The organism is Kriegella aquimaris (genome assembly GCF_900103215.1).
Taxonomy (GTDB): Bacteria; Bacteroidota; Bacteroidia; order Flavobacteriales; family Flavobacteriaceae; genus Kriegella; species Kriegella aquimaris.
This window is the reverse complement of the sequence record NZ_FNGV01000007.1, coordinates 115,343-230,685: the sequence shown is the minus strand read 5'-3', so window position 1 is coordinate 230,685 and position 115,343 is coordinate 115,343. Positions and strand designations below refer to the sequence as shown.

Here is a 115,343-nt window from a genome sequence, read left to right as displayed (position 1 = left end):
AAGATAAAAATCTTGCTAAGATTATGATTAGCAAGGTTTTTTATTTTTTAGCAAGTAATAAAAATTGATTTGATACGCCTACGAACCATCTACTTCATTATAACTTGACTTAGAATGGACTATTCCTTGCGAAGTTGATTTAACTTTTGTCTCAAATTATTGTTTAAAAATTAAGAGAAAAGTATCCGTACTTCTACAACATTATCAATTTTTTTTTTGGATTCAAAAAAGGGTGTCGATAAAAATAATCCATCCACGGTATACGTTCGAATTACTCTAAATGGGCAAAACACACTATCCTATAAAGAAGGTTGAAACGATAGTCAATAACTTAATTTTGGTAATCATAAATATCCTTAAAGACGGAAATGACCATACCTTCTTCGTAGGTTTCTAAATCGTAGCGAATTTTTATCTTGGTGCCTATGGGAGCATGGTAATAAATAACCCAAGCATCCGCTTCTCTAGTGCCTATGCATCCATTGGAATAAGCCTTCCCTAAAGACTTAGGATTGGTAGTAGGGTGAATCATTTGACCGTTTCTTACCCCATTTATCTCTGTTTCTATCCAAGGTATTTGTGGCATCAGAGTCGTTCTATTATCATCCCTTTTGGTCAGATAAAATTGTTTCCCATCAACAGGATTATAAAAGTCGGGGTCTTTTACATGATTGACGATAATCCCCTTTCCTTGCTTGGTTCTCAAATCGGTTTCCCGATCGCCCATTTTCAAATAACGCGTTCGATTTTGCCCTACCCTAACCAAAAATTCATAAAGCAATAGGGAATCTTGAAATATTCGCAGTTTGTATTCTGGAATATTGATGTCAATTTCCGTATTACTAAAATCTTCATACAGTTGACATGCTCTAAGTGAATCAGGAATTTGCAATAGGTTTCCTTTCGGAAGTGCAATTTGCTTTTTTTGGTCATAAATGAAAGAATCACGGGCTTTCATTCTATAATAATCGGTATTGGCCAAAGTATCAATAATCCAAGAATTATGCTTGACCAAGATATGCTCAGATAAGGGATAAGGTACTAACGAATCATAGTGTTGTACTAATGAATCAATATAGCCAAAGTATTCGCCGATAGTAACATTTCTATTAAGCTTTATGGGCTGTGGCAATAACGATTTGCTTGCTTGCTCCGATGAAAGTAGCACTATAGCAGATTTTTTCTCTGAAATTTGTCGATTTTTACCAGTACAAGAACCAAGAAGTACAATCAAAAAAAAGCTGCTTATTAAAGTAAGACTTTGAAGGTTGAAGTGTCTCATATCAGTTTTCCATTCGTCCTTGAGCACAGCTGATATATGACTTCGCTATCTTGCCCAAGCTGTTCTTATCCGCAACCAAAGGATAGCCAAGTTTGGTAAGCGTTTTCTTAAAATTTAAAAAAACTTCGTCTGATTCTTGAGTGAACGACACGGTACCGTTTTCAATATTGACCGTAACGTTACTCACACCCTCTAGCAATTTAAGCTTGTTCTTTATGGTTTTTTTGCAACCACCACATTTTAAGTTCTGTATTTCAATAGTCTGCTCCATAATCTCAATTTGATTCAAATCTATTTTATTACTACTAGCAAACATATGATATATGTCACTCAAACTCTCATGACATTTATCATTCCAACACCTTTTTTCGCTTGCTATATTTGAATATGTTGGATTTGTCTGTTACAAAATTTGTAAAATCGAAATTGGTGGAGCCTATCAAACATTTTTTTGTGCAGATTGGGGAACTCTCTTTTTTCGCAGGCCGCTTTTTTAAAGAGGTTTTTACTCCGCCTTTCGAGTTTAAAGAACTATTGCGACAATGTTATCAAATGGGTAACCGTTCATTGGTTTTGGTTGGTGTTACAGGGTTTATCATTGGTTTAGTAATGACCTTGCAATCACGCCCCACACTAATTCAATTCGGTGCGGTTTCTTGGATGCCTAATATGACGGGTATTTCCATAGTGAGGGAAATTGGCCCCGTAATAACAGCGCTTATTTGCGCGGGACGAATTGCCTCGGGAATAGGTGCCGAATTGGGTTCTATGCGTGTGACGGAACAAATTGATGCCATGGAGGTATCTGGTACCAATCCCTTTAAATATTTGGTTGTGACCCGTATTCTGGCGACGACATTGATGCTTCCGTTATTGGTCGTTTTTGGCGATTTGATTGCCTTGTACGGTTCTGCGTTAGTAGAGAATTTAAAAGGGGATGTGTCATTTCAATTATATTTTAACACGGTTTTTGATGCCTTGAGTTTTGGGGATGTGGTACCTGCCACTATAAAATCTTTTTTTTTCGGATTTGTAATCGGTTTGGTGGGCTGCTATAAGGGCTATTACAGCAAAAAAGGGACTGCTGGGGTTGGGTTAGCGGCAAATACAGCTGTAGTAATGGCATCGCTATTGGTCTTCGTTGTAGATTTCATAGCTGTTTTTGTTTCCGATATTTTTTACGAATTATGACAAACGAACAGATTACATATAAAAACGAAAATTATCCCTACCAATCTGAGGATACGGATAAAAGGAAAACGGTTATCCTTATTCGTGATGTATACAAAAGTTTTGGCGACAACCATGTGTTGAACGGATTTCATATGAAGTTACATGAAGGGGAAAATCTTGTGGTCATGGGTAAATCAGGTTCTGGTAAATCTGTGATGATAAAATGCCTGGTGGGCCTAATGTCACCCGATAGGGGATATATTGAAGTCATGGGAAAGGAAATAGCAAATTTAGACCGCCAAACTTTAGATGAATTACGTTCCGATATCGGCTTCCTATTTCAGGGTAGTGCCTTGTATGATTCCATGACCGTACGCCAGAACCTTGAATTTCCCATGCGAAGGCACAAAGAGAAATTGGGTGTAGTTCAAGATACTACTCCCCTTGTGTTGGAAGCTCTCGAAAATGTAGGACTCGCCCATACAATGGATTTAATGCCTGCGGAACTTTCAGGGGGTATGAAAAGACGGATTGCATTGGCAAGAACGCTCATATTGAAACCCAAAATTATTCTGTACGATGAACCTACAAGTGGATTAGACCCTATTACCTCTAAAGAAATTATCGAATTGATGCGAAGCATTCAAAAAAAATACGGAACATCTTCTTTGATTATTACCCATGATGTGGATTGTGCAAGAGTCATTTCAGAGCGCATGATTCTTTTGGTAGATGGTATCAATTATGCTGAAGGCTCGTACGCCGAATTATCAGCATCCAAGGATCCAAAAGTAGAAGCATTTTTTAAAAAATAAAAGTATGGGAAAGACGACTTTGGAAAATTTAAAATTGGGAATTTTTGTAGTTATAGGAACTATACTATTGCTTCTGGCTGCCTACCTTATTGGTAATAGGCAAAATATGTTCGGAACAACTTTTGAAATAACCGCTACGTTCAAAGATGCAAGCGGACTCCAAAATGGAAATAATGTCCGCTTTTCCGGTATCAATGTTGGCACGGTCAAGAAAATCGAGATGCTCAATGATACGACAATCAGCGTGTATATGATCATTGAAGAAAAAATGCAAAAGCATATTAAAAAAGACGCCATTGCAACAATCGGCTCCGACGGATTGGTGGGTAGCATGTTGATTAACATCGTTCCGGGGGCTGGTAATACAAAATTGATTGAACCTGGTGATGAGCTACAATCTTTTAGCAAGGTAGCAACTCAAGACATGATGAATACTTTGAATACTACCAATGAAAATGCCGCATTACTGACGGCTGACCTTTTAAAAGTATCACATGCCCTAACGCAAGGTGAAGGCACGCTGGGCAAATTACTCCATGACAGTAGCATGGCGAACGACTTACAACAAACGATTACAAACCTGAAATACACGAGCAATCATGCAAATAGTACCATGGCCGAATTAAATAAAATGGTTCGGAGCATAAATTTTGAGGAAAGTACGGCGGGCGTTTTACTAAGTGACACCGCCTCCGCTGTGAAAATGCGGGACGTTATTTCGAATCTAGATGCATCGAGCCGCGAAATAAAAAGTATGACTCAAAATCTAAACATAATTATAGAAGGAATCAAAAAGGAGGACGGAGCAATAAACTATCTCTCCAAGGATACAGCTTTGGTTGGCCACTTAAAGAGAACAATGCTGAATATTGAACAAGGCACAGAAAGCTTCAATATGAATATGGAAGCCTTAAAACACAATTTCTTAACTCGTGGATATTTTAAGAAACAAGAAAAAAAACAAAAAAAGGAAGCTAAAGAGTTACCTGATTAATTTTTATTGACCACTTTCTAATAGTAGAATCATGAGCACAATATTGTAGAACTTATGCTTTTTCACGCTTTGAGTTGGCCATAGCTCCTAAAAGAGTTAATAACGCATAGCTTACATGACCTGGAATATGCAAATTGATAGGCATAAAAGTCAGTATAAAAAACAACTGAACCGAAAGCCATGGTATTAGAATTGTTTCTTGAAACATAATAAAATTTGTATAGCTTTTGATTCTTGGAACTTCCCTTTAGACAATAACAGATTCTAGGTCGTTTTCATTTGTTTTAAGTATGAATCATAGTTTAAGAACATTCCATAAATACTTAAGGCTGTCAAATGAGTTTTACTAATAGACAAATGCCCTCCATCACCAACTTTCTATTTCTCAAAATTAGGTCAATAGATTCTCTGTTAAATGGATTACTAAGGGCAATACATAGTTTGTACCAGTCAAATAGTATAAAGGGGGAAGAAGTTCGTTTGGGTTAATAAAAAGCGTTGCCCCAAGAACTGGTAGGATTTGATTTCTTCATAAATTACGCACCCCTACCTTTTGGAACAATTTTATTTTGAAGCGCTTTACGTTCCATAGCACCAAATCAAGATGAACTTATAACTGAACAGCTGGCTCGTTTTTCAAAAGCCAATTCAAGATTTCATGCTAATGCATCATTTTCTTGTAGGTATTTAATAATTAACTTGTTGGATTTTTTACACTCTTTTTTTTAAGTCTTCTTTTATCTTTTAACGCCCAATAAATTCCCTTTACATCTTCTACCCATTCCTTATACATAAATATTAGGGTAATCTCTTCGATAGTCTCTAAAACCCCAACAATTACCATAAAATAAAACAACCAGTAAACCGGTCCGAAAAATAACAGCCACAAGATAAAAACACCTTGTAAGACCGCTGAAGATTTGGCCAAATAGGTGTGAAATGCCGTAGCTTTACCATATTTTCTAAAAGCGATGATCATCTGCAGAACGTAGGGCAGAAAAGCAAGTAAAATCAATTGATAATTTGCCAAAACAAATTCGTTTTCAAAGAACCAAAGACCAATAAGTCCCATTACCAATGTAATTTGATCTCCGATAGAATCTAATTGTGATCCCCTGGCACTGGTTATTTTCAGTTTTCTAGCCAAATAACCATCAATAGCATCGGTACTGTAGCTTATTAGCAAGAACCAAGTGAATAATTGACGTTCCCCAAACCATATGAAAGCCACAAGTAGCGGTACCGCCATTATACGATAAAGGGAAAACCAGTCTGCAATATTGAAATTTCTGAACGAGAACATACTACTCTTTTGATTCTAAAATTAACTTTATTTTGGCAATGATTTTGTTAGTAACCAGTGGTACGTTTTCCAAGATGGACTCCCCTACTATGGCATCAACCTCATTCATTTTATAGGTTCCCTCCCCAGAAGTAGTCATTACTACAATCTTGTGCTTATATGCTGTTGTTCGTTCTACAAATGATTTTATTTCAACAGGAGGTTTCCAGTTCTCCCAAGTATGTATAAGTACTATAGCATCAAAAGTTCTCGGATCTATTTCTTGAAGATAAGTAATATCTATAACTTCAATGTAAATTGAGTCGGTTTTGAAATACTGTATGATTCCCTCGGTAACCTTATTTTTAAACTCACTCCCTTGCGTTGCGATTAAAAGCTTTGTTTCTTGGTTGATGGTGTTGACAGTAATGTGCTGCGCAACATGCATAGCGTACCTGTATTGGTACCAAAGTAAAAACAGAAAAAAGCATAATACCATTCCCAGTACAGTAAAAAGAAGTTTTTTGTAGCGTATGTTCATATCACAGCTTTAAAGGTTAATTGGTGATGTCTAAAGAATTGCTTTGAATGCTCCAGATTTCATTCTAAAGTATCTTTGTCGAAATTCGGATTTCCTTCCAACGGTATAGTTACCGGGCTTTCATCCAATGAGGTAAATAGCTCTGAATAATTGGTTTCGATAAAGCTAGTTATGCTATCTAGGATTATTTGCTAGTTATCTGAAATAGAGCTCCTTCTGTTGTCTTCAATCATAAATATAAGCTCTAGAGACAAGAATGAAAATGATTAAAATCATACCGGAAAGATCCTTCAGGATATTTATCATTTTAAGTCCAAAGCCATGCAATTATTTAATCCCGTACTTTATATTTTAACTTTTTTTCCTATAATAATCGTGTGAATTTGTATGCTTCCATCTGATTTTTGAAATTCTTTCTCCATGAGATTTACAATGATGAAAGAATTCACTTCAAGTTCATTTTTTATTTTTTCAAGGTTATGGTAATAGAAATACGTTTTATCTCCGGTACTCCCGAGGATATATCCTGAATTTTTATAATCGCCGGCTACGAAACTTAAATAGAAGATACCATCTTCCCTTAATAGATTATTACAGCTTTTCAGTAACCTTGAACAGTCTGGTCGCGATAAATAGGGGATAGTAAAACCGCATATAATTCCACCAAATCGACTTTTAATGTCAGCTATATTCCTACAATCCATAACTTGAAAGTCGACACTGGGTATATTCTTCTTTGCCAATGCAATCATATTCTCAGAAACATCGACCGCATGTATTTTAAATGATGAATTGCGAGTTGCAATATATCTGGTAATGTTACCAGGACCGCATCCAATTTCCAATATAGATTCGTTGGACCGACGACCTATGAATTCACAGAAAATATCGTAGGTGTCGTTGTACAAATCAAAATCCATGAAGGTGTTCTCATATAATTTAGCGATCTTATCCCAAGTTTTGAATGTTTCTTGATACGTTGATTCCTTCATACCAGATTAATAAGTATTGATATTAACTACTTAGTAATTTCTGTATGCCAATTGGAATTCTCCTGGCATTGCCCCCAAGTAGGCTCGTTTAAAACATAAAACCGAACTTCTACAAAACTATAGAGTTGTTTTGTCAGATTTAATAGTATTTCTTGTGCATCTTCGGGAATATTATCCAGTACAATCTCATTAACTGCCATTGCCTCCTCTGATAATTTCTTCGTAAGGCTTTGGACCAACATAACCGATTTTCTTAAATATGGATCTGAATGACCTGCTTGAAGGAACCTTTTAGCAAAGTTTTCTGCTGTTCGTTTGTCTTCTAGAGACCATGGTCCAACAATATAGATCAACCTTTTTAAAGCATCTTCGTTACTTAGTACTAATTCGGTCTTCGAAAGACAGCCTACAACCCCGGAAATAGGTAAAAATGCAAGCAATCTCGAACTTTGAACAACAAAACTACGACGTGTTATATTTTCCATAATTATATTATTTTTTTTGCTGTAAATGTGCTGCCAACCTCAATGCCAAGGCAGCTATAGTAAGTGTGGGCGGATTAGAACCCATATGGGGAAAAACAGAATTGCTTACAAGATGCAGGTTGTTTAGACCAAAAACCTTAAGGTTTTCATCGCAAACTCCTTCATCGGGTTTTTTTGCCATGGCGGTAGCTCCTGACGGATGATAGCCCAGACCAAAACCTGGAGGGGTTACATCGGAAACTTTGTTTGCCGACATTGCCTCTGCCAATTGAGGCGCCAATTCTACGAACTTCGTATAAGATTTACGGTCCCACTCTGTCAGTTTCATGGTAACTTTTGCAAGTGGGTCCCCAAAGGCATCCAGCTTTTCCTTATCCAACTCTAAAATTCCCTTTCCTTCCGATTCCGTCATTATCGATAGCGTAGCCATATTCGGCAAACTTTCTCTGAGGTTTTCGAGGGATACGATATTCCCGTGTCTTGACCAGATAGTGGCCTCATTGCCAATAGGAAACCAATCCATAGCCGGGGATGCATACATTGTAAATGTAGGTTGTTCTACCCTATTGGTATGCTTGCGAAAATGATCAGAAACCATTGTTTCATAACCTAACCGTCTTCCAACGGGCCGGCCGGCATCGAAAGTTACATATAGATTGTCATGGTCGTTGAAGCCAGCTCCGAGCTGCCCTCCCATATTTCCAAGACCATTTTTATGAATTCCCTTATCAGCTGATAGTAATAACATTCGGGGGGTTTCTACCCCTCCCATAGCCACAATAAAATTCTTGGCAAGAACAACAACTTCCGATTTATCCTGAAGACGTACGGCATGGGCCGCAACTATTTTATCTCCTTTAGAATTCGTCTCCAGTTTACGAACGCTGATGTTTTCTAGAATCTTTACATTATCATACTTTTCTAAAATTGGAACATGTACTCGATCTGGAGAATATCTTGCCCCCGTTGGACAAAATTTGCAAGCGCGACATGCCAAACAAGCTGAACGGCCTCGGTAACGAACAGAGTTAACTGCCCTCGGACAAGAGTGACCGGTAATCCCTGTTTTATTTAAGGCAGGAGCAAAAATTTCGCTGTCAAAATAGGAGAATGAATGACCCGGCATAGGATAAGAACCGGATCTTGATGAAGTATATGGATTATCATCATTTCCGGAAACTCCAATTTCATATTCAGCTTCAAGAAGCCAAGGTTCTAATTCTGGATAGGGTATCGGCCAATCACGACTATATCCATAGCGTGTTTTAACCTGCATATCCTCTTCTGTAGGCCGCATCATCAAGCCTTCAAAATGAAGGGCCGTTCCACCGATTCCGAACAACCTATAATTGGTCCACTCCACAACTAAATCTCCAGATTTTGCAGAACTTAACGGAGTAACCACATTTGGGTCGACATTGTCATTATAATCGGCAAAATCATTCAAGTCTTCCCTACTTTTACGCAACATATTGGCACGATCTTCTTCCGTAAATCGAGGCCCTTGGTCTAAAATTAGAATTTTTTTACCGGTAGCCACCAATCTACTGGCCAGTAAAATTCCTGCAATTCCGCCACCCACAATGCAGTAGTCGGTTTTTAATTCTTGTTCCATTTTTTAATGTTTTTTTAAATTTTATGGATAACACTTCGGTTTAATATGTGCTTGGGAAGCAATGAACCGTTACTATCAAAACAACCGGTTAATTAATAGTTTTGAGGGGTGATTGTGATAAAAAGGTTTCCATAATCTTTTGTTCTAAATACTAGAACACAAAAATATGTGCAATCAAAAACTAATACTAAAAAATGGGCTTGACCTATGTTAGGAATTCATTTTCTTTCTGATTCTACTAAGGCTTTCAGGATGAATCCCTAGGTATTTTGCAATTTTATTTACAGGTATATTTGCAATGTACTTGGAACGTGATTGGAACAATTCACTATATCTTTCCTCAGCAGTTTTTGTCAAAAGATTTTTTTCCCTATTTGATTTCCTCATATACCCATGTTCTGTACAAATTCTGCCAAACTGGTTGGCTTCAAGGGAATATTGATAGACCGGAAGTAAATCCTTTCGTTTTATCACCTCGATTTCAGAATCCATCAAGGTCGTTATTTGAACATCTGTTGGAAGTTGGTCTAAAAAAGAAGTATAACCGCAAAACAGTTCTGCTTCAAAAAAAAAGTCGATTATCTTCTCCGTCATGTAACTTTTAATTGTCATCTCGACTATACCCTTGTTCATAAAGTAAAGTGAATCCTCTACTTGGCCATATACGGTTAAACTGGTTCCTTTCTTGACGTGTATAGATGTAATAGGGAAGGGTAAGTCGTCATAGGTAAACGACGTATTTAAAACCGCGTTGTAGAAGTCTATAAATAACAAATTACTCGATTATTAAAAACCAAGTTTAAATTACAACTTTTTATTTATTGGTGTTCGATGAATTTGCAGTTTTCCTAGATTCATTTTGTAAATCTTTGGATTACCGTAAAACTTAAATCTAATGGGACTATCAATTTCTCTCCGAAAAAAATCAGATTTAGGATAGTTTATAGTCCGATCGTTTGATTTCAACCAGTATAAAAATGCCCTTAAACAGTACGCAAGGTTACCGCCACGCATAGCTAAATGAAACAATTTATCTATAAAAAATATGATTGGCGATAGCTTTAATCTTGTAATAACATTAAAGGAAGTTGGCTGAAAGAAGGGAGAGGTATCTTATTTTTCATCTAAGTTAGTAAAACGTTTTTGTGGTTTTGTGCTTAGTTCTATTTCTGGTCAATATTTTTTTTAAGAATAGAACAGCTAATTAGACTGAATAGGGACAAAGGCTTAATACTATTGATTTGAACATCTTTTACCGGGTTCATTAGCTGTTGAACCCATTGTAGAATATCATCGGTTTATCCTAACCGGATTGCTTTTTCGTGATTGAAGTCATCAGATTTTAGTTTCCCAACACAGATTTAAAAATTTTCTCCATGGCACCTTTTTTTTGCGTGATATCGTCAATCTTGCCATAATTGGCGTTTACCGCCCATGTAATCGTTGTTTTTTGATTCGGAAAATATACCATACTCGCAAAGTAGCCTATGGCGTCTCCACTATGTAAATATGCAGGGCCAGAATCCGTTTCGATTAAAAAAATACCCAACCCGTAATGTGTTACAAACTCTTCACTATCCTGTTCATTCGGTGATTGCCAATCCATCATTTCCTTTAGCGATGCATCGGAAAGAAGGTTACCCTGAAAAAGATTCGTCAAAAAAATGTTCAAGTCGTGAGCGTTAGAAATCAAACCGCCATCGGCCGAAAAATAATCCCACCCGCTATAATAGGTAGCATTTGTCAACTCTAATTTACTGTAAAGATCAATATAGCCCCTTATGATGTCATCAGGCACTGGGTCTGAAGCTGCAAACTGTGTCATTTCCAACTGAAGTGGTATAAAAATCTTATCCTTAAAAACTTCATAAAAAGGTTTACCTTCAAGACTTTCGATAACCATTCCCAAAAGAATATAATTTGTATTGGAATAGCGTGAATCCGTTCCTGGCTTAAAGTAGGCACCACGATTTCTAGCATAATCCAACAGTTCTTCCGGCCTCCAAACTTTTATTAAATCATTCAAGGAAGCCGTTTGAAATTTAAGATCTTGAATATAGTTGTAAATGCCACTCGAATGGTTTAGCAATTGTCGTAAAGAGGTTTCTTCTGCGTTTTCAATATTATCCAATAGGTAATCGGGGAGATATTGGGTCAGTAAATCGTCTAACCTAAGTTTACCTTCTTCCTGTAATTTCAGGATTGTAACTGCTGTAAAAGTTTTTACTGTACTACCAACTCGGGTCAGGTTGCAGGCCTGCATATCAATTTGATTGGCCAAGTCACTTTTTCCGTAAGAAGTTGAGTAATAGCCATCCCCTTCGGTATGAACACTCATCATAATTCCCGGGACACCCTTTGAGACCATATCTTTCATTATTTCAGAAACTGGTTCAACTTTTTCATGTTCGATATTATTCGGCGACAATGTGTTTTCACATTGGAAGAAATCCTCTTGAAAGACTTCATCTTGTTCCGTGCAAGCGAAATGAAAAACTGCTAAAATTATTAATACTTTTTTCATGGTTTCTTTTTTTTGTTGAATGGAAAAAACTTAATACCTATATGTAGATTGGTGTGAGACATCAAGGGTATGAAACCAGGGGAATATGGAAATTCAACCCAAGATTGATATAGCACATAAATTTCCGGCGAGCTTATTTTTTTGGGATATAACCGAAACCCAAGGCCTGTGGTAATAGAAGGCATCAATCTTGAATTCCCTAAATCTCTTTTACTCTTGTAAGACCCCTCATCGAATTGAAACTCCTGTTGGGTACTAAAGGTGTGCAAATAACCTAAACCTATTTTTATTTTAAAATTTAGGCCGAAAAAGGTTTTATAATCACACCCCAGTTCTAAGTTGCTATACAGACCTTGAAACAGTTTTTTATGGTACATATATCCAAATGAGACAGATGGATATAAACGAAAAAATCTGTTTTCCTTCCAGTCGAATTCCGTCCCAATCTGAACGCCAGGGTGCATTGGGTCGTTAAGAAAAGTCGTATAGGGTATTGTGGTCGATTCATTGAATAATGAAAGGGTCACCGGTTGTTGTGCCCAAAGATGGTTTATAACAATGATGCAAAACGCTACTACGGAAATCCAATGCCTTGATGTTTTTTTCATGAGATTGTACTGTTTTTTTGATTATTTGATTTCGTTATTTTATGGCTTTACCTCGAATTTGTGGGATAATAGGAATGAACGGAGAATATGAATTGTAACATTCGATATCTAGCGATGAGAATTCAATTGATTCCAATAAAGACCGGGTATCCCTATTCGTATGACAACCTTCAAAAAACCAATGCCACGGTTTATGTATCAGATTTTGAATGAAACCGAGTAGAGAATTTTCTCTTGCCCTTACGTGCTCAATGAACACAAATTGGCCAGAAGTTTTTAAGATGCGCCTTATCTGATTTAAACATTCTAAAGGATTCTCAACCGTGCATAGAACGAGCGTACTCATTACAAAATCCACTGAATTATCCGGTAAATCGATGGCTTCCCCTGTTATGGATTTTATATCCAGATTTATACCGTACTTTTTGGCGGTCTTCCTTAGGTTATTGTGCATATGAATATTCGGCTCAATTGCAATCAGTTTGGTTCCCCTTTTTAGGTATCGCATATTGGCCCCTGCCCCTGAACCTATTTCAACAACGGTGTCAGGATGATTTTGAAACAGTTCTTTTTTAGATTTCCCCCAAAGCACATTCATGTAGCCGGAAATTGTATAAAAGAACCATGAATTAAGAGGCCCTAGAATAGGGTTGTCTTTAAATGTATTGCTCATATCTATTTGTTTTAATTATTTAAAGTATATCGGCCCAATGCCTACTTAAGCTTCATTCCTTTATTGGACTCGCTGTTTTTCGTCATCAGCACTATTTCCTATATATTTTGGCGTTTTTGTACTTCCACCAAAATTTTTGGTATAGGTGAATGTCAAAATCCTTGATTCAGGAAAATAAGTCTCTAACGTATTGATAAAAGGCTGTTCATTAATTGTATTAATCTTCCAGTTATCTGAGGCAAAAACATTGCTAAGGGATAATTTCACATTCCCATGGTTTTTTTTAAGTTGTTGCTGTACACCTACGTTCAATGAACCTCTAGCTCCGAACGTACTAATTCCAAAAAGCGTTGAGGATTGGTAATATCCACTTAGTTCCAACTTTGTTTTTGCGCTTATGGAGAACTGTTGAGAACTGTTGGCTCTTAAGCTTCCTTTAGACCTATTGAATTCCACCTCTTGAAAGTTAAATTGTAAAGTTTCATATTGGTAGATGAAGCTAGTTTCGGTCTGCCACCATGGTGTAATCGAAAACGGGACACCCATAGAAATACTCAACATATTTCTCTTATCCATATTTTCAGCTTTGAAAATATATTGCTCTCCGTTTGTGGAGAGTCTTGGTTGAAATTCGACTATTGCATCTTTTTCGATCAAATACTCTAGGGAAATATATTTTCCGGCCCATCTCCATTCAGCTCCTATTTTGTGCACTAATGAAGGTTGAAGATTGGTATTGCCAGCGTACAAAGCTTCCGGTCCTAAAAAAAGAATGTATGGTGCTAGATTATCAAAAGTGGGACGATTGATCCTCCGACCGTAATTAAACTGAAAACGATGCACATCATTTAATTGATGGTCAAGCGTTAGGCTGGGAAAAAAGTTGTCATATGTTCTGTTAAGTATAGTATCTGTATCATTGATGTCAAGTTTGCTGCTCGTATGTTCGAAGCGAAGACCTGAAGTAAAGCGTGTTTTTTCTCCCAATTGAAACTCGAATGAGGCATAAATTCCTTGTATTTGCTCATCCATTCGTGTGGTACTTGAAAGCTCATCATCGATATTTGACACATTACCATCATTAGAACTTGCTTCAATTGTGTTCGTGAAATTGGAAGAAGTAGTTTTGGCCCCAAACTCGACTTTCACTTTTTCTGATAACCCTACCTTATAGTCCAGATTGAACACATTGAAAGTAATAGGGGTTATTTTAAGGATTTCAAAAAAATCCATTTGTTCTTGAGTATCATAGGTACTGGGGTTATTAAAATTATAATACAAATGAGCGTACTCAAAGGTCAAGGCATGCTGGTCTCCCAAAGATTGTTCTAGTAGCATGTTTACACCTATATGACCCCATTCATTGGCTTCCTTGGTATCTATATTAATTGTTTCTGTATTATCAGTACCTCCATTCCTTATCACTTTGTCAAACGCTATCATGTCCCATTTAGAGTTGTAGCCACTAAGATTGATACCAACATTTGTGTTTTTGAATAAGGAAAACTCCGTGCCCACCAAATAATTATGTGCATTGATTATTGGTTTACGAAGGCTATTGGCAACTACTTTTTTCTGGCTTAATGGACTATTAAACTCACTTTGCAACTTCCATTCTTCGGGTGTTCGATTTCGATTAAAAGCATAGCTTCCGTACCAATCTATTTTTCCTTGATTGGAGTGAATATTCACAGATATTCCGGTTTTCTCGCCCTTGCCATATCCACTATTTAGGGAAATGGATCCGCCTTGACCATCATTGCTTTTGGATTTGGTAACGATATTTATCATTCCACCAGATCCATTGGCTTCATATTTGGAAGGAGGGTTGTTGAATACCTCTAGGTTCTTAATGTTTGAAGCGGGCATGCTCTTTAAAAGGCTGATCAAAGCTTGACCATCAACTCTACTGGGTTTTCCATTAATCATAATAGCAATCTTACCTTGATTGTTAAGAGATAGTGCTCCATTCTGTTGATTTACCGAAACCCCGGCAGTATTGCTCAAAAGTTCAAGTACGGAGCCCCCAGCGCTCGCGACGTTCTGTTCCACATTGATTATTAAACTATTCCCATGTTTTTCGTAAAGTTTTTTTCTGGCAATTAGCGCTACCCCATTCAATTCAATCGCGGTAGTCTTTAAAGAAATGGAACCGAAATCTATAAGATTTTCTTCATGGGCAAACTCCTGTACAAAATCTTCATAACCAATAGCAATGATTTTTAATACATATGAACCTTGTTCCAGACTAGCGATCGTAAAACCTCCATCCGTATCAGTTACCGTTCCTACGACAAAAGTATTTGAGTTAAAAACCATGACATGTGCCAAGGCAATAGGGTTTCCCAGACTATCGTTGACTTGCCCAGACAACATATTTTCTTGTGCCATTCCAAATAGGTATAAGCAGTGCATGAATATTATAAATGCTCTTTTCTTCATAATATTAAAAGACTTTTTCTTGTATAAAATCAAGCGTAGAAGGAGGTGTCCATGAACTTCTAAAGAAGCATTGGGAAATGACCTTAAACCAGAAAGATATAGTTTGATTCTGTGCTTAGTTGGATTGCAGATTGATAGTGAAATCACAATTGAAGGTAACGATGCCTTCTCCTAATTTTGAAAGGTTTACTTCACCATCTAAAGAAACTGTACCTTCCATTCCCTCAAATTCGAAGGTTGTATAAATAACATTATTCTTAGTTGGGGTAAATGACGTATTAAAGTTAAGTTCCTGAGCTGGAGGTCTTAGTTCTTGAAATACTATGTTTTCTGCCAGTATAGTTCCGCGTCCGTCAATATGTATAGAAGTAATTACCTTAGAAGTTATTGTTCCGTCACTAGGGGTTTCCATACTGACGACGCAATCTTGAAGTGTTCCGATTAGTTTTCCTGTATCGGGGTCTACAAGATCCATTAAAAAACAGGTGGGCTCCAAAGTTTCACCTGTTTTAGGATGGACAATGGTTTTCGGTTGACCCAACACAGTTCCACGTGCGTTTACCTTAAGTAGGAGTTGCTTTGTATTTGGAGCATCTCCCGTATAATCATCATTATTGCATGCAAAAATGCATACCGAAATTGCTATTAAAAAAATGTTCTTGATGATTTTCATGATATTAAAAATTTAATATGTTAACTGATTATGTTCGGCCTCGACCAGTGATTGTATCGTCTACGGCCTTTACTTTTTTGGCCATAAGGGTTCTTCCCTACCCATTAAAACTAATGGTGGCTATAACATGGGCGTAATTAAAGATTAATGAATTCTGCTGTAAATGCTTAAGCAGTCAGCATTCTTACTATTATATTTTTGGGCATTTAGTCTTTTGCAATCTGAATTTTGGTTCTTTCGCTACTGATTAGTTCGTCAATACCTTGATGTCTTCGATTAAACGCAGTATTTCATCATTGTCAATACCATTATATACCCCTCTTATTTGTCTTTTTTTATCAACGAGTACAAAGTTGGAGGTATGAATAAAATCTTGAAGTCCTCCGTCCCCGGTATCCGTGGTTGCAAAATAACTTTTGCGCGCTAGATCATATATGTGTGTTTTGTCACCGGTTGTCACATTCCATTTAGAATCTATGACGCCGTTTTTGTTTGCGTATTCCTTTAATTTTGGAATACTGTCAAACTCGGGTGTTACAGATAACGACAGCAACATTATGTCATCATCCTCCAAAAATTCCTTTTGAATTTTGGCCATGTTATTGGTCATAAGAGGGCAAATGGTCGGGCAACTTGTAAAGAAGAAATCTACCACATAGATTTTGTTTTTATAATTTTCATGGGTAATTACTTCGCCGTTTTGATTTAGTAGTTCAAAATCCAGCACCTTATGATTTTTGCTTATTTGATGTAAGCTAGCATCAACTAATTCAAGATTTATATCCGTTGGATTATGTACAACCAATTCTTCGTCATTTGATTCGTATGATGAAAATACCATCACTATGAGACCGATTGCTAAAAATGCTGGAATAAAGTGTTTCGCTTTAAACTTTTTCATTTTGACGTATTATAAAACTGGGTCGTATATTGTAATATCTGCTTCTTCCCAAGCCTTGTTGAATTCTTTTTTTATTTTTTCGGCTTCACTGGTTTTTCCTTGGGCGATATAGGAGTTATAAAGACCCATTAACGACCATCCGTTTTGCCTTAATACGGATAAATCTTCCTTGTATATTTTTTCTGCCTCTTCATATTTTTCAGCTTTCATTAAAACAGCTCCCAAATTCTGCCTCGTGGGAATATGCCATGCTGCAGGTTCGGTATAAACCAGTTTATCCTCATTGATGACCGCATTTTCCAGGTGTTCAATAGCACTTGGCAAATCACCTTTTAACGCTGCCAACTCACCTGCGATGATATCATGGGCTATTCGTGCAATACTGGCGGAACTATTGTTGGCAGTCGCTACCAAATCTTCTAGCTCGGGATCATTTTTTAATGCTTTGATGGCATTCAATTCTTCCTCTGCCTCATTAATATTGCCTTTTCTAATAAAGGCCATACCTCTAGCATAATGCCTAATGAGATTTACATGTTTAATTTCTTCACTTGGAGCGGGTATGGATAAAATCTCGTCCCATTTTCCAAACCTGGTATAGGCCAGTAATGGTGTTGACGCAAAATCTTGTAAAAATGGTATTTGTACCAATTCTGCCGCGGGCACTTTTTCCGCTGTTTTATTTGCGGCGTCAATAGCAACTTGGCTACTGCCCAAAAGACTCGCAGAGGACCATAGAAAGTGTATGTTATGCGGATAATAGGCCAACGGATATAAGCCTTGGGCAAAACATTGGGAAATATAATCTTCATCGGCCAAAATTGCAGCTTGGTTTACCGTAACGGCATCTTTATACCTGCCTACACGAATATAAATATGCGAAGGCATGTGCACTATATGACCAGCTCCAGGCATTAATGAGGACAGTTTGTCGGCACTAGGAACTCCAAGATCAGGGTAAGGCAATTCAACCATATGAATAAAATAATGATGACCTCCCGGGTTTTCTGGTTCTAGCTCCATTGCTTTTTCCAAAGCTGCTTTGGCCTCTTTTATATTTGGAGATGGTTTTCCATCTTTATCCCAATAATTCCATGGCACGGTATTCATTACGGCTGCTGCATATAAAATTTGGATGTTGGCGTCCTCAGGATATTTTTTTGCCACTTTGGTCATTTCCTCCATATATGACATATTTAACTCGGCTACATCTTTACTTAAATCTTCACTATATCGTGCAGATAACGCCTTAATCAGGGCTCGCTCTTTTGGCGTTGCCGAAAATGCCAATTTGTTTGCCATGGCCATGGCCTCATTATATTTTTGTTTGCGATCGTCGTCTGGCTGGGGGTCATTTATATTTGGCCCTAAAGTAAAGGCCTGTCCCCAATAGGTCATGGCATGATTGGGGTCCAACCGTGATGCTTCCATAAATGACCGATGTGCCTCTGCATGATTAAAAGCATAACTAAGTTTCAAACCTTGATTAAAAAAGGCTTGAGCCCTTTCATTTTTGGTGCTAATCGTGAAATTAAGATTCCCCAAATTGTTGAAAAGCGGAGAAATTTGTTTTGTAGTATCTACATCCGTCAGTAGAAATTTGGCGGGAGTACATTTTACAAAATTATAAGCCAATAGTGTTTTATCGGGTTTTATATTGGGGGTTTTTGTTGCAACTACTGCATAAATTAAAACAGCAATGGCAACAAGGAACATAATTGCTGTTACAGAGGTTATTTTTTTCATGATTTTCATTTTTATACTATGGGTTAAATCGTATTCTTATTTTATCAATATATCGCATATTGCTTTAATATGACCTATGTCAGTACCACAACAACCGCCAAGCACATTAAGGTTTGGCAAGATTTGATGCAATTCTTTATACTTTAAAGCTAAATCATATTTATTTCCTGGATCAAGTTCTGTAGCCCTATCAAGTTCTTGATGGCTTTTAGTACTTGAATTGGCTCTAATCCCTTTAATTCGATTTATCCAATCATCATGAGGTGATAAAACATCCATGAAATGATTTGGATGAGCACAATTGATCATATAGTGGCAAGGGTAGTTGTTGGTTTTTGTATCCACTTCAATTAGGGCATCTTTCAAACACTGCCCACTAGGTAATTTTCCGTCTAGTTCAACTGTAAATGAAATGACCACCGGTAGGTTGTTCTTTTTAGCACCAAGTACAATTCCAATAGCTTCTTCAACATAATTTAGTGTCAAAGCAGTTATTAAATCGGCATCCACCATTTCAAAGGCTTTTATTTGATTATGGTGATAGTTATATGCTTCCTTTACGGTCATGTTGTTTTCAACCACATAGCCATCCCCTCGCGGTCCAATGCTGCCACTTATTAGTATCTCACTTTTCTGGGTTTGTTCTTTGACTATCTCGCACATAAAGCCCACCGCATTTATATTAACAGCGATTAATTCATCGTTGGAATAACCTAGTTTACGACCCCAGTCAGAATTAGCTCGCCATGTTGGGGTTTCAAGGATGAATGCTATTTTCTTAGTTGCCGCAAATTTTAAATAAGGGGAATAGTACTTCTTAAGCGCATTTTTTCCGGATAAAGTTAGGAGCAGTTCAAAGGCAGCAAATTCATTTAAAGAAACTCCTTGATTATATACCAAAGAAGTTTCTAGCCCTCCATCTGTTAAATAATATTTATCTGATTTAAATATGTTTTGCATTTCCTATGCTATTGAGATACAAAAGTATATGTGATGAAAGACTCAAACTAAAAATTTGACTTGACCTATGTTAGAATTTTTATGTCCTAGATTAAAAATAAAAAGCCATCATTAAAATGATGGCTAGAATTCGTCTCAATCGTTATAATTAATCACACTAAATTAAAATTTATCATTTTTTAAATTCGCCTCAGTTTATTTCGAGCTGGTTTTTCTATAAATCTGTATGTAACCGAAGCAGTAAAAATTACTACTACATATAGGATAAAAGCACCAACCCAATTTTGTAAAAAATCTATTTTATCGGGCGATGATGGCATCTCTCCTTTGATTAATGAAACAATAAATACAGTAAGAATAATCGGTATATGAATCATATAAATTGAATAAGATATGTTACCAAGGTATGTGAATATCTTACCATTCAAAACTTTTCTTAAGTATCCTTCAGCGTAAGCTACTTGTAGAATAAGAAATGAAAAAATAGGTATCGCCAAAGGGTCAGGAAGTAGGTCGTTAAACCAAAAAAGGAAAAGACCGCCCCAAATTACTAAAAACCAATGTCCATGTTTCAGTACTTGTTTCCCTGTTCCCTTTTTGTATAATTCATAGGTTATCATGCCAAAAATGAAACTACAAAGGCCTCTTAATAAAGCAAAACCAGTTATTACATCAATTGTGTTAGATGGGCGATACCTCATTTGTTCTGCGGTAAAATGTCGTTGTTGAGTAATTTCCTTTATCCATTCAGGTTCAATCACATAACTCAAATAAAAAAGGGATATTAGCGCACCTATTCCTAATGATATTTTTATAAAGTGTTTTCGTCTATTCATTACCCACGCAATAAATGGAAACAAAAGATAAAGAAAGAACTCAACACTTATAGACCAAGATGCTGTGTTCCATGTAGCTTCCATATGTGTCCCCCAAGCTTGGGTTAACGTTAGTACTCCAAAAATTGCAGTATTATCAAAAATATTTTGAATTATGGCAGGTGTTTGCCCAAAAACTATTTGTGACTTCATGTAGATTATCCACATACACAAATAGAAAAACGTGATGATATGAAGAGGGTATAACCTTGCAAATCTAGCTTTAATAAATTTCAAAAAACTTCCCTTCTCTATTTTTAGTTTAAACCATTCTCCATAAACATGAACCATTATAAATCCACTTAAAACAAAAAATAAATCTACCATCAAATACAATTTGGAAATCATAAAATTCTCAGGCGTTGTTAGTGGGCCAATAAATATGTGATAGTGAAAAAAAACTACTAAGGTGGCCGCTATACCTCTGAGAGGCGTTAAAGAAGGAATAAATTTAGTTTGATGATTCATTTTAATCTCTTATCTAATTCGTGTGAACTGTTTGTTGAATCCATTTTATTGAGCAAAAGTACAGGTGGCCAAAGACTCAAACAAAAAATTGGACTTGACCTATGTTAGGAATTTATTTTACCTCATACCTACCTGTCTAGACACCCTAAAATCGGAACAGTTTACGGTGCAAGTTGGCGATGATATGATATGGGAGCGCCACCAAGAAAAAGACCATCGTTCAAAAACCAACAAGAGTAATAACCCTATTCTATCTTAAATTGGAAAAACTACTGAATATACCTACCCATCTATTTAAGCCAATACACCATTCACAATAAAACGGCAGACCATAAAAATTAGGCAGGGTTGCGGAGAAAGAGGATTGGGAAGTTCGGATAATGTACATGTTGGATATGATATAGGTAACGACTAAAAAGGGTAAATCCGCTTAAAACTATCATTCCCTTATGGAGGATATGTCAACGAAGTAAGGCCCGAAAAAGAATAGCAGATATAAATCAACACCTAGGCCGATTACGAAGAAAATTCCTGATATTATTTTTATTTTCTTCTACCATTAAGGTAATATTTATATTTTTTCAAACGCCACAACAGATAGTGGAGGTACACTGAGTACCCAATCTGTTCAATAATTCGATTTAAATCTAATTGTAGTTTTTTCATCTTAGCACTATTTAAAGTTATTTATGAGGAGTGGGAATAAACCCTATCCAGTTCGGAAATCAAAGTCGGAACCTTCCGTAATCCGATCAAACCTATCTTTTACTGTTTTTAAAATTGATAAAGAGATAATGGTTTTTTGTTTCTGTCAATGTCTTTATATAATTAGCGAATGTTCACGCGACTTTATATTTTTCCAGGTTAAAATCACAGGAACAAAAATCGCCCGTAATTCTATTTTCCACAATCGCACAATCATGTGAAAATGCATTAAAAAATGGTATGGCTCCCTCTTATTTCCTATCACATTTTCATGTGGTCGGCGTGTTTTAACGCTTGAATTAATTTACCTCATTTTAATAATAACATATCAAATCTTTATATAATTTTGAGTTGTAAAATAGGGTCAAATGCGTTTAACGATGATTTGTTGGATGCTCTTTGTCCAAAGCTGTGTTTTTGGACAGTATACCTATGTGTTTAACCGATACTCGACTTCTGACGGCCTAAATACGAATAAAATCAACTGTGTTTGGCAAGACGAAAAAGGGTTTCTTTGGATAGGTACCGAGGTTGGTATCCAACGTTTTGACGGAAGAAAATTCGTTTCCTTCCGGGGCGATGAAAATGACCGTTTGCCGCCAAGTCTCGGCGTTGATCAAATTATAGGTGCCGAAGATGGCAAACTTTGGCTTTTGCAGGGTTCACAGCTAGGCCAGTTCGATGCCTTTACTTTCAACTACAGCGATACACGGATAAAGACTACGGGCCATGTACCACCCAGAAATCAGTTCAAACTTTTTAAGGATAGTAAGGGAAGAGTCTTTTTATGCGCTTCCAAATACGGGTTATTGTGGTTCGACCCAAAAACGGGGGCCTTCGTAGATACCGACATACCTATTCATGTGCCAAAAGGATGGGGCGTAAACGGTTTGTTCGAAGATGCCGAAACAGGAGAATATTTTATTGCTAGCGACCAAGGACTGGCTCTTTTCAACAGTTCGACCAACGAGCTTTTTTATAATGAAAATAACCCTGCCCAAATTTCCTTTTTTGATCAAAAAAAGCTTCCAAACGTAAACGCTTTTTTAAAAGACAGCAAAAAAACCTGGTGGGCGGCCTATTGGGATTTCGATAGTTCCAAGCAAAGATCCGTTCTATTGCACTACGATCCCGATCAAAAAAAGATGTTGTCCGATACTTTGGGGGGCCATTCCCCTGATCACTATGCTTTTCTTGAACATTTATTGGAAACAAGTAACGGACAGTTTTGGGTTGCAGGTGCAAATGCACTCTTCGTTTATGATAATGACCGGAACCGTTTCAGTCAGCAGCTCAAGGCCACGCCGTTGGAATTCGACATAAAATCGGACGATATTAGACATATAATTGAAGATTCGGAGGGCAATGTTTGGTTGAGCACCGCCAATGGCCTTTACATGGTGAACCCGAATCTGCGAGACGTTTATAATCTGGTGATTATCGAAGGTTTGAAACATGAGTCCGCCGTAAATGCCCTATTGGAGACACAAAACCATGAAAATTGGATTGGTACTTGGGGCAATGGACTCTTGTTCTACGATAATAAGTTCCAAAAAATCGAAGGAAATCCCTATACGCAAATAGGAAATGCGGGTTTTGAATCGTATGGTAAAATTTGGGATTTGTGCCAACATGGTGCTACCGGTAATATCTGGTCAGCTTCACAAGAAGGAACCCTGACAGTTTTCGATCCACAAACCAAAAGAGCGTTCTCTTGGTTGCGGCCTCCCGTTTTCAACAAATCCACAGTCCGCCAAATACGCGAAGACAAGAATGGCAATCTCTGGTTCGGTACCCAGAGCGGCTATTTAGTAAAATGGGATAAAAATGATGCGATTTCCGATATGTCATTTCAAAAAATCCACAATTTCAATACCATTATTTACCGACTTTATTTTGATAATCAGGGACGGTTATGGATAGGCACCCATAAACAAGGGGTATATGTAATTGACCCCGACAATGGCAATATCCTATTTTATTTCGATAGAGAATTTGGAGACCAATTTTCGGTTGTGGGCAACACTATTTCCGATATCCAACAATACAATGATAGTATTTTTTTCTTAGGTTCCGAAGTACTCAATATCCTAAATATAAGGTCGGGTGAGGTAAAGAGAATATCGGCCTATGATGGCCTCTACGGCTCTAAGTTATCACAACTTATGATAGACGATGACGGTATCCTTTGGATGATTACCAACAATGGCTTGAGCAGCTATAACTATGAAAAGGATATGATAAGTTCCTATAACAACTTACACGGTATTATTTATGGAGACAAAGCGAATGCTACAAAATGGAAGATGCAAAATGGTGAAATATGGTTCGGAGGTGAAGATGTGGTTTTCGGGTTCGATCCTAAGGCGTTGCAACATAAACAAAAACCACCGAGCGTAATTCTGACCGATTTTAAGCTGTTCAATCGGTTCATACCATTGGATTCGATTTTGGCTCAAAGACAGATTACCTTCGAACATTACCAGAATTCCTTTACCTTTTATTTTTCGGCCTTAAATTTTAACGAACAGCACAAACTCCAGTATTTTTATAAAATATCGGGCATAAATAAAGATTGGGTAAAGGCAGAAAGGGATTTGGCAGCAAATTATACGACGATGCCCCCTGGTAACTACACGTTCGAGGTAAAATCAAGAAATCTACATGGCGAAGAATCCGAAAGGGTCACTAGGGTCGACTTCAAAATACTGCCTCCGTTCTATGGTACGTGGTGGTTTATTATACTTTCATCCGTACTTGTATTGAGTCTAGCCTACCTTATCTATCGACTAAAAATGAACCGTTTATTGGCTCTTGAAAAACTGCGCAATAAAGTGGCCAGGGACCTTCATGACGATATGGGGGCTACCCTGAGCACCATCAATATTTTAAGTTCGATGGCCAAGAGTAAAATGGTCGAAGATACCGTGACCAGTAGCAACTACCTGACAAAGATAACTGATAACAGCCAACGGATGATGGAGGCCATGGATGATATCGTTTGGAGTATCAAGCCCGATAATGATAGTATGCAAAGGGTCTTGGCACGAATGCGTGAATATGCCACAGGTTTACTCGAGGCAAAAGACATCAGGTTCGATTTTCAAATCGACGACCGAATCAATGCCCTTAGACTCGATATGGAATCAAGGCGAGACCTCTTCCTGATTTTTAAGGAAGCCATCAACAACGCGGCAAAGTACTCTTATAGTGATAAGGTAGTCGTGCATATGTATTGTCAAGGAAAGCGACTTCACATGGGCATCAAGGATAACGGAAAAGGATTCAATATAAGTGAGGCCGATACCGGTAACGGTCTTGACAATATGCGAAAACGGGCCCATTCGTTGAGGGGGCGACTCTATATAAAGAGTTTACCTCAAAACGGAACAGAAATACTATTGGATATGCCTATGGATAAAACCAATATACACATGTTTATGTGATTGTAGTGAATCTTTTCTATTCCTAATTTTATCAAAAAAAATGATGATACGTGTGTTGATATACGAAGATAATGCACAGTTCCGCGAGGGACTTACCATGTTTATCGATGGTAGTATCGGTTTTTCCGTTTTGGCAGCTTATAAGAATTGTGACAACATAAAGGAAGAGGTCCAAAAATGGAAGCCAAATGTTATCTTGATGGACATCAATATGCCCGGTACAGATGGATTAGAGGGGCTGAGACAAATACGGGAAATCAACACGGAGACCAAGGTACTGATGCTGACCGTTTTCGACGACAACAAAAATGTTTTCGAGGCTTTGAGGAACGGGGCCGACGGGTATCTGCTCAAGAAGACACCACCTGCGAAATTATTGGAATACATACAAGATGCGACCGAGGGTGGCGCACCTATGACCTCCTCCATTGCGGCGCAGGTACTCAAAATGTTTAAGGCCACCGCGCAGACCAAGCATCACGAATATGATTTGAGCGAACGTGAAAGACAGGTATTGCATCTGCTGGTCGAAGGGTATAGCTATAAAATGATTGCCAATGACCTATTCATTGCCATCGATACCGTACGTTCACATATTAAAAAAATATACGAAAAACTTCACGTCAACAGTAAGAGCGAAGCTGTGGCCAAAGCCTTTAAGGATAGACTTCTCTGATTTAAAGTATTCTTACACACCCTTAGAACCTTGATACGGACGAGGGGGTAAGAACATGGGAATTGCATAGGTGTCAGGTTGCTGACGGAAGATTTGTAACATAAACTTGCTCGCGTACTTTTTTCTATTCCTTTTCTACAAAATTTTGACGGTTTCAAGACTAGGGTTACCTGATTGGTTTTAAGGGGCAATCTCGCCCTTTTTCCTCAATCGAATTTATTCGCTCTCTTTCCAAAGCAGAAAGCTTAGCCCTTCGTTCTTTTAACCACTTTTTAAATTGTTTTGAGCATCTTCATTTTCACATATTTATGCGATTGTAGACATTGAAACGCTGTACTTCCTTTGTATCGTAAATATTTCATGCATTTCAGATGAGTGATACAATAACACAACTTTTTAAAATGAAAGCAAACGTTTTTAAGAATCAAAATTCAGAACAATCAATATGAGAACAAACTTAATTTTTCTGGCAATTTATTTGGCAATGCTTTTCGCATGCGAAAAAGACGATACTATCGACTATTCTATGAACACCCTTGAAGCGGATGCCGGAAGTTTGAACGATGTACAACTATTCATAGGTCAGCTATTAACATTAAACGGTTCCCAGTCAAAGGATAAAGCGGGCAAACCGTTTCAATATTTGTGGAGCTTTAAGAACAAACCAGCCACGAGCGCTTGCGAGTGGGAAAATCAAACTACCGCAACCCCCAAATTCACTCCCGATAAAGCAGGCAATTATGTCGTAGAACTTAAGATTTACAACCAATCTTTTTTTGATACCGACGAAATTTCACTTTCCGTAAAGGAGATTGATGACCATCATTTAGACGAAACAATAATTCTAGATGAAGATATTAACGTAGACACCCACCTGGTCAACATATTTGAGGATAATACTAAAATCGATTATCTAGTTACCGGGGATATTCATGTGAAAGCAGCTCTTACCATAGACCCATCGGTCACCGTAGCATTTGAAACCGACAAAGGCATGTTTATCGATTCACCGGGATCGATTCAGGGAATAGGATCCCCCGAAGCCCAAATCGTTTTCACAGGTAAGGTCAAAACCCCAGGATATTGGAAAGGCCTTATAATTAAATCTAATACGACTTCTAATATTCTGGAAAGGACAACGATTGAATATGGAGGTAGTTCGGCTGCCGATGGAATTGATTTTGCAAGTGCCCTAGTTGTTGGCAATTCCAATTCATCCAACTTGACATTGGCTAATTCAACAATTCAATATAGTGCTGGTTATGGCCTAGTCGTTGATGGCGGAGGTAATTTGAATCTTCCCTTAGGAAATACTTTTAACAACAACGAGAAAATAATGGTGCTTCCCGCATCACAATTGGGATCGCTCAATGGACTGATGGAGTTTATGGATAATGTGAACAACACAATTCATGTAATTGGGGACAGGGTAAATATGTCCGAAATTTCGCATTGGATTCCCCTTCGGTCTGGTAATGCCCAAGTTGAAAATACCATTTCTTATGTAGTAGAAGGCAATATTGAAATTGCCTCCGGCGTCCATATCTACGAAGGAGTTGAATTCCTTTTCGAACATAACGCGGAAGTACTGGTGACCCCGACAGGTTTTATGACAGCAATCGGTTCACCACAAAACCCGATTAAGTTTCATGGAACGCAGACAATGGTCGATGGGTTCTGGAATGGAATATCCATTAAATCGAACAAAGAAAACAATGTACTGAAACATGTAGAAATATTTGATGCAGGCAATGCCATAATCGATGGTTTTGCTACCAAAACCGCTATTGGTTTGTATGGAAAGGCTAACGCCCGATTAAAAATATCGAATTCCATAATTTCTGGAAGCGGAGGCAACGGATTGTTGGTGGAAAATGGCGCCAAAATTGACAGTTTTGGTTTCATCAAATTTATAGACAACAAAGGTCCCGCAGTCACCTTACCGGCCAACGAAATAGCGAAACTGGGACAGGCTCCTGCATTACAATTTACTGGAAACGGACATGATGGTGTCGAAATTTTCGGCTCCATTCTCCTGAATCAGACCGAATCTGTATGGCCTGCCCTGAACTTTGGCGCAACCTACTTGATAAGTGGTAATCTGTCTATACAATCTGGGCTTAAAATACTTCCAGGTGCCGTTTTCAAACTTGCCGAAGATAAAATGATCGGAATTTTTCCCAATGGCTATTTGGAAGCAAAGGGCACCGATGTACAAAAGATAGTATTTACAGGGATGAAAGAAACAAAGGGCTTTTGGAACGGAATCCGCTTTCAGTCCAAAAGTCCCAAAAATGTAATGGATTTTACCGAAGTAAGTTATGCGGGCAAAACAGATATGCCGGGTATTTCTCAAATTACAGCCATAGGCCTTGATGGAAATTATCTTGCTAATCTGACCATTACCAATTCAAAAATAACGCACGGTCTGGGTTATGGTATTGTTCTGGAAGATGATAGAGCGATAATCAATAGTAACGTCGAAACCACCAATCAATTTGAAGATCTGTCATTGGGAAATGTTCACAGATAAGACAGTTCGGCTTTGAACTTTAAAAAATTCATAATACCGATAGCGTAGTAAAACACTATCGGTTAGAAAAACAAAGAATCATAAAAAAATGAACAAAACAATTAAACTAGCGGTAGCATTTATGGTGTTTTTCATTTCCACCACCAACTTTGCACAACTGTCCGTTAACGAAAAAAAGGAAATTCTTTCCAATATAGGCAGGATATTAGAGGATAGCTATGTATTTCCGAAAATGGCAGAAACCATGAAAATCGGGATAATGGAACATTTTGTATCGGGTAAATACGACGCCATTTCCGATGATAGGGAGTTCGCTTTTCAGCTGACAAATGATTTAAGGGAAATTTCCAAAGATCTTCACCTGAGCGTTTCTTACAGCCAGAATGAAATTTCCACCGACAGCATACCAACGGAACTGGAACTAAAGGAACAGCTAGAATGGATGGACACTATTCTAAAAGAGAACCGATATGGCGTTACCAATGTAGAAGTTCTCGAAGGTAACATCGGCTACATGGAATTACCCATCTTCGGCCCGTTAGCGCAATGTGCCGATACCTTGGTAGCCGCCATACGAAAAATCGAGAATACAAAAGCGCTTATCCTAGATCTGCGAAATTGCAGGGGAAGTTTGGACGAAAATACCATACCCTTTCTATGCAGCTTTTTTTTCAAGGAACCAGTTCATTTATTTGATTTTTACACACGCCGGAACAATTCCACCAAACAATTTTGGACGTATGCTTGGCTGCCCTACAAAAAATATGTAGACAAACCGATTTATGTTCTAACCAGCCGACGGACCTTTTCGGGGGGCGAAGAATTGGCCTATGACTTAAAACAACAGAAACGGGCCAAATTAATCGGAGAAACTACCAAGGGAGGAGCAAACCCGAACCAACAGGTACCTATAAACAAGCACTATGCAATCGCGGTGCCCTATATGCAAGCTATCAACCCTATCAGCAAAACCAATTGGGAAGGTATAGGGGTAGTACCCGATAGTATCGTGAAATCCAATATGGCATTGTATACCGGTCATCTTTGGGCATTGAAGACTATTCTGAAATTTACGACCGATACGGCTCAAAAGATAATTCTGGCCGACCAGATCCAAAAGGTCCAAACAGCTCGACCTGAATTTCGAAAAGTGCAATTTATTCTAGAGGGATACACCAATGCAAAAGAAGTGGTTCTTTCGGGTTCGTTCAATTTTTGGGAAACAGACCTAAAAATGACCAAAAGAAACGATAAATGGGTAGCGGAAGCAGAGGTCAAACCTGGAACGATAAGCTATAAATTTATAGTTGATGGGCGATGGATTACCGATCCCGCCAATCCAAATACCCATTTCCAGAACGGATATGTCAATTCCCTTTTGGAAGTTAACTAACCCTAAAAATACAGGCAATCAAAAAGTAACTATTCAAAAATCATCAACAATTAAAACTTGAATCAATGAAAATCAAACACATAATCTTCGTTTTTATGTACTCGATCGGCATTAGTACTTGGGGCCAAAGTTTTGACTACAAGACTATTACAACAGTAGAATCCATCGTACCAAACGGTTTGGGCAGATCTAGAATGATAGATCCCTTAGAAAGTAGGGATTACAAGGAGTTTACCGCTACTCGCAGCGCAGAGGATGACGAAAGGAATAAATCAGATAGGGGCGAAATCAGGATCAAAAATTTTGAGGAGACCAAGCTGTTGAACTTTTTCAATCTTGGCGGTATCCGTTTTCAAAATATTGCGGCCAATGATGCTGTGATCACCTCAAAGCTGAACAATCTGGCCGATCAGGGCTGGGAATTAGCCTTCGTAAACAGCGGTGTTGAAAGTTCGAATGGGGACGAAGATCCGAATGGCATTTTCATAACACGGTATATTTTCAAGCGTCCAGTATCCAGTAGCGAAATCCGGGTCAAAACGAATTAACATTTTTAAAATTTTAAAAAATTAAACCATGAAAAAGATACTTTATTTAGGAACGTTTCTTTTGAGTGCGGCACTAGGTGCTCAAAAACTACCCATACTAAATCCGAATGAATTACAGAACGATTTCCATTTTTTTAGGACTGCTCTTGAAGAGGCACACCCTGGTCTTTATCGATATACTTCAAAAGCACAAATGGATACACATTTTAAGTCTATTCAAAATAGTCTAAAAACACCGCTGTCGGAGCAGGAATTCTACAAGAAATTACTACCGTTGATTTCGGAAATAGGATGCGGGCATACCAAATTGCTCCCACCTAAAATTGATACTTACAACTATTATTATAATACACAGACTTTATTCCCGCTTCAACTATTTTTCGAAGGTGATACGGCTTATGCAGTATCCTCATACGGGAAGGAAATGCCCTTTAAGCCAAATACCCAAATTTTGGCCATTAACGGGGAGGGTATGAAAAAGATTGTCGAAAAACTAAAAAAAACACTATTCTCAGATGGCCGGAATACCACGTTCAAATATTATGAAATAAACAAATTTTTCAACGGTCTGTATGGTAACATAATTACCAACGTAGAAAATCCGCCAAATCGCTTTATCGTGGACTATCTCGAAGATGAAATTGAAAAAACGGTTACGCTTAATCCGGTTACTTTGGAAGAAATCAAGGCGAAACAGCAAAACGAAAATCCAGAGACTCCTTTTCAATTGGAAATTACCGAGGACCACAAAACGGCCGTTATGACCATAATTTCCTTTTGGCCCGATGACAAATCAAATTTCAAGAATTTTCTTAAATCCTCTTTTACAGAGATCCGTGCCAACGAAGTCGAGAATTTAATCCTTGATCTGAGGAATAATGAAGGAGGCAAGGATGCCTATGGTGCCTTGTTATTATCGTATTTGGTAGATAAATCGTTTTCATACTACGATCGGTTGGAGGCCGTCACCGATAAAAAATTTTCCTTTCACGAACATGCCCGCCTGCCCAAATTTTATGGGTTGATGCGTGGAATGTTATCCAAGAACGATAACGGCAAGTACCTATGGAAGAAAAACAAGAACCTCAAAATTCAAAAACCACAAAACAATCCTTTTCTAGGAAAGGTCATTGTATTAATCAATGGCGGCAGCTTTTCTGTAACCTCGGAGTTTGCGGCCGTGGCGCACCACCTGAAACGTGCTGTGTTCATCGGGGAGGAGACAGGAGGTGGCTACCATGGCAATAATAGCGGTGCCTTTGCCATTGTCAAGCTACCCAATTCCAAGATTGATCTCGGCATACCACTGTTGGCTTATTATACCGCGGTTGGGGACTATGCGTTCAAAGACCAGGGTGTCATTCCAGATTACGAGGTAAGACCAACTATTGAAGGGAAGTTATTCAAAAAAGATGAGGTTATGGAACGGGCCATGGAAATACTTAAAGAAAATACCGAATCACGTCAGTTGGTTTTCAAGACGGATTTATAATTAAAAAAAGGCAAATGAAACAAAAAATCAAACTAGTATTCACTTTAGGCATGCTAATATCCATTATGGGAATTTCACAAAATCCAATTGAGAAAGACCGATTAAAAGCCGAGGCCGAACGGTTTATAACGATTTACAATACAGGGGACACGTTGCAATATCACAGATTTTTAAGCACGATTTCCAGCGACGGGGAAACTGTCAAACGCACGCTACAAGGCCATAAAAACACGTATAACCTGTTAGGGAAAGTAGAAGTGAAAGATTGGGTGTATGTTTCTACCTCCAAAATGGATCTGATAGTAAAAGAAGGCAAATACGATACGTGGTGGAGGTTTATGATATCCACGGACGAAAACCAAAAGTTTTTGGAGCGAAAGATAATTCCCTTGCCGTTACCTGAAATTGGTCTGAAGTCTGGTAAATTGAAAAAAAAGGAACTACAGGCCGCGCTTGACGACTACATCACCCATAAGCTAGACAAAGGCTTTTCGGGAAATGTATTCATCTCAAAAAGTGATAAAACATTATATAACAAATCATTCGGAAAAGATACCAAAGGGAAGCCCAATACCCTGAACACCCAATTTAGCCTCGCTTCGGCGGGCAAGATGTTTACCGCAATAGCAATCTTACAGCTACAAGACCAGAAAAAATTGGATCTGGATAATACCGTCGTCACATTTTTACCCGATCTAAAGAACAATAAACTACATGCTATTACCTTGGCCCAATTGCTTACTCATACCTCGGGAATGGGCGATTTTTTCGAGAGTCCGTTATACGAAAAATTAAAGGACGACTTGGTATCCTCGAAAAGCTTTATGCCGTTTATAGAAGCCGACAAACTTCATTTTGCTCCAGGAACTGATTTACGCTATAGTAATACAGGATTTGGTCTATTAGGAATAATTATAGAAAAAATTAGCGGGCTAACTTTTCAAGAATATGTGGAGGAGAACATTTTTGAGCCATTAAAAATGAAGTATACCGCTGCCGGAACGGGTGCGGGTGGCGGCACATCAACAGTAGGCGACATACATCTGTTCCTAAGAGGTTTGAACAACGGCCAATTATTAGGCCCCAGCACCCAAAAATGTCTGTTCGATGAAACGGTAGATGGCCACTATGGTTACGGAACGGAGCACCACCTCATTGGTCATGAACATATCGTAGGCCATAGCGGCGGATTCATCAACGTTTGTGTGGAACTGAACCTTTACCCGAACACAAATCATATTGCCATCGTACTGTCAAACACCGAGCCTCCATTTGGGCATTTTCTTTCTAACAAAATCAAGGAATTGTTGGTAAGAAGACCAAATGTATCCATATAAAACGGCCACTGCTAGATTCAAGATTGCGAAGTCTAGTTTTTCATGAATTTTTACAAAGCCTAATGGCGAAGTACAATAAATGTCATAAGAATATTGCATAACGTTTGAATTTTTATCGGTGATTCTCACATTGTCAAAATCTAAATAGAAATTATTATGAAAGAATTTATTAAACTTAGTTTATTTCTTTGCCTATTTCTTTGCTCCAGAGGCGAGATACAAGGGCAAATGCCAGTTTCGGTCAAGGTTTACATTGATAGCGCTCTTCATATAATGCAATCCAAATCTTTATTTGGAAAGAACTTAAATTGGCATCAGATAAGAGATTCGGCATACGTAAAGGCAAAAGATGCCAAGACTTATAGCGAAGCCTTTCCGGCGATAGTATACGGATTTCAACAATTGAAAGACTATCATGGTATGGCAATGAATGAAACTTCTTCTTACAGATACCCGCCTCCCATAAATTTTGATGAGGTACTTGGTGAAGCTATAAAAAAGGAGTTTTTAAAAGGTCCAAGAATTGTGACCGAATATCTTGCAAATGATATAGGGTATCTTAGAATTCCTTCAATGAACATTACCAATCAAGAAGATATTGACCAAAGGGCAAAAATGTTAAGAGATTCATTGTGCAGTCTTCTTGAAAAGCGGCCTAAATCCTTGATTATTGACCTCCGAATGAATACGGGAGGGAATTCAGCCCCCATGATTACTGGGATAGAACCCTTGCTCACTGATACAATCTTAGGTTATGGGGTGGACAGGGACGGAAAGTTTCTAGCACCTTCTAAAATTAGAAAAGGAGTAGCCATTGATGAAAATGGTAACAAACTGGCGAATATACAAGAAAGTTGTTCCAATAAGGTTCATATTCCTATGGCCGTACTGATCGGGAAATCTACCATTAGTTCAGGAGAGATACTAGCAGTCTATCTCAAACAACAACCAAATGTTAAGGTCTTTGGCGAATCAACACCTGGTTTTTGCAGTGCGACTGAAGGTTTTTTATTTATGAAAAATCAAGGCTACCTTTTACTCAGTGTAAATAAAATTGCGGACGGAAAAAAATATGTCTACGAAGAGTTGTCCGTGAAGCCTGATGTCTATGTCAAAAGTAATGATGATTATGATAAGCTGCTGGATGACCCCACAATTTCTGCAGCCATAAAATGGTTAAAAAAATGAAAGAAATTACCTTTTTTAAAGCAAAAGAAAAATCTTAAAGTATACTGTGGAGCGTTTAATTTTTATACTGTCCAATTTTCAGGACTTCTTTTTTCTCTTTGTTCGATCCGGCAAAAGCAATCAAAAATATATCCTTCGTGCGCAATGACATTCTGGTATTCGATTGGTCGCCAGCCCATTAAATACCGTTCCATCATCGCTGATTGACAATGCAATGGGGTCTCTTTTCTTAGGGTACGGATGGGACACCAAAATATACTTTCCATTGCTTAATCTTAAACCCTAAAATTTTGATCGAGCATCAGGAAAATTATTAAACAGCTTATTTGTTCCTTAGGATTTTCGATTTGTTGTACTCATAATTCATCCGGGCGATATTAAGCACCGATATATCTTCAGGACATTCTACCTCGCAAGCTTCCGTATTGGTGCAATGCCCAAAACCTTCTTCCTCCATCTGATTGACCATAGCCACTACCCTTTTTCTTGTTTCTTTTTGACCTTGTGGCAAAAGTTCCAATTGGGTAATCTTAGCACTTGTAAACAATGCTGCACTCGAATTTTTACAGCTTGCCACACAGGCGCCGCATCCTATACATGCAGCAGAGTCAAAAGCAGCTTCTGCAATTTCGTTGGCAATTGGTATGGTATTGGCCTCCGGAGCTTGACCCGTATCTACAGATACATACCCTCCCGAGCTAATAATATTATCCAAGGAAGATCGATTGATTTTCAGGTCTCTTACTAAGGGGAAAGCGGATGCCTTAAAAGGTTCCACATATATGGTATCCCCATCGTTGAAAGAACGCATATGAAGCTGACAGGTAGTGGTGTTTTTTAAGGGACCATGGGCTATGCCGTTTATCATGACCCCACATTGGCCACAAATACCTTCTCTGCAATCGTGGTCGAACTCTACGGGGCGTTCCGCTTTCTTAACCAGTTTTATATTTAGCATGTCTAACATCTCCAGAAAAGACATTTCTTGATGAACATCATCCAAAGTATATTCTTTAAATCCTCCCTTGCTTTGGCTATTTTTTTGCCGCCATATTTTTAAGTGTATTTTCATCATCTTTTATTTATAGCTTCGCACGGAAGGTGTTACGGATTCAAAAATTAAGGTTTCCTTATTCAATATCGGTGTGGCGGGATTCTTGTTCCATTCCCAGGCGGATGAATAGGAAAAACGGGCATCGTCACGTTTGGCCTCACCTTCCTCTGTTTGATATTCTGTTCTGAAATGGGCTCCACAAGATTCTTCCCTTTGTAGGGCATCAATACACATAAGTTCTGCAATTTCCATATAATCCGCTACCCTACCGGCTTTCTCAAGTTCACTGTTCACTTCTGAAGCATCGCCGGGTACAATAAGGTTTTCCTTAAATTCTTTTCGTAATTCTCGGATGTTTTCAATAGCTTTTTCAAGACCTTCTCTAGAACGGGACAAACCACATTTATCATAAAGTTCGCTTCCCAGTAACTTATGGAATTCTTCGGCTGTTTTGTTGCCCTTTGTAGCGAGAAATTCTTCTAGCTGATTTTTAACCGCTTCTTCTGCCTTGTCAAATTCAGGATGATGGATATCTGTTTTTGGATTCTTAATTTCGTCTGCCAAGAAATTTTGCAGGGTATACGGCAAAACGAAATAGCCGTCAACGCAAGCTTGCAATAGGGAGTTAGCCCCTAGTCTGTTTGCTCCGTGATCCGAAAAATTAGCCTCCCCAATGGCAAAAAGCCCATGAATAGTGGTCATAAGTTCATAATCTACCCAAAGGCCTCCCATAGAGAAGTGGGCAGCGGGAGAAATTTTCATCGGCTCCAAGTAGGCATCTATACCGGTAATTTTCTTGTACATCGTAAATAAGTTGCCATAGCGTTCTTCGATAATATCCTTTCCATATTCTTTTAGGGCCCTTGAAAAATCGAGGTAAACTGCATTTTTCAATACACCAACGCCTTTTCCTTCGTCAATTTGTTCTTTGGCCGATCGAGATGCGATATCCCGTGGGGCAAGGTTTCCAAAAGCGGGGTATTTGCGTTCCAAATAATAATCGCGTTCTTCTTCGGGAATATCGTTGGCTTTTCGGGTATCATTTTTATCTCTTGGAACCCAAATTCTACCATCGTTTCTGAGTGACTCAGACATCAAAGTAAGTTTCGATTGGTATTCACCACTTTGTGGCAAACAGGTCGGGTGAATTTGTGTCCAACTCGGGTTGGCCATAAACGCTCCCTTTCTATGGGCCCGCCAAATTGCAGAAGCATTGCAGCCCATTGCCAAGGTCGACAGGTAATAGATTTTTCCAAAACCTCCGCTAGCCAGCACTACGGCATGCGCTCCGTGGCGCTCCATCTTTCCTGTATCCAAATTTCTGGCAATGATACCTTTGGCCTTGCCTTCAATGAGCACAAGATCTAACATTTCGTGTCTTGCATATAAGTTTACCTTACCGGTATTGACTTGTCGCATTAAAGCCTGATAAGAACCTAATAACAATTGTTGTCCCGTTTGGCCCCTTGCGTAAAAGGTTCGGGATACCTGTACACCGCCAAACGAGCGGTTTCTGAGGTAGCCACTATATTCTCTTGCAAACGGGACTCCTTGGGCAGTTGCCTGGTCTATTAAATTGGCCGAACATTCAGCAAGGCGGTAGGTATTTGCTTCCCGAGAGCGAAAATCGCCCCCTTTTAGGGTATCATAAAACATCCTGTACACACTATCCCCATCATTTTTATAGTTCTTCGCTGCATTTACTCCACCCTGTGCAGCTACAGAATGCGCCCTTCTCGGTGAATCTTGAAAGCAAAAACTCTTTACATTATAGCCCATCTCGGCAAGTGAAGCAGCCGCTGAAGCTCCTGCCAATCCCGTCCCCACCACAATAACTTCCAGTTTTTTTCGGTTATTGGGGCTTACCAATTTGGCCTCCTTTTTATAATTGCTCCACTTTTCACTAAGTGGCCCTTCCGGTATTTTTGCATTCAGATGATTTTCCATTGCGTCAGCCTTAGCGGTTTAGATAAATAAATATTGGTATTGCGATGTAACCCATGGTCATAATAATGGCGTATGCCATTCCTAAGAATTTTACTATTTTGGAATATAAAGGATGATATAGACCCAGTGTTCTATGCGCACTGAAGACGCCGTGCAGCAGATGATATCCTAGGGCAATGATGGCGATGACATACAAGATAACGTACCACAATTGGTCAAATGCCGCAATGACCAATGTGTATAAATCCTTATTTCCGTTTTTATCCACAGGAAGTTGTCCAAATTTAAAGTGGTACCAAAAATCTTTGAAATGAATAATCAAGAAGAGGAAAATTATACTTCCTAGAAACATCATATTTCGGGAATACCATTTACTTGCCCTTCCTCTTTTATCAATGGCATAGCGCGGCCCGTTAGCCTTTTTGCTTTTTAGGCTAAGGTAGATTGCATCTATGGTGTGCAATAGAATGCATATATAAAGGACAATGGCTATTACTTTTACTACGATATTGCCTGCCAATAAATGGCTATACCAATTATACTGTAACTTGGCTTCTTCTTCCGGCAATAAGAGTTGAAGATTCCCGAATAAATGAATGATAAGAAAAAACGAAAGGAAAAGACCTGTGAGTGCCATTAAATTCTTTCGGGTCAATGCGTTTTTAACGTACAACATACTTTATTTTTTGTTTACGATTGTTATTTCCCTATTTCCAGTCCTTTACACCATAACGGGGCAAGGCAAAAAATAATCAGCGCTATTACACTTCATAAAACCCATTTTCTGTCCAACTAACGAGTCCTAAATGACCAATTCTAAAAAGAATTGGTGCAGAATGGAGGCCGTATTGGTTGAAAGTTCTAAATATAACACCACAGAAACCCATAAACAAGGCCTGCATGGTAGGTCTTAAGCCTACAGCCTCATCAACTGAAAACATGGCAAAATTCATTAATGAACATATCGTTAAATATGATATATGTCATATTCATGTTTTTATATACTTAAATAGTGATTTCAAATTATGGAAGTGTTTGGCTAATAGACAAATAGCTATTGTATCTTCCTAGTGCGGGTAGTGATGGAATTCCATACGTTGATAAAAAATATTTGGAGTGGATGAAAAATAGTGTTTGGCTTCACTAATTTTTTTAATCTAATATTCCCATCGCAAAGATGATTCCAACAGGACGTTAACTAGCCCAATACCGTTGTCTTAACCGAAGGACAGAACTATTTCAGAAAAGAATATCCATTCAAGACCACTCAGATTGAAGGTCTAGATTTTTATAAATTTACGTAAATACAATATAGAATGCCGGCCTAAACTATTTTGACGTTTGTCCTATTGATTTTATCATCATTAGTAATGTGGAATATTTTAGTTGTCGAGATAGTCCTTGTTTTAAAAAAGGAATAAAATTAATAAGGAGACTTATTTTTAAAATTCAAGCTTAACAACTAAAAGTCGACCTCATCTCATTTTAACTCACAGATGTTTCACATAATCAGACATATCCAATTTATCCAAATCGGAGATTTTAATTTTCAGGACTTCTATTTTCTGTTTGGTCGATCCGGCAAAAGCGATCAATATATAGCCTTCGTGCTCAATGACATTCGGGTAATCGATTTGTCGTCCACCCATCAGATACCCCATTTTATTAAATACCATTCCATCATCACTGATCGACAATGCAATGGGGTCTCTTTTCTTAGGGTGCGGATTGGACACCAAAATATATTTTCCATTACTTAATCTTAAACCATGAAATTTTGATCGGGCATCCGGAAAATCAGTTTGTACCGGTTTAGACCAACTACGGCCATTATCAATAGAGAACGAACGATACAGATAACCACTTTGTCGGTTATCACGGAACATTGCCATAAGACTTTTTCCATCGGGTAGCACCCACCAATAAGGCTCTTCTGCCGACAATTCGCTGTTGGTTCCTAAAACAGGGAAAACCTCCCATTTATCCTTCCCTTCGATACCGCCCACCATAAAATCTACACCTTTATCCGTATAATCATAAGACCTTCGCGACATCATTAGTTCTCCCGATGGTATCTTCTTAGGCGGAAAATTATTGATCGCATTATCCATTATTAGACCATCATCTTTCCAAGTTTCACCGGTCTCATCCCATTTAAATGCCCTTAGCTCTAGACTGGGGCCAAAAAAACCTGCTGCCTCATCTAAAGATGCCAATGCCAGAAGTTCACCGTTATAGTGCCAAAAGCCCCTCGAAATCCAGCGCATTCCTTTAGGGTTTCTTGTATTGTAAAATTCTGAGGATGGGCCTGAATTTGGTGGATATGGGGTCATCATCTTAGGCATGGTCCATTTGATTCCATCAAGACTTGTGGCGTATTTTACCAATTGCCCCACTCGATCCTCGACACCGGGACCATCACTCCACATGAGCCAAAATTTATTTGCATGGAAGGTCAAATAGTTGTGCTGATTGACTCCCCCTTTTAAAGTATGGCCTGAAAAGGTATATTCTAAACTATCCCCGGCGTCTTGAACATTACTGACAACCACATGTTCATACGGAATTTTTGGCAGCAGGTCAAAATTGATATCATGTGGTTTATCAAACCAATCCCCTTGAAGCATCAGCGGAGATTCTGGGTTATTAGCCGCATTTGGATAATTTTCCGTTTTCACCTCTTGGCACCCAATAATCAAAAATAGCGATGTAAAAAACATGATACTAAAAACAGGTATTCTACTTAACTCTGTATTCATTTGCTCCCAATTATTCATATTCCGGAATTTACAGTTTTCATTTTTATTGCGTGTGAACCTAATTCAATTGATCTAATCAAAGCGAAGTAGCATATTTTGGTATAGTAAGGCGAACTTCAACTATCTTATTCAAATTTCTACGTTTATACGTTATCCATATTCAGGCCCAGCAATTAAATACTGGGTTCCTAATAGTCCAGAAGCTGGGTTCTCCTTTTGATACATCCGAATGAAATGTCTTTTTTTGCTAAATCCGATACCTTTCAAAAAACTAATTTGATCTTTTTTATCGGCAACAATGTCAAGAAGTACTGGTTGAGATTCTAGTTCATTTAGTGCTTTCAGAATTAAAACCTCACCAATCTCGGGGGAAGATGCCATTAGAGGCCCCATGTGATAATATTTGGAACCGCTCCTACCCAAAATAAAACCTTCAATTTTACCATTCTTCTCAACTACAAAAGATTTTTTTCGATTATTCGAGAAAAGAAACGCTATGAGCTCCTTTCGATTGGCACCAAAGGCGGTTTTATCATACGCAGATATATTGGCTATGTCTTTATATGTAATAAGTCGAATGTTTTCGTTATCAGGGGAATTTAATGTTTTCGAAGAAGCGCAGGTTGCTGTCATGCGCAGAATTTCATATTCCTCTTGAAAACCAAATTTTGCATACACTTTTTGACCGGCCGGGGTTGCATCGAGCTTGATTGATTGACTTGGTTTTATCCCTTTAATTATATTTGATAACAACGTTTTGCTAATGCCCCTACCCCTGTAGTTTTTATCGACCAATACCATGCCTATCCAAGTAACGTAGTCATAATTTAAAGCTGTTGCGGTACCGATGAGCCTATCGTTATCAAACACGCCGAGACACAAATTCTCCAGGTTTTCAATCAAAAAAGCCCAGTCATGTTCCGTTTGATTCCAGCTTTCATTGTCCGATAAGAGGATAGCTTTACTAACATCGTGCAGACCCAAGCGCCTTAACCTGAAAGTATCGCTCTCTTTACCCATGTCATTACAATTACTTACATACCAATCTTTGCATCCACATAACGAGACCGATTTTAGTGCTGCCCTAAATGATTTAAAGCCAACCAGGCCATCAAGCCGCCGCCAAGTTCCAATGCAGTTTCATCTATATTAAAAGTTGCGGTATGTAATCCGGAAGTAATATTTTCCGCTTCATTGCCCACACCCAAAAGATAAAAGCAAGCGGGTTGTTTTTCAGCATAATAGGCAAAGTCTTCAGCGGCCATCCATTGATCCAAAGACACCACATTGTCTTGCCCCACATAGGAAACTGCACTCGACTTCATTTCTTCGGTCAAGGCCTTGTCATTCTCAAGATACGGATATCCGTGATTGATGCGTAGTTCACATTTGCCGCCCATACCTTCGGCTATCGATGTTAACATGTGTTCCAGTTTCTTCAATGCTACTTTACGCCATTCCCTATCCATAGTTCTGAACGTTCCTTCTATGGTGACTTCATCGGGAATTATATTAATGGCGCCATTGGCACACACTTTACCAAAAGACAGTACAGAGGGTACTTTTGGTGATCCCATTCGACTGACCAATTGTTGGGCCGCTACGATAAGGTGCGACGCTATTAAAACAGGGTCGATGAAATGTTCGGGCATTGCCGCATGCCCTCCTTTTCCGGTTACTTTTATAAATAGCTCGTCCATACTGGCCATAAACTTTCCAGAACAAAAGCCCACCTTTCCCACCGGGATATTTGGCTGCACGTGCTGGCCAATATGCGGTACTATGCCTAATTCTTGATATTCGGTCTCTTTCATAACCAGGCTTGCCCCGCCCGGCATAACCTCTTCCCCTGGTTGGAATAGTAGTTTTACCGTTCCTTTGAACCGGTCCCGCAATTCAAACAGAATTTTGGCACAAAGCAAAAGGGAAGCGCTATGTACATCGTGTCCACAGGCATGCATTACCCCCGTGTTTTTTGAAGCATAGGATATCGAATTGGCCTCTTGGATCGGCAATGCATCCATATCGGCGCGCAACAGTAGCGTTTCACCTTGGGCATGACCGTGTACAGTGGCTAAAATTCCGGTCTCTGCTACCGAAACAAAGTCGGTAATACCAATATCTTGCAGTTGTTTTTTTATATGTGCCGAAGTTTTGAACTCTTGAAAAGAAAGTTCCGGATTTTGGTGTAAATACCTTCGTACTTCCACAAAATCGGGAGCATACTTTTGGGCCAATGTCTTTATATTTTCTTGTAAATTCACATGTATCTAGTTTTTTTCCACGGTCACAACAAGCGGATGGTTCAAGCGCTCTGAATAATAGAGCACCTCATCCTCAGGTTTCTCCGAGTCGGCATTGAATATAAAATAAGCATTTTTTTCATGGTATCTACTACCTTTGGGAATAGCCAAAATGGTATCGGCGACAAGAATCCGGTTCCAATAACGGCCATTACCCACCGACTTACTGATTTTAGTATACGGCTTATGTAGTGGTGATGTATTGCCATCAAGGTTCGTATTGTCATATTCAAGCCTAATGGAACCAAAACCATAGCCTTTGTCTTTATTATAGAATGCCAACCAAGGAGTGTCATCCGTAATGTGTTCTTTCTCTAAAACATCAAGTTCCTCATCGTACAGGCCTAAATTTATAATCGAATTATCGGGTTTGGCAAAAATGATATGGGTAAAAAGGCTATCCATAGTCATTTCATCATTCCTCAAAAGGCTTAACTCCACATCCTGGGTTACTGTCATGGTGGAAGAAAATTCAAAATAAGGAAGGCCGGCGTAAAATTTATATTTTCCCCTTACATTAATTTCCGGAACACTATCGGTCTCACCCGTGCGGATTTTTGTTACTGTATAAGGTCCGTTGCCCTTAACACTATTCTTTGATGATGGAGACAAACTTTCCATCGTATAGTAACGGTCTGAATCGCTTTTTGAAAAATTGGGTGCCCAATGAATGGGAGTCCTATGATTTCGATGCAGTAATTGATTGTTGAATCCTTTTAATTCTAAATTCAGTACTTGTCCTCCTCTTTTATCTTTATTTGTTCCAAAGTGGGCGGTATAATGTTCATTTTCAACAAATACGGCTTTTTCGGAATAATATAAATCACTTCTTAAAGTATCTTTTGCTTTATCATGCTTCTCAATACTGAATTTCTTTACTTCATGGGGATTCATAGCAACAGGAAAGACAATTCGTACCCCAGTCCCGTTCTCGTTTCTAATTGTATCCGTTGTTTGAACGGGAACAACAACACCATCGAGACCGACTGCAACCAAGCTCTCTGTAGGTTTCAAAATATGCCGTAGGGAAATGTCTGCCTGTACATATTCTAAATTTCGTTCTAATCCATTTTGTTCCGCAACAGAAATAGTAACTAATGTCGTTGGTTTCGTACAACCGGATGCTATAAGCAACAAAAAGACGATTATAGGATTGCCATATTTAAGAATTGCCAAGCTCATTTTTTATTTGCTGCCGATATTAAGATTTACCATATATTTTGTCCTCTTCAAAAGAATCGTCTTATAAGTTGTTCTTCCAACTTTCAATATTTTCCATAACAAAAGCATCATCGTTCAATTCTGGATATTCTTGATATACCCTGTCTATTTCCTCTTTTTGCCCGGGAGACATCTCTTCGTTCTCGTCAAGACACCATGTGCCTTCTAAAAGTCCTTGTCTACGGAGCACTTCATGGATTCCCGCGATACATCCCCTAAAATTGTTCTTGGCGTCGAAAAATGCGGCATTGGCGTCGGTTACCTTGATATTCTCGGTAAGCATTGCCCTGCTCATTTGGTTCCCCCCTTTTTTAATCTCCTTTACCGTTTTCAACAATTCGACCGCCTTTTGGGTCCAAACCGCCCAATGACCAAGCAGTCCGCCCACAATCTCTTTATTCACTATTCCCTTATCCGTCATTATTTGATAGGTGGTCAAAAGGTCGTTAACGATATTATCATCGTTGCCGGTGTAGATAGCAATATCATTGCATCGTGAAGACTTACAAACCGCCCTAACCACTTCGAGGGATTGATAGCGATTGAACGGAGCTATTTTAATGGCCTGCACGCTCGGAATCTCAGAAAAATCTTTCCAAAATTTTTCGCTAAGTACTTTTCCACCGACCGAAGGCTGTAGGTAAAACCCAAACAAGGGCATGTGTTTCCCGATTTCACGGGCACGGTCTAGTAAAGCGCTTTCAGACCAATCGCCCAGTCTATTTATGCTTACCAATACCAAATCATAACCCAATTTTTTTGCAATCAGCGCTTCCTTTACTGCCTGTTCGGATGGACCACTGACCCCTGCTACTTTTATAAATGGCCGCTTCGGTCCTATTTTAAAAACCTCGTCGGCGGCTACGGACAATACTTTTTCGAACAGATTTATCTTTGGATCTCTGATAGCGAACTGTGTGGTATGTACTGCTACGGCAATACCCCCTGCACCGGAGGCAACGTAATATCTGGTCAATAATCGTTGATGGAATTCATCAAAGTTCCTTTCCGAATCCAAGGCCAATGGATATGCCGGTATTACCGTGCCATTAAAAAGCAGTTCCTTTATTTCCGGTTTCAATTCTTGTTGCATACGTTTAAAAATTGCCTTTACGTTGTTGAAAATGAGTGGGTTTCCCTAAATCTTCCCCACCGTTCATGACCCAATGGGCCGTCCATTCTATGATTTCTTGGAGCTTTACCTTAGGCTTTCCAAAGAGTTCAAAAGAATAAGAGGCGTCGTTGAGTAGTGCGGTAGGTGCCGATGTGCCGGTGAATTCAACAGGTTTGTCCATCAATTCCCCAAATTTGCCGGCCAACCATTCGATGGAAATAACCTCTGGGCCCGTACAATTCAACTTTTGGGGAGGTGTCGTACAATGCCGTAAGGATCTCAGCGCATAACTATTGGCATCACCTTGCCAAATGACATTCACATAACCCGTGGTGATATCGATCGGTCTCTTATTGAATACCGATTTTGCTACCTCGCACAACACCCCATATCGAAGATCAACGGCATAATTCAATCGAAAAATTACCATCGGTGTATTATTTTTGATAGCAAAGTGTTCAAAAACTCTTTCCCTACCCAAACAAGATTGCGCATATTCCCCGATGGGGCTTGGTGCCACGCTTTCATTTGCCCCGGTACTTTCTACAGGCATAAACGGATAGATGTTGCCGCTTGAAAAGACCACGATTTTTGAATCTTTGTATTTTTCGGCGACCCTTCCTGGGAGGTAAGCGTTCATGGCCCAAGTAAAATGCTCGTTCCCGGAGGTGCCGAATTTATTACCCGCCATATAGATAACATTCTTGCAATCGGGCAAGCTCTGTAAAAAATTTTCATCCAACAGGTCTCCCGCTATAGTCTGCACTCCATAGGCCTCCAGTTCGTCCCTCATCGCTTTGTTCGAAAATCTCGAGGCACCTATTACTTTTTTATCAAGACCTCCTTCCTGAATCGCATTAATGGCCAATTTGGCCAGACTAGGACCCATTTTTCCTCCTAGGCCCAAGATCATAATATCACCTTCTACATTCCTTAGGTCATCGATAAGTTCTGGCGTGGTTTCCGCCAGTTTCACCTCAAGGTCATGTACATTTTGAATTTTCATTTATTTACAATTTGTATTAATCTAATCATTCCGTTTGGTAGGCAAAAAATAAATTTTGTCTATACCTGTTTTAGGTTTCCTATCTAAAAAATAAATAATCGATGCTATAAGCCGACATCAGTAAAAGAACGAGAATTCCCAAGGCCCCCATAAAGTTCGAATATTTTGAATTCCTTAATTCGAGGGACATTTTTTTGGAGTTTGCAAAAATCAGAATGATGACAGCGGCCAAAGGCACAATCATAATCGTTATCCCTTGGGCGAAAATGATGAGCTCCAACGGAAGTGCTCCAAAAATGTAGGCAACTACGGCCCCGATCAGCACCACTAAAATTATCATCAATCTGACTTTGAAGCTGCTCAAGTTGCTTTCGGAAAAAAAAGTATCCGCCAATATCACCCCACCGATCGTGGCATTGCCCACCATCGACGAAAATGACGCAGCAAAAAAACCGATCATAAAAACACTCGAAGTGAACGGTCCGAACAAGGGCTCCAACGCCATTCCCAGGTCAGACGCACTGCGTACCTCAATATTGTTTTGGTGAAGCACCGCCGAAGCACAAAGCATTACCAAAGTAGAAAGCAGTCCTAATACTATAATCCCGTTGCGACTTTCCCTCATGCAGTCTTTCACTTCGGTACGTTTCCATCCTTTTTCCCGTACCAAGTAAGACTGATAAAAGGCGCCTACAATGGAGAAACTCGATGCGGTCAAGGTAATAATGAGGTACTCGGATCCTTTAGGAACCGAGGGAATGAACCCTTTGAGTATCTCGGAAATATCGGGTGCCGCCATAATGATAGTGAGCAAAAAAGAAAGTAGCATAAGCGCCACCAACCCGATCATTAATTTTTCTAAAATTTTATAAAAAGATTTAAAAAATAACAGGAAAATAGCGGCCGAGGTAAATAGTATAATCCAAAGTATCAAGGATGTAGAAAAAAGTTCGGAAAAGGCGACAGCGGCGCCCACCGTATTACCGGCTTGAAAAGAGGCAGTTGTCAGAAAAATACCGATACCGACCATAAATGCAAGCGGCTTGCCCAATTCGTTCTTTATTCGTTCTATAAAAGAAACGGAGCTATCAAGTCCGATCCTGGCCGACATATTTGTAAATGCCGTCATCAATATAACTGTCAGTATCAATACCCAGAGCAACGAATATCCGAAACTGGCGCCCAACTTGGTATTTATTGTGAGGCTTCCCGGACCAAAGACCAGGGCCGCAGTAATAATGCCGGGACCGATTTTTTTTAAATACCTATTTAGTTTTGAGCCTTCCTTTTTTGGGGGAGTTGGCATATAATCTCATTTTAATATTAATATTATTCAGTTTCTAGATGACTATATCGATTGGGCATTTCACCAAATACCGACCTTCACTGAATTTAAAGTACCTCAACTTTACCTGGCACTGGTATACTATAGTTACCATCAGGGCCCGGCATAGAAGGCATCTCGGCATCCCAATTAAACTCTTTGGGTAAAATACTTTTTTTAGATTTTAAGGCTTCCTCAACCGTGATTATTTGCCCAGAGTGAATAGCCATTCTCCCTACAATAGTGGTCAAGGTAGACTTTGCTCCATAGTCCACTTGATTTAGCGGTTTATTATTGATTATCGAATTAATGAAGTCGGACTGACATTTTTGGGTCGGACCTACTGTCTCCTCTTGATCACGATACCTCCATATCGGTTCATTCGCCGTATTGTAAATCTCAGATTTTTCGTTGGCATAACCTTTTGTCCCTTGAATATGGAAACCGACCTTATTCCATGTATTATCCATAGTTTTGGACTGAACGTGTAACTTGATCTTATTGGAATATTCAAATTCTGCATAATGGTGGTCGTAGGTATTCCCTTGGTCGGGCCCATTAAACGATTGCCTTCCACCTAATCCTTGGGCTACCTCCGGATAATCGTTCATAAACCAATTTATCAAATCTATTTGATGAATGGTCTGCCCCGCCAATTGGCCTCCCCAAAGCCAAGTAAAATACCTCCAGTTTCTCACCTGATAATTCATTTCCGTCTGGCCCGGTTGCCGGGGATGTATTTTAGGTGCGCCTACATTGTAATACACATCTAAAGATGTTATATCTCCAATCATACCGCTATCGATTTGCTCTTTCATCTTCTGATAACCGTTTTCATAGCGCAGCTGAAGACCTACACCTAAATTCAGGTTCTTTTGCTTTGCCAATTCGTTGATTCCCATTACCTTATGATATCCAGGAATATCTACGAACAAAGGCTTTTCTATAAAAACATGTTTATCGGCTTTTACGGCAGCTTCAAGATGGAGCGGTCGAAACGGTGGCGGTGTGGCCAAAAGAACTACATCACAACTCTCGATAACCTTTTGATAGGCATCAAAACCTATGAACTTTTTGGAATCAGGAACCTCCACTTGATTTCCATAGGTATTCTTTAGATTCTGATAAGCACTGTTTAACCGATCTTCAAAAACTTCACCAAGGGCCACTAATTTTACCGCCTTTGATGTCTTAAGTGCTTCATGTGCCGCACCGGTTCCTCTACCACCACAGCCTACGAGACCAATACGTATTTCCTTTTGTTGGCCAGCACCAAAAGCCTTCATTGGAAAACTACTCAACAATGCTCCTCCTGCTATGGCAGTTGCCCCAGTCTTTACGAAATTCCTTCTTCCGTTATCCGTTTTTTTTCCGTTCATGATTAGTTGCTATTTTTTATTTATTAGGACACCTACTCCTTTTTTCTCTATTTTCCATTTTATCACTTGACCTAACCTTTATGGTTTTCTCAAATACAAAATCGAATTCTCTGAAAAGATACAATTTCCGATAGTTTTACCCTAGAAACCCAATTCATTTTCCCTTTATAAAACGAATTGTTACTCTCTAATAAATCAAGCCGACAGCTAAACAAACTCCCACCAAAACCATGGGCATAAGCGGAAGGTTTATCTATATTTCAACACAAACAAAGAAACTCCAATATGGTTTAAGACTGCATCGCAGACAAATTTCATTTTTCCTTCTTCTTACGAAGAAAAAGCTTTTTTATGCAAGTAAAAGTGAAAAGTGAATTTCATCGTTCCCATATACTAAGATTAAAGACCGGTGTATTGCTTTTGATACTCAAAAAAAAGAATAGCCTGTGTTGGGGGCTAACACCATTCAAAAACTGTTGCCATAAAGCGCTGCCTTCGAAAAACAATTATAGAGAAAATAAACTATGACTATTATTGCGGTATTTACGTTGAGCAAAGGATTTATAGATGCAATCTTAAAACTTATACTCACCTAATAACCTGATAATTACGTTGATATATTAGAAACAGAAATCGATACTTAACCATTGCCGGTGAACTACCACAATATCTTTTACTAGCCCCACCATCAACTTCTTTAATAGTGGGGTTAGTTCTATCTATCTTATTATTATTCGATCACTTCTAGCGGTGGTACGTTTCTTTCATAACCATCATAACCATAATTCTGGTTAATTACACCTAATGTATTAGCAGTAATTATTTTAGAGGGAATAGGCCAGAGTACATGGTAAGGTTCCATACCCGCTGTGTTACCCAGTAAAGTGACTTGCTTTTCATAGGTTTTATTATACTTCATTACGCGGTCATAATAAAAATTCTTGTCTCCGAAGCCACTGAGGCTATAACCATCTCTATTCTGCTGTGCTAGTATATATGACACTCTTACTAATTCTGAATGTCTAGGGGCTTCTGCAAAAAGCTCTCTTGCCCTTTCATCAAAAATAAAATCAAGCGTGACATCTCCCGCTGATATCGGTATCGCGTTCGCTCTTCTTCTTACCATGTTAATATCATCAGCAGCACTTGCCAATTGATCTTTCCAGTAATAGGCTTCAGCCCTGAGCAAATAAGCACCGGCCAACCTGAATAAGTACCAGTCGCCATTTCCTCCCATAGGTCTTGCCGTAGGGTCATCTTGGGGAACATACATAATATAATGCGGCATTGCATAAATATACTTAAACGTATCAATTGCTTGCGCGAAGTACTCTTCTTTAACCGGTGTTCCGAAATCTACAGAACTAGGATTATTGTACAATAATTCATGCTTATCGACCCAGTTAATATCGGCACGTCTTAAATCTTGTGTGTTTTCCCAAGTCTGTCCGCCATAATTCCATAACTTATATTGATAATGATGGGTGAGGCGCACATTACAATTTCCTCTGCCTAGCGAATCATACATAACCTGCCCACTACCGTCAATTGTCATACCGGGTGCACCCTGACTATCCAACACAGCTGGCTGGAACCACTGAGCGTTGTAATTACGCATCGTATATAATCCATCGGACCGTGCATCGGAAGGAGCTTCATACCTATCTACAACAGCAAGTATTGTTTCTCTATTTTCAGAAGAATTGAAGTTTTTGGGACGATGAAGATCCCAAATCAGATTTCGGTTTGTATCAGCTACATCAACACCAAATCTATCTTCCATTAATGAGTAAGGCCCTTCGATAACCTTGTCTATGCTTGTAATAGCTTGGTCAAACTTACTGTTTGCGAGATAAACCTTTGTCAACAAATAATTCGCAGCTCCTTTAGAGATATCTCCAGGACCCGCAACATCGGGTAGCCATTGTGCAGCAAATTCCAAATCTTCCTCCATTTGAGTTAGAATAGTCCATCTGCTGGTTGTCTGAAAATCAAGCTTTTCGCCCGTAATTTCCTCATTTACATAAGGAACATCTCCATAGGTATTTACCAATCGATAATACCAATATGATTTGTGCCATAGGGCTTCCGCTAAAATTGCATTACGGTCGTCCTGACTATCCCACTCAATATCATCGATTCTCGATATAGCAACATTTGCATTCTTGATATGACCGAATGTTTCTGTGAAAAAATCTAAAAAAGGATAATATTGCGATTGATTCGGCGTAAGCTTATGGAAATCAAGTTGAGACCAAGGAGACGCTAAATCAGAAGCTGAATACTCAGCAGCTATAGAATTCAAATATCCGGTATTTTCACTTTTCAAAGCCTTTCTCAACGTATAAAGCATTGACTCAAACCCTTCCTTATCAACATACACATTTTCAGGGCTGAAAAAAGATAAAGGTTTTGGCTCTAACCAATCTTTCGAACATGAGGTGATCATGACAAACATAACCAAACCTAATATTGCAAGTTGTTTTTGTATTTTATTCATCTTTAAGGTTATTTAAGGTTATTATAATGTTATACTAAATCCTAATGAATATGTCTTTGTCAACGGATTGTTCAGCGATTCTGGATCCCATCCCGGCCATTTGGAAAAAGTGTATATATTGTGTCCAGAGAAAAATATTCTGGCATTAGACATACCATTACGCTCCATAAAAGCAGAAGGTACGTTGTATGACAAGGTCAAATCTTGTACCCTTACAAAAGAATTTGGTTTATATATTTGAATTCCACCACCATACACTGTTGTATTGGTAATCAAACGCGGATAATCATTTATTGGATTGTCTGCTGTCCAATAGGGAATATTCACTTCATTTCTTCTATCATAAGTATCGCTACCCCCATTTCGAAGCGCATAAGAGAATGCTCCTAGTTGACCAAATTCACCTCTTAGAAAAATTGAAGCAGAAAAGTGTTTTAAGAAATTAAACTGATTTCTCATTCCCAGTCTAAACCGAGGTTCTGTGTACCCAATAAACTGTTTATCGGTTAATTCATCATAGGTTCCGTCACCATCAATATCTTCGACTTTCCAGTCTCCTGGCTCTAATCCAACAGCAGCAGCGCCGGCAGCCTCATCAACTTGCCAAATTCCCAAGGTTTTATAATCCCAAACAGCATCTATAGCTTGACCTGGAAACCATTCATTTGTATAATCGGGCAATTCAACACCATTTTCATCAAAATTGCTGAATAATTTATTAATCTTATTTCGGTTAAGAGCAAAAGTAAGATCCGTTTTCCATGTTAAATTCTCATTGCTGATATTAACTGTATTCAGCGTCATTTCTACACCACTGTTCTGTAACTCACCAAGGTTCGATAAAATCGAAGAATACCCGGTAATTTCAGGTAATTTTCGCTCCATCAGAAGATCTACTGTTTTCATGAAATAGACATCAGCGGCAAAATTTATACGGTTATTGAACATGCCCATGTCAAGACCAAAATTGAGCGATTCCGTTTTCTCCCAACGCAAAGACTTATTAGCTAAAGTACTGTTGTATACACCAACCTGGGTATTGGTTCCATCATAATAAATATCTGATTGTGTTTGAGCCAATGAGCCATAAATATCGATATCGCGGTTACCGTTTATTCCCCAAGACGCTCGGAGTTTCATTTGATTTATTTGGTCAACATTAAAAAAACCTTCATCAGAAACTTTCCATGCCAGCGCTACAGCGGGAAAGACAGCTCTTGGATTTTCTTGTCCGAATGCAGAGTACCCGTCTCTTCTCACAGACGCTGTTAGAAGATATTTATCATTAAAGACATAATTTAATCGTGCCATTGATGCATCAGCAGTAGATTCTTTGTCGTTCGTGCTTACCGCAGGATTTACGCCATATTGAAGGCCATTATAACCAAGGTTTTGATTTGGTGTAAATTGCTCATTCTGTAAATAAGAATAGGTGGACTTATTTTGCTCTGCACTTTGCAATAATGTTAAATCGAAAGAATGTGCTCCATATGTCTTCTTCCATGTAATTATATTATCCAATATCCAGTTAAAGGAATTATACTCTTCCCTTGTTGCATACCCACTTTGACCACCTTGTATTGTTTCAGACGACCAAAAATTGTAATCTCCCGAAAATTCAAATCTAGGTTGGAAAGATAATTTATACTTAATACCGAATGGTAATTGAATATTTGTATATAAGGTACTAAATAACGAGTTAATTTTATTGGAACGATCTTGTCCGTAATATTCAAGTAAAGGATTCGCAACGGTAAAGTCATTGGGGTATCTTTTTATGGTTCCATCGTCATTATATTCCGACCCATAAGGACTCATCCGATACATATCGCCTAAATCAGCTGCAACCGAACTTTCATCCCGATTTGTGAATTGTGTGTTCATCCCAATATCCATCCATTTTGTAGGCTTGAAGTTTAAATTCAAACGTGTTGTCAAGGCAGAATAGTCATCACCGAGAACAATACCTTCATTTTCCATGTAGCCCATAGACCAGAAATAGGTAAACTCATCAGTTCCTCCATTGATACTCAAATCATATTTTAGCTGAACAGCTCCCTTGCGTATAACTTTATCATACCAATCAACTGATTTTCCGTTGATATAGTTTTCCATTTCAACAGGGAAAAATGTAAGTCTTGTCAACCATTCCCTAGTATTATCGGCATTGGGATTATTACTCGCACCTCTCCATTGGTCAAGGCTTACCCCGGTTGGCAACTGGTTTGGGTTGTCATAATAAAAAGAAGGCGAACTCGTATCAAGCGCTCTCTTCACATCTTGTCGAAACGTAAGGTATTGACCGGCATCGTTAGGGGCAAATTTATTGGTTGTACTTACTACTCCAACCTGTGATGTGAAATTGATGCTGGTTTTCCCTTTGGTTCCACCTTTCGTTGTAATCAAAATTACACCCGAAGATGCCCTAGATCCATAAACAGCTGCAGAACTAGCATCTTTCAAGATATCAATTGATTTAACATCGGAAGGGTTTATATCACGAAGACTTCCATTGTAAATAGAACCATCGACAACGATCATCGGTTGGGTCGATGCATTCAATGAATTGGCCCCCCTTACTTCAATCGCTCCTCCTCCGGCAGCAGTGGTCCCTTGAGTCATGTTCAGCCCCGCGACAGTACCTTGTAGCATATCGGTAATTTGCGTCATATGTTGATCTTTGTAGGTATCGGAACTTACATTTGCTACCGATCCGGTAAGGTCACTTTTTTTCATGGTACCGTAACCTACTACTACTACTTCATCTAGACTATTAGCATCTTCTTCTAAAGCAATGTCTAAGGAAGTTTGGTTTGTTACTTCAATTTCTTTAGTCACAAAGCCCAAATAAGACACTAGAAGCGTAGCGTTCTGATTTTCTAATTGAATTGAAAAATTCCCATCAAAATCTGTTTGTGTACCATTCGTTGTTCCCTTTTCAAGAATGTTGGCACCAGGTAATGGTTGTCCGTTTTGATCAACTACAGTACCGCTTATCTGCTGCTGTGGAACTTTTTCAGAAACAACAACATTTGGTGTAGCACTAAAAACGTTTGTAAAACACAAAAGAATAAAGGCTCTCATCACGTTCATTAGCACCTTCCTTCTCAAACAAACAAATGCATAATTTAATTTAATTTTCATAGTTTTTTTTATTAGTTAGTTAATCGCTCAAGCAAAAAAAAAGGAAAAAGGGTATAGCTTAATACTTCTTAATTGCGGAACTCATAGGACCTATTTCAATATGCGCTTTAGAAAAACAACATACCCCAAGTCAGTTCGTGTATACTCGTTAACCCGTTCAGGTATTAATCAATGTTGTCCTAAGTGGCAAACTTCTTATTCGGAAGTTCACCAACTACCCAGAACATATCGGAATATCATCACCATCATCATAAAAATATCGAGCATTAACCAAGGTATTCAACCAGTTAAGTTCATTATCCATATAATCAGTTTATTTGCTTTACTTAATTCTGTTATACTAAAAAAAATCTCTTATGACTCACTTAAAAGAGCTGCAGACGCCTTATCTAAATACAACCAAGTTTTTTGATGTAATCTTAACGCCGTACCCGGAACCTCGGGAGAAATTTCTGATTCGACTGAATTTTTAACAGCGTTAGCCTTACGGCTATCAGGAACACTCGCTATTATTGCTTCTGATTTCAATACTTGCTTAACCGACATACTAATGGCTTGCTTAGGAACATCTTCCAAGGAAGCAAACCAACCTTCGCCAAGTTGTTGTTCTCTACAAGCTTTGTCTAAATCAGCAACGAAATAAGCTTCTTCCCTATCAAAATCTGCTGGTGGATCATTAAAGGCTAAATGACCGTTTTCACCTATTCCAACAAAGGCTACATGAATTTTAATACCCGAAATTATCTTACCGATCCTATTACACTCTTCCAATGGGTCTTCAGCATCACCCGCTATGTAATAAAACTTTTTGAGAGGTACCAAATCAACAAATCGTTCTTTCAGGTATTTACGGAATGAGGCCTTATGCACATCTGGCATACCTACATATTCATCAAGGTGAAATCCGGTTACCTTTGTCCAATCTACATCCTCTTTTACAAGTTCAGACAACATCTCGAACTGTGATGCACCCGTTGCGACAATTATATTTGCCTCCCCTTCTTTTTCAATTGCTTTACGAATTAACTCCGCACCCCGTTTCGCCGCGCTTTCACCCAATTCTTGTTTGTCATTTGAAATTATAATCTCCATACTCTAAGCTTTTAATTTGTAAAATTTGTGTTATATGTTTTGAAAGAACCCTAGTTCTCTTTCTTCTTTCCAATTACCTCGGGTAAAATCAGGAAATTTGATAGGTATGCTTCCCAATTCGACCGATAACTTGGTAAGTGGTAGAATTACGGACCAGTCAACCCCGTTATAGACATTCATGTCCATGGGATATCCATTATTCAAATTTTGAATTAAACGGTAGAACATAATGTAATCCATGCCTCCATGGCCTCCTTGCTCTTGAGCATCTTCCTTCATTTTATGCCAAATCGGATGTTCATATTTTTCTTGCATTTCCTTAAACTTTTCTTCGTTGAGCCAATCATGACCAAGACCTTCGTCGTACAGCGATAAGCGGCTGGGATACCCTTCATGGTATGCCTTACTTCCTGACAAAGCATTAATGCGGCTATAGGGGCGAGGTGAAACGACATCGTGCTGTAGTAGTATCGATCTTCCTTTTGCCGTTTTTATCATTGAACTATTCATATCGCCATGAGAAAAGTTCTTTTGATTATAAAAATCGTTATCAGGTGACGATTGTGTAGCATATTGATGCAAAGACTCTTCTGAAGAATCCATTGAAACAAGATAATCGAACCGGTCACCATTGCCGATATCCATATAATTAGCGATCGGACCCAATCCATGGGTCGGGTATAGGTTTCCATGCATTTCGGCATGTAACCTTAACCGCCATTGTTTGTAATAAGCACTAGTGGCAGGGTCATCGCTTTTTACGAACAATTTTTGTAACAAGGAATGAATGTAGCCTCCTTCTGCATGGGTCAACGAACCAAAGACATTGTTCTTAACCATGTTTAAAACCCAAAGCTCTTCTTCTCCATAACAGCAATTTTCAAGCATCATGCAGTGCCGTTGCGTTTTTTCAGCAGTGTTAATAATGTCCCATGACTCTTGAATAGTAAGTGCAATCGGAACTTCCGATACGACATGTTTACCTTGTTCCATTGCATAAACTGCCATGTGCGCATGTTCGGTGGGAGGCGTGACGACAACTATCAAATCAATATCGTCTCGTTTTACCATATCTCTCCATATTTCTTCGTCACCGAAATACAAATCAATAGACTGCTTTTTTTTGTTCAATTTATTCAGCAGTTCCAATGCTCTTTTAGCTCTACTTTCCCTAACATCGGCAATAGCAACTATTTTCGCATTCGGCTGTAATGAATTAATATTCTTTACATGGCCGTACCCTCTGTTACCAACTCCTATGACACCTATTCTCACCTGTTTAATGGGGTCGTATTTTAGACCGATTGCCGAGTTACCAATAGCTTGCGGCGTTTCACTAAGGCCAGCAATTCTTTTTTGAATTTCATCTTGGGCAAATACACCATGTGCAGAAAGTCCTAAAAACCCTGTACTCAATGCAGATAACTTGATAAAATTTCTTCGAGTTTGATTTTTCATTAGAGCATTTTTTTTATTTAGCTACGTTCTTTTTTCAACCTACGAACATAGCTTTACGCTTATAGCATTAGCTTTTATCACAATTCGCTATTTATAATTGAACACCTCAATTCGGCTTACAATTGCCAGTTTCATTCCAATAAGTTGAATTTATTTGGGGGGTTTTTCGTAAGTCTTTTATGCGTTGAACAAATGTTTTAATCCTATTATTTTTCCAAAAAAAACATAAGCGATACTTCAATACCAACCTTGCAAATCAATTCATAGTTCCCGTAAATCTATCAAAACAATAATATATACGCAAACGTTTGTGTGTTAATTGTTTTTTCAGCAAAAGCAACAGTTTAAATATAAAATATTGATATTGTAGTAGTTGAAATATTATCAAATAGCAAATTCTGAATATTATTTTAACATATCGTATTAAAAATTTAGATAATTACACATACGTTTGTGTTAAAATGCAATAGGATTATTTATTACTTTTACGGGATGGGAAACACACGTATAACGATGAAAGGTCTCGCCAAAATCTTAGGCGTATCTACATCTACTGTTTCAAGAGCATTAAAAGATCATCACAGCATTGGAGAGGAAACACGTGAGAAGATAAAAAAGACAGCTTTAAAACTAGGCTATATACCCAATTCAGTTGCATCAAATTTAAGAAGAAGAAAAACCAATCATATTGGTGTAATAGTCCCGAGAATAGATCGCTATTTTCACTCTTCTTCGATAAGCGGAATTGAAGAAGTTGCCAATGAAGCTGGTTATTATGTTTCGATTTTTCAAACCAAAGATTCGTATATAAAGGAGGTAGAAAGCGTTGAGATATTGATGTCTAACAAGGCTGATGGCATTATTGCCTGTTTAGCTTTGGAAACATCCGATATCGACCATTATAAACAATTGGCAAATACAAAAATACCCCTTGTATTATTTGATCGTGTTTGCAACGACCTAGAATCAAACAAAGTCTTGATCAATGATTACGATGCCGCCTTTAAAGCTTGCGACCATCTAGCAAAAATTGGGTGTAAAAGAATAGCCCATATTGCAGGAAATTTAAATTCCTCAATATTCAAAGCCCGATTAGAAGGTTATAAGGCCGCTTTAATCGCAAACAATTTGACTATTAATGAAGATTTTATTTTTTATGGCAACATCCTTAGCGAAGAAGAAGGACGCCATTTTGCTAATGCGTTATTCGATATGAATACAAAACCCGATGGCATTTTTTGCGCCAATGACATAACTGCTGTTAGCGTTATTCAAACAGCCAGAGAGCGAAAATTTTCTGTTCCCCAAGATATCGCCGTTGTGGGATTTAGTAATACACCTATATCTAAAATCATTCAACCTTCATTAACAACTATAGAAGACCATGCCTTTGAAATGGGACAAGCTTCAGCACGCCTTCTTATCAAACAAATTGAGGATAATGACCAGAATATTGTTTCTGAAACCTTAATTATTCGCAATGAACTAATAATAAGAGAATCAACAGTGCCGGCGGAATAAAATAGAGCGGTGTCTTTCCGTATCCCAAATTATTTGATTATTGCCAAACCATCTGGTGCGTCTACTTTTGACTCTATCGAACCATCGGCATTTTTACGGTGATTTACTTTCAAGATTCCATATTTGGTAGGGAAACCACCTTTGGCCCATTCAAGATCGCCTAAATGAGGTGTGATTTTTACCGTTTCACCAGCATCCAAAACATGAATACCCAACACATGTTGGCTCAACCAAGAAGTTGGTCCGCTTGCCCAACCATGACATAGACTATGACGGTAACCCACATAGCAGTATTCGCCAAAATCACCATGGATATCATTTTTGTTTTCCGGCACCAATTCATCTATTCGGCTGCTATTTCTAACATCCGAAACATCAAAATCTTCCCAAAAAGTGGTTGCACCCAAATCTAGCATACCTCCCCAATAATCGCGAATAACTCTTAGTGCACCAGTATAATCATTAGCTTTGGCCATGGCCTCCAATATATAATACCCATAAAAGGTCGACATATGCCGTACCCCATCTTGTGTCAACACTTCCGTATTTACCTTTTTTGCATTCTGTAAATCAGCTAGGGCCATTAAGGCTGCTGCCTGTTTGGTGGTATTGTTCTTTGGTTCGTGCTGTTTTAGCTTTTGGGACACTTTTGCATATTTGGTCATCAAATCTTCACGCCCTAATACCTTCATGATATTGGCACCGGCTTCGAACGTCATGACCATCATGGCTTGAAGTCCTGCATGAACGGCCTCAGGTTTTTCACTCGTAGGCCAATCCAAAAAACGACCGCCATTCAAAATCTCCTTATTGTCTTCATCAATGAATGTACTTAGTTGATCGAGAAGACCGATCATATAATGCTCCTGCTTCTTTAGGTAAACAAGGTCTCCGTGATAATCATACCAATTTTTATGAATTAATATCCACCACATCGAATATGAACTTATTCCGTTCATCCATTGAGGTAATGGATATTGGTCACGGGCAAGATCGAGACTTTTGGTCACGATGGCATGTTTTCCGAATACCGTATTAATTGTCATTACTTCAGGGTGCATATCTCCAACCCAGACCAAACGATCTCGCTTGATTCCGTCCCACAAATAGTTTTGCATATTTAAGTGTACAGTATAGGCACCTGTCGCCCAAATATCGTTTAACCGCTTATCACTGCTCTCAAAAGATCCCAAGTACGGAATATCACGATACACAAAAGCGGCCTCGATCGCTTTTATCGGGGCATCTTCATTCGCTTCAACCACATCGATACGTAGAAATCGAAAACCGGTCTCACCAACCTCAATACTTCCCAACCAAGGGATTTCGATAATAAAATCACGTAGCGAATGTTCATTGGTCGCATTTTGGTCGCCCCCAATTTCTGACATGGCCTCCCCTACCGATTCACCAAAACGTAACCGAAGCTTTAACGGAGTCTTGCTTTCACGAATACCCATCGAAATTTTTACTCCACCATGAATTTCTTTACCATAATCCAACAAAATACCGGGTCGGTCGTCTGCAGAACTAACAAAATGGAACAGGTCTTGGTCATTTACTGCAACTTGCCCATTTCCCTTTTCCAACAATGCCTTCGCATTTTTAATGAATGCCCCAGAATCATCGGACTGCCAAACGATTCTTTGTGGGGTAAGATACGTTTTGACCATTTCTGAATTGCTAGTATAATCTTTGTAGGTTTCCCCAAAAACCGGGGGTAATTGGCCATACATAATGCTGAGGCTTAAAAAAGCAAATACCGTTTGAAATAGTCTCTTCATTTTCTATTTTTAAGTTAAGCGTTAAAATTAGACTTTAGAAGATGTAAAACTATCCTGTACCATACTGTAACCAAAATATCCAGGGTTAATTACGGTTAGTATTAAATAGACTATTCAAAAATTCACATGGTTTGGCTCTGATATTATATATGCCAATCAGCGTTACATATTATTATGGAAGAATAAATGATTTTATATTCCAATCCACTCTCATTGCTTAAATAAAACTGCAGTACAGTACAGGATACGCTTCCAAATAATAATGCATATCATTGTTTTATCGTTAATCAAAAAAGAAGATAAATGAATTTATCTGAGTAATTAAGGACCAAGACGATACTATTTGGATTCTTTTTTTCGAATACCCAAATTTTTCTCATCGAGAGTTTTTTATGAAACTTGCTTAGGGAAGTAGCACATTTTAGTAAGAAGAATTAGGTCTTTAGGATAAAAACAGCGTATATTCAATATTAATTTTGGACTCAAAAACAATCTTTAGGGAGATACAGAATAAAAACCATTTTGTATTTAAAAGGCTCTTCGAAGGCCTGTATCCAGAATTGGTCAATTATGCCAATGAATATCTCTTTGACAAGGATTCAAGTGAAGATGTTGTACAGGAAGTTTTTGTATATCTCTGGGAAAAATCAAATAGCATTAATCTCAAAACTAATCTGAAAGCCTATTTATATGCTATGGTTCGGAATAGGTGTCTAAATACCCTAAAAGCGATAAAGATTACGGATATATCAAAAATTCTCATAACAAAGGCTTCTTATAGCCCAGATTTCTTCCCTGAAGAAGAAAAACACGTTCGCCACGAACAGATTCGCAATGTAATCGAGAATTTACCAACAAAAATGCGCGCAATCGTCATGCTGCGTTTTATCAATAACTACCCCTACAAAGAAATAGCAAGAGAATTGGGCGTATCTACCAATACTGTAAAAACCCAATTAAAAAGGGCCAAGGTAAGATTAGGCGAACTCATTATCTACATTGGACTACTGTTCTCCACAATGTGACAATGACTTTAATAATTATGTAATTCTCATTTAAAATCATCAAATTTTAAAATATTATATTTTTTTGTCACCCATTTTGACAATTTGTTTGTCTTATTGATAAGAGGCAAATAAAATCGCTTATGGAGTTCAAGCTTATTTTAAAGAAAATTAACAATACCCTCGAAGAAAACGAAAGAATAATTTTCGATGTCTGGTACAATGAATCCAGCGAACACCGTATCTACTTCAATAGGGTAAAGGATCATTATAGCAAGGGGCTCGATGTTGTTGACATTAAGAAGGGATGGGATGGGGTTTCATCCAAAATTGAAAAAAAAGGGAGCCGCAAAACTTACATGAAGTATGTAGCTGCCGTCGTATTTTTTTTGGGCATCGGTTCCTTGTGGCTTTCCCATACAGAGAAAATTGAGGTACCGCTTCCAAATTCCTCTTCCGAAATTACCGAAAACCCCATTCAAATTGGCACCGACAAAGCTACATTGACTTTAGAAGACGGTTCGCATATTACTTTGGAAAAAGGGAAATCCTATAAAACGGGCAAGGCTTCCAGTAATGGTGAGCAATTGGTATATAATTCAGAAGAAAAGCTTCCTAAAAAGCTTATGGCCCAAAATATTCTCACCATCCCTAGAGGAGGGCAGTTTTTTGTAGTTCTCGCTGACGGAACGAAAGTATGGATCAATTCTGAAACGCAACTTAAGTACCCTGTGGCTTTTGCATCTAATGAGACCCGTCAAGTAGAGTTGGTATACGGAGAAGCCTATTTTGATGTATCTCCCAGCTCTGAACACAATGGCACTCATTTTATTGTAAAATCAGAGGGACAGCAAGTAGAAGTACTAGGTACCGAGTTCAACATAAAGTCTTATAAAGGTGAAGACCAAGTTTCTACAACTTTGGTAGAAGGCAAAGTTAGGGTCGAAAACCAAAGCGGGTCTAAAAGCCTTACTCCCGGACATCAATCCAGATTCAACCGTAATTTAAAAAACTTCGTTGTTTCGAAGGTAGACGTGTATGATGAAATCTCTTGGAAAGAAGGCCTGTTCAGTTTCAAAAATCGACCATTAGAAGACATCATGCAAGTGCTTTCGCGCTGGTACGATGTTGACGTAGTCTTTCAAACGGAAGCTATAAAGAAGCTAACTTTCAATGGCGTTTTTAGAAAAACGCTAAAGCTTGATGAAATATTGAATATCATAAAGAACACCAACGAAGTCAATTATGAAATAAATAAAAAAACGATTACGATGAATTAAAATTTAAAAAAGGGAATGGAGTCTAGATCTGGAAAATTTAAACCTCCACCCCCGGAATCATTAATTAAAAAAACTAATTAACATTCAAATTTATGAAAACTAAACCAAATGGGAACCCCCTTGGCTATGTCAAGACATCCCTACTTATCACCATGAAAATCTTCATCTTTTTCTTCTCGATTATTTCGTTCGGATTTAGCGTGGAAAAAGGATTTTCACAAAACAAAAAAATTACGTTTACCGAAGATGCAAAACTTTCTATAGAAGAAGTGTTGGAGGTGGTCAAAAAGCAAACGGATTACAACTTTATATATCGTTCCGATCTTTTTGTTGGGAGTCCGCTTGTAGAAATCAAGAAGGGCACTGTAAAGGTTGGAGACTTGCTTGACAAATGCGCAATGCTAACCAACTTTGAATTTCAGTTTACTGCAAACGGAGCAATTTTCCTGAAGAAAAATCCCAAAATCGTAAAAAAGGAAATAATTCAGCAACTTTTTACGGGTACTGTAACCGATAAAGATGGCACTCCATTACCAGGGGCCAATATTGTAGAGAAAGGCACGACCAATGGAGTAACCGCAGATTTTGACGGTAATTTTGCGATTGACGTTTCAAATGAAAACGCGATTTTGGTGATTTCCTATATTGGCTTTTCTACCAAAGAGGTTCAAATAGGCGGGCAAACCAATCTTCGTGTTATTTTAGAAGAAAGTGCAGCAGGATTGGACGAAGTGGTCGTGGTCGGTTATGGGTCACAGAGTAAAAAAAAGATTACCTCCGCTGTTTCCGAAGTAGATATGGGTGGTGTACAAGACATGCCCAACTCCACTTCAGGCCAAGTTCTCCAAGGGAGAGTATCTGGTGTCACCATCAGCGAAAGTAATGGCTCTCCGGGCGCTGCCCCAAGCATTCGCGTTAGGGGTATCAGTTCTATTAATGCAGGAATCGAACCCCTCGTAGTCATTGATGGTTTTCCAGTGGGCAATGGCATACCTCAGAGCCTAAACCCCAATGACATAGAAAAAATTACCGTTTTAAAAGATGCAGCCTCCACTTCTATATACGGGGCAAGAGGTACCAACGGTGTAATATTGATTCAGACGTTAAAAGCAAAAGAATCGCAGAGCGAACTTACCTATAATGGGTCTAGTGGGTTTCAATCGGTACCGAATAATTGGCGTCCGAAAACATTAAATGCACAACAATACGCCCAATACAATATAGAAAGAGTTCAAGAAATCAATCAGCGAAGTGGGAACAGCAATCCAGTACCCCAAATTTATCAAGATGCTTTAAGTAATTCACAAAACAGTGGTACGAATTGGCAGGACCTGCTTATGCGGAGTGCACTCTTTCAAGATCACAATCTGACATTCAGAGGTGGTAATAGCAAGTTTAAAGGTGTTGTATCCGCTGGGTATTTAAACCAAGAAGGTGTTCTTTTAAACACTGATTTTTCAAGGTTATCGCTGAGAGCAAATGCAGATGCCACTATCAATGATTGGCTAAAAGTTGGGACTAATATGTTCGTATCATATTCCGACAACAACTCAATTCCTGAAGATGGATCGAGAGGCGTCATAATGAAAGCGGTAACGGCAAGTCCATTACAATCTCCCTATGATGAAAATGGTGACCTAAAACCTTATATACCCGCAGATTCGCCGGGCTACTTCGCCTATACCAATCCAATATTCGAGGCACAGGCACTTACAAATAATAGAGTGGAAAGAGATATAAACGCCAGTGTTAACTTAGATATGCAAATTCTTCCCGGTCTGCATTATAAACCTCAGCTTTATGGGCGTCTATTGACTAGGGAGGTTAACACCTTTACTCCAAGTTCTATCGGTAGATTTGCCATAGGCAACGCGTCTAATCTTTCCCCTGGTGCCCCGCCATTCGTGAATTCGGGAGCGAATCAAAAAAGTGATATCACCAATTGGGGTATTGATAATCTCTTGACCTATGATACAACGATTGGAAATCATTCTATGAGTGCTTTATTAGGGTACACCGCACAAAAACAAAGTGGTGAATTGTCTGCAATCAATGCCACAGGTTTCCCTAGTGACAATACTTTAAATTTTCTAGAGGCAGCAGATGTATTCGCCGCAGTTACAGATTTGACCAATTGGTCTCTAGCGGCGTATTTTGCCCGCCTCAGTTACGACTACAAATCGAAGTACCTAATGGAAGTGAATTTCAGAAGAGAGGGATCCTCTAGGTTTGGATACGACAATAAATATGGAAATTTCCCTTCGGCATCCGTTGGTTGGCGCGTCTCTGAAGAAGATTTCTATCCTGAAGATTTCTTTATGAACGAGTTTAAACTGAGATCGAGTTATGGCGTAACCGGAAATTCCGCTATCGGGGATTTTGACCGTTTCGGAACCATACTTTCTATTCCAAACTTAAATAACCTAAACAATAATTTTAACTATGTGCTGAATGACAACATACAAGTAGGAAAATCACTTACCTCATTAGGGGCTAGCAACCTCAAATGGGAAACAAGCAAACAGCTTGATTTGGGTCTTTCTTTGGGATTTTTAAATGATGCCATTACACTAAACATGAGTTATTTTAAGAAAACTACGGAAGATATGCTCTTTAATCTGTCTATACCAAAGGCATCAGGCTTTGCATCTACCAGAACCAACATTGGAGAAATGGTAAACCAAGGGGTTGACCTTGAATTGGGTGCCCGAGTTTATAGTGGTGATTTTTCATGGAACAGCAATTTAAACCTATCCTTCATTAAAAATGAGGTAACCTACCTTCCCGAAGAAATATCACAAATCATCTCTACCTGGAACATTACCCAAGTGGGCTTACCTGTAGGTTCATTGCGTGGATATGTTATTGATGGAATTTTTAACACCCAAGAACAACTAGACGACCCCAACCTATTCGGGTGGGCCGGTGCGAAAGAGCTCGGAGCCTATATTTATAGAGATGTTGACGGAGACGGCTCGATAAGTGGTCTTGATAGAGAGCATATTGGCAATCCCCATCCAAAAGTAATTTTAGGGTTTAACAATGTTTTCAAATACAAAAATCTATCCCTTTCCATATTGACTACCGGCGCATTTGGCTACCAAATCATCCCTCAGCTAAACGAAGTACTGTATAATGAGAAAGGAAGATGGAACGTTAGCACAGAATTTTTGAATCGATGGAGGTCTACCGATGACCCCGGCAATGGCTTGATTCCCGCTATCCATTACCCTGGTCAACATGCAGCATCAAATCTTTGGCTTGAAGATGGAGACCATATTTGGATCAAAAATGTATCGCTAGGGTATCAGGTACCAGCTTCAGCATTGGATAATATATTTATATCCAGTTTGCGCTTTAATTTTGGTGTTCAAAATTTAGCAAAATTCACCAAATACTCAGGGTGGAATCCTCAAGTAAGCAATTTTGGTAATAATCCGCAAAGGTTGGGTGTTGACGACTTCTCATATCCGATAAACCGAACATACACCCTAGGTGTCAACATTAATTTCTAAAACACTCGTGATGAAAAGATATAATTTAATACTTAAGGTCAGAAGTATACTTCCTATAGTTTCAATGTTAGTTTTTCTAGGTTGTAGTGATGAGTTCTTGGATGTTACTCCAAACCATTACTTAACCGAAGGAAATTTTTACCAAACAGAGGAAGATTTCGATCAGGCTTTGCTAGGAGTATATGGCAGTTTACAAGACTATGCGCTAAGCGCCCACTTCTTGGAAGAGGGTAGGTCTGATAATACAACTTATGACAACCTATTAGACCAGGGTTCCTTAGGAGGTGGAAGACAATATGGTTTTTTAGACCAGTTTAAAATGACTTCAGATGCAGGTCCTATATCGGACGCGTGGAATACGATTTACAGTGCAATAAAAGATTGTAACGTTACCCTATTTTATCTGAATAAAGCTGAGATAGATCCGGTTTCAGCCAAATCAATGGAAGCAGAATTGCGTTTTTTCAGGGCCTTTTATCATTTTATCGCCGTTCGTTACTGGGGAGATGTACCATTGCTCATAGAGCCTGTTAATTCTGCTGAAGATGCATTTGCTCTTGAGAGAAACTCTATTGCAGATGTTTATCAGGCCATTGTTCAAGATGCGGAATTTGCCATTTCAAATTTACCACCGGGCTATGCAGGTAATGATGTGGGCCGAGTTACCAAAGGAGCCGCAAGAATGCTTCTGGCCAAAGCGTATTTGACAAGAGGTGATTATTCCAATGCACAAAACCAACTCAATAACATCATAGGTTCCAACGAATATGATTTACTGGCAAATTATGCTGATGTCTTCGATCCGACAAATAAGAACCACCCAGAATCTATTTTAGAGGTTCAATTCAAAGAGGGAGCAGAAGGTGAATCAAGTAATTTTATTTACCAATTTGCCCCTGTGGGATCAAGAGGTGTTGTAGTCTTAGGTCCTGAGAGTGCTCCAGGAAGAAATATACCCACAACCGATTTGGTTGAAGCTTATGAAGCCAACGATATAAGAAAGGATATATCTGTAGCATATTTTGATAGAGACCCCAGCCCTTTATACTATATTAACAAGTACAACCATGATACCGATCCCGATTTTTCTAGATCTCCCGACAATTGGCCCGTGTACCGTTATGCAGATGTCTTGTTGATGCTGGCGGAGGCAATTAATGAACAAAGCTATCAGACTGGAACACCATTCGATATGCTCAATAGGGTAAGATTACGAGCCGGATTACCTGAACTAACCCCTACCGACCTACCCGATCAAGAATCTTTCAGAAATGCAATAGCGCAGGAGCGAAGAGTTGAACTGGCCTTTGAAAATCACCGCTGGTTCGATTTGGTAAGAACTGGTAAAGCCATTGAAGTTATTACAGCTTACGGCATAAAAGAAAAAGCAAACCCCACCCTTGTTCCACCTGATTTTATTGCCTTCGGTCCTGAATCCTTTGCCATAACACAAGAGAAGTTGTTATATCCGATTCCAAATAACGAGCTGGATTTAAATCCCAATATGACACAGAATCCTGGGTATTAAATATAGTTCTTTGTATCTGAACAACTTCTTACAAGAAGCCAAGATGCAAATCATTTGCAAACCGAAAAAAGAGAGAATATGAAAAATTTCACCTTACTGCTATTAATATTTTTGACGAAAGTTTGTCTTACCTCGTGTAAGGATGCCAAACAGGCACCCAAAGAAGAACCACAAGAAGAACTGCCCAATATTGTGTTTATATTATCGGACGATCAAGCATGGACCGATTATGGTTTTATGGGACATGAACATATAGAAACCCCAAACATCGATAAACTGGTTCAGGAAAGCCACACTTTTACCCATGGCTACGTACCTACATCATTATGTGCACCGTCTTTGGCGTCTATAATCACCGGTGTCTATCCCCGCGACCATATGGTTCTTGCGAATGACCGGGTGCTTCCGGGCGATGACAAGAAAGGAAAGTCGGCTTGGAAGGCGCCTTGGAGGGCTGAAAATTATGCTCCTGTTATAGAAAACTTCAAAAAACTGAATACCTTGCCCAAGATGTTGAAGGAAAAGGGCTATCTCTCCTTTCAAACCGGGAAATGGTGGATAGGTAACTATGCGAATGGAGGATTTGATTATGGTATGACTCATGGTGATCCCGACCGTGGCGGCAGGCATGGTGATTATGGTCTGGAAATTGGCCGTAAGGGAATGGATACCCTTTATGGCTACATCGATTTGGCTTTGGAAAAAAAGAAACCGTTCTTTATGTGGTACGCGCCTTTTTTACCCCATTCGCCACACAATCCACCTGATAGTCTGTTGCAAAAATATTTGCCCAAAGCCCCTACGGAATATATAGCCAAATACTGGGCCATGTGTGAATGGTTTGATCAAACTTGTGGGGAATTGATGGACTATATTGACAAAAAAGGGGAGACAGAAAACACGATATTTGTCTATGTTTGCGATAATGGCTGGGTTCAGAACGAGGATAACGGAAATTACAATCCGATTTCAAAACAATCGCCATATGATTATGGAATGCGTACCCCTATCATGTTCAAATGGAAAGGCAAAATTACTCCTAAACTTGATGACCGAACGTTGGCCAGCAGCTTAGATATGGTACCAACGGTATTGGATCTATTGGGAATGAAACGACCCGAAGAACTTGATGGAATTAATGTATTAAATGAAACAGAGCAAAAAAATCGAGAGGCTATATTTGGGGAGATTTACAATCATGACTTTTATACGGTTAATGAAAGTCTCAAATATAGACTAATCATGACGGATCCGTATAAGCTTATCGTTCCCGATAAAACGAACAGACCAAATGAGAAGATTCAGTTATTCAACATTTACAAGGACCCCTTCGAAAAAGAAGACCTCTCAGATGCGCACCCTGAAATTGTGGAGAAATTATTAAACCAAATCGAAGTGTCTTGGAATCAAGAACCTCAAAATTAAAAATAACAAGCATGAAGAAAACCAATTATTTATTTTTTTTACTGAGTATTATTTTTCTCACTTCTTGCAACGAAAATAAAAAAGAAAAGACCGAAGAAGGGCAAAAAACATCGCGACCCAACGTTTTGGTGCTACTGACCGACCAGTGGCGTGCACAAGCCACAGGCTATGCCGGCGACCCTAATATAAGTACTCCGAACCTCGACGCACTTGCCGCTAAAAGTGTGAATTTTGAAAACGCCGTTTCGGGTATGCCGGTCTGTTCCCCATTTAGGGCATCGCTTTTAACAGGTCAGCGACCTTTGACCCATGGCGTATTTATGAACGATGTACAGCTCGATACCAACGCGGTCACCATTGCCAAGGTGTTTTCAAAATCAGGTTATGACACCGGCTATATCGGTAAATGGCATTTAGACGGACATGGAAGGCTGCAGAACGTCGCCCCCGGGAAGCGAAGACAAGGTTTCGATTTCTGGAAAGGAAACGAATGTACGCACGATTATAACCATTCCGTATATTACGACAATGACGACCCGACCCGAAAGACTTGGGAAGGTTATGATACTTTCGAACAGACCGATGCCGCCATCGATTATCTTCAAAAAAGGAAGTCTGCAGAGAATCCGTTTATGATGATAGTTTCCTACGGTACCCCTCACGCCCCATATCATACAGCTCCCGAAGAATATCGCAAACGCTTTGACCCTGCCAAGATACAACTCCGCAGAAATGTACCTGATAGTTTAAAAGAGCGAGCCAAAAAAGATTTAGCAGGCTATTATGCGCATATAGCGGCACTTGATGATATGATCGGTAAAGTGATAAAAAATCTAAAAGATTCCGGACAGTTTGATAATACAATTATTGTCTTTACTGCTGATCATGGAGATTTATTGGGTTCTCATGGTGCTTATAAAAAACAGCAACCCTATGAAGAATCGGCAAGGGTGCCCATGTTGTATCACATACCTGAAAATTTTAAAATCGCTTCCGGAAAACGGGAAGCTTTAATGAATTCAGAAGACATCATGCCCACCCTTTTGAGTCTGTGCGACATTGCAATACCCAATACTGTGGAAGGAATAGATTATCGGCCTTATATGGAAGGTAAAGAGCAAGTAGGAGAAGCCGCATTATTGACCTGCGTACAACCATTCGGGCAATGGAACAAAGTAAAATATGGAGGTAGGGAGTACAGGGCTATTAAGACCAGACAGTACACTTATGCTAGAGATTTAAATGGCCCGTGGTTGCTTTTTGACAATTACGATGACCCTTACCAATTGACCAATCTAGTGGGTAAAGAAGGGCATGCCACCCTGCAAGACGATATGGAAAAACTGCTATCCGAACGGTTAAAGCAAACCGGTGATGAATTCCTGCCCGGCATGGAATACATTGAAAAATGGGGATATCCTGTAGATGAAACTGGTACCGTTCCCTATACCAATTAGCCTAAAAACAGCATCGATAAGTAATCGTATCCACTTTCCTGAAAATAAAATACATCCATGAAAATAAAACTTCTTGTTCTTCTAACCGTAACGTTTTCTCTTAACGTCTCTTTTACCAAAGATAAGATGGTTGTACCCCTTGTCATCGAAGAACTTCGAGTGGAATATCATGAAAACCCTGAAGGAATCGACATTGAGAAACCAAGATTTAGCTGGGTATTGACAGGAGAAGGTAGAAATCGGTATCAATCAGCATACCGAATCATTGTTGCTTCGAGCATAGCAGAACTAGAAAAAAATCATGGGAACATTTGGGACAGCGGTAAAACCAACTCCAACAATACCAATCAAATCGAATATGGTGGAGGTGCGCTCATTTCGAATACCAGCTATTATTGGAAAGTAAAAGTTTGGGACGAAGTGGCTCAGGAATCGCAATGGAGTGAAGCGGCACGTTGGTCTATGGGCCTATTGCGTTTTTCTCAATGGAAAGGCCTTTTTATTGGTCACGATGTGGGATATAATCAAACCGATAAATACGACAGTTTGTACCTTCCCCCCGCTCGCTATTTGCGCAAATCATTTAAAACATCAAAAAAGGTAAAAAGGGCAACGGCCCATACAACTGCGCTTGGTTTGTATGAACTCCGTTTGAATGGAAAAAAGGTGGGGGACTCCTATTTGCTTCCGGGGTGGACAGATTACAACAAACGCCTGCATTATCAAACCTTTGATATCACTGACCAAATACAGCAGGGTGAAAATGTAGTCGGAGCAATTATCGCCGATGGTTGGTACGCCGGTTATGTTGGTTATGCCCTATTGGTTCGTTTAGATAAGGTCCGCGAATTTTATGGTGTCAATCCATCTTTTATGGGGCAAATACATTTGGAATATGAAGATGGAACTTCTGAAATCATAGCTTCGGATAGGTCATGGAAAGCCAATCAAGGCCCCACCCGTGAAGCTGATATTCTAATGGGGGAAACCTATGATGCCCGATTGGAAAATTCAGGTTGGGACTCGGCAGGTTACGACGACAGTACTTGGAAAGACCCAAAGGTATATACCTATCCCAATGGCCGCCTACAGGCACATCCGGGAACATTAATAAAAAATACCGAGCTTCTAAAGCCCGTTGCCATAACAGAACCACAACCGGGAACCTTTGTTTTTGATCTTGGTAAGAATATAGCAGGCATCGCTTCCTTGGAAGTGCAGGGCCCCAAAGGAACCAAAGTACAACTTCGCTTTGGGGAGATTCTCAAAGGTGACGGTAACATTCAGACGGAGAACCTCAGATTGGCTCGTGCAACCGACACTTATATCTTAAAAGGTGAAGGCGTAGAGACTTGGCAACCCAAGTTTACCTATCATGGCTTTCAGTACGTAGAAGTTACCGGATACCCCGGAAAACCCAATTTGAATGCGATTACAGGCCTTGTTTTAAGTTCTATCGAGACCGATGCGAGTACTTTTAGTTCGTCGAACGCGATGAACAACACCCTCTTTGAAAATATCAAAACTACCCAAAGTGCAAACTTTATTGAAGTACCAACCGATTGCCCACAACGGGACGAACGTTTGGGGTGGACAGGAGATGCCCAGACCTATATGCGTTCAGCAACCTACAATGCCGATGTGGCCGCCTTTATGACAAAGTTCTTGGTTGATCTTGATGATGCCCAGCGATGGTATGGCGCCTACCCTAACTTCGCGCCTTTTCCCTATTCTAGACCCAATCAATATTCTCCTGCCTGGATGGATGCCGGGGTCATTATCCCATACAACATGTACAAGGTGTATAACGACACCCGTATTTTAGACTACATGTACGCGGGTATGCAAAAATTTATGCAGTTTCAGGCCGATGCCAGCACTGATTATTTAAGACCTGGGGGAGGAAACAATTGGGGCGATTGGCTTTCGGTAAATGAAAAAACAAGCAACGATTTTGTTGGGGCTTCCTTTTACGGTTACGATGCCAAACTGATGGCTGAAATGGCCAAGGCATTGCATAAAACGGAAGATTTTGAAAAGTACGGGTCCCTGTTCAAAAACATCAAAAAAGCCTTTACCGAAAAATACATTCTTGCCAACGGCCGCACCACCGAGGACACGCAGACCTCTTATGCGCTCGCCCTATATTTTGATCTTTACCCTGTTGATCTTGCGCAGAAAGGCGCTGACCGTTTGGCAGAAAAAATAAGAGCGAACGGCAACAAATTCACCACTGGTTTTTTAGGAACGAAACATGTGATGTTGGCCTTATCAAAATATGGCCATAACGATTTAGCCTATACCCTCTTCAAACAGACGGAATACCCAAGTTGGGGATATTCGGTAGTCAATGGAAGTACTTCTATTTGGGAACGTTGGAACAGCTATACCAAAGACGATACCGCCAATTCCGACCTCAACGCCAAAATGAATTCTTTCAGTCATTATGCTTTTGGCTCCGTTGCCGAATGGATGTTTCAACATGCAATCGGCATTGATACCGAAGATGCCGGATATCGAAACATCATCGTAAAACCCGCGATTAGCAAACAAATGAATGACATCAAAGGAAGTTACAAAAGTATCAATGGTACTATTGTATCTGCTTGGAACTGGAAAGGGAACAAAATTATGATGCATATTGAGATTCCTGTAAACACCAAGGCAAAGGTGTATATTCCCACAACTAAAATTACGGATATCAAAGAGGGAAATAGAGATATTTCAAAAATACAGGATATTAAAATTTTAGAATCGAACGGCGGCGAAACCATACTGGAAGTAGGATCCGGAAAGTATTCCATTAGTTCAAAAATAACGTTCTGATAAAATTGATATTTATATTCTTGCTATAGGTAATAATATCAAATTCCTCGATAGCGATAATACCTCAAAACTGAAAAATATCATTGTTTCCTTAGACGCTGGGGATATTACACCCAACTGAAAATCGAATTACCAATTTCGAATAAGACCACTTAAACCAATGCGACACTTCTTACTGATTATTTTCTCGGCAATCATTTTTACAAGTTGTAAATCAGAGGCAAAAAAGGAGTCTGACAAACTTCCTGAACGGCCCAATATTATATTCATACTGGCCGACGATTATGGTATAATGGACACCCAAGCTTATGCCTCAAGGGTATTGGGCACACCAATGGATAGCACCTTTTATGAGACCCCTAACATCAACAAATTGATGGCCGAAGGTGTTTCATTTTCACAAGCCTATGCCAACCAACTATGCTCGCCAACCAGAGCCAGCATCCTTACCGGTAAATATGCAAGCCGTTTGGGCTTTACTACCGCTATGCCATTAAGGGAAACATATTACAATCAAAATTTAAAAACTCCCGAAGGCTATTACACGCACGACGTGCTTGAACACAAAGACAATATCGAAATAGAACAGGCACTTATAAACGGCACCTCAAACTCGGCCGTGCCAACGGGAACCGACTTCGACGCAGGCAGCGATGAGCTTTCAATAGCCGAAGCGTTAGAAGATTACCATTCCGCATTTATTGGCAAGTGGCATATTGGTGGTTTCGGTGCCAAGAATTATCAGCCCGCTGATCAAGGCTTTGAACCTTTGGCATGGTTCGATGGTGGAGGTTCGGCATATTTCGATTGGCGAAAAGGTTGGGATGAAACATCGAAAAAACGTTTTCCTAAAATGCCACAAGACGAATGGGAAATCGGCGACTCAGGAAATATGACCAAGGAGGAATACCTGACAGATGATCTTACACTGCAGGCCCTTGATTTTATGGACAAAAGGGCAAAGATAAAAGCGGAACCCTTTTTTCTATATTTTTCACATTTTGCCGTGCATTCGCCTTATCAAGGCAAGGAAGAAGAAGTGGCCTATTTTGAAAACAAAAACACAAAAGGATGGAACGGTCATAAAGACCCGGTATATGCGTCGATGATAAAAAGTATGGATCGTTCGGTAGGTCAGCTTCTCGATAAATTAAAAGAAACAGGACTTGAAGAAAACACGCTCGTAGTTTTCATGTCTGACAATGGGGGAATTGATAGAAAAATAACCCCTCGAGGCGATGGTACCGACAACAGTCCTTTTTTAGGAGGAAAAGCATGTTTGACAGAAGGTGGCATTAGGGTACCATTGATATTCCGCTGGAAAGGGAAACTAAAAGAAGGCCAATGGGTAGATTTGCCCGTAGATTGTACGGATATTTATCCTACTATTTTAGAAGCAGCAGGCTATGATGCAAATGCGATCTCCAAAGCCAACTCGCTCGATGGACAAAGTATCTTGTCCCTTCTTTCCGATACAGAGAATGTTCAAAAAAAATATTCCAAAAAAGACCACTATTGGCATTATCCCTTTAATGTGATTTATAACAGTCCTTATGAGCCGTATGCCCTTACACCACATTCTGCCATTCGTGATGGGAACTATAAACTAATTTTTGATTGGTACGGAAGGTTACGGCTATACAACATCGAAGAAGATCCCTTCGAAAAAAATGATTTGGCTTTGCAAATGCCCGAATTGAAAGATAAACTCTTTAAAAAATTAATGGGTTGGTTAACAGAAAATGTAGCGAAGCGGTACTGGCCTGTAATTAATGAAGAATACAATGCCAATGAGGAAGTAAGAAATGTGCCATTTAAAGACCTATTTTCTTCCTATATCACCGAAGAGAATACGAAATAACAGAAAATGATTCCTATTAGAATCATCAAATAATATTGAGCATATCAGGTATGGGCGTACTAAAAACAGCGACAACTATCGTGATAACTGCTAAAACCCATTTAAGCTTCTAAACCGGAATTTCTATTTAATTCGTTTTTCTATTCTCCTCCGAAGCATCGTACGACAAGTGTCCGGTTGAACCCTTGCCCAATATCTTATACCGCTGTTCGGGAATCTGAGAGCGATGTTGTTCTATCACTTCGACATATTCTGGTTTATCGATGACATTATACCATTCTTGAGGGTCACTATTGTGGTCGTAAAATTCTTCAGAACCATCGTTGTACTGAATAAAGCGATACCCATCCGATACAATAGCATAATTACCGGGGCCAAAACTCGTTCTGGCGTATTGTGCCCATTCACTTTCAGGATTTTCCAATAAGGGAATTAAGGAATTCCCCTCGTGTGTCGCATCTGGCTCAAGTCCGCTGAGTGCCAATAAAGTAGGATAGATATCCAACAATTGAACAGGCTTGTTGCAAACCTTACCCTTTGGAATACCCGGTCCCATGATAATTAGAGGCACACGGGCGCCATCTTCCCATAAGCTGCGCTTGGCAAAGCGTTCTTTTTCACCCAAATGAAAACCGTGATCGCTGAATAACACCACATAGGTGTTATCTCCATAATCACCATTATCGAGTGCGGTCAGTACACGCCCTACCTGTTCATCAACAAAGCTTACACAGGCTAAATAGGATTGTACGAGCGGTTTCCATGCTTCATTTTCAGCAACCCACTCATAAGTGGGAGACACATGATTTAAACGTGTGATATCTACCCCGTATGAAGATATATCATTCAAATCGTCAGTAATTGTTTGTGGTAATTGAAGCGATTGCATCGGATACATATCGAACCACTTTTGAGGTACAAATTGGGGTACGTGCGGCCTATAAAACCCGATACCCATCCAAAAGGGTTGCTCCTGCTTTTCAGCCAAACGGGCCTCGGCCCAACTAGCAAGTTGATAGTCGGGCATCTGATCATCGCGCTCGGGAAATGCACCCCAGTCCCACAATGGGTGTCCCGGATAACTACTGATTTTCTCATCGGGCATAGGACCAAAACCTCCGAATTGCCCTGCATAATTTGGCACATGGGCTTCATTGATCCCTTTTCCATTATGGAATAGTTTTCCTGCCCCAAATACGTGATAACCTTCTTTCTCAAATCGTTTGGGCATCACCATGCTTTTACTGGCCACAGGAGATTTGGTAATATCTGGGTTCAAAAAATAAATACCGGAGGTGCTGGGATATAGCGAAGTCATCACACTTGCGCGTGACGGATTACAGACCGGAGCCTGACAATGGGCATTCGTAAAAAGCATCCCGCGTTGGGCCAGCCGATCCATATGAGGTGTCTTAGCCTGCGGATGCCCACCCAAAACGCCAACCCAATCGTTGAGATCGTCTACGGCAATGACCAGTATGTTTGGTTTCTCGGATTCTTTTAAGGGTTCTTTTTTTTTATTCGTATGGCAAGCTCCGAGTAGAAATATTAGGGACAAAATGGGGGCAATTCGATTTGTTATTAGCATAGGTCTATCGTAAAAGTGAAAATTAAGATTCGAACTAGGGGAACGTTCGGTAATTTATCACTTTTTTTATATCCCTTTTACATCGAATACCATTTTTTCTGAAGGTTAGCTTTTTAGTCTATTTAACTAATAGGGTTTAACCGTTCGAAGCGTTGAAAAATGCTAACCTAATTTAAAAATCAAAATAGGTCCAAGTCAATATACCAGAGCTTACCTCAGGGGACTAGCTCTTTTGGATAGAATATTGGAATGCAAAAATAATTGTCATCAAAGACCCAAAACTGAAAAGAACGTGTCTTTATGGCTTTCTCCAATGGGTATGCGTATATCATTGATTACAATTCTATTGCGTTGCACCGTATTTATATAATTCACATTTACCACAAATGATTTATGCACCCTTAAAAATTGGTTGGGCGGAAGTCTATCCAACAGCTCCCTAAAACTCATTAGTGTGAGTATGGCTTTATTCGTATTAGTGATATGTATTTTCAAATAATCTTTTAAGCCTTGAATGTATTCTATATCGTCAAGATTTATTTTGATGCTCTCATACTCGGCTTTAACAAAAATAAATTTTTGGGAGTCGTTGGTTTCACCATGCGATGAAAATATATTATTATTCTCCAATGGTTTTTCTTGGCTCGCCAAGAGTTCTTTACTTCTTGAAACAGCCTTTATAAAACGATGGTAGGGTATCGGTTTTACCAGATAATCAACCGCGTTCAGTTCAAACCCTTCAACGGCATATTGCGAATAAGCAGTAGTAAAAATAAATAACGGCCTATTATCCAAAGAATTTATAAAATCAATACCGCTAATTTGTGGCATTTCAATATCACAAAATATCAAATCGGCCTTTTTTTCTTTTATAACCGCGATAGCTTCCAACGGATTGGTAAAGGTTCCTAGCACCTCAACAAAATCGATCTTACTACAATAGTCTACCAAAATTTCAATGGCAAGGGGTTCGTCGTCAATGATAATACATTTCATCTGTTCGTTTTTGTTAGTTCATTAGGGTCTGATGAAATCCTTCGCTCCATTTGCGTGGTATTTCACGCCAACTGGTCTCGCCTATTATGTTGCTTACTGTCTGAGGGTCAAACTGACCGAATATGTTGTTCCATCGTTATTAACAATCAGCTCGTGTGCCAAGGGATATAATAGTTTCAATCTATTTTTAATGTTCTGCAAACCTACGCCTGAACTTTTCGTCGGCTCTTTGAACACTCCTATTTTATTCGTCACTCGTAACTGTATAGACTTGTGTTGCAGTAAAAGGTTTATTCTTACATCGGTCTTTCCTTCATAATCGGTTCCATATTTGAAGGCATTTTCAATAAAGGAGATAAACAATAAAGGGGGAATGACTTTATTCTTTTCTTCACCCGAAATTTGTAGGGTGACATTCTCACTATCCGATAAACGAAGGCGCTGCAATTGCACATAGCTTTTTATGTATTCCAATTCTTTGCTTAGGGGTACAAGGTCTTTATCGGCCTCATAGAGCATATAGCGCATCAATTCCGCTAAATCGACAATTGCCTGTGACGTGTCGGGTGATTGTTTAACGGAAAGGGCATAAATGGCATTCAGTGAATTAAATAAAAAATGTGGATTTAACTGTGTTTTTAAAAATTGCAGTTCCGATTGTATTTTCTGCTTTTCTACCACTTTACGGAGGTCTTCATTTTTCTTCCATTCCGTATACATACGGAGCATTGCACTTATGATGTATGGAATTCCAATGAAACTAATAGATATAAAAATTCGCGGATTCCACAAATTGGTATGCCTGTGCGTCATTCTAGTCATCATTTTTTCCGGAAAGTTTTCAGGCATTTCAGGAGTAAAGAAAAAATTGACCGATAAGGCAGCTACAATGATCAAGCAAACCGATACTGCAATGTAAATTTGAATGTTGCGCTTCAATAGCAGCTCAGGAACCACTAGGAAATAATTCACATAAAACAAAAGCATACCCGTACCCAAGCCAGCCATTAAATTAGAAGGTATAGGTCTAGATTGAGATATCATGGGATAAATTATCAAAATACAAAAGCACCCCCATATAAAAATATGCGCTAAAATTTGGGATATATTTTTCTTTTCTAAAGTCATTAAAAATTTTATTGTCTCTCCAATATAACAATGTTCAAATCGTCAAGTTCGGTCGTTGCTACCACTGGACTGTCACCTTTTCTTAATTTATAGACCACCAAATCGGCGAGCAACTGCGCATCTTTCACCGTTCCAATTGCTTGTTTCGTATTGATGGCAGGAATGTACTCTTGCTGTATGATGAGCTTATCATCTTTTAAAATTTGATAACCGTAGCCATCTTCAACAACAATAATAGCGGTATCAAAAGAAGGCACAACAGGTGTTTGTGAAGGAATAAATTTCAATACGGTCAAAAATGATAAACCTACAAGAAATAACATCCCAATATTTAGAGAAAATTTCATTTTATACTGTTATTTAATTCTTAAATAAAGTTTTGTTTCTTGAACTTCATTGAGTCATACTTTAACAACCTTTCTGGTCTGAATAAAATTATCCGCAATCTATATTCAACCGATATTCCCTTTTAAAACTATGAACATCTTGGTATTTAAAATGGGGCCAGGCACCACTGCAAGACCCCATTCATCAACTAAAATCACTCAATGAAAAATTTTTAATCTTCTTCTTCGTATTCATCAAAGGGGAAAAATTCGTCAAGATCATCTAAATACAGACTTCCTGTTCTTCCCATACCGATGAATGCCCTACTTGTATTTGAGAAAACGATGGCATCTTGACGCGACGACCCTTCATAGGAAGTCTTTACCTCCCACGTATCCAACGACGGGTCATATTCCCAAATTGAATTGGTAGGTCCAGATCTTTCTCCACAAGCAATATATCCATATCCATTCATTGTAAAGCCTAGGGCATTACTTCTTGTAACCTGATAATCATCCTCTTCGTCGAGGTCTAATTTTTTGGTCCAACTTTCGGTGGTTGTATCAAACACCCAAAAATCATCTAGATAAACACCATTGGAGACTCCTGTTCCTAAATACACTTTATCTCCGATAGTAAAGGTCGTTGCCGCCCTTCTCTTATCGCCACCAAAACCTTCCAGTTCTACCCAAGTATCTGATGATGGATCGTATTTCCAAAAGTCTTTTCGGTCATTATCACCATCAAATCCGGTACCGAAGTATCCAAACCCATTGGCACCAAAAGCTATGGCATTCCTTCGAGGTGTTTCGAGGTCCGCAATTTCCGTCCAAGTATTCGAACTTGGGTCGTAGGCATAAAAATCGCTCAGTTCGGTTAGCCCATCATAACCAGAACCAATGTAGCCGATACCGTTTACTTCGAAACCTACGGCCGCATTTCTAGCCACTCCTGGAAAATCTGCCTTTTGAGACCAATAGTCACCTTCCATATTATACGCCCATACCGATGTCAGATAATCATCACCATCATACCCAACACCCATATAACCAGTATTATCAATGGTAAACCCTGAAACACTACTTCTAGGGCTGCCGTCAAATACCGACCTGTCAACCCAGTTGCCCAAGTCTTCCTCATCATCATCATTCGAGCAACTGGTGAGTAACAGCATCAATACACTAAAAAGGGTTATAGTTTTAAAATTATCTTCAATTCTTCTCATTCTTAATAATTTATTTTTTGGTCCTAATTTTCATCAAAGCTAAAACGTGCATCCGCCGTTAAAAAACAGAATAGATCAAAGGGAGGTTTTAACATATCAAATGGACAATTTGATCTACGAACGCCTCTACCACTTTCATCGTGAGAATTTCAGGATTGATCTTAAAAGAATTGGCGTTGGTCTATTCGGGTTTTGAGCCTTGTACTTGCATTCTACCTTTGATGAAAATCAACAAAATATATGAAAAGGGAAACCATACATAAAGTCCTCCGCTTGCTACCTTTAATTATTTTCCTCTTCCCTGTGGTGTTTGTCGCATGCAACGAAGATGCTATTGATAGTTCTGAATTCGTCGCGGGGGAAGTCTTTACAGAAAGTAACATTAGGGTCATACAAATTGATACCATTACCGTAGCAACATCAACCATCAAATTCGACAGTCTTATCACCTCACAATCGTCAAGGGTTTTGGTAGGCAAATATATCGATCCCGAATTCGGGACCGTGCGATGTGCAAGCTACTTTGAACTGTTGCCCACGACATACACTATAGATTCAGAAGCAGAATTCGATAGTATTGCGATGTATTTAAAGTTCGACAAATACTATTACAACGACACCCTGAAACAAAACACCATTCAGATCAAGGAACTTAATGAAACCCTGAAAGCCTACAATGGAGATGACCTTTACAATACGGCTAGTTTTACATATAAGGAAGAAAATCTCGGAACACTATCATATACCCCCAGACCTATAAGTGCCGATTCTTTGGAAATTAAGCTTTCCGACAGCCTCGGACTAGATCTTTTTAAGGAGTTTCAGGAAAAATCAATTACGAACTTTGCCGAATTCAATGCGCATTTTAAGGGCATGGGATTATTTCCAGGGGAAAGTGACGATGGATCGATTATTGGTTTTTCACTAGCATCGGAAGATAGTTATATGCGTCTTTACTTCAGCACCGCGGAAGAAACTGAGCGCGTGGACAATTATATCGATTTCACGATCAACACCACTAGTTCTCCCATCCCGTTTTTCAATCAAATAACGGCTGAAGAACCCAACGAATATTTAAAAACACTTACCGATAAAGAAATTGATCTTAAAAGCGCCAATGCCGAAGGCCGAAGTTTTATACAGTCAGGTGTAGGGATTGCCACTCGAATTCAATTTCCCCATATCAAAAGTATTTACGACATACCCGGTGAAGGCACTATTTTAAATGCCGTTTTAAAAATAAAACCCGCCGCCCAAAGCTATGACGACCATTTGATTTTAAGGGATAGTTTATCGGTCTATCTCGTCGATAAGAACAACGACCTAACCGAACAGCTATCTTATGTCGCCGTTTTAAATCGGGACAATCAGGAATTTAATGACATTTATTATGAACTGCCATTAAGCAGTTATATCGAAAAGCTTTTGGTAACGGAAAGATATACGGGTGAAGCACTTGTGCTATTGCCCGACAACTACAATAGTACCGTAGACCGATTTATACTCAACGGAAACAACAATTCAGATTATAGTACCACTTTAGAACTCACCTATTCCATCTATGATGAAGCTGAAAATTAAAATCCTTTTACTTACCACAGGTCTCGTTTCACTCTCGACATTCATACAGGCTCAATCCGAAGGGCTGACCAGTTCACCCTATTCACTTTATGGTCTTGGTGTTATCAATCAGACCAGTATAGGAAAATCGAATGGGCTGGGGTATACAGGAATTGGCTTAAAAACTGAAACGGAAATCAATAACTTAAACCCTGCCAATTTTGCGTTGGTTCCTCAGAACTCCTTTTTTTATGATATAGGTGTAACCAGTGAATACAACAACTATAGCAATGTAGGCACTTCAGAGGGGCGCACGAGCCTTAACTTTTCAAACTTTGCCTTCGCTTTTCGAATCACCGAAGGCTTAGGGGCCGGTATTACAATGGTTCCTTATAGCGATGTCGGTTATACGTTAGTGGGCCTGCAAAGTAATATTGAAGGAACCACTGAATTTTTCGAAAGTAATGTTGCAGGTATTGGTGGATTGAGTGACTTACGCTTAAATCTGGGTTACGAGATCGTTGATAATTTACGCCTTGGATTGGCTGCCTCCTTTTTATTTGGAAGTATCGAAGAAAATGAAGACTTCCAGATCAGTAGCAGCTCTTTCGAATCAACGGAAACTACCAATTATAATGGTATTCGTATGGGTTTTGGACTACAATATGATCTATTGGAAAACGTGACCATTGGTAGTACTCTTCAATTTCCAACGGTGTTAAATGGAACTCTCGAACGCTACGCGATGAAGAACCTAGATGGCTCCGAGATTGTAGTTGAAGACAATACGACATCCGATGCTTCGAGTTTCACCATGCCCTTGGAAGTTGGTGTTGGTTTAAGTGGTACGCTTTACAAATCGTTGACCTTGAGCGCAGATTATAAAAAGAACTATTGGAGTGCGACCGAACAAAGCGAGAACTTGGGCCATTATGTTGATCAAGACATTTATGCCTTTGGTGCAGAGTACATAAAAAATAAAGATAGCTATAAACTATCACAACGCATTCGATATCGCGCAGGTTTCAACTATGACACTGGTTATTTGGCCATCGGAAACACGCGGGTGAAGGGCTTTAATCTCACCACGGGCATTGGAATTCCGCTTAGCAAAGGCACCAACTCACTATTGAACCTATCATACAGTTACGGCTCCAAAGGTCAAATCCAAAACATTCTAGTAAAAGAAGATTACCATTTGCTCACGCTGAACCTGAGTTTGGAAGATTTATGGTTTAGAAAGCGAAAAATCAATTGAAATCTTTCAAGAAACGAAAATACACAATCAAATTGTCAACACATTAGCCATGAGAAAAGATATTCTAAAAACAAGCATTTTTATATTAAACCTCTTTTTCTTGACCTGCCTCTATCCGCAAGAGAAAAAAAAGCAACAGAACAATGCTTCATTCAAAATGTTCAAACGGTTAGATATCGATCATGATGGGGTTATCAGTAAAGACGAGGCAAAAAAGGCTAGAAAAAGTCTTATTTATGCAGATTTCGAACTTATAGATACGGATAAGAGCCTCACAATCACATTAAAGGAATTAAAAATAATCAGTGGTGAACCCATTGAAGAAAGCGAGTAGTGATGTTTCTGAAAAGGCTTTACAAATACTAATACCACGCCATTCAAAACAATTCTTGTCTCACCAAATCGAAATATTTGGCACTTACCGGAATACTGACTTTCCCAATAATTAAATCTCTTCCTTTTAAAGCTGAAACTTTTGTCTTATTGATAATATAGGAGCGATGCACTCTCATAAATTTTTCCTTGGGCAGCATATTTTCCAAAGATTTAAGCGACTGATTGCTCATTAACTTGCCTTCCTTTGAATAATAAATCACATACTCACTATCACTTTCGATATAAAGAATGTCATCATACTTCAGTTTATGAAGATCGTAACCTGATTTCACGGTTATCGTACCGTCTTGATCAGAAGTTTTCGTCTCCGTTTTGATTTTGGAGACCGACTTCAAAAAACGTTCGAATGTAATAGGCTTCAAAAGATAATCAAGCGCATTCAACTCAAAACCTTCAACGGCATATTCAGAATAGGCCGTAGTGAAAATAATCTGTGTAGTCGGTGCAATCATTTTAGCGAAATCCGTTCCCTTGATTTCTGGCATTTGAATATCTAGAAAAAGTAAATCTATGTTAATCTCGCGCATTATTTCCATGGCCTCGACGGGACTTTCGGCGGAACCGGCACACTCTAAAAAATCGATTCTGTCTATATAGGTTTCCAATAAATTTCTGGCCAACTCTTCATCGTCGACTACTAAACATTTAATCTTTTCCATCTAAATTTAAATGTAGTTTAACTTCAAAAATAGTCGATTTGTCATTAATAATCAGTTCATGACGATTCGGATACAGCAGGGCCAGCCTTTTCTTCACATTCTCGAGTCCGATGCCCCCAACTTTATCCTTGTTCAAAACTGTTTCAGGTACACTATTCGCTATTTCGAATTTAATTTCTTTTGAATCGGAATAGATACTAATTGTCAAGAAAGAATTTTTTATATTCTCAAGATTCCCGTGCTTCAGCGCATTTTCTACAAAAGGAATCAATAACATCGGGGCTATGTTTACATTATTATCCATAACCTTAAAATCTGTCTTTATAGGAAAGACTTTACTGCTTTTTAAACAGAACAGTTTTAAATAATTTTCGATGTAGTCAATTTCTTTATGAAGTGGCACATAGGGGCGGTCACATTCATAAAGTACGTATCTCAGCATATCGGACAATGAACTAATGCTCTGTTGTGTCTTGTTTGAATCAATAGCAGAAAGGGCATAGATGTTATTCAGGGAATTGAATAAAAAATGAGGATTTATCTGTGATTTCAAAAGTTTGAGTTCGGTCTGCAAGTTTTCATTTTTATTTCGAATCGTCTCTTTTTCGTGCTTTTGTGCAAACAGGAAAGTCTCGACGATCGTGGCAAGTACATAGGCAATTGTTACCAGTAAAAATTCTATTAAAAATCGAGGTGGCGGTTGCACCCTCATATCGGGTAAAGCCCCTCTTCGTGGTGGTGGACCCTGAAAAATCTGTGAACTTATTGCCGAACAAATCAAAAGAAGACCTATAGATACAAGAATAAAAAATGTGTATTTTTTCTTTAAAAGAAGCGTCGGCGCCGTATAATAAACCAATACCGTAACCACCAGAATCTGAAGAACGAATGAAATCAAATTCTGTTTGACAAATTGGAAATCACCACCCAATACAAGCCACCCTACAATCCAAATAGCCGCCCACAGGAATACCTGAAATAAATATCGTTTTGATCTGTTCATACCGCAAATTAAAGGAAATAATATTGATTGCAACGGCGAAAACATCATTGTTATCACCTTGAAAACGAGACTTCACAGATAGAATCCCTCCGTTAACTGAAAACCTGCCTTCACTCACTTAAAACGGTCATTTGATATTTAACCAATGTCCATCTTTGTAGTCCAAAATAGAATTTTTAACAAAAAGATAATGATGAAAAAAACTTGTAAAACTGGATTAAAACTTGGCTTAATCGTCTCGTTTTTCGCTTTCAACGGCTACGCACAACCTTCACAAAACAATAGGGGAAACCAAGAGCCGCCTTCGGCCGAAGAAATAATAAAGCAAATGGACAAAGATGAGGACGGAAAGCTCTCTAAAAAGGAAGTTAAGGGACCATTAAAAAATGATTTTGCCAAAATCGATGCAAACGAAGATGGTTTCATTTCCAAAGAAGAAATCGAAAAGGCACCTAAACCAAAAAGACAGGGGCGCCAATAAGCAAATCGAAAATAAAAACAGCTATCATGAAATATTTTTTAATTTCAAAACTAAGCTTTCTATATACTCCTTTCCTTGTTTTTTCATGCCTAAGCTGCAGTAACAATTCAAATGGGAACGAAGAGAGTGAAGAGGTTTCCGAAATCGAAGGAATCGTTAATGTAGACCCATCACTTTTTCTTTCTGAAGGTTTGGTAGAACCAATAACTACCGAGGAAAAAACACTCTCAGATGGCACTGTAGCCCTGTGTTATAAAATCGTGACGAACACAACACCCAGCGACCATACCATGGGTCCCTGGTGCCCGACCAATATCGCCGATGGAGCCGATAAGGGAGGGAAATGGTTTGAAAACGGCGAACTCTATGATGTAGATGGTGCGTTTATAGAAAATCTTGATGAATTTTATTCAGATAGTACTTGGAAAATGTATGATGAAAATGGCGATATCTATACCACCGATAGTCAGGAGGCCTGTGAAGCAGCAGCTAACCCTAATGTTGGAGAAGAATACGCAAACTATTGCGTCTACTGTCAGCATTCCTATTTTGACGATATTACCGTGACCTACTATATACCTGTTACTCCGGTAAAACTTGACGCTCCTGATTTTATAGGAGGAGCCCTAGCTGGCCCACCAGACGGCGGAGGTCCTCCTGATGGTCAAGCCCCACCCAATGGCGGTGCTCCAGCAGGTATGGAATCTTCAGTGATCGGAACAGCGTTCAATGGCGTAAACTTTGACCCTCCGGCCCCAACTGCCCAAATTCTTGGTGCCTACACTATTGCTCCGATGGACGATAATGGTGGTCACGTAAATCCCGCTACTGGGTATCACTACCACGCAGCTACAGGAACCACAACCGTGGTTGCCCAATCAGATGGTCATGCAGGAATGATCGGTTACGCCATGGACGGGTTTGGCATTCATGAACAAATGAACGAAGATGGCGCCGAGCCAACGGACTTAGATGATTGCCGTGGCCATACCGACGATATTAGAGGTTATCACTATCATGTCGCCGCTCCAGGCACCAACAGTTTCATCAACTGCTTTAATGGTGCTCAAGGCATATACGAATTGAATTAAAGCTTGCTCAAAATCTATCAAATCAATATAGTGATGAAAAAAATAATTTGTTCGATATTATTATTCAGTGCCACTTTTTTTTTGCGGGCCCATAATTCTCAAATAGCCACCATGGCCCTAGTACAAGGAGAAGACAATCAATGGACACTTCAATTAAGTTCCTCTTTTGATGGATATCGATATCAACTGCTATACAATTACCCCGATATTGATGTAAACAATTTACCAGCAGAAGAATTCCAAAAATTATTGATGCAATACCTCGAAGATAATATCGAACTGATGGCTAACGGAAACGCTATGGCGAAGTTAAGAAATGGCTATATAGAGATGGGGCATCATACCGTTATAAAATTCAACCTAACAGGTCTTCCCGATAAATTGAAATCCCTTGATGTTAAGATCACCGGTCTCAATGAGACATCAAATAACAATTGCGTATTTAAAATTATTACCAAGGATAACAAGTCTAAAAATTTCTTTTTAAAAAAGGGTAATAATTTTGAACTGTCTATCTATTCGCGTGATAACCAATTTCAAGTGGAAACGGTGGAAGAAGCAAGTCTATCGTGGGTAGTTGTGGGTCTGGGTAGCCTGGCGGTGCTAACAATGTTCATTATTTCGAAACTGTTCACCGTTCGAAGACCGGGTATGCGGAAAGTAAGTTAACTATCTGATATAGACATAAGTCGGTTAAAAAATAATGGGTAGGAACACGAATAAGGAAATACTAAAAAAACAAGATTAAACAGTGAGTAATGAGAAATTTTAATACAGCTTTATTGATTGTTGTTATTGGCTTATTCTATGGCTGCAACGGACAAAAGAAAAAAATTGCCCACAGTCATAGTCATAATGAGTCTTCGGGTTCTGAAGTGGCTCATAACCATAGCGACTACTTTGGCTCATACATCTTGAATAATGAGAATTTTGGAACAAAAACTACCGTAACCGTTCAAGGTGATAAACGCACCATGGTTACCAATGCTATTCCCAATCATAAAACAGGTGCATTTCCCAATCAAGGAAATCCAAATACTATTAGCGCCCAAGATAGAACGTACGTATTTCCCATAAAACCTGTATATACAGGTAAATCAAAATGGGTCAGGGAACCTGGTGTGGCACTGAACGGAGTGAAATTTGAGCCCGGAACAGCTGAAGTCGTGGTTTGCGAAAGCGGTGAAAATTATCGAGTCGAGGCTTTTCAAGACTTGATCGATCTTGGTCTTGATTTTAACAATGCCCACGTACAACCAAATGGAGCTTACCACTACCATGGCACACCAACTGGTGTTATTGAAACCTTTGACAGTGACGAAGACCTGGTACATGTCGGTTTCGCCCACGATGGTTTTCTTATCTATTATTCAAAAAGTAGCGCATATAAGCCAAGTTATCGCATAGTCGATGATAGTCGTACTGGTACAGACTGCACCTATTCCAATCCAAAAGTTAGCATTGATGTTGATATCAATGGCACTGAACAAGATGGAACTTTCTTATCTGATTGGGAATATGTAAAGGGGTCGGGCGATTTAGATGAATGTAATGGCACTGAGATAAACGGTGATTATGTCTATTTAGTAACAAACTCTTATCCCTATGTGGGTCGATGCCTAATGGGCGAGTTTACCGACACGGAGAGAAGAGGTCCCCCGCCAGGAGGTGGCGGTCCGAATGGTCCCCGTCCAAACAACAGGCCGACGAACAGACCTCCGAATGGTTAATTGTACAATTACACAATCTATTCTGATACATCAAGAATTTGATTACCGAAAGCAAATCCATTTTTCGGATTTTAAACCTGGGCTCTGTAATTCTTGCGCTCAAATTAATAAAGGCCATTTTAATTAAAAAACTAGAAATAATTCTAATACCATTTTCGATTTAAAAGGGTTTGTGCACCTCGAAACGATTTGCACAGACTTTTTTTATATTGAACCCTTCCCTTCTTCCCTGCAAGTTATTTGTAATCATACGTTGATCGACCTCTTGTGATCAAGTTAGAAATACAGAAATGGCAAAACCCAAATGGGGTTTGGCGATTGTCAATTTTCATACTCACTTTTCCCACTACACAATTTCTATATTCACAATATTGCATCCTCAAAATTCACAAATAACCATATTTCAGGCTTAGATGCAACATGATTCTCATAGTTTGCTTCATTTCTTTTATTAACCTCAATGCCCTCCGCATATATTTGCTCTGATGTATTTTCTCTGTATTTATGAGTGTACTGAACACGTATACTAACTAAAACCCAATGATTATGATTAAACTCAGAATTGTCTGTATTGCATTGCTCACGCTATGGGGGCAAAATGCATTCTCACAAACCAAGACCATTACGGGTATGGTATCCGATGCGTCGGGAGCCCCATTACCTGGTGCCTCCATTTTAGTTTCAGGTACCACAAATGGGACAACGTCCGATTTCGATGGTAATTATTCCATTTCAGATATCAACTCTTCGGATCAATTGGTATTCTCCTATATAGGAATGACGACCCAGACCATATCAGTTGGTAATCAGAATACCATCAATGTGAATCTTCAAGAAGATGCCGAAGCACTAGAGGAAGTTGTCGTAGTTGGTTATGGTACGCAATCAAGGGCAGAGGTTACCGGGGCAATTTCCACCGTAGGTGCAGACGAGTTGTCAGCTCTTCCCGTAGCAACGGCCGATCAGGCGCTTCAAGGCAGGGCTGCCGGCGTTACCGTTCTCAACTCGGGTTCTCCAGGAACGGCGCCCGTTGTTCGAATCAGGGGGCTGGGAACTATGAACAATAACGACCCCTTATATGTTATTGACGGTGTAATTGCCAGTGGTTTGGGCGATTTAAACCCAAACGATATCGCATCAATCAACATTTTGAAAGACGCCTCTACAACTGCTATATACGGTTCACTAGGTTCTAATGGTGTTGTGATGGTAACTACAAAAAAAGGTAAAAGGTCAGGTAAAACCACAATCAATGTAGATGCCTATACAGGAATTCAATATGCAAATCAAAGATTTGATGTATTGAACTCCGAGCAATATTTACAGTTCGCCAACGATGCATTTGGTATCGTACCTACCTCACCCCTTTCCTCTTCCGGAAACAATACTGATTTTCAAGATGCCCTTTTCCGAACTGGCATTATGCAAAAGGTTGATCTGGGCATTGCGGGTGGTGGAGAAAATAGTGATTTTAGATTTTCGGCGGGATATATGGACCAAGAAGGCGCCATAATAGAAACCGGTTTTGAGAGATTTTCATTTCGGGCCAATAGTAATTTTACGGTGGGCAAGTTTAATTTTGGAGAGACGATGTCAGTATCGTTTAATAAACAAAACCCTGAAAGAAACCTTGGTGCGCGGTCTTTGTTGGAGCACGCCATTAAAATACCGCCTTATTTACCAATTTACAACTCCAATAATCTAGGGGGGTTTCAGGGGCCGAGCAGTGGTTTAGACGGACAAGATGCCGAAAACCCCATTCGTGTTCAAACATTGGGCGAACATATCAACAAATCGGCTGCAATTATAGGAAGCCTTTTTGGTGAGCTTGAAATAATTAAAGATTTGAAATTCAAAAGTCAAGTCGGTTTAGAGTACAGAAATTCAAACACCAACATATTCAGGCCCTCTTATAATGATGATAGCGAAGGAGCTACCCACAGCTCCACTTTTGCCGCTATTACCAAAAATTCAACTCTAAGAAAATCAATTACGATAACGAACAGTCTGAACTATACTACCACCTTTAACGACCTTCACAATTTAGAGGTCTTGGTACTTGCCGAGAAGCAAGAGACCGTGGACGAGATTTTGAATTCGAATAGCCAAAATCCGATTACAAACGAACTAAATCAGGTTTCAAATGAACAATCTTTTTTACAGTCGCAATCTTTTGAATATAATCGTATTGGCTATTTAGGTAGGGTCAACTATAACTTCGATCAAAAGTATATTTTTGCTGCTTCAATTAGACGCGATGCCTCTTCCCGTTTTGGCTCCAACAACAGATGGGGAACCTTTCCTTCGGTAGCAGTTGGATGGAACATCGCGCAGGAAAGTTTCTTGTCAAATTCTGCCTTTAACATTTTGAAGTTAAGAGGTAGTTGGGGGATAACCGGAAATGACAGAATTGGAAACTATCAATATAGTGCAACCTTATTATCTGATTTCTTTTATCCTTTAGGCGGTACGTTGGCGACCGGAACAACTCCAGGTGGTTTGGCCAATCCTGACCTGAAATGGGAGGAAACTACCATGAAGAATATTGGTCTGGATTTCGAACTTTTTAAAGGCAAATTTACAGGAGCTGTCGAATATTTTAGCAATACTAGCGACGACCTCTTGATGAGTCGACCTTTGCCGGGATCTTTAGGAATAAACTCCGGTTCTGTGACTGAAAATGTAGGTTCAGTCGATACCAAAGGTTTTGAATTGAATTTGGGTTATAACGATTTTGAGGGAGACTTTACTTGGTCGGCCAACCTAAATGTCGGTACTTCAAGTAACGAAGTAAAATCATTGGGCTCTAACGAGTCACTATCGGGTGGCTCTTTCGAATCGCAAGACATTTCCCGTATAGAGGTAGGTGAGCCACTATTCTTTTTCTTTGGTTATGTTACCGATGGTATTTATCAAACTCCTGCAGAAGTTGATGCTGTTCTGAACCAAACACCGAATGACGAGGGAGAGCTTGCCGTTAACCCTGGTGATATTCGTTTTATTGATCAAAATGGCGATGGTCAAATAAATGCAGATGATCGTGTTAAAATAGGTAATCCCTATCCCGATGTCACCTACGGACTTAATCTAGATGCAAAATATAAGCAATTGGATATCAATCTATTTATCTCAGGTGTTGCCGGGGTCGACGTATACAACACTAATATATACGATCTTGAAGGCATGCCACGTTTATTCAATTCTGGTACAAACGTATTAAATAGATGGACGGGGCCCGGAACCTCCAATTCGGTTCCAAAGGCCGGCGGTTCAGATCAAAATTTTAATTCCATATCCGATCGTTTTGTAGAAGATGGTTCCTATACCCGATTAAAAAATATCACCTTAGGTTATACCCTTGACAATACTTCACTTGATCAATATTTTTCAAAATGCAGAATTTACCTAAGTGGTCAGAACTTAATAACGTTATCAGACTATTCAGGTTTGGATCCTGAGATAGGAAACCCTTTAACAAATGACGGTGGAAATAGGCAATATGAATTAGGAATCGATAGAGGTAACTACCCTCAACCTAAATCAATTATACTTGGAGTCCAATTATCATTCTAAAAAAAAATCATGAAAAAAAATAAAATTATTTTAACGATTTTGGCCCTTATAGGTCTCAGCGTATCCTGTAATGAAGATTCTTTGGAACTCACGAACCCTAACGAACTCTTGCCAGATTCCTTTTTCCAGAATCCTATACAAGTACAGTCCGCGGTAAATGCTGTATACTCGAATTTACAAACTCAGGGCCTATACAGCCGCCATATGTTTTTTATGATGGACAATATGTCGCATGAAAATGGGGGAAATACACAGCTGGAAGCGGATAAAAGACAATATCTTGATTTTTCTTTCGACGCCAGTCACGGCGCAATCGGAGCTTATTGGGAAAGCTGTTATAGAGGCATCAACAAAGCTAATTTTGTAGTTGAAAATTCTGATAAAATCAATGCCATATTACCCTCGGTAATGAGCGATGATTTAAAGCAAAAGGCAATTGGCGAAGCGAAGTTCCTTAGGGCACTTTTTTACTTCTTTATTGTCACGAGGTTTGGAGACGCACCGTTGGTAACCGTTTTACCTCCAGAAGATGGTGTAGGTCCGGCAAAAAGTACGAGTGCCGAAATTTATTCCCTGATTGTGAAAGATCTACAGGAAGCAATTCCTGTATTGCTCGAGAAAGGTGATGAGGAAAATGGACGGGCAACCAAAGGGGCGGCACATGCTTTGTTAGGTAAAGTTTATTTGTTTTTGGAACAGTATGATGATGCACTTACACAATTCAACGCTTTGAGTGGTTATGAACTCGAAGACAATTATTTCAACAATTTTATGGAGGAAACGGAACACGGTGTTGAATCAATTTTTGAAATAGAATACGATGATGATTTTGGAACAAGTGCTCAATGGAATTCAGATAGAAGCGGACAGGGGCCGAATGAAGCAACTTTTAGAGGGCAAGAATACGGTTTTAATGACTGGTTCAATGTATTTCCTTCCGATGACTTATTAAATGAGTATGAACCCGACGATATTCGCTTCGAACAGTCTTTTTATGTTAATGGCGATACTTTTGGTCCAGGAGGATCCCTCGAAGTTGATCATTTCCCAAGTAACGGTGGCGGTAATGCCGGTTGGTCAAAATACTGTAATTATTATAAGGATGCCAATGAAGATCAAACGTCCGGTATAAATTTCAAATACCTTAGGTATGCCGATGTACTGCTGATGATGGCCGAATGCGAAAGTATGAGAGCTGGTGGAAGCCAAGATGTAGCAATTGGCTATATCAATCAAGTTCGCGATAGGGCAGGCCTCGACGATTTGCCAACAGGTATGTCTCAAGAACAAGTCTTTGATGCATTGGTTCATGAACGTAAAGTAGAACTCGCTGGAGAACAATCAAGGTTCAACGATATAATTCGTTGGGGTATTGCGGAAACCGAACTCTCAGGAACGAATTTTCAAGTAGGAAAACACGAGCTTTTACCGATACCACAGGGTGAAATAGATTCGAACATAAACATTAGTTCGGCTGATCAGAACCCCGGATACTAAAGAATTAAACAGTTTTTAGATTGAGTTAGTTGCAGTTGTAAAAAACAGTGTGTTTCTGGGCATGCTGTTTTTTTTCTTCAATTTCATTCAAAATCTGTAAATTATGAATTGAAAGTCTATCGCTTATTATGAAAATGAATCTAGCCCAAAGATTTTTTTTATGTTCGATTGTTTTAGTGAGCTCAATCAATTGTACCCCAAAAAAAGAGTTGGCGGAACAAAAAACGAAAATATTCTCCTCTTTGAATTCATCCCAAACCGGAATTGAATTTGCTAACAATTTGGTCGAAAATGACAGCCTGAACTATTTCACTTATTCCTATCTATACATGGGTGGCGGTGTTTCCACTGGAGATATAAACAATGACGGTCTCCTAGATATTTACTTCACAGGAAATCAAGTCTCCAACAAATTATATTTAAACAAGGGCAACCTGCAATTCGAAGATATTACTAAAAAAGCAGGGGTTTCCGGTGATAGTCGCTGGTATACTGGTGCCACTATGGCCGATATAAATGGTGATGGCTTTCTAGACATCTATTGTTCGGTCGGCGGAAAATTCGGCCCAAGAAACAACGAGCTCTATTTGAATAATGGAGATGGCACCTTCTCGGAAAAAGCAGCCCAATATGGCATAGATGATATCGGTAACAGTGTTCAAGGAACTTTCTTTGATTATGACAAAGATGGCGACTTGGATCTTTTTGTTGCCAACTATCCGCCCACCAAATTTGATTCCCCGACATTTGTTTACGCTTACAAGATGAAAAATGTCAAGAGTGATGAAACAGGTCATTTGTACGAGAACCACGGAGATCGTTTTATAGATGTTACAAATACCTCGGGCTTGCGAGCCTTTGGATTATCTCTAAGTGCAACCGTAGGAGACCTCAACAACGACTCGTGGCCAGACCTCTACGTTTCCAATGACTTTAATTCTCCTGATTTCATGTACCTCAATAACCAAGATGGTACGTTCAGTGAAGTTGTTAAAGAAGCCACATCACATACTGCATTCTATGGAATGGGTGCCGATATTGCCGATTTTAACGACGATGGAAATCTTGATATTTTCCAGGTAGATATGTCGGCACAAAGCAATAGAAGACAGAAAGCCAATATGGCGAGCATGAACATCGATCTTTTCTGGGATGTTGTCAATGCTGGATTTGGTTACCAGTACATGCACAATTGTATGCAGTTGAATTCAGGCGTATTTACTGATAATATCCCACATTTCTCCAATGTCTCTAGAATAACAGGAACCTCCTCCACCGATTGGAGCTGGGGACCCCTATTCGCAGACTTTGATAATGACGGTCTAAAAGATTTGTTTGTTTCCAATGGTACCAGAAGGGAAATCAATAATAACGACTACTTCAATAAACTCAAAAATTTAAAACTAAGTGCAGACACTTTATTACAATTGAGCCTTGAAATTCCATCTGAAAAAATTGACAATTTCATTTTTAAGAATAAGGGAAATTTAGAATTTGAACAAGCCAACGATACGTGGGGCATTGAATTCAAAGGCTTTTCCAACGGTGTTGCCTATGCCGATCTTGATAATGATGGGGATCTTGAAATCATTACAAATAACATTGACGACCCTGCATCGGTTTTTCAGAACAAAAGTTCTGAAAGCAACCATTACCTGACCATCAAATTCGAAGAAGAATCAATGAACAAATTCGGTCTCGGCAATCGGGTATACGTTACTGCAAATGGCCGAACGCAAATGCAAGAACTTACCCTAACCCGGGGGTTTCAATCTTCCGTGGCACCAGAACTTCATTTTGGACTGGCCAAATCTAAAAAAATAGATAGCCTAAAAGTAGTTTGGACAGATGGTAAGATCCAAGAACTAAAGAATATTAATGGAAATCAGACCCTTGTTTTAAAACATTCCGATGCTGTTGACAGCCAAATTCAAGCAAACATGAAATCTAAGTTATTTGCTCCAGGCATCACTGACATTTTTCCCGAACATAAACATCAAGAAAACAATTACGACGATTTTCAAAAACAGGTACTATTGCCCCATAAAATGTCTGCTTTTGGCCCGACATTGGTTGTCGGCGACATGAACAACGATGGTCTAGATGACTATTTTATTGGAGGTTCCGCCAACTTCGTAGGAAGTATTTTTTTTCAATCCACAAATGGATTCGAGAACCAAGCTGCCCCTTTTTTAGAGGACGACAAATCAAGTGAAGACATGGGAGCACTACTTTTCGATGCCGACGGCGATGGAGACAACGATCTTTATGTGGTAAGTGGTGGCTATGAATTCGCAAGAGATTCGAAGGCTCTTCAAGATAGACTCTACCTCAATGATGGCACCGGTAATTTTATAAAAGCAAATCCTACATCTTTGCCCAAAATTAGTACGAGTGGTTCAAATGTATACCATGCCGATTTTGATAAAGATGGCCGAGAAGACTTGTTGATTCTTGGTAGACAGGTTCCAGGCAACTATCCGTCACCTGCCACTAGTTATATACTCAGAAATGAAAGCAGCAGAGACAACGTAAAATTTAACTTTGCCACAGAAATGCAACCTCCAGAATTTGAAAATCTTGGTATGGCCACAAATGCTATTATTACCGATTTTAACAGTGATGGTCGGCCAGACATCATTATTGTAGGCGAATGGATGCCCATTCGCGTCTTCGAAAATACCGATACGGGTTTTGAAGAGGTATCTGAAGACATGGGACTGACCAAAGATACTACGGGCTGGTGGTGGAGCATCGAACAAGGCGATTTTGACCAAGACGGGGATATGGATTATGTAGTCGGAAATAATGGTTTAAATTACAAATACAAAGCCACAGAAAATGAAACCTTCGATATTTTCGCCCATGATTTTGACAATGACAGTAATGAAGATATTGTACTAAGTTATTACAATGAAGGGAAACAATATCCGGTGAGGGGTCGATCGTGCTCCTCGCAACAGATACCTTCCATTAAACAGAAGTTTGAGAATTATGAAAGTTTTGCCGATGCAACCTTGGAAGAGGTATACACTGAAAAGTCTCTGGAATCGGCATTACACTACCAAGTAAAATCATTTGCCAGCGTTTATTTGGAAAATAAAAATGGTCAATTCATCGTACACAAACTCCCTATCGAAGCACAGACTTCTAGCATAAATGGAATTTTGGTGGATGACTATGACAAAGATGGTCTGTTAGACCTTCTCATTGCAGGAAACTTATACGTTTCAGAAGTGGAGACTCCTCGAAATGACGCGAGTTACGGACTTTTTCTAAAGGGCAACGGTGAAGGGGACTTTCAAGCAATTCCCGCCTCAAAAAGTGGTTTTTTTGTGCCAGGTGACGTAAAGGACTTGGCTACCATTAACTATAATAGTAAAACGTATGTTATTGCCGCGAAGAACAATGATGCCATGCAATTTGTTGAATTGAATTAGACAATGTCACAATACCTCTATGGGTTCATTAATTTTTAGTGAGGAGAAGTTAATCTTTATAAGGATTTAAGGTCTCGATGGTTCCATCTGGGCGATGTGTTAGTTCAGCAACTTTTATCGACCTCAAATGGGTAACACCTTTAGACAGGCTTGAATCGTGATAGAATAAATACCATTTATCTTCCACTTGACAAACCGAATGATGTGAGGTCCAACCCACGACCGGATTCAAAATACGCCCGCCATACGTAAAGGGGCCATAAGGAGATTCTCCAATGGCATAGCAAATGTAATGCGTATCACCGGTAGAATAGGAAAAGTAGTATTTGCCCTGATATTTATGAACCCACGATGCTTCAAAGAACCGACGCTCATTATCTCCTGCCAATAATAAATCTCCATTTTCGTCTAATATTTGAACTTCTTGTGGCGTATCGGCAAATTCCAATAGGTTTTCAGTCAATTTGGCAACTAATGGCAATAATGCGGGCTCTTGGTCAGCTGGTAAATGCGCTGTAGGACTTTCGGGGTATTCCGCATTAAATTTTCCTGCTCGCCAACGCTGTAATTGTCCGCCCCATAGACCTCCAAAATACATATAATAGTTACCGTCTTCATCTTCAAAAACTGCCGGGTCGATTGAAAAACTTCCCTTGATTGCATCTGGTTGCGGGGCAAAAGGTCCGGTCGGGGAATCACTTACTGCGACTCCAATCCTAAATATTCCATCGTAGTCTTTAGCTGGAAAATATAAATAATACGTTCCATTTTTATGTGCCGCGTCTGGTGCCCACATTTGCTTTTCGGCCCAAATTACATCTTCCACATGTAATGCCACCCCGTTGTCGACCGCAGCACTATTAATATTGTCCATTGAGATTACGTGATAATCTTCCATAGCGAAATGGCTTCCCAAATCATCAAATGCTTCTCCCGCATCCACATCATGTGAGGGGTAAATATAAATTTTCCCGTTAAAAACATGTGCCGACGGATCTGCGGTATAAATATTTTTGACCAACGGTTGTGAAATGGCACGTTTGTTCAGATTATCAAAATCAATGTGTTCTACAGATTCTTCAGGCATGGTGTTATTTATATCAATTACTTCTTCTTTCTTTAAGTTCTGCTTCTATCTGAACCTCCATTTTTTTATTTATTTCATAAAAAAACAATAGACCGATACCTATTAAAAAGGGAATTGCAGGATAAATGCTCACTAACATTTTTGTTCCCTGAACGGCACTTTCGGGCTGCACAATGGTCGCTCCCAAAACAGCGCCTTCTTTGGTCACATAATGGTACAAACCTAAAATCCAAGCGACCAAGGCACTGCCTATGCTCAATCCTCCTTTCAGACCTACCATCATCGCCGAAAAAATAATGGCTGTAGCCCGACGATTATTTTTCCATTCTGAATAATCGGCGACATCGGCAATCATTGCCCAAAGCAAGGGGATCGTTAGCCCATAGAAAAAACCATGTAATATCTGTGAAATGAAGATTAACGCTATTGCTGTTTTCGAGAAAAAATAGAATAAGATTATAAACAAAGTCGAAAGAAACAGCGCTACGCTAAAAACATCCCTTTTACCATATTTATCTGCAAAGCGTTTTGAAAACGCAATACCGACAATCATAAAAATAATACCTCCGGCGTTGAACAGACCAAAGCCTGCCGATACGGGGTTTTCTCCAAAAAAATTCACCCCTATCCCAGACAATACTTCCAAAATAGGGCGAATAAAGTGGGTTAGCTTTTCTTCATTAACATAATTTTCGAAATAATACACATAAGAACCACCCTTCATCGCCAACGTAACGAAAACCAATGTGGTAACAATTAGAATAATAACCCAAGGTCGGTTTTTAAATAAATCCCCTAAATCTTCTTTAAGACTAGATGTTTGCTCCGGTTTCGGGATTATACGCTCCTTGGTCGTAAAAAAGGTAACCAATAATAGTATCGTGCCGATAAGCGCCAACCAAGTCATTACGATTTCAATACCCAGTGCCTTATCTCCATCTCCGACAGATTCAATGATGGGCAACATAAACACCTGTACAAAGAACTGGGCGAACATTACCGCTACAAAACGGTATGATGACAAACTGTTTCGGTCTGCCATATCGCCCGTAATAACGCCGCTTAATGCCGAATATGGTAGGTTATTGGCGGCATACAACAACAGTAAGAGCGTATAGGTAATAACGGCGTAAATTACCTTCCCTTTATATTCAAAATCGGGGGTACTAAAGGCCAAAAGGGATATTACTCCCAAAGGAATAGCGGTGTAAAGAATCCATGGTCTAAATTTTCCCCACTTCGATTTCGTTCTGTCGGCCAACGCGCCAATTATAGGATTAAATCCAAAAGCCGCAATTAGACCTACCGTAAGCATTATGGCAGAGGCATGATTTGCTTCAAGCCCATAAATATCCGTGTAGAAATATGCCAAGTAGGTCATTAAGGTCTGAAAGACCAAATTGGCGGCAAGGTCTCCCAAACTGTACCCGATTTTTTCCTTGACGGTTAATTTTTGCGAATTCGAATTCATATGTATTCTTCGATTAATGCATTATTACGGGTGCTCATTTTTTTAATCTTAAAATACGCTCATAAGCTTTTTTCGGCTCGAATGCCCTGTCAAAAGGTAGCGGGTAATTTGTTCTTCCTTTTATAGGCCAGTTATTTAGCCAAGAAACTTTATCGTTCACTCCCCAAAAAGTAACCCTGTCAATTTTTGCTTTATGTTTTAAAAAGAGCCTAAAGATATTTTCATAGCGCTCGGCCAATTGTATTTGTACCGAGTCAGGCAATTGATTAGGAAAAGGATTCATAATTTCGCTGCCTTCGAAATTCTGACTTATCTCTGCACCTTCCAGATCCCAAGGATTTGGAAGTACCGTGATATCCAACTCGGTAATCATAACTTTCAAGCCCAATTCAGCGTAGGCAATTATACTCTGCTCAATATCTTCTAGTGAAGGTCCACTTAAACTCCAATGTGCTTGCATACCCACCCCATCAATGCGGGCGCCTTTAGTTTGTAGCTTTTTTATGAGTTTGATGGCACCTGCTCTTTTTTCAGGTTTCCACATGTTATAATCGTTATAGTAGAGTTCAGCTTTCGGGTCTGCCTTCGCCGCAAGGCTAAAAGCGCGTTCGATATAGTCTTCGCCCATAACCTTAAGGAAAATAGATTCTCTTAAAGAACCGTCTTCATTAAGTGCCTCATTTAATACGTCCCATCCATAAATTCGCCCCTTATACCTGCCAGCCACGGCATTAATATGATTCTCTATATAGCTAGACATCACTGCACTATCTTTTACTTCATTCATCCAAGAACCGATCTGGCTATGCCAGAGTAAAGTATGACCAATGATGTGCATATTTTTCTTTTCTCCGAAGGCTACATACTTATCCGACAAATCAAAATGATAAACATCCGGTGCAGGATGCAACTCTCCCCATTTCATGACATTTTCCGGACTAATGGAATTGAACTCGCGGGCCACCAAACCCACTGCTAATGTATCAGTCTCTTCAATTACCCGATTGTTGATTGCCACGCCAATCAGGAAGTCTTCTGAAAAAGCCTCTTTAAGACTTAGTGTTTCCGATTTCTTAGGTGTTTCTATGTCTTTCTTTTTTTCTCCACATCCGTTTAAAAACAAAATGCCAAGTAGCAATACTGTGCTCGCAGTCTTTCTATTCATAATGATTTGTTGCATTAGGAGGTTCCGTACGTGAAAATTGGTTGTCGCACGGAAATGCCTATCAATTTAGGTTCAAGTTATAAAATTCGCTTAATTCAAATGCAATGGGTACGACATATGAAGCGGACTTTAAAACATTTGTGGCATATTTCATTCTAAATACCATTAACAATTTTTTCAGCAGATATTGTTGAAAGTTTTAGCTTAAATTTTGGTATGTAGTACTTTACTTTTGAATTAGGCTATGGTTACTATTGATTAAAAGTCTCATTGGAAAAATATACCGTATTACTTTAACTCTGTAGGCAATACTCCAAAGTGGGCCTTAAAGCATTTTGTAAAATAGGAAGGTGATGAAAAACCTACTTTAAAACACACCTCACTAATAGACTCGTTTCCCCCTTCTATCATTTGCTTGGCCTTTTCCAATCGTATTCTGCGTAAAAACTCATTAGCCGAATATCCGGTAAGGGCTTTAATTTTACGATATAATTGACTCCGACTCAAGTGCAATTCATCGGCCAAATGTTCGACATTGAGGTTTTCATCGGCCATGTTCTCGGAGATATAGTCCAACACTTTGTGAATAAACCTTTTATCCAAGTTAGTCGTATTTCCGGGTATTTTGACATTATTTGAATCTTTAAGGTACTTATTAAAAAGAACTTGGCGGCTGGTGATAATTTGTTTGAGTTGTGCCTTTAACACCTTCATTTCAAAAGGTTTACTAAGATAAACGTCGGCCCCTGAATCTATGCCTTTTACCCAGTCATCGGTCATTGCTTTCGCAGTCAACATCAACAAGGGAATATGACTAGTCTTAAGGTCTTCTCGAATACGTGTACAAAATTCAAAACCATCCATCTCGGGCATGACGACGTCTGTCAAAATCATATCGGGAATTCTTTTCGTGGCTGCTTCCAGTCCCTGTGCTCCGTTAACGGCTTCAATAATCATATAATCATGGCTCAACTCGTTCTTAAGGTAATCTCGTAATTCTGTATTATCTTCAACGATAAGTAAGGTCTTTTGGCCGTTGGCACCCAATATTTGATGAATAATTTCTTCTTCAAAATCAGGCACATCGACTTTATCACTCTCTTGTTCCGGTGCCAAAAACAGCTCATTTTCCTTAAAGTGGGCATTACCCAGGGGTAGAAAAACCCTGAATTTTGTTCCTAAGGCTTCTTCGCTTTCTACAACCACCTTCCCTTTTAAAAGATCCACAAAATTCTTAACTACTTCGAGACCAATTCCAGTACCTCCATAGTATTGACTGTTCATTTTTTCCACCTGATAAAATCGCTCAAAAACCTTTTCTATTTCGTCCTTCTTTATACCGCTACCGGTGTCTTCCACATAAATTTCCAAAGCATGTATAGGTTGTTCCGTATATATTAATGGAAAAGTAACCTTTTGGTTGCATCTTACCACCCCCACGGTAATCTCCCCATGGTCAGGAGTAATTTTAAAAGCGTTTGACAGTATATTGAAAATTATTTTTTCCAACATCGAAGGGTCACTCCACAGCGTTATGGACAAATCATCGGATTCTACTTGGAATACAATATTTTTAAGTACGGCCTCTTCTTCAAAGTGATCGGTTATTTCCTTAACAAAGGATATCGCCTCTATTTCAGATATTTTAACAGATAACTTGTTGATTTCTAATTTTCTAAAATCCATCAATTCATCTATCAATCGCTTTAGTCTGCTCGTATTTTTATGGATAATTCGAAGTTTTTCTTTAATAGTTTTTGTCAAAACAAGCCCCGAATCGTGCATAATATCTTCCAAGGGGTTCAAGATAAGCGTCAACGGAGTTCTAAACTCATGCGATATATTGGTAAAAAACTGAATTTTTCGGTCATTTAAGGTTTCCTCTTGAATTCTTCTATCCCTTTCAAACTGTACTATTCGTTTTTCCCTTATTCTTTGTTTGATGAGATTAGTCAAAAAAAAGGAAATCAAGACTATACCGAGCACGTAAAAAATTAAAGCTAAATTGGTACCCCACCATGGTCGAAGTATCGTTAATTGTAAAGTTTTCGGGGTTTCGTTCCAAATACCATCGTTGTTGGCGGCTTTCACCTTGAATGTATAATCTCCCGAAGGTAGGTTAGTATAGGTGGCACTGCGCGTGTCGCCAACATAATTCCATTTATCTTCAAAACCTTCCAAATAAAACGCATATTGATTTTTCTTGGGCCGGGTCAGGTTGATTCCCGCATACTCAATGGTAAATACGGATTGATGATGTTTCAAACTAAGACTTTCGGTCTGACCAATGACTTTTTTCAAGGGAGATTGTTCTTGGTTCGGAACTACGGATTTATTAAAAAGCTTAAAATCGGTAAAATAAACCTGAGGTTCATTCGTATTGAACTTAATGTTCTTCGGATCTATATAATTAATGCCCCCATAATTACCGAAATATAATACGCCATTTACATCCTTATAGGAAGCATTGAAATTAAAATCGTTTGAAAGTAAGCCATCGTTGGTATCAAAATTTTTGAAGGTCTGGCTTGTCATATCGAAATGTGAAAGACCGTTGTTGCCTCCCATCCAAAGATCTCCGTTGTTATCTTCCATAATTGATGCAATGGTTTCTTGACCCAGACCATCTTTTTGACCATACCAAACAAAGTTTTCATTACTGGGATCATATTTACATAGACCGGCACCATCCGTACCTATCCATATCACTCCTTTACTATCCTCGAATAAAGAAACAATCACATCGACAACGAGTTTATTTCCTAAATCTTGATGCATGTTTTCCTTTAGGGATATTACCTTTTGGGGGCCGGTCAGGTCATTAGACATTTTGTAAAGTCCAGCTGTTGTTCCCATCCAAATAGTATCATTTTTATCGACCAATACTTTTCGCATTGCGCCATGTCCGGGATTAGGATTTTCGAATATATCGTTATTATGATGACTGAAAATCTTACTGATTGGGTTATAAGAATGCAACCCTTCAACATAAGATCCGATCCAAATGGTTCCTTTTGAGTCTTCTGCAAAGCTCATAATGCGGTTTGATCTTAATCCGCAATTCGTATTCGATGCCGTATAATTAAGAAATGAGGAAGTGTTAGCGGGCAGAAGAAAAATTCCTGAATTCCATGTTCCCACCCAAAGATTATCTTTACTATCCATAAAAAGTGCCACCACATCACCGGCGTCCAAACCTGAAAACAACTTATTACTGGGGTCTTTGAGGTGAACGATATTTCTTTTGACCGGATCATAAATATCAATGCCCCCACCATCCATACCAATCCATATCTGGCCATTACTATTGCTAACTATACCGGTCACCGACGGTAATTGTAGAGAATTGTTCGTATTGGCGAGGCTCTCTATATCTTTAAATTTATCGGAAAGAAGGTCGTATACCCCTACCCCGTTATTGTAATAACCAATCCAAATTCGACTTTGTGTATCTACAAAAATTGACCAAATAGAATTCGATTTTATGCTGTTGGCGTCAAATTTATTATACCGATAATTTTTACGAATGGTCCCATTTTTTTTTAATACGAAAAGTCCGTCATTTTCGGTGCCACATAAAATATTGCCATCGGAAGCCTGTGCAAGGGCTAAAACACGTTGGTCGGTTATTCTGTAATTATGAACCTCGTAAGAATTAAACGGGGTTACCTCTACTTTTATCAAACCGTTAGAAAAAGTTCCTATCCATATCGAACCTTCATCATCTTGTAACATCGATTCGATATTATAGGAAAAATCAGTATCTGACGACTCATAAATAGATAAAACGGGATGAACCCTAGAACCGTCATATTCAAAAAGACCCTGATTGGCCCCCATTAATAGTTTACCGGTACTACTTTTTATCAAGCTATTGATCTGAAGAGCAGAAATTGGCGTATTCGTAAGTATAGGAACGCTATAGCCTTTTAACGTTTCTTGATCCACTTCGAACAAACCATTGTAATGAGATCCAATAACCAGTGAACCGTCAGAGTTTTCCTGAATTGCCCTGACAGGAACATTCTCTAGTACCACCGAATCTCTATAAAGGACTACCTGTTTAAATTCATCATAATCTCGATCATATAAATTCAATCCAGCCTCGGTACCAATCCACAATCTATTTGATTTATCCACATAAGTGACATAAATCAATGAACTGCTCAACGATTTCTCTTCATTGAAGTCTTGTTTGTAAGACACGAAATCGATACCATTATACTTTTTTAACCCTACGCCATTGGTGCCCATCCAAATCAATCCAAGGCTATCTTGTACAATACTTGAGACCGCCCGCTGGGTGTTATTCTGTTCTATATTTACGAAGGTATATTCTTCGGAGCGATCTTGGGCATTCATGTGACTGCAGATCAGCAATACAATTGCAACACAAATTTTAATTATAAGGGCAACTTTCATAATGATATTAAAAAATGAATAGCACTTTACAAAGATCAGTAGTTTATATAACGTAGAAATCGACCCAAATATGTTTTAAAACAAGGCGCTCACTATGCACGATTATACGAGCGCCATTTAAACGAGATCGAATCTGAAGTATCAATATAATTAGAAAAAATAGTATACCTGTTCAAATGCATCATAATTACTAGCATGGGCAACATGAATGCTACTTCCTTAGTGCTTAATCATACATCTTTGAATACGGTATTTACTTTTCAATACCAAAAAAAGATTACCGAAAAGCCTAATTCTTCTATACAGATTAAAGAAGTGGTGCTTTGTCGTTATTTTGTTCATTTGATAATAATTTATATCTAGAGATTCTTAACCTTCATTTTAGCTTAATTTATTTGGTTACTAATTATTTACCTTTAAGCAACCATACTATTATAAAATACTATGATTATATGAGCCGTACGAAAGCGATTTTCCTGTTTTTTATGCTACAAATCACCTTAGTTTTCGCTCAATCGCCCCCCGGATATGATTTATGGTTGGGGTATTCAGAAATCGAGGAGCCGGCACTTTTAAAAGAATATCAGAATACTTTCAAATCCATTTATTTTCAGAACGGCAATGAGATGCTACATGCTGCCGAAAGAGAACTTACTACCGGAATAAAAAAAATGTTGCGAAAATTACCCGATTTTGAAAAACTAAGAAATTCGGAAAACACCGTGGTCATAGCCAAAAAAAGCAACCTTGAATCCTCGCTTTTAAAAAGGCTAGCCTTCGATTTTGACCAACTAGGCGCGGACGGTTTTGTAATAAAGACCGTTCTTTTTGAAAGAAAACAAGTTCTGATTGTTACAGCCAATGAAGATATCGGTATTCTATACGGTGTTTTTGGATTGCTCAATCTCATGCAACAACGTGAAAGCTTAAAACACATTATGCTTTCTGATGCTCCCAAAGTAAATATACGTATGCTTAACCATTGGGATAACCTTGACCGCACAGTAGAGCGTGGCTATGCAGGTTTCTCTTTATGGAACTGGCAAAAATTACCGGAATACATCGATCAACGCTATATCGATTATGCACGGGCAAACGCCTCAATAGGTATCAATGCGGTCTCCCTCACCAATGTAAATGCGAACGCTTTAATATTGACTCCTGCTTATTTAGAAAAGGTACAGGCCTTGGCCAAGGTTTTTAGACCTTATGGCATAAAAATATACCTTACCGCACGGTTTTCAGCCCCAATAGAAATAGGGGGCTTGGAAACAGCTGACCCTCTTGACCTTAATGTTCAAAACTGGTGGCATGGCAAGGTCAAAGAAATTTATGATTACATTCCCGATTTTGGCGGTTTTCTAGTAAAGGCAAATTCTGAAGGGCAGCCTGGACCTCAAAATTATGGCAGGAGCCATGTGGACGGTGCCAATATGATGGCCATGGCACTAGAGCCCTTTGGTGGTAATGTTATTTGGCGCGCTTTTGTATATTCGGAACATGACACCTCCGATAGGGCGAAACAGGCCTACACTCAATTTGTGCCTTTTGATGGAAAATTCAGGGATAATGTTTTAGTTCAAACCAAGAACGGAGCTATCGATTTTCAGCCACGAGAACCTTTTCATCCTATGTTCGGGGCTATGCCCAAAACCCCTCTGATGATGGAATTTCAAATTACTCAAGAATATTTAGGTTTTAGTACACATTTGGTCTTTTTACCCAAACTGTTCGAAGAAGTATTACATTCGGATACCTATAGTAAAGGGAAAGGCTCTACGGTAGCCAAGGTAATTGCCGGTTCCTTGAACCAAAAGAAACTTACCGGAATGGCCGGTGTCGCCAATATTGGGACCGATCTAAATTGGACAGGTCACCCCTTTGCCCAAGCGAACTGGTATGGATTTGGCAGAATGGCATGGGATCCGTATCTAGATTCGGAAACCATTGCAAATGAATGGATCAAAGCCACATATTCACAAAACCCCAATTTTATTACGGCTATAAAATCAATGATGTTGACGTCTAGGGAGGCCGTAGTCAATTATATGAATCCGCTGGGGCTGCACCATATTTTTGATACCGGCCACCATTACGGCCCTGGGCCATGGGTAAGTGAGCTTAGCAGACCCGAATGGAACCCCGTATATTATCATAAAGCAGACGAGAAGGGTATCGGATTTAACCGTACGCCGAGCGGAAGCGATGCCACAGCACAATATGCACCGGAGTTGGCGAAAATATTCAACGACCCAAAAACATGTCCCGAAGAATATCTGCTGTGGTTTCATCATCTTCCTTGGGATTATAAATTAAAAAATGGCCATACCCTATGGGATGGACTTGCATTAAAATACCAACAAGGTGTCGATCAAGTGAAGACAATGATTGTAACTTGGGATGATTCAAAACAATATATAACACCCGAGCAACATAACGAAGTACGAATGCTTTTACAAATTCAATTAAGGGAAGCGAAATGGTGGCGTGATGCCTGTCTGCTATATTTCCAAACCTTTTCGAAACAAGCGCTTCCGGAAGGTGTAAATAAACCTACAAAAACCTTAGCATATTATAAGTCTTTAAAATTTCCCTTTGCCCCCGGTATAAGACCTCAATGGCATTGAAAAAACCTTAGCAATAAAACAAATTGAATAAAAGTTCAGGGCTAAACTTACCTATATGCTTATTTATAGCTGTAAGCCATTTGTGCTAGCTGACCAATAACTTTAACGGAGTCTTTCATTGATAATTTAGAGCCACCAGGATCAATTCATCGATTCAAAGGTTGCTCGCAAATCATTTTTTTGGTTTGTTCCTTTCCATAGAACTTGCGCATCCTCTTAAATTAAAAGAGGTTCATCTACTTTTTATTCCGCAGATCAATTTCCTGTTGAAAACAAGGATTACAATTGAGTACGTTTTAAATTCAAGAAGATTTTGGTTTTAATCCATCACTGAAAAGGAAACAGTTCAGATTCTTTATGTGCTTCGGAAAATATACTGCTCATTTCAGAAACAATTTCCGGATGTTCATCTGCAATATTATTATTCTCCGAAGGATCCTTAGCTAAATTATAGAGCTCGATTTCACCACCCGGCTCACTGAACTTATTATAGAGTACTCCTTTCCAATCTCCCTTGCGCGCTGCTTGGCGTTTGTATTTCGAATGGAATTCCCAATACAGATAATCATGCATCTTTTGATCGTTCTGACTTAAGAGTGTCGGTAAAAAAGAAATACCATCGCAGTTTTCGGGAGTTTGAACTCCGGCAATTTCTGCTACTGTAGGCATTACATCCCAAAAAGCGGAAATATGGTTTGAAGTCTCGCCCCCTTTTATTTTATTGGGCCAAACGGCAATAAATGGCGAACGGATCCCACCTTCGTAAAGGTCTCTTTTTATACCTCTGAGTCCTCCCCCGCTATTGAAAAAATCAGGGTCTGCACCTCCTTCGGCATGGGGTCCGTTGTCACTTGCGAACATAACGATGGTATTATCGGCTATGCCAAGTTCTTCCAGCTTGTTCATCACCTGCCCTACATAAACATCCAATCGATGTATCATGGATGCAAATGCCGCATGTGGCGTTTTTTGCGAACAATATTCTTTCTGAACGATATCAGCCCCATAATCGGAGGTATACGAATTTTCAATGGTATAGGGTGTTTCTTCGAACTTTCCTTCGTATTTCCGTAATATGGAATCGTTCGGTGAAATCAATTCCGCATGCGGTAGCGTATAAGGCAAATACGCAAAAAATGCTTTTCCTTTATTATCTTCCAAAAATTTCAAAGCTTGGTCTTGAATCTTGTCTGGGGCGTAAGTGACCATATGGGTCCAATCGTTGCCTTCCAAAAAGTCCTTCTCTTGGTTGTTTCTTAAGTACGGAGGATAGTACCGATGTGCCAGACGCTGACAATTATAGCCATAAAATGTATCAAAACCCTGCATATTGGCATCACCCTCAGAACCTGGATATCCCAAGCCCCATTTTCCAAAGGCTCCTGTAACATAGCCTGCCGATTTAAGCACTTCTGCGATGGTAATCGCATTGCCGTCCATGGGCACTTGTCCCTCTCCGTTATTTTCCGCCTCTTTATTACCACGTATAGGGGTGTGTCCTGTATGTTCGCCGGTCATCAATGAGGAGCGTGATGGTGCGCAAACTGACGACCCACTATAATGTTGGGTGAACTTCATCCCTCTTAACGCCAGTCTGTCTATGTTAGGGGTTTCAATTTTTTCCTGTCCATAGCAAGCGAGATCTCCATATCCCAGGTCATCCGCCAAGATATAAATGATATTGGGTTTCTGCTGAGTCACAACCGCGTTGTTTTCTTGCGAATTTCCCTTGGCACCTTCTTTACAAGAACAGCAAATAAGTATCAAGGTTGAAAAAAAGAAAAAAAGAAATTTAGAACCGAACAATTTCATAGAAAAGTTATTTATTTTTTTGATTGGGCATCAACTTAACCGTTTCCAATTTCTCTTTGGATGTGCCAATTACTTCAGACTTTTTTTATAACCTTCGGTCATAGCCTTAAAACCAATTTCGACACCATCCAACATGCGTTGGTACTCTTCTGGTCTTTCTTTTTTCACCCACTCCATAACATCTACAGAAATCGCATGAACCGGATGGTAAACGCTACTAACCGGTTTCATTTCTTCATCGTATGCTAGCGTTCTTTTCCTTAATTGGTTGAGTATCTCACTGTATGCCGGATTAGAGGCCAAATTATGCAGTTCTTGGGGATCCTTTTCCAGATCGTACAATTCTTCTTTTGGCTTTGTAGGCTCAAAAAATGGTTTTTGATTTTCATCTAATTTTCCTTCTGCATATAACCTTCGCATTATATGTACGGCAGGCCTGTAGAATTCTAAATAAGCTTGGTGGGCATCATAAGGTACTTCGGGCTTATCATTGCGAATATAGGCCCACTTACCGGAAGTAACAGCTCTTGACTTTTCTTCAATTTCGTCCCACAGATCGCGGGCACCATACACATAATCTCGCTTAAAATCATTTTTAAAGATTGGTTTTCCGGTCATATAATCGGGAATATCGACTCCCGCAAAATCTAAAATACTAGCTGTAATATCAGTGGCACTCACCACGTCTTTACGTACTTGAGCTCCTTTTAACTCCTTTGGGTAATATACAATAAGCGGAATACGGAGTCCGGGATCTTGCAAATAGCCTTTTCCGCGAACATTGCATCGACCATTATCACCAATAAAAATAACCACGGTATTGTCGGCCATTCCTTTCTCTTCCAATTCTTTGAAAATCATGCCCACCTCATTGTCTAAATACTCGATCTGATCCAAATACTTGGCCCAGTCAAGTCGAATCACCGGATCATCGGCCATGTAAGCTGGCAACACCACCTCATCAGGATTGACAGGGTGTTTCGATTCTTCGCGAACCGTGTCCCACCAATCTCCCCTATGACTCGCCACTAGCTGTATCTGCGCGAAAAAAGGTTGGTCTTTCTTTTCAAAAGTATCATACTTGTCGAATAATCCGAATTTTGTTTTGCCATCCCAAGGACCAATATTCTCAGCTTTAAAATTCATATCGGTCTTACGACCTTTTCCCATCACCCCATGGTGCCCTAGAATAGTTGTATACCCAGCTTCGCGCAGCCAATAAGTAAACGGCTTAAAGTTTTCATTAAGTGGCACATCGCGATTACTTCTATGATGATGTGCATTAATTTTCACCTGATGTGCGCCCACCATCATTGCCGATCTGCTAGGCGAACAAATGGGGTTGGTCACAAAACAATTATCGAATCGAATGCCTTCATCAGCCATTTTGTTCAGGTTAGGGGTCTTTACGGCCGCCATACCATAACACTCCAAATCAGTACTCATATCTTCGGCCATTAACCAGATGATATTCGGTTTTTCTTGTGCGACCCCGATGAGCGCGCTCATAAAAAAGACAGTAATCAATGCGTATTTTTTCATTTTCATTTTTAGTTAGGTCGTATCAATATTAAATAAAGGAAGTTTTCAAGCGGATAAAAATAGTCGTTATTATTGAGTGTAAAAGTCTAAAATCAAAACACTAATGCGCTAATATGTGGGTACTGCAGCTTTTTCCCAATTAGCTAACTCTTTTTTCAGTTTTACTGCCTGTTCCAGATTTTCATCGATCAAATTATGTTGTTCCGAAAGATCTTCCGTCACATTAAATAATTCATATTTACCGCTATGGTACTTTACAAGTTTCCAATCCCCAGAAATGACAGCGGCGTACTGGTCTTCATAGCTTCTAAAAAAATAGAGATTACGTTGCGCTAAAGTACCACCATTTATAATCGGCATCAGGCTCTCTCCATTGATCCAATCATCGTTACAAGGTTTCCCAGATGCGATTTCAATAAGCGTTGGATAAATATCTAACGATTGCACCGGTATGTCAGTAGTTGTATTCGCTTTGGCAATACCTGGATAATCAATTATAAAAGGAACACGGGCACCACCCTCGCCAAGTGTGTTTCCACCGGTCTTACCACCACTCAATGGTGATTGGTTAAAATAACCACCTTGATCCGAAATTAACAATAATACTGTATTTTCAGCAATTCCCTTCTCTTGAATTGCTTTTCGAACCCGACCGACCGATACATCCATTGCAGTCACCATAGCCGCATAATTGGCATAGCGATCTTCCAATCCTTCCGCCTTGTACTTGGCTACCAAATCTTTTGGGCCTTCGTGCGGCCCATGAACATTATAATACCAAAAGGAAAGCATAAACGGTACGTCTTTATCATAGCCGCCTATAAAATCTTCTGCCTTATCGGTCAATACATCGGTCAAGTACCTGTCTTCCGGAGTATCTTCCAAAGGATTGTCTATTTTAAAATAAGGTGGATAATAACTTTTAGGATGCCCGGCATTCGCCGTACCATACTGTTCATCAAAACCTTGTTTAATAGGATGATAAGGCTCGTGCCCCAAATGCCATTTGCCTATGAACATATTATAATAACCAAATTCTTTTAAACGCTCGGCATAGGTAACTTCTTCTAAGGGGAACCAATTTCGCGAAGGCATTTGTACGGGATCTTTGGGCCATAGATGAAACTCTTCGTCTGTTCTCCCGTTTTTAAAACTTCCTTCATTCGCACCAGGAATGTGCCTTACCATTTGAAAGCGCACAGGTTCTTTGCCGGTCAGTAGAGAAGCACGACTTGGGCTACAGGTTGGGGTAGCAATATAGGCCCGTGTAAATTCGAGTCCGTCTTTTTTTAATTGATCAATATTCGGTGTATGTAGAATTTCTGTCCGGTACCCTAGATCCATCCATCCCCAATCATCAACAAATAGGAGAACTATGTTGGGTTTCTTGACCTTTGCCTTAACTTCATTGTTTATGTCAGCGGTTTTTTTACTTTCGGTTTTACAAGAAATGGAAAGCGCTAAAAATAACGACAATAATGTCGTTATTATGATTTGTTTCTTTCTGCAATTCATCAATAATTATTTTTTTAGATACGTTATAAACTCAAAAAAATCGCTTATAGAACGTTTTGCTAACCGATATCAAAACTTGAGAGACACGATTAATATTGCTTGTTTTCTAAGTGAGGTAAGCGCTTTTTTGAGTTAGGTAAATAAAATGCCAAATTTAAAAACAGCTGTCTTTGACCGTTCAATAAATGTCTCTCGAAGTAAAGAATAATATCTTATCAAGGGACGATACAAAAATTCAACGCTTCTACGGTGATTGAATCGTAATACTTCTTTATTCCATATAAAATACGGATGCCGGTATTTTACCTTTTGAAAAAGAAGGTCCCTTCCACTGTATATCAAGAGCATTCTCCATATCGGATTCACTTTGACAATAAATGCGGATAGGGTGATACCCTTCCTTTAATTTAATGGTACCCTCTTTTAATGTCCCCGACTTATACCCATAATCGGCGTCGATCAAACTGGCCTCATGAATACGTACGTAAGCTTTGTTCGTTGCCTTTACGTAAAACGTATACGTACCGCTTTTGGGGACTTTGATGAATCCTTCAAAAAGATAGACGTTTCCTTTCTTTACTTTGATTTTATCCAATGAAAGGGATTTAGCAACACCTTGGTCTATAGGGGTCAGATCATCTACACGGGCAAGCCAAGGGGCATTGCTTTCATATACCTTCCAATGCAATCCGCTTTTTAAACCATTGCCGAGAACGGCGGGTACCTCTTCCATATCATAAGGTCGAGCCGCTGTCGTATCGGACACCCGTACTTGCAAGACACGCTCTTTCATTTGTTTTTGTAGTTCGGCCAAGTTGCCATTGTTGGCCAAGTTGGTCGCCTGATGCGTATCATCGATCACATTATAAAATTCAAAATCGTCATCCGCACCTTGAATATTATAGCGTAGGCCTACAATATCTCCCATACGCATCATTTGCATCTGCTTTCTTAATCTGCCTCTATTATTAGGTGCAAATTCATCGTAATCGGGAGATTTCCTTCCTTGATTATATTCAACATAGATTAAGCTTTCCTTTTGTTTTCCTTGCCCCGTCAAACTAGGCAACAATGATACACCATCGCTATTTACCGGTGCTGGAAGTCCGGCTGCATCCACAAATGTCGGAAGCCAATCATAAGAAATATTCGGTGACTCAACCACGTTTCCAGCGGGGATGTGCGTCGGCCATCTCGCTATCAAAGGAGTTCGCTCCCCTCCTTCTAAAACATCTCTTTTGATGCCATCAAAGGGACCAAAACTATTAAAAAAGTTTGCTTTGTAACCCTCTTTGGGCAAATAGGATTCAATAGACGGACCGTTATCCGAATTAAAAATCACCAAGGTGTTTTCATCGATGCCTAAATCGGATAATAATTGGAGAATGTCTCCCACCTCATTATCAATACGTCTTGTACTGGTAGCATATCGCTTATAGACATCGGGCCAAGCCACTTCAGGGGTTGACGAATCATTATCGTCATCGTACGTAGCTTTGTCATAATCTGGGTGCACCCATGAGTCTACCTCGCCCGATGCCGTATTGATCATATTGCCCGGTTTGCCCATCCATTGTAATCCACCATTGAGACCACCTCCCTCAGGATACGCCTGTGTTGGCAACTCTAAGACGGCATGGGGGGTATCGAATGCCAAATACATAAAGAAAGGCTGTTCCTTTTTATGCTGTACCTGTTCTACAATCCATTTTTTGGCTACAGCAGTCCACAGGTCACCGGTATAACATTTATCGAGGTCTTTACTGACCTCTGTTTTGTTCTCGTACACTTCTTTTCGGCCCCGATATACACCCTCTTTGGGATAATGTTCATGTCCGTCTGAATGCCGCATATACCCATAGTAATAGTCAAAGCCTCTATTTAATGGGTGCGCTGGCCACTGATCACCATTTTCCGACCATCGCTTTGAGCCTTGAAGTCCCCATTTACCAATTGCTGCGGTTGTATATCCTGCCTTTTGCAAAACGTTGCCCACGGTATGGTTGTCGGCCAATGCCTTATCGAATTGGTTATCCCGAACATTGGCATGACCTTGGCTCAAACCCGATAGAAATGAAGATCTTGATGGGGCACAAACCGGAGCAGCTGTATAATGATGTGTAAGAATCGCTCCCTCGGAAGCCATTTTATCAAGGTTGGGCGTGAATGCCCAAGGTTCACTACGGTCGTTTTTCTCTTTCCTTTGGTTCTGAAAAAACACCCCTACATCACCGTAACCTAAATCATCGGTGAGTATATAAATGATATTAGGCTTGAGGTGCTCCGGAGTTTTTTTCACCTGACCTTTTATCTGCTGGGCAAACAGCAATAGTATGGTACCGATGATACAATATGTTTTTTTCATAATTTTTGAGGTTGTTTTATCGATTTGATGTAAACAGGAAAACATAGTGGTTTAAAAATCCACTCTTACTTGAATTGAATTCAAATATCGCCAATTCTACAAAAAATATGTATGTAACCATTCAGCAAATGTATTTCGGAGTAGATTATACTAAGAAAGTAGTGTTAGAAAAGTTAATGGGTCGGACGCTTTACGAGAATATTATGGCTAAAGGCAATTAATTAAACAGTTTCCAATTTAGCATTATACTTTTCCATGTATTCGGAAGGGGTGATTTTCATAAAATTCTTGAATTGCCGATTAAAATTGGTGAGCGTATTAAAACCCGACTGGTAGCAAATTGTTGATATCTGAAGTTGACCCTCAATAAGTAATTTACAGGCGTGCCTTATACGTATTTCATTCAAATATTGCGTAAACGATTTTCGTGTTCGCTTTTTGAAGTAACGGCAAAAGGCGTTGGGAGTCATATGTGCAATAGATGCCACCTTTTCAAGTTCGATTTTTTCGTCGAAG

Annotated in this window: 83 protein-coding genes (1 of these 83 cut by a window edge); 32 read left to right on the top strand and 51 right to left on the bottom strand. The window is 39.2% G+C overall.

The annotated features are described in order from the left end of the window. Window positions 1–331 precede the first annotated feature (331 nt). Both BLS33_RS15020 and BLS33_RS15015 read right to left on the bottom strand, forming a co-directional pair. Window positions 332–1,282 (bottom strand): L,D-transpeptidase, encoded by a 951-nt coding sequence (locus tag BLS33_RS15020; protein WP_089891015.1) that lies wholly within the window; start codon window positions 1,280–1,282, stop codon window positions 332–334. A 1-nt stretch (window position 1,283) separates the two neighbouring features. Then, on the bottom strand, window positions 1,284–1,553 hold the full coding sequence (locus BLS33_RS15015) for a heavy-metal-associated domain-containing protein (protein WP_089891200.1): 270 nt from the start codon (window positions 1,551–1,553) through the stop codon (window positions 1,284–1,286). A gap of 125 nt (window positions 1,554–1,678) precedes the next feature. On the opposite strand from BLS33_RS15015, the gene BLS33_RS15010 reads away from it, so the two are divergent. Genes BLS33_RS15010 through BLS33_RS15000 form a run of 3 tightly spaced genes read left to right on the top strand, consistent with a single transcriptional unit; the run spans window position 1,679 to window position 4,264 of the window. Then, on the top strand, window positions 1,679–2,473 hold the full coding sequence (locus BLS33_RS15010; RefSeq protein ID WP_394330905.1) for an MlaE family ABC transporter permease: 795 nt from the start codon (window positions 1,679–1,681) through the stop codon (window positions 2,471–2,473). Beyond that, window positions 2,470–3,270: an ABC transporter ATP-binding protein gene (locus BLS33_RS15005; protein WP_089891009.1), complete on the top strand. Its 801-nt coding sequence runs from the start codon at window positions 2,470–2,472 to the stop codon at window positions 3,268–3,270. Before BLS33_RS15010 ends, BLS33_RS15005 begins: the two co-directional genes overlap by 4 nt. Before the next feature lie 4 nt (window positions 3,271–3,274). Next, complete coding sequence (locus tag BLS33_RS15000) at window positions 3,275–4,264, top strand: MlaD family protein (RefSeq protein ID WP_089891004.1); 990 nt, start codon at window positions 3,275–3,277, stop codon at window positions 4,262–4,264. A gap of 694 nt (window positions 4,265–4,958) precedes the next feature. On the opposite strand, the gene BLS33_RS14995 is transcribed toward BLS33_RS15000, so the two are convergent. From BLS33_RS14995 to BLS33_RS14925, 15 genes are all read right to left on the bottom strand, one after another. Beyond that, window positions 4,959–5,567: a CDP-alcohol phosphatidyltransferase family protein gene (locus tag BLS33_RS14995; protein ID WP_089891001.1), complete on the bottom strand. Its 609-nt coding sequence runs from the start codon at window positions 5,565–5,567 to the stop codon at window positions 4,959–4,961. A 1-nt stretch (window position 5,568) separates the two neighbouring features. Further along, window positions 5,569–6,087 carry a hypothetical protein gene (locus BLS33_RS14990; RefSeq protein ID WP_089890998.1) on the bottom strand — a complete coding sequence of 173 codons (519 nt, stop codon included), beginning with the start codon at window positions 6,085–6,087 and terminating at the stop codon, window positions 5,569–5,571. A 344-nt stretch (window positions 6,088–6,431) separates the two neighbouring features. After that, window positions 6,432–7,079, bottom strand: coding sequence for a class I SAM-dependent DNA methyltransferase (locus BLS33_RS14985; protein ID WP_089890995.1), 648 nt, complete (start codon window positions 7,077–7,079; stop codon window positions 6,432–6,434). A 26-nt stretch (window positions 7,080–7,105) separates the two neighbouring features. Beyond that, window positions 7,106–7,564: a hypothetical protein gene (locus tag BLS33_RS14980; protein ID WP_089890992.1), complete on the bottom strand. Its 459-nt coding sequence runs from the start codon at window positions 7,562–7,564 to the stop codon at window positions 7,106–7,108. A 7-nt stretch (window positions 7,565–7,571) separates the two neighbouring features. Next, complete coding sequence (locus tag BLS33_RS14975; protein WP_089890989.1) at window positions 7,572–9,179, bottom strand: GMC oxidoreductase; 1,608 nt, start codon at window positions 9,177–9,179, stop codon at window positions 7,572–7,574. A gap of 210 nt (window positions 9,180–9,389) precedes the next feature. Beyond that, on the bottom strand, window positions 9,390–9,953 hold the full coding sequence (locus BLS33_RS14970; RefSeq protein ID WP_089890986.1) for a Crp/Fnr family transcriptional regulator: 564 nt from the start codon (window positions 9,951–9,953) through the stop codon (window positions 9,390–9,392). A gap of 568 nt (window positions 9,954–10,521) precedes the next feature. After that, a complete protein-coding gene (locus tag BLS33_RS14965) occupies window positions 10,522–11,703 on the bottom strand; it encodes a serine hydrolase domain-containing protein (protein WP_089890982.1) in 1,182 nt (393 codons plus the stop codon). Continuing rightward, window positions 11,700–12,311, bottom strand: coding sequence for a hypothetical protein (locus BLS33_RS14960; protein ID WP_143017625.1), 612 nt, complete (start codon window positions 12,309–12,311; stop codon window positions 11,700–11,702). The genes BLS33_RS14965 and BLS33_RS14960 overlap by 4 nt, the downstream gene beginning before the upstream one ends. Before the next feature lie 34 nt (window positions 12,312–12,345). Further along, window positions 12,346–12,984 carry a class I SAM-dependent methyltransferase gene (locus tag BLS33_RS14955; protein WP_089890977.1) on the bottom strand — a complete coding sequence of 213 codons (639 nt, stop codon included), beginning with the start codon at window positions 12,982–12,984 and terminating at the stop codon, window positions 12,346–12,348. 60 nt (window positions 12,985–13,044) lie between these two features. Next, on the bottom strand, window positions 13,045–15,375 hold the full coding sequence (locus BLS33_RS14950) for an outer membrane beta-barrel family protein (RefSeq protein ID WP_176801402.1): 2,331 nt from the start codon (window positions 15,373–15,375) through the stop codon (window positions 13,045–13,047). A gap of 166 nt (window positions 15,376–15,541) precedes the next feature. Next, window positions 15,542–16,099 (bottom strand): hypothetical protein, encoded by a 558-nt coding sequence (locus tag BLS33_RS14945; protein ID WP_089890970.1) that lies wholly within the window; start codon window positions 16,097–16,099, stop codon window positions 15,542–15,544. A gap of 247 nt (window positions 16,100–16,346) precedes the next feature. After that, complete coding sequence (locus BLS33_RS14940) at window positions 16,347–17,000, bottom strand: SCO family protein (RefSeq protein ID WP_089890967.1); 654 nt, start codon at window positions 16,998–17,000, stop codon at window positions 16,347–16,349. Window positions 17,001–17,009: 9 nt separating this feature from the next. Beyond that, window positions 17,010–18,746: a tetratricopeptide repeat protein gene (locus BLS33_RS14935; RefSeq protein ID WP_089891199.1), complete on the bottom strand. Its 1,737-nt coding sequence runs from the start codon at window positions 18,744–18,746 to the stop codon at window positions 17,010–17,012. A 36-nt stretch (window positions 18,747–18,782) separates the two neighbouring features. Beyond that, entirely contained in the window at window positions 18,783–19,706 is a 924-nt protein-coding gene (locus tag BLS33_RS14930) for a homocysteine S-methyltransferase family protein (protein WP_089890965.1), read from the bottom strand. 179 nt (window positions 19,707–19,885) lie between these two features. Then, complete coding sequence (locus BLS33_RS14925) at window positions 19,886–21,049, bottom strand: acyltransferase family protein (protein ID WP_089890963.1); 1,164 nt, start codon at window positions 21,047–21,049, stop codon at window positions 19,886–19,888. Between the two features lie 64 nt (window positions 21,050–21,113). On the opposite strand from BLS33_RS14925, the gene BLS33_RS14920 reads away from it, so the two are divergent. The 9 genes from BLS33_RS14920 (at window position 21,114) to BLS33_RS14880 (ending at window position 34,367) form a co-directional block, all read left to right on the top strand. Next, window positions 21,114–21,308: a hypothetical protein gene (locus BLS33_RS14920; RefSeq protein WP_089890960.1), complete on the top strand. Its 195-nt coding sequence runs from the start codon at window positions 21,114–21,116 to the stop codon at window positions 21,306–21,308. Window positions 21,309–22,122: 814 nt separating this feature from the next. Beyond that, window positions 22,123–25,200, top strand: coding sequence for a ligand-binding sensor domain-containing protein (locus BLS33_RS14915; protein WP_089890959.1), 3,078 nt, complete (start codon window positions 22,123–22,125; stop codon window positions 25,198–25,200). Window positions 25,201–25,240: 40 nt separating this feature from the next. Beyond that, complete coding sequence (locus BLS33_RS14910; RefSeq protein WP_218129567.1) at window positions 25,241–25,876, top strand: response regulator; 636 nt, start codon at window positions 25,241–25,243, stop codon at window positions 25,874–25,876. Window positions 25,877–26,321: 445 nt separating this feature from the next. Beyond that, on the top strand, window positions 26,322–28,409 hold the full coding sequence (locus BLS33_RS14905) for a PKD domain-containing protein (protein ID WP_089890950.1): 2,088 nt from the start codon (window positions 26,322–26,324) through the stop codon (window positions 28,407–28,409). 88 nt (window positions 28,410–28,497) lie between these two features. Next, window positions 28,498–29,802 carry a S41 family peptidase gene (locus BLS33_RS14900; RefSeq protein WP_089890947.1) on the top strand — a complete coding sequence of 435 codons (1,305 nt, stop codon included), beginning with the start codon at window positions 28,498–28,500 and terminating at the stop codon, window positions 29,800–29,802. Window positions 29,803–29,897: 95 nt separating this feature from the next. Continuing rightward, window positions 29,898–30,350 (top strand): hypothetical protein, encoded by a 453-nt coding sequence (locus tag BLS33_RS14895; RefSeq protein ID WP_089891194.1) that lies wholly within the window; start codon window positions 29,898–29,900, stop codon window positions 30,348–30,350. Between the two features lie 28 nt (window positions 30,351–30,378). After that, window positions 30,379–31,842, top strand: a complete 1,464-nt coding sequence (locus tag BLS33_RS14890) for a S41 family peptidase (RefSeq protein ID WP_089890945.1) — start codon at window positions 30,379–30,381, stop codon at window positions 31,840–31,842. Between the two features lie 14 nt (window positions 31,843–31,856). Beyond that, window positions 31,857–33,179 (top strand): serine hydrolase domain-containing protein, encoded by a 1,323-nt coding sequence (locus BLS33_RS14885; protein ID WP_089890942.1) that lies wholly within the window; start codon window positions 31,857–31,859, stop codon window positions 33,177–33,179. A gap of 156 nt (window positions 33,180–33,335) precedes the next feature. Further along, window positions 33,336–34,367, top strand: coding sequence for a S41 family peptidase (locus BLS33_RS14880; protein WP_089890936.1), 1,032 nt, complete (start codon window positions 33,336–33,338; stop codon window positions 34,365–34,367). Window positions 34,368–34,429: 62 nt separating this feature from the next. Here BLS33_RS14880 and BLS33_RS24660 read toward each other — a convergent pair whose 3' ends face one another. The 17 genes from BLS33_RS24660 to BLS33_RS14800 all read right to left on the bottom strand — a co-directional run bounded on the left by BLS33_RS24660 (window position 34,430) and on the right by BLS33_RS14800 (window position 56,668). After that, on the bottom strand, window positions 34,430–34,633 hold the full coding sequence (locus BLS33_RS24660; protein ID WP_143017624.1) for a hypothetical protein: 204 nt from the start codon (window positions 34,631–34,633) through the stop codon (window positions 34,430–34,432). A 56-nt stretch (window positions 34,634–34,689) separates the two neighbouring features. Continuing rightward, window positions 34,690–35,439 (bottom strand): succinate dehydrogenase/fumarate reductase iron-sulfur subunit, encoded by a 750-nt coding sequence (locus tag BLS33_RS14875; RefSeq protein ID WP_089891191.1) that lies wholly within the window; start codon window positions 35,437–35,439, stop codon window positions 34,690–34,692. A gap of 6 nt (window positions 35,440–35,445) precedes the next feature. Continuing rightward, window positions 35,446–37,368, bottom strand: coding sequence for a fumarate reductase/succinate dehydrogenase flavoprotein subunit (locus BLS33_RS14870; RefSeq protein WP_089890934.1), 1,923 nt, complete (start codon window positions 37,366–37,368; stop codon window positions 35,446–35,448). A 10-nt stretch (window positions 37,369–37,378) separates the two neighbouring features. Further along, complete coding sequence (locus BLS33_RS14865) at window positions 37,379–38,044, bottom strand: succinate dehydrogenase cytochrome b subunit (protein WP_089890933.1); 666 nt, start codon at window positions 38,042–38,044, stop codon at window positions 37,379–37,381. An 85-nt stretch (window positions 38,045–38,129) separates the two neighbouring features. Then, window positions 38,130–38,309, bottom strand: a complete 180-nt coding sequence (locus BLS33_RS14860) for a hypothetical protein (RefSeq protein WP_176801400.1) — start codon at window positions 38,307–38,309, stop codon at window positions 38,130–38,132. 549 nt (window positions 38,310–38,858) lie between these two features. Then, window positions 38,859–40,145 carry an exo-alpha-sialidase gene (locus BLS33_RS14855; RefSeq protein ID WP_218129566.1) on the bottom strand — a complete coding sequence of 429 codons (1,287 nt, stop codon included), beginning with the start codon at window positions 40,143–40,145 and terminating at the stop codon, window positions 38,859–38,861. Between the two features lie 132 nt (window positions 40,146–40,277). Next, window positions 40,278–41,147 carry a GNAT family N-acetyltransferase gene (locus tag BLS33_RS14850; protein ID WP_089890925.1) on the bottom strand — a complete coding sequence of 290 codons (870 nt, stop codon included), beginning with the start codon at window positions 41,145–41,147 and terminating at the stop codon, window positions 40,278–40,280. Window positions 41,148–41,200: 53 nt separating this feature from the next. Beyond that, entirely contained in the window at window positions 41,201–42,391 is a 1,191-nt protein-coding gene (locus BLS33_RS14845; RefSeq protein ID WP_089890923.1) for a M20 metallopeptidase family protein, read from the bottom strand. A gap of 6 nt (window positions 42,392–42,397) precedes the next feature. Beyond that, window positions 42,398–43,612, bottom strand: a complete 1,215-nt coding sequence (locus BLS33_RS14840; RefSeq protein ID WP_089890919.1) for a hypothetical protein — start codon at window positions 43,610–43,612, stop codon at window positions 42,398–42,400. Between the two features lie 61 nt (window positions 43,613–43,673). After that, window positions 43,674–44,744: a dihydrodipicolinate synthase family protein gene (locus tag BLS33_RS14835; RefSeq protein ID WP_089890915.1), complete on the bottom strand. Its 1,071-nt coding sequence runs from the start codon at window positions 44,742–44,744 to the stop codon at window positions 43,674–43,676. 4 nt (window positions 44,745–44,748) lie between these two features. Further along, a complete protein-coding gene (locus tag BLS33_RS14830; protein ID WP_089890911.1) occupies window positions 44,749–45,771 on the bottom strand; it encodes an NAD-dependent epimerase/dehydratase family protein in 1,023 nt (340 codons plus the stop codon). A gap of 79 nt (window positions 45,772–45,850) precedes the next feature. Next, a complete protein-coding gene (locus BLS33_RS14825) occupies window positions 45,851–47,077 on the bottom strand; it encodes an Nramp family divalent metal transporter (protein ID WP_089890908.1) in 1,227 nt (408 codons plus the stop codon). A gap of 86 nt (window positions 47,078–47,163) precedes the next feature. After that, window positions 47,164–48,474 (bottom strand): Gfo/Idh/MocA family protein, encoded by a 1,311-nt coding sequence (locus BLS33_RS14820; protein WP_089890904.1) that lies wholly within the window; start codon window positions 48,472–48,474, stop codon window positions 47,164–47,166. 730 nt (window positions 48,475–49,204) lie between these two features. Further along, window positions 49,205–50,974 carry a RagB/SusD family nutrient uptake outer membrane protein gene (locus tag BLS33_RS14815; RefSeq protein ID WP_176801399.1) on the bottom strand — a complete coding sequence of 590 codons (1,770 nt, stop codon included), beginning with the start codon at window positions 50,972–50,974 and terminating at the stop codon, window positions 49,205–49,207. A 21-nt stretch (window positions 50,975–50,995) separates the two neighbouring features. After that, window positions 50,996–54,118 carry a SusC/RagA family TonB-linked outer membrane protein gene (locus tag BLS33_RS14810; RefSeq protein ID WP_089890901.1) on the bottom strand — a complete coding sequence of 1,041 codons (3,123 nt, stop codon included), beginning with the start codon at window positions 54,116–54,118 and terminating at the stop codon, window positions 50,996–50,998. Between the two features lie 354 nt (window positions 54,119–54,472). Continuing rightward, the gene (locus BLS33_RS14805) at window positions 54,473–55,210 is read right to left on the bottom strand and encodes a glucosamine-6-phosphate deaminase (RefSeq protein ID WP_089890898.1); all 738 of its coding nucleotides are present in this window, start codon (window positions 55,208–55,210) and stop codon (window positions 54,473–54,475) included. 30 nt (window positions 55,211–55,240) lie between these two features. Continuing rightward, on the bottom strand, window positions 55,241–56,668 hold the full coding sequence (locus BLS33_RS14800) for a Gfo/Idh/MocA family protein (RefSeq protein WP_089890895.1): 1,428 nt from the start codon (window positions 56,666–56,668) through the stop codon (window positions 55,241–55,243). 513 nt (window positions 56,669–57,181) lie between these two features. Between BLS33_RS14800 and BLS33_RS14795 the strand changes: the two genes are divergently transcribed. Further along, the gene (locus BLS33_RS14795; protein ID WP_218129565.1) at window positions 57,182–58,189 is read left to right on the top strand and encodes a LacI family DNA-binding transcriptional regulator; all 1,008 of its coding nucleotides are present in this window, start codon (window positions 57,182–57,184) and stop codon (window positions 58,187–58,189) included. Between the two features lie 29 nt (window positions 58,190–58,218). Here BLS33_RS14795 and BLS33_RS14790 read toward each other — a convergent pair whose 3' ends face one another. Continuing rightward, window positions 58,219–59,973, bottom strand: coding sequence for an alpha-L-rhamnosidase-related protein (locus tag BLS33_RS14790; protein WP_089890889.1), 1,755 nt, complete (start codon window positions 59,971–59,973; stop codon window positions 58,219–58,221). A 476-nt stretch (window positions 59,974–60,449) separates the two neighbouring features. Here BLS33_RS14790 and BLS33_RS14785 point away from each other — a divergent pair, with 476 nt between their 5' ends. The 8 genes from BLS33_RS14785 to BLS33_RS14750 all read left to right on the top strand — a co-directional run bounded on the left by BLS33_RS14785 (window position 60,450) and on the right by BLS33_RS14750 (window position 74,869). After that, complete coding sequence (locus BLS33_RS14785; protein WP_176801398.1) at window positions 60,450–60,998, top strand: RNA polymerase sigma factor; 549 nt, start codon at window positions 60,450–60,452, stop codon at window positions 60,996–60,998. A 122-nt stretch (window positions 60,999–61,120) separates the two neighbouring features. Further along, window positions 61,121–62,257 (top strand): FecR family protein, encoded by a 1,137-nt coding sequence (locus BLS33_RS14780; protein ID WP_089890882.1) that lies wholly within the window; start codon window positions 61,121–61,123, stop codon window positions 62,255–62,257. Between the two features lie 92 nt (window positions 62,258–62,349). Continuing rightward, window positions 62,350–65,772: a SusC/RagA family TonB-linked outer membrane protein gene (locus BLS33_RS14775; RefSeq protein ID WP_089890878.1), complete on the top strand. Its 3,423-nt coding sequence runs from the start codon at window positions 62,350–62,352 to the stop codon at window positions 65,770–65,772. Between the two features lie 10 nt (window positions 65,773–65,782). Further along, complete coding sequence (locus tag BLS33_RS14770; protein WP_089890876.1) at window positions 65,783–67,300, top strand: RagB/SusD family nutrient uptake outer membrane protein; 1,518 nt, start codon at window positions 65,783–65,785, stop codon at window positions 67,298–67,300. 78 nt (window positions 67,301–67,378) lie between these two features. After that, on the top strand, window positions 67,379–68,725 hold the full coding sequence (locus BLS33_RS14765) for a sulfatase-like hydrolase/transferase (protein ID WP_089890873.1): 1,347 nt from the start codon (window positions 67,379–67,381) through the stop codon (window positions 68,723–68,725). 11 nt (window positions 68,726–68,736) lie between these two features. Next, window positions 68,737–70,182 carry a sulfatase family protein gene (locus tag BLS33_RS14760; RefSeq protein ID WP_089890870.1) on the top strand — a complete coding sequence of 482 codons (1,446 nt, stop codon included), beginning with the start codon at window positions 68,737–68,739 and terminating at the stop codon, window positions 70,180–70,182. 57 nt (window positions 70,183–70,239) lie between these two features. Next, window positions 70,240–73,008, top strand: coding sequence for an alpha-L-rhamnosidase (locus tag BLS33_RS14755; protein ID WP_089890866.1), 2,769 nt, complete (start codon window positions 70,240–70,242; stop codon window positions 73,006–73,008). Window positions 73,009–73,168: 160 nt separating this feature from the next. Beyond that, window positions 73,169–74,869 carry a sulfatase gene (locus BLS33_RS14750; RefSeq protein ID WP_089890862.1) on the top strand — a complete coding sequence of 567 codons (1,701 nt, stop codon included), beginning with the start codon at window positions 73,169–73,171 and terminating at the stop codon, window positions 74,867–74,869. 127 nt (window positions 74,870–74,996) lie between these two features. On the opposite strand, the gene BLS33_RS14745 is transcribed toward BLS33_RS14750, so the two are convergent. From BLS33_RS14745 to BLS33_RS14725, 5 genes are all read right to left on the bottom strand, one after another. Continuing rightward, window positions 74,997–76,427, bottom strand: a complete 1,431-nt coding sequence (locus BLS33_RS14745; RefSeq protein WP_218129564.1) for a sulfatase — start codon at window positions 76,425–76,427, stop codon at window positions 74,997–74,999. Window positions 76,428–76,724: 297 nt separating this feature from the next. Next, window positions 76,725–77,453, bottom strand: coding sequence for a LytR/AlgR family response regulator transcription factor (locus tag BLS33_RS14740; RefSeq protein WP_089890856.1), 729 nt, complete (start codon window positions 77,451–77,453; stop codon window positions 76,725–76,727). Window positions 77,454–77,546: 93 nt separating this feature from the next. Beyond that, window positions 77,547–78,497, bottom strand: a complete 951-nt coding sequence (locus BLS33_RS14735; RefSeq protein WP_245731481.1) for a sensor histidine kinase — start codon at window positions 78,495–78,497, stop codon at window positions 77,547–77,549. 92 nt (window positions 78,498–78,589) lie between these two features. Then, window positions 78,590–78,928, bottom strand: a complete 339-nt coding sequence (locus BLS33_RS14730) for a DUF4907 domain-containing protein (RefSeq protein WP_089890848.1) — start codon at window positions 78,926–78,928, stop codon at window positions 78,590–78,592. 212 nt (window positions 78,929–79,140) lie between these two features. Continuing rightward, complete coding sequence (locus BLS33_RS14725; RefSeq protein ID WP_089890845.1) at window positions 79,141–80,133, bottom strand: Kelch repeat-containing protein; 993 nt, start codon at window positions 80,131–80,133, stop codon at window positions 79,141–79,143. Window positions 80,134–80,373: 240 nt separating this feature from the next. On the opposite strand from BLS33_RS14725, the gene BLS33_RS14720 reads away from it, so the two are divergent. The 3 genes from BLS33_RS14720 to BLS33_RS14710 are packed head-to-tail and all read left to right on the top strand — an operon-like array spanning window position 80,374 to window position 83,285. Then, on the top strand, window positions 80,374–81,714 hold the full coding sequence (locus tag BLS33_RS14720) for a DUF4270 family protein (protein WP_245731474.1): 1,341 nt from the start codon (window positions 80,374–80,376) through the stop codon (window positions 81,712–81,714). After that, entirely contained in the window at window positions 81,695–82,951 is a 1,257-nt protein-coding gene (locus BLS33_RS14715; protein ID WP_089890842.1) for a BamG family beta-barrel-assembly machinery protein, read from the top strand. Before BLS33_RS14720 ends, BLS33_RS14715 begins: the two co-directional genes overlap by 20 nt. A 49-nt stretch (window positions 82,952–83,000) precedes the next feature. Further along, on the top strand, window positions 83,001–83,285 hold the full coding sequence (locus BLS33_RS14710) for an EF-hand domain-containing protein (protein ID WP_089890839.1): 285 nt from the start codon (window positions 83,001–83,003) through the stop codon (window positions 83,283–83,285). A 43-nt stretch (window positions 83,286–83,328) separates the two neighbouring features. On the opposite strand, the gene BLS33_RS14705 is transcribed toward BLS33_RS14710, so the two are convergent. Further along, window positions 83,329–84,006 (bottom strand): LytR/AlgR family response regulator transcription factor, encoded by a 678-nt coding sequence (locus BLS33_RS14705; protein WP_089890835.1) that lies wholly within the window; start codon window positions 84,004–84,006, stop codon window positions 83,329–83,331. Then, complete coding sequence (locus tag BLS33_RS14700; RefSeq protein WP_089890832.1) at window positions 83,993–85,009, bottom strand: sensor histidine kinase; 1,017 nt, start codon at window positions 85,007–85,009, stop codon at window positions 83,993–83,995. Before BLS33_RS14700 ends, BLS33_RS14705 begins: the two co-directional genes overlap by 14 nt. Window positions 85,010–85,199: 190 nt before the next feature. On the opposite strand from BLS33_RS14700, the gene BLS33_RS14695 reads away from it, so the two are divergent. The 7 genes from BLS33_RS14695 to BLS33_RS14665 all read left to right on the top strand — a co-directional run bounded on the left by BLS33_RS14695 (window position 85,200) and on the right by BLS33_RS14665 (window position 96,821). After that, a complete protein-coding gene (locus BLS33_RS14695) occupies window positions 85,200–85,490 on the top strand; it encodes an EF-hand domain-containing protein (protein WP_089891179.1) in 291 nt (96 codons plus the stop codon). A gap of 26 nt (window positions 85,491–85,516) precedes the next feature. Then, the gene (locus BLS33_RS14690; protein ID WP_089890829.1) at window positions 85,517–86,581 is read left to right on the top strand and encodes a YHYH protein; all 1,065 of its coding nucleotides are present in this window, start codon (window positions 85,517–85,519) and stop codon (window positions 86,579–86,581) included. 33 nt (window positions 86,582–86,614) lie between these two features. Then, entirely contained in the window at window positions 86,615–87,250 is a 636-nt protein-coding gene (locus BLS33_RS14685; RefSeq protein ID WP_089890826.1) for a hypothetical protein, read from the top strand. An 89-nt stretch (window positions 87,251–87,339) separates the two neighbouring features. After that, window positions 87,340–88,311, top strand: a complete 972-nt coding sequence (locus tag BLS33_RS14680; RefSeq protein WP_089890822.1) for a YHYH protein — start codon at window positions 87,340–87,342, stop codon at window positions 88,309–88,311. A 546-nt stretch (window positions 88,312–88,857) separates the two neighbouring features. Further along, window positions 88,858–91,884 (top strand): SusC/RagA family TonB-linked outer membrane protein, encoded by a 3,027-nt coding sequence (locus tag BLS33_RS14675; protein ID WP_245731472.1) that lies wholly within the window; start codon window positions 88,858–88,860, stop codon window positions 91,882–91,884. Window positions 91,885–91,893: 9 nt separating this feature from the next. After that, complete coding sequence (locus BLS33_RS14670) at window positions 91,894–93,381, top strand: RagB/SusD family nutrient uptake outer membrane protein (RefSeq protein WP_089890816.1); 1,488 nt, start codon at window positions 91,894–91,896, stop codon at window positions 93,379–93,381. Window positions 93,382–93,623: 242 nt separating this feature from the next. After that, window positions 93,624–96,821 carry a VCBS repeat-containing protein gene (locus BLS33_RS14665; RefSeq protein WP_317039867.1) on the top strand — a complete coding sequence of 1,066 codons (3,198 nt, stop codon included), beginning with the start codon at window positions 93,624–93,626 and terminating at the stop codon, window positions 96,819–96,821. A gap of 49 nt (window positions 96,822–96,870) precedes the next feature. Here the strand turns inward: BLS33_RS14665 and BLS33_RS14660 are convergent, their stop codons facing one another. The 4 genes from BLS33_RS14660 to BLS33_RS14645 all read right to left on the bottom strand — a co-directional run bounded on the left by BLS33_RS14660 (window position 96,871) and on the right by BLS33_RS14645 (window position 104,906). After that, a complete protein-coding gene (locus tag BLS33_RS14660) occupies window positions 96,871–97,908 on the bottom strand; it encodes a glycoside hydrolase family 43 protein (RefSeq protein ID WP_089890811.1) in 1,038 nt (345 codons plus the stop codon). 13 nt (window positions 97,909–97,921) lie between these two features. Continuing rightward, window positions 97,922–99,379, bottom strand: a complete 1,458-nt coding sequence (locus tag BLS33_RS14655) for an MFS transporter (RefSeq protein WP_089890807.1) — start codon at window positions 99,377–99,379, stop codon at window positions 97,922–97,924. A gap of 34 nt (window positions 99,380–99,413) precedes the next feature. Then, the gene (locus BLS33_RS14650) at window positions 99,414–100,544 is read right to left on the bottom strand and encodes an endo-1,4-beta-xylanase (protein ID WP_089891176.1); all 1,131 of its coding nucleotides are present in this window, start codon (window positions 100,542–100,544) and stop codon (window positions 99,414–99,416) included. A gap of 288 nt (window positions 100,545–100,832) precedes the next feature. After that, complete coding sequence (locus BLS33_RS14645; RefSeq protein WP_089890804.1) at window positions 100,833–104,906, bottom strand: hybrid sensor histidine kinase/response regulator transcription factor; 4,074 nt, start codon at window positions 104,904–104,906, stop codon at window positions 100,833–100,835. 512 nt (window positions 104,907–105,418) lie between these two features. Here BLS33_RS14645 and BLS33_RS14640 point away from each other — a divergent pair. Further along, a complete protein-coding gene (locus BLS33_RS14640) occupies window positions 105,419–107,593 on the top strand; it encodes an alpha-glucuronidase family glycosyl hydrolase (protein ID WP_089890800.1) in 2,175 nt (724 codons plus the stop codon). Between the two features lie 327 nt (window positions 107,594–107,920). Here the strand turns inward: BLS33_RS14640 and BLS33_RS14635 are convergent, their stop codons facing one another. From BLS33_RS14635 to BLS33_RS14615, 5 genes are all read right to left on the bottom strand, one after another. Continuing rightward, window positions 107,921–109,405, bottom strand: a complete 1,485-nt coding sequence (locus tag BLS33_RS14635; protein ID WP_089890797.1) for an arylsulfatase — start codon at window positions 109,403–109,405, stop codon at window positions 107,921–107,923. Window positions 109,406–109,474: 69 nt separating this feature from the next. After that, window positions 109,475–110,947 carry a sulfatase family protein gene (locus tag BLS33_RS14630; RefSeq protein WP_089891173.1) on the bottom strand — a complete coding sequence of 491 codons (1,473 nt, stop codon included), beginning with the start codon at window positions 110,945–110,947 and terminating at the stop codon, window positions 109,475–109,477. A gap of 108 nt (window positions 110,948–111,055) precedes the next feature. Then, window positions 111,056–112,462, bottom strand: a complete 1,407-nt coding sequence (locus BLS33_RS14625; protein ID WP_089890794.1) for a sulfatase — start codon at window positions 112,460–112,462, stop codon at window positions 111,056–111,058. 271 nt (window positions 112,463–112,733) lie between these two features. Further along, window positions 112,734–114,827 carry a sulfatase-like hydrolase/transferase gene (locus BLS33_RS14620; protein ID WP_089891170.1) on the bottom strand — a complete coding sequence of 698 codons (2,094 nt, stop codon included), beginning with the start codon at window positions 114,825–114,827 and terminating at the stop codon, window positions 112,734–112,736. Window positions 114,828–115,048: 221 nt separating this feature from the next. Then, on the bottom strand, window positions 115,049–115,343 hold the 3' end of the coding sequence (locus BLS33_RS14615) for an AraC family transcriptional regulator (RefSeq protein ID WP_089890791.1). The gene runs 590 nt beyond the window's last position; only the last 295 of its 885 coding nucleotides appear in the window; its start codon lies beyond the right edge, outside the window — the gene reads right to left on this strand; its stop codon occupies window positions 115,049–115,051.

Excerpts from the sequence above, each read along its gene's own strand:
- BLS33_RS14940 (WP_089890967.1), bottom strand. The coding sequence starts at position 17,000 with ATGAAAAAGTTTAAAGCGAAACACTTTATTCCAGCATTTTTAGCAATC.
- BLS33_RS14760 (WP_089890870.1), top strand. The coding sequence starts at position 68,737 with ATGAAGAAAACCAATTATTTATTTTTTTTACTGAGTATTATTTTTCTC.
- BLS33_RS14620 (WP_089891170.1), bottom strand. The coding sequence starts at position 114,827 with ATGAAAAAAACATATTGTATCATCGGTACCATACTATTGCTGTTTGCC.
- BLS33_RS14850 (WP_089890925.1), bottom strand. The coding sequence starts at position 41,147 with ATGGGTAAAGAGAGCGATACTTTCAGGTTAAGGCGCTTGGGTCTGCAC.
- BLS33_RS14640 (WP_089890800.1), top strand. The coding sequence starts at position 105,419 with ATGAGCCGTACGAAAGCGATTTTCCTGTTTTTTATGCTACAAATCACC.
- BLS33_RS14730 (WP_089890848.1), bottom strand. The coding sequence starts at position 78,928 with ATGAAATTTTCTCTAAATATTGGGATGTTATTTCTTGTAGGTTTATCA.
- BLS33_RS14875 (WP_089891191.1), bottom strand. The coding sequence starts at position 35,439 with ATGAAAATACACTTAAAAATATGGCGGCAAAAAAATAGCCAAAGCAAG.
- BLS33_RS14895 (WP_089891194.1), top strand. The coding sequence starts at position 29,898 with ATGTACTCGATCGGCATTAGTACTTGGGGCCAAAGTTTTGACTACAAG.
- BLS33_RS14960 (WP_143017625.1), bottom strand. The coding sequence starts at position 12,311 with ATGAAAAAAACATCAAGGCATTGGATTTCCGTAGTAGCGTTTTGCATC.
- BLS33_RS14700 (WP_089890832.1), bottom strand. The coding sequence starts at position 85,009 with ATGAACAGATCAAAACGATATTTATTTCAGGTATTCCTGTGGGCGGCT.
- BLS33_RS14855 (WP_218129566.1), bottom strand. The coding sequence starts at position 40,145 with ATGAATAATTGGGAGCAAATGAATACAGAGTTAAGTAGAATACCTGTT.
- BLS33_RS14805 (WP_089890898.1), bottom strand. The coding sequence starts at position 55,210 with ATGGAGATTATAATTTCAAATGACAAACAAGAATTGGGTGAAAGCGCG.
- BLS33_RS14860 (WP_176801400.1), bottom strand. The coding sequence starts at position 38,309 with ATGTTTTCAGTTGATGAGGCTGTAGGCTTAAGACCTACCATGCAGGCC.
- BLS33_RS14770 (WP_089890876.1), top strand. The coding sequence starts at position 65,783 with ATGAAAAGATATAATTTAATACTTAAGGTCAGAAGTATACTTCCTATA.
- BLS33_RS14790 (WP_089890889.1), bottom strand. The coding sequence starts at position 59,973 with ATGAAGAGACTATTTCAAACGGTATTTGCTTTTTTAAGCCTCAGCATT.
- BLS33_RS14925 (WP_089890963.1), bottom strand. The coding sequence starts at position 21,049 with ATGAATCATCAAACTAAATTTATTCCTTCTTTAACGCCTCTCAGAGGT.
- BLS33_RS14795 (WP_218129565.1), top strand. The coding sequence starts at position 57,182 with ATGAAAGGTCTCGCCAAAATCTTAGGCGTATCTACATCTACTGTTTCA.
- BLS33_RS14890 (WP_089890945.1), top strand. The coding sequence starts at position 30,379 with ATGAAAAAGATACTTTATTTAGGAACGTTTCTTTTGAGTGCGGCACTA.
- BLS33_RS14975 (WP_089890989.1), bottom strand. The coding sequence starts at position 9,179 with ATGGAACAAGAATTAAAAACCGACTACTGCATTGTGGGTGGCGGAATT.
- BLS33_RS14660 (WP_089890811.1), bottom strand. The coding sequence starts at position 97,908 with ATGCCTGAAGAATCTGTAGAACACATTGATTTTGATAATCTGAACAAA.
- BLS33_RS15015 (WP_089891200.1), bottom strand. The coding sequence starts at position 1,553 with ATGGAGCAGACTATTGAAATACAGAACTTAAAATGTGGTGGTTGCAAA.
- BLS33_RS14735 (WP_245731481.1), bottom strand. The coding sequence starts at position 78,497 with ATGATATCTCAATCTAGACCTATACCTTCTAATTTAATGGCTGGCTTG.
- BLS33_RS14930 (WP_089890965.1), bottom strand. The coding sequence starts at position 19,706 with ATGCAAAACATATTTAAATCAGATAAATATTATTTAACAGATGGAGGG.
- BLS33_RS14820 (WP_089890904.1), bottom strand. The coding sequence starts at position 48,474 with ATGAACGGAAAAAAAACGGATAACGGAAGAAGGAATTTCGTAAAGACT.
- BLS33_RS14835 (WP_089890915.1), bottom strand. The coding sequence starts at position 44,744 with ATGCAACAAGAATTGAAACCGGAAATAAAGGAACTGCTTTTTAATGGC.
- BLS33_RS14995 (WP_089891001.1), bottom strand. The coding sequence starts at position 5,567 with ATGTTCTCGTTCAGAAATTTCAATATTGCAGACTGGTTTTCCCTTTAT.
- BLS33_RS14955 (WP_089890977.1), bottom strand. The coding sequence starts at position 12,984 with ATGAGCAATACATTTAAAGACAACCCTATTCTAGGGCCTCTTAATTCA.
- BLS33_RS14720 (WP_245731474.1), top strand. The coding sequence starts at position 80,374 with ATGAAAAGGGAAACCATACATAAAGTCCTCCGCTTGCTACCTTTAATT.
- BLS33_RS14705 (WP_089890835.1), bottom strand. The coding sequence starts at position 84,006 with ATGGAAAAGATTAAATGTTTAGTAGTCGACGATGAAGAGTTGGCCAGA.
- BLS33_RS14765 (WP_089890873.1), top strand. The coding sequence starts at position 67,379 with ATGAAAAATTTCACCTTACTGCTATTAATATTTTTGACGAAAGTTTGT.
- BLS33_RS24660 (WP_143017624.1), bottom strand. The coding sequence starts at position 34,633 with ATGGAAAGTATATTTTGGTGTCCCATCCGTACCCTAAGAAAAGAGACC.
- BLS33_RS14655 (WP_089890807.1), bottom strand. The coding sequence starts at position 99,379 with ATGAATTCGAATTCGCAAAAATTAACCGTCAAGGAAAAAATCGGGTAC.
- BLS33_RS14690 (WP_089890829.1), top strand. The coding sequence starts at position 85,517 with ATGAAATATTTTTTAATTTCAAAACTAAGCTTTCTATATACTCCTTTC.
- BLS33_RS14685 (WP_089890826.1), top strand. The coding sequence starts at position 86,615 with ATGAAAAAAATAATTTGTTCGATATTATTATTCAGTGCCACTTTTTTT.
- BLS33_RS14825 (WP_089890908.1), bottom strand. The coding sequence starts at position 47,077 with ATGCCAACTCCCCCAAAAAAGGAAGGCTCAAAACTAAATAGGTATTTA.
- BLS33_RS14630 (WP_089891173.1), bottom strand. The coding sequence starts at position 110,947 with ATGAAAAAATACGCATTGATTACTGTCTTTTTTATGAGCGCGCTCATC.
- BLS33_RS14775 (WP_089890878.1), top strand. The coding sequence starts at position 62,350 with ATGAAAACTAAACCAAATGGGAACCCCCTTGGCTATGTCAAGACATCC.
- BLS33_RS14755 (WP_089890866.1), top strand. The coding sequence starts at position 70,240 with ATGAAAATAAAACTTCTTGTTCTTCTAACCGTAACGTTTTCTCTTAAC.
- BLS33_RS15005 (WP_089891009.1), top strand. The coding sequence starts at position 2,470 with ATGACAAACGAACAGATTACATATAAAAACGAAAATTATCCCTACCAA.
- BLS33_RS14905 (WP_089890950.1), top strand. The coding sequence starts at position 26,322 with ATGAGAACAAACTTAATTTTTCTGGCAATTTATTTGGCAATGCTTTTC.
- BLS33_RS14880 (WP_089890936.1), top strand. The coding sequence starts at position 33,336 with ATGAAAGAATTTATTAAACTTAGTTTATTTCTTTGCCTATTTCTTTGC.
- BLS33_RS14865 (WP_089890933.1), bottom strand. The coding sequence starts at position 38,044 with ATGTTGTACGTTAAAAACGCATTGACCCGAAAGAATTTAATGGCACTC.
- BLS33_RS14935 (WP_089891199.1), bottom strand. The coding sequence starts at position 18,746 with ATGAAAAAAATAACCTCTGTAACAGCAATTATGTTCCTTGTTGCCATT.
- BLS33_RS14650 (WP_089891176.1), bottom strand. The coding sequence starts at position 100,544 with ATGAATAGAAAGACTGCGAGCACAGTATTGCTACTTGGCATTTTGTTT.
- BLS33_RS14740 (WP_089890856.1), bottom strand. The coding sequence starts at position 77,453 with ATGAAATGTATTATCATTGACGACGAACCCCTTGCCATTGAAATTTTG.
- BLS33_RS14950 (WP_176801402.1), bottom strand. The coding sequence starts at position 15,375 with ATGGCACAAGAAAATATGTTGTCTGGGCAAGTCAACGATAGTCTGGGA.
- BLS33_RS14635 (WP_089890797.1), bottom strand. The coding sequence starts at position 109,405 with ATGAAATTGTTCGGTTCTAAATTTCTTTTTTTCTTTTTTTCAACCTTG.
- BLS33_RS14645 (WP_089890804.1), bottom strand. The coding sequence starts at position 104,906 with ATGAATGCCCAAGATCGCTCCGAAGAATATACCTTCGTAAATATAGAA.
- BLS33_RS14910 (WP_218129567.1), top strand. The coding sequence starts at position 25,241 with ATGATGATACGTGTGTTGATATACGAAGATAATGCACAGTTCCGCGAG.
- BLS33_RS14780 (WP_089890882.1), top strand. The coding sequence starts at position 61,121 with ATGGAGTTCAAGCTTATTTTAAAGAAAATTAACAATACCCTCGAAGAA.
- BLS33_RS14800 (WP_089890895.1), bottom strand. The coding sequence starts at position 56,668 with ATGAAAAATCAAACTCGAAGAAATTTTATCAAGTTATCTGCATTGAGT.
- BLS33_RS14670 (WP_089890816.1), top strand. The coding sequence starts at position 91,894 with ATGAAAAAAAATAAAATTATTTTAACGATTTTGGCCCTTATAGGTCTC.
- BLS33_RS14840 (WP_089890919.1), bottom strand. The coding sequence starts at position 43,612 with ATGAGCTTGGCAATTCTTAAATATGGCAATCCTATAATCGTCTTTTTG.
- BLS33_RS14710 (WP_089890839.1), top strand. The coding sequence starts at position 83,001 with ATGAGAAAAGATATTCTAAAAACAAGCATTTTTATATTAAACCTCTTT.
- BLS33_RS14965 (WP_089890982.1), bottom strand. The coding sequence starts at position 11,703 with ATGAAAAAAGTATTAATAATTTTAGCAGTTTTTCATTTCGCTTGCACG.
- BLS33_RS14980 (WP_089890992.1), bottom strand. The coding sequence starts at position 7,564 with ATGGAAAATATAACACGTCGTAGTTTTGTTGTTCAAAGTTCGAGATTG.
- BLS33_RS14885 (WP_089890942.1), top strand. The coding sequence starts at position 31,857 with ATGAAACAAAAAATCAAACTAGTATTCACTTTAGGCATGCTAATATCC.
- BLS33_RS14815 (WP_176801399.1), bottom strand. The coding sequence starts at position 50,974 with ATGAATAAAATACAAAAACAACTTGCAATATTAGGTTTGGTTATGTTT.
- BLS33_RS14900 (WP_089890947.1), top strand. The coding sequence starts at position 28,498 with ATGAACAAAACAATTAAACTAGCGGTAGCATTTATGGTGTTTTTCATT.
- BLS33_RS15000 (WP_089891004.1), top strand. The coding sequence starts at position 3,275 with ATGGGAAAGACGACTTTGGAAAATTTAAAATTGGGAATTTTTGTAGTT.
- BLS33_RS15020 (WP_089891015.1), bottom strand. The coding sequence starts at position 1,282 with ATGAGACACTTCAACCTTCAAAGTCTTACTTTAATAAGCAGCTTTTTT.
- BLS33_RS14680 (WP_089890822.1), top strand. The coding sequence starts at position 87,340 with ATGAGAAATTTTAATACAGCTTTATTGATTGTTGTTATTGGCTTATTC.
- BLS33_RS14945 (WP_089890970.1), bottom strand. The coding sequence starts at position 16,099 with ATGAAAATCATCAAGAACATTTTTTTAATAGCAATTTCGGTATGCATT.
- BLS33_RS14715 (WP_089890842.1), top strand. The coding sequence starts at position 81,695 with ATGATGAAGCTGAAAATTAAAATCCTTTTACTTACCACAGGTCTCGTT.
- BLS33_RS14810 (WP_089890901.1), bottom strand. The coding sequence starts at position 54,118 with ATGAAAATTAAATTAAATTATGCATTTGTTTGTTTGAGAAGGAAGGTG.
- BLS33_RS14725 (WP_089890845.1), bottom strand. The coding sequence starts at position 80,133 with ATGAGAAGAATTGAAGATAATTTTAAAACTATAACCCTTTTTAGTGTA.
- BLS33_RS14830 (WP_089890911.1), bottom strand. The coding sequence starts at position 45,771 with ATGAAAATTCAAAATGTACATGACCTTGAGGTGAAACTGGCGGAAACC.
- BLS33_RS14915 (WP_089890959.1), top strand. The coding sequence starts at position 22,123 with ATGCGTTTAACGATGATTTGTTGGATGCTCTTTGTCCAAAGCTGTGTT.
- BLS33_RS14985 (WP_089890995.1), bottom strand. The coding sequence starts at position 7,079 with ATGAAGGAATCAACGTATCAAGAAACATTCAAAACTTGGGATAAGATC.
- BLS33_RS14625 (WP_089890794.1), bottom strand. The coding sequence starts at position 112,462 with ATGAATTGCAGAAAGAAACAAATCATAATAACGACATTATTGTCGTTA.
- BLS33_RS14990 (WP_089890998.1), bottom strand. The coding sequence starts at position 6,087 with ATGAACATACGCTACAAAAAACTTCTTTTTACTGTACTGGGAATGGTA.
- BLS33_RS14870 (WP_089890934.1), bottom strand. The coding sequence starts at position 37,368 with ATGGAAAATCATCTGAATGCAAAAATACCGGAAGGGCCACTTAGTGAA.
- BLS33_RS14695 (WP_089891179.1), top strand. The coding sequence starts at position 85,200 with ATGATGAAAAAAACTTGTAAAACTGGATTAAAACTTGGCTTAATCGTC.
- BLS33_RS14675 (WP_245731472.1), top strand. The coding sequence starts at position 88,858 with ATGATTAAACTCAGAATTGTCTGTATTGCATTGCTCACGCTATGGGGG.
- BLS33_RS14750 (WP_089890862.1), top strand. The coding sequence starts at position 73,169 with ATGCGACACTTCTTACTGATTATTTTCTCGGCAATCATTTTTACAAGT.